This window comes from Ignavibacteriota bacterium (genome assembly GCA_016218045.1).
Classification (GTDB): Bacteria; Bacteroidota; Ignavibacteria; order SZUA-365; family SZUA-365; genus JACRFB01.
Window position 1 is genome coordinate 115,343 of record JACRFB010000001.1, and the last position, 115,343, is coordinate 230,685.

General features: G+C 54.9%; 85 protein-coding genes and 3 tRNA genes (1 of these 88 cut by a window edge). 41 read left to right on the forward strand and 47 right to left on the reverse strand.

Annotated features, from left to right (window positions below):
- Window positions 1-327: 327 nt before the first annotated feature.
- Window positions 328-401, reverse strand: a tRNA-Ile gene (locus HY962_00460).
- 190 nt (window positions 402-591) lie between these two features.
- Between HY962_00460 and HY962_00465 the strand changes: the two genes are divergently transcribed.
- Window positions 592-1,776 carry a hypothetical protein gene (locus HY962_00465; protein MBI5645375.1) on the forward strand — a complete coding sequence of 395 codons (1,185 nt, stop codon included), beginning with the start codon at window positions 592-594 and terminating at the stop codon, window positions 1,774-1,776.
- A gap of 33 nt (window positions 1,777-1,809) precedes the next feature.
- Here the strand turns inward: HY962_00465 and HY962_00470 are convergent, their stop codons facing one another.
- From HY962_00470 to HY962_00480, 3 genes are all read right to left on the reverse strand, one after another.
- A complete protein-coding gene (locus HY962_00470; GenBank protein MBI5645376.1) occupies window positions 1,810-2,370 on the reverse strand; it encodes a bifunctional (p)ppGpp synthetase/guanosine-3',5'-bis(diphosphate) 3'-pyrophosphohydrolase in 561 nt (186 codons plus the stop codon).
- Between the two features lie 125 nt (window positions 2,371-2,495).
- Window positions 2,496-3,053: an NUDIX hydrolase gene (locus HY962_00475; GenBank protein ID MBI5645377.1), complete on the reverse strand. Its 558-nt coding sequence runs from the start codon at window positions 3,051-3,053 to the stop codon at window positions 2,496-2,498.
- A 49-nt stretch (window positions 3,054-3,102) separates the two neighbouring features.
- Entirely contained in the window at window positions 3,103-4,218 is a 1,116-nt protein-coding gene (locus HY962_00480) for a mechanosensitive ion channel family protein (protein MBI5645378.1), read from the reverse strand.
- 156 nt (window positions 4,219-4,374) lie between these two features.
- Here HY962_00480 and HY962_00485 point away from each other — a divergent pair, with 156 nt between their 5' ends.
- Both HY962_00485 and HY962_00490 read left to right on the forward strand, forming a co-directional pair.
- The gene (locus HY962_00485) at window positions 4,375-4,725 is read left to right on the forward strand and encodes a peptide chain release factor-like protein (GenBank protein MBI5645379.1); all 351 of its coding nucleotides are present in this window, start codon (window positions 4,375-4,377) and stop codon (window positions 4,723-4,725) included.
- A gap of 9 nt (window positions 4,726-4,734) precedes the next feature.
- Entirely contained in the window at window positions 4,735-7,539 is a 2,805-nt protein-coding gene (locus HY962_00490) for a hypothetical protein (protein ID MBI5645380.1), read from the forward strand.
- Between the two features lie 73 nt (window positions 7,540-7,612).
- Here the strand turns inward: HY962_00490 and ndk are convergent, their stop codons facing one another.
- From ndk to HY962_00515, 5 genes are all read right to left on the reverse strand, one after another.
- A complete protein-coding gene (ndk, locus tag HY962_00495; GenBank protein ID MBI5645381.1) occupies window positions 7,613-8,029 on the reverse strand; it encodes a nucleoside-diphosphate kinase in 417 nt (138 codons plus the stop codon).
- A 112-nt stretch (window positions 8,030-8,141) separates the two neighbouring features.
- Window positions 8,142-8,603 (reverse strand): nucleoside deaminase, encoded by a 462-nt coding sequence (locus tag HY962_00500; protein MBI5645382.1) that lies wholly within the window; start codon window positions 8,601-8,603, stop codon window positions 8,142-8,144.
- Entirely contained in the window at window positions 8,600-9,223 is a 624-nt protein-coding gene (locus HY962_00505; GenBank protein MBI5645383.1) for a hypothetical protein, read from the reverse strand. Before HY962_00505 ends, HY962_00500 begins: the two co-directional genes overlap by 4 nt.
- An 88-nt stretch (window positions 9,224-9,311) precedes the next feature.
- Window positions 9,312-9,965, reverse strand: a complete 654-nt coding sequence (locus HY962_00510; GenBank protein ID MBI5645384.1) for a DUF1684 domain-containing protein — start codon at window positions 9,963-9,965, stop codon at window positions 9,312-9,314.
- A 27-nt stretch (window positions 9,966-9,992) separates the two neighbouring features.
- Complete coding sequence (locus tag HY962_00515) at window positions 9,993-11,030, reverse strand: PorV/PorQ family protein (protein ID MBI5645385.1); 1,038 nt, start codon at window positions 11,028-11,030, stop codon at window positions 9,993-9,995.
- A 118-nt stretch (window positions 11,031-11,148) separates the two neighbouring features.
- Between HY962_00515 and HY962_00520 the strand changes: the two genes are divergently transcribed.
- Window positions 11,149-11,766: a phosphatase PAP2 family protein gene (locus HY962_00520; protein MBI5645386.1), complete on the forward strand. Its 618-nt coding sequence runs from the start codon at window positions 11,149-11,151 to the stop codon at window positions 11,764-11,766.
- Between the two features lie 46 nt (window positions 11,767-11,812).
- On the opposite strand, the gene HY962_00525 is transcribed toward HY962_00520, so the two are convergent.
- From HY962_00525 to HY962_00545, 5 genes are all read right to left on the reverse strand, one after another.
- Window positions 11,813-13,360 (reverse strand): trypsin-like peptidase domain-containing protein, encoded by a 1,548-nt coding sequence (locus tag HY962_00525; protein ID MBI5645387.1) that lies wholly within the window; start codon window positions 13,358-13,360, stop codon window positions 11,813-11,815.
- A gap of 152 nt (window positions 13,361-13,512) precedes the next feature.
- Window positions 13,513-14,280, reverse strand: a complete 768-nt coding sequence (gene recO / locus HY962_00530) for a DNA repair protein RecO (protein MBI5645388.1) — start codon at window positions 14,278-14,280, stop codon at window positions 13,513-13,515.
- Between the two features lie 11 nt (window positions 14,281-14,291).
- Complete coding sequence (gene mtnA / locus HY962_00535; protein ID MBI5645389.1) at window positions 14,292-15,314, reverse strand: S-methyl-5-thioribose-1-phosphate isomerase; 1,023 nt, start codon at window positions 15,312-15,314, stop codon at window positions 14,292-14,294.
- A gap of 55 nt (window positions 15,315-15,369) precedes the next feature.
- A complete protein-coding gene (locus HY962_00540) occupies window positions 15,370-16,281 on the reverse strand; it encodes a sugar kinase (protein MBI5645390.1) in 912 nt (303 codons plus the stop codon).
- Window positions 16,282-16,321: 40 nt separating this feature from the next.
- Window positions 16,322-17,143 carry an inositol monophosphatase gene (locus tag HY962_00545; GenBank protein ID MBI5645391.1) on the reverse strand — a complete coding sequence of 274 codons (822 nt, stop codon included), beginning with the start codon at window positions 17,141-17,143 and terminating at the stop codon, window positions 16,322-16,324.
- A gap of 124 nt (window positions 17,144-17,267) precedes the next feature.
- Here HY962_00545 and HY962_00550 point away from each other — a divergent pair, with 124 nt between their 5' ends.
- From HY962_00550 to HY962_00580, 7 genes are all read left to right on the forward strand, one after another.
- The gene (locus HY962_00550; GenBank protein ID MBI5645392.1) at window positions 17,268-18,308 is read left to right on the forward strand and encodes a 6-phosphofructokinase; all 1,041 of its coding nucleotides are present in this window, start codon (window positions 17,268-17,270) and stop codon (window positions 18,306-18,308) included.
- Between the two features lie 124 nt (window positions 18,309-18,432).
- A complete protein-coding gene (locus HY962_00555) occupies window positions 18,433-20,364 on the forward strand; it encodes an alpha-amylase (protein ID MBI5645393.1) in 1,932 nt (643 codons plus the stop codon).
- Window positions 20,365-20,650: 286 nt separating this feature from the next.
- Window positions 20,651-21,979, forward strand: a complete 1,329-nt coding sequence (locus HY962_00560) for a hypothetical protein (protein ID MBI5645394.1) — start codon at window positions 20,651-20,653, stop codon at window positions 21,977-21,979.
- Window positions 21,980-22,031: 52 nt separating this feature from the next.
- Entirely contained in the window at window positions 22,032-22,847 is an 816-nt protein-coding gene (locus HY962_00565) for a phosphate ABC transporter substrate-binding protein (GenBank protein ID MBI5645395.1), read from the forward strand.
- Between the two features lie 111 nt (window positions 22,848-22,958).
- Window positions 22,959-24,272 (forward strand): phosphate ABC transporter permease subunit PstC, encoded by a 1,314-nt coding sequence (pstC, locus tag HY962_00570; GenBank protein ID MBI5645396.1) that lies wholly within the window; start codon window positions 22,959-22,961, stop codon window positions 24,270-24,272.
- Between the two features lie 4 nt (window positions 24,273-24,276).
- Complete coding sequence (locus tag HY962_00575) at window positions 24,277-25,569, forward strand: phosphate ABC transporter permease PstA (GenBank protein ID MBI5645397.1); 1,293 nt, start codon at window positions 24,277-24,279, stop codon at window positions 25,567-25,569.
- 13 nt (window positions 25,570-25,582) lie between these two features.
- On the forward strand, window positions 25,583-26,347 hold the full coding sequence (locus tag HY962_00580) for a phosphate ABC transporter ATP-binding protein (protein ID MBI5645398.1): 765 nt from the start codon (window positions 25,583-25,585) through the stop codon (window positions 26,345-26,347).
- Window positions 26,348-26,526: 179 nt separating this feature from the next.
- On the opposite strand, the gene HY962_00585 is transcribed toward HY962_00580, so the two are convergent.
- Both HY962_00585 and HY962_00590 read right to left on the reverse strand, forming a co-directional pair.
- Window positions 26,527-27,060: a DUF3996 domain-containing protein gene (locus HY962_00585; protein ID MBI5645399.1), complete on the reverse strand. Its 534-nt coding sequence runs from the start codon at window positions 27,058-27,060 to the stop codon at window positions 26,527-26,529.
- A 68-nt stretch (window positions 27,061-27,128) separates the two neighbouring features.
- A complete protein-coding gene (locus tag HY962_00590; protein MBI5645400.1) occupies window positions 27,129-27,467 on the reverse strand; it encodes a hypothetical protein in 339 nt (112 codons plus the stop codon).
- Between the two features lie 181 nt (window positions 27,468-27,648).
- On the opposite strand from HY962_00590, the gene HY962_00595 reads away from it, so the two are divergent.
- Window positions 27,649-28,152, forward strand: coding sequence for a PspC domain-containing protein (locus HY962_00595; protein MBI5645401.1), 504 nt, complete (start codon window positions 27,649-27,651; stop codon window positions 28,150-28,152).
- Between the two features lie 18 nt (window positions 28,153-28,170).
- Window positions 28,171-29,076: a hypothetical protein gene (locus tag HY962_00600; GenBank protein ID MBI5645402.1), complete on the forward strand. Its 906-nt coding sequence runs from the start codon at window positions 28,171-28,173 to the stop codon at window positions 29,074-29,076.
- Window positions 29,077-29,168: 92 nt separating this feature from the next.
- Here the strand turns inward: HY962_00600 and HY962_00605 are convergent, their stop codons facing one another.
- Window positions 29,169-29,561, reverse strand: a complete 393-nt coding sequence (locus tag HY962_00605; GenBank protein ID MBI5645403.1) for a hypothetical protein — start codon at window positions 29,559-29,561, stop codon at window positions 29,169-29,171.
- Between the two features lie 151 nt (window positions 29,562-29,712).
- On the opposite strand from HY962_00605, the gene ettA reads away from it, so the two are divergent.
- Window positions 29,713-31,386 (forward strand): energy-dependent translational throttle protein EttA, encoded by a 1,674-nt coding sequence (gene ettA, locus HY962_00610; protein MBI5645404.1) that lies wholly within the window; start codon window positions 29,713-29,715, stop codon window positions 31,384-31,386.
- Window positions 31,387-31,398: 12 nt separating this feature from the next.
- On the opposite strand, the gene HY962_00615 is transcribed toward ettA, so the two are convergent.
- On the reverse strand, window positions 31,399-31,767 hold the full coding sequence (locus HY962_00615; GenBank protein MBI5645405.1) for an MmcQ/YjbR family DNA-binding protein: 369 nt from the start codon (window positions 31,765-31,767) through the stop codon (window positions 31,399-31,401).
- 116 nt (window positions 31,768-31,883) lie between these two features.
- Here HY962_00615 and HY962_00620 point away from each other — a divergent pair, with 116 nt between their 5' ends.
- Entirely contained in the window at window positions 31,884-32,996 is a 1,113-nt protein-coding gene (locus tag HY962_00620) for a hypothetical protein (protein ID MBI5645406.1), read from the forward strand.
- Window positions 32,986-34,983, forward strand: coding sequence for an AAA family ATPase (locus tag HY962_00625; GenBank protein MBI5645407.1), 1,998 nt, complete (start codon window positions 32,986-32,988; stop codon window positions 34,981-34,983). Before HY962_00620 ends, HY962_00625 begins: the two co-directional genes overlap by 11 nt.
- A 94-nt stretch (window positions 34,984-35,077) precedes the next feature.
- Here the strand turns inward: HY962_00625 and HY962_00630 are convergent, their stop codons facing one another.
- The 4 genes from HY962_00630 to HY962_00645 form a co-directional block, all read right to left on the reverse strand.
- Window positions 35,078-36,622, reverse strand: a complete 1,545-nt coding sequence (locus tag HY962_00630; protein ID MBI5645408.1) for an OmpA family protein — start codon at window positions 36,620-36,622, stop codon at window positions 35,078-35,080.
- 293 nt (window positions 36,623-36,915) lie between these two features.
- The gene (locus HY962_00635) at window positions 36,916-37,416 is read right to left on the reverse strand and encodes a redoxin domain-containing protein (protein ID MBI5645409.1); all 501 of its coding nucleotides are present in this window, start codon (window positions 37,414-37,416) and stop codon (window positions 36,916-36,918) included.
- A 129-nt stretch (window positions 37,417-37,545) separates the two neighbouring features.
- On the reverse strand, window positions 37,546-40,947 hold the full coding sequence (locus HY962_00640; GenBank protein ID MBI5645410.1) for a hypothetical protein: 3,402 nt from the start codon (window positions 40,945-40,947) through the stop codon (window positions 37,546-37,548).
- Window positions 40,948-40,980: 33 nt separating this feature from the next.
- Window positions 40,981-41,754 carry a DUF4159 domain-containing protein gene (locus HY962_00645; GenBank protein ID MBI5645411.1) on the reverse strand — a complete coding sequence of 258 codons (774 nt, stop codon included), beginning with the start codon at window positions 41,752-41,754 and terminating at the stop codon, window positions 40,981-40,983.
- Between the two features lie 209 nt (window positions 41,755-41,963).
- Between HY962_00645 and HY962_00650 the strand changes: the two genes are divergently transcribed.
- From HY962_00650 to HY962_00665, 4 genes are all read left to right on the forward strand, one after another.
- Entirely contained in the window at window positions 41,964-42,377 is a 414-nt protein-coding gene (locus tag HY962_00650) for a MerR family transcriptional regulator (GenBank protein MBI5645412.1), read from the forward strand.
- A 60-nt stretch (window positions 42,378-42,437) separates the two neighbouring features.
- A tRNA-Pro gene (locus tag HY962_00655) sits at window positions 42,438-42,511 on the forward strand.
- Window positions 42,512-42,613: 102 nt separating this feature from the next.
- The gene (locus HY962_00660; GenBank protein MBI5645413.1) at window positions 42,614-44,551 is read left to right on the forward strand and encodes a S9 family peptidase; all 1,938 of its coding nucleotides are present in this window, start codon (window positions 42,614-42,616) and stop codon (window positions 44,549-44,551) included.
- A gap of 40 nt (window positions 44,552-44,591) precedes the next feature.
- Window positions 44,592-45,092: a hypothetical protein gene (locus HY962_00665; protein ID MBI5645414.1), complete on the forward strand. Its 501-nt coding sequence runs from the start codon at window positions 44,592-44,594 to the stop codon at window positions 45,090-45,092.
- A gap of 143 nt (window positions 45,093-45,235) precedes the next feature.
- Here HY962_00665 and HY962_00670 read toward each other — a convergent pair whose 3' ends face one another.
- The 3 genes from HY962_00670 to HY962_00680 form a co-directional block, all read right to left on the reverse strand.
- Window positions 45,236-47,224 carry a T9SS type A sorting domain-containing protein gene (locus tag HY962_00670; GenBank protein MBI5645415.1) on the reverse strand — a complete coding sequence of 663 codons (1,989 nt, stop codon included), beginning with the start codon at window positions 47,222-47,224 and terminating at the stop codon, window positions 45,236-45,238.
- Window positions 47,225-47,551: 327 nt separating this feature from the next.
- Window positions 47,552-48,640, reverse strand: a complete 1,089-nt coding sequence (locus HY962_00675) for a branched-chain amino acid aminotransferase (GenBank protein ID MBI5645416.1) — start codon at window positions 48,638-48,640, stop codon at window positions 47,552-47,554.
- Window positions 48,641-48,866: 226 nt separating this feature from the next.
- Window positions 48,867-49,277, reverse strand: coding sequence for an OsmC family protein (locus tag HY962_00680; GenBank protein MBI5645417.1), 411 nt, complete (start codon window positions 49,275-49,277; stop codon window positions 48,867-48,869).
- 222 nt (window positions 49,278-49,499) lie between these two features.
- Between HY962_00680 and HY962_00685 the strand changes: the two genes are divergently transcribed.
- The 3 genes from HY962_00685 to HY962_00695 all read left to right on the forward strand — a co-directional run bounded on the left by HY962_00685 (window position 49,500) and on the right by HY962_00695 (window position 51,584).
- Window positions 49,500-50,183 carry a dienelactone hydrolase family protein gene (locus tag HY962_00685; protein ID MBI5645418.1) on the forward strand — a complete coding sequence of 228 codons (684 nt, stop codon included), beginning with the start codon at window positions 49,500-49,502 and terminating at the stop codon, window positions 50,181-50,183.
- 163 nt (window positions 50,184-50,346) lie between these two features.
- Window positions 50,347-51,027: a hypothetical protein gene (locus HY962_00690; protein ID MBI5645419.1), complete on the forward strand. Its 681-nt coding sequence runs from the start codon at window positions 50,347-50,349 to the stop codon at window positions 51,025-51,027.
- Between the two features lie 248 nt (window positions 51,028-51,275).
- Window positions 51,276-51,584 (forward strand): hypothetical protein, encoded by a 309-nt coding sequence (locus tag HY962_00695; GenBank protein MBI5645420.1) that lies wholly within the window; start codon window positions 51,276-51,278, stop codon window positions 51,582-51,584.
- Window positions 51,585-51,975: 391 nt separating this feature from the next.
- On the opposite strand, the gene HY962_00700 is transcribed toward HY962_00695, so the two are convergent.
- The 6 genes from HY962_00700 to HY962_00725 form a co-directional block, all read right to left on the reverse strand.
- A complete protein-coding gene (locus HY962_00700; protein MBI5645421.1) occupies window positions 51,976-52,410 on the reverse strand; it encodes an OsmC family protein in 435 nt (144 codons plus the stop codon).
- A 63-nt stretch (window positions 52,411-52,473) separates the two neighbouring features.
- A complete protein-coding gene (locus tag HY962_00705; GenBank protein MBI5645422.1) occupies window positions 52,474-53,877 on the reverse strand; it encodes a sigma-54-dependent Fis family transcriptional regulator in 1,404 nt (467 codons plus the stop codon).
- Window positions 53,878-53,903: 26 nt separating this feature from the next.
- On the reverse strand, window positions 53,904-55,238 hold the full coding sequence (locus HY962_00710; protein MBI5645423.1) for a GAF domain-containing sensor histidine kinase: 1,335 nt from the start codon (window positions 55,236-55,238) through the stop codon (window positions 53,904-53,906).
- 217 nt (window positions 55,239-55,455) lie between these two features.
- Window positions 55,456-56,271 carry a hypothetical protein gene (locus HY962_00715; GenBank protein ID MBI5645424.1) on the reverse strand — a complete coding sequence of 272 codons (816 nt, stop codon included), beginning with the start codon at window positions 56,269-56,271 and terminating at the stop codon, window positions 55,456-55,458.
- A gap of 194 nt (window positions 56,272-56,465) precedes the next feature.
- Window positions 56,466-59,075, reverse strand: coding sequence for a T9SS type A sorting domain-containing protein (locus HY962_00720; protein ID MBI5645425.1), 2,610 nt, complete (start codon window positions 59,073-59,075; stop codon window positions 56,466-56,468).
- A 102-nt stretch (window positions 59,076-59,177) separates the two neighbouring features.
- A complete protein-coding gene (locus tag HY962_00725) occupies window positions 59,178-61,421 on the reverse strand; it encodes a hypothetical protein (GenBank protein MBI5645426.1) in 2,244 nt (747 codons plus the stop codon).
- 183 nt (window positions 61,422-61,604) lie between these two features.
- Here HY962_00725 and HY962_00730 point away from each other — a divergent pair, with 183 nt between their 5' ends.
- Window positions 61,605-64,877, forward strand: coding sequence for a lamin tail domain-containing protein (locus tag HY962_00730; GenBank protein ID MBI5645427.1), 3,273 nt, complete (start codon window positions 61,605-61,607; stop codon window positions 64,875-64,877).
- Window positions 64,878-65,022: 145 nt separating this feature from the next.
- Here the strand turns inward: HY962_00730 and HY962_00735 are convergent, their stop codons facing one another.
- From HY962_00735 to HY962_00750, 4 genes are all read right to left on the reverse strand, one after another.
- Window positions 65,023-65,562: a hypothetical protein gene (locus HY962_00735; protein MBI5645428.1), complete on the reverse strand. Its 540-nt coding sequence runs from the start codon at window positions 65,560-65,562 to the stop codon at window positions 65,023-65,025.
- Window positions 65,563-65,762: 200 nt separating this feature from the next.
- A complete protein-coding gene (locus HY962_00740; protein MBI5645429.1) occupies window positions 65,763-66,764 on the reverse strand; it encodes a flavin reductase family protein in 1,002 nt (333 codons plus the stop codon).
- Between the two features lie 35 nt (window positions 66,765-66,799).
- Entirely contained in the window at window positions 66,800-67,804 is a 1,005-nt protein-coding gene (locus HY962_00745; GenBank protein MBI5645430.1) for a fumarylacetoacetate hydrolase family protein, read from the reverse strand.
- Between the two features lie 98 nt (window positions 67,805-67,902).
- Entirely contained in the window at window positions 67,903-69,729 is a 1,827-nt protein-coding gene (locus HY962_00750) for a homocysteine S-methyltransferase family protein (GenBank protein MBI5645431.1), read from the reverse strand.
- Window positions 69,730-70,143: 414 nt separating this feature from the next.
- Here HY962_00750 and HY962_00755 point away from each other — a divergent pair, with 414 nt between their 5' ends.
- From HY962_00755 to HY962_00775, 5 genes are read left to right on the forward strand one after another with little or no spacing between them, the layout of a single operon-like run.
- Window positions 70,144-71,865: an SLBB domain-containing protein gene (locus HY962_00755; protein ID MBI5645432.1), complete on the forward strand. Its 1,722-nt coding sequence runs from the start codon at window positions 70,144-70,146 to the stop codon at window positions 71,863-71,865.
- Window positions 71,866-71,889: 24 nt separating this feature from the next.
- On the forward strand, window positions 71,890-73,044 hold the full coding sequence (locus tag HY962_00760; protein ID MBI5645433.1) for a hypothetical protein: 1,155 nt from the start codon (window positions 71,890-71,892) through the stop codon (window positions 73,042-73,044).
- Window positions 73,045-73,086: 42 nt separating this feature from the next.
- Window positions 73,087-74,625 carry an oligosaccharide flippase family protein gene (locus HY962_00765; GenBank protein ID MBI5645434.1) on the forward strand — a complete coding sequence of 513 codons (1,539 nt, stop codon included), beginning with the start codon at window positions 73,087-73,089 and terminating at the stop codon, window positions 74,623-74,625.
- Complete coding sequence (locus HY962_00770; GenBank protein ID MBI5645435.1) at window positions 74,622-76,058, forward strand: O-antigen ligase family protein; 1,437 nt, start codon at window positions 74,622-74,624, stop codon at window positions 76,056-76,058. Before HY962_00765 ends, HY962_00770 begins: the two co-directional genes overlap by 4 nt.
- Before the next feature lie 48 nt (window positions 76,059-76,106).
- Window positions 76,107-77,414 (forward strand): glycosyltransferase family 39 protein, encoded by a 1,308-nt coding sequence (locus HY962_00775; protein ID MBI5645436.1) that lies wholly within the window; start codon window positions 76,107-76,109, stop codon window positions 77,412-77,414.
- Here the strand turns inward: HY962_00775 and HY962_00780 are convergent.
- From HY962_00780 to HY962_00795, 4 genes are all read right to left on the reverse strand, one after another.
- On the reverse strand, window positions 77,409-78,722 hold the full coding sequence (locus HY962_00780) for a hypothetical protein (protein ID MBI5645437.1): 1,314 nt from the start codon (window positions 78,720-78,722) through the stop codon (window positions 77,409-77,411). The genes HY962_00775 and HY962_00780 overlap by 6 nt on opposite strands.
- Before the next feature lie 11 nt (window positions 78,723-78,733).
- Window positions 78,734-79,453, reverse strand: a complete 720-nt coding sequence (locus HY962_00785) for a polyprenol monophosphomannose synthase (GenBank protein MBI5645438.1) — start codon at window positions 79,451-79,453, stop codon at window positions 78,734-78,736.
- A 102-nt stretch (window positions 79,454-79,555) separates the two neighbouring features.
- On the reverse strand, window positions 79,556-81,190 hold the full coding sequence (locus HY962_00790) for a hypothetical protein (protein ID MBI5645439.1): 1,635 nt from the start codon (window positions 81,188-81,190) through the stop codon (window positions 79,556-79,558).
- On the reverse strand, window positions 81,187-82,539 hold the full coding sequence (locus HY962_00795; protein ID MBI5645440.1) for a sugar transferase: 1,353 nt from the start codon (window positions 82,537-82,539) through the stop codon (window positions 81,187-81,189). Before HY962_00795 ends, HY962_00790 begins: the two co-directional genes overlap by 4 nt.
- A 228-nt stretch (window positions 82,540-82,767) precedes the next feature.
- Here HY962_00795 and HY962_00800 point away from each other — a divergent pair, with 228 nt between their 5' ends.
- The gene (locus HY962_00800) at window positions 82,768-84,261 is read left to right on the forward strand and encodes a NapC/NirT family cytochrome c (protein MBI5645441.1); all 1,494 of its coding nucleotides are present in this window, start codon (window positions 82,768-82,770) and stop codon (window positions 84,259-84,261) included.
- A gap of 19 nt (window positions 84,262-84,280) precedes the next feature.
- Here HY962_00800 and HY962_00805 read toward each other — a convergent pair whose 3' ends face one another.
- Genes HY962_00805 through uvrA form a run of 3 tightly spaced genes read right to left on the reverse strand, consistent with a single transcriptional unit; the run spans window position 84,281 to window position 88,098 of the window.
- Window positions 84,281-84,853 carry a flavin reductase gene (locus HY962_00805; GenBank protein MBI5645442.1) on the reverse strand — a complete coding sequence of 191 codons (573 nt, stop codon included), beginning with the start codon at window positions 84,851-84,853 and terminating at the stop codon, window positions 84,281-84,283.
- Complete coding sequence (locus HY962_00810) at window positions 84,850-85,236, reverse strand: hypothetical protein (protein MBI5645443.1); 387 nt, start codon at window positions 85,234-85,236, stop codon at window positions 84,850-84,852. The genes HY962_00805 and HY962_00810 overlap by 4 nt, the downstream gene beginning before the upstream one ends.
- Window positions 85,237-85,242: 6 nt before the next feature.
- A complete protein-coding gene (gene uvrA, locus HY962_00815) occupies window positions 85,243-88,098 on the reverse strand; it encodes an excinuclease ABC subunit UvrA (GenBank protein MBI5645444.1) in 2,856 nt (951 codons plus the stop codon).
- A 150-nt stretch (window positions 88,099-88,248) separates the two neighbouring features.
- Here uvrA and HY962_00820 point away from each other — a divergent pair, with 150 nt between their 5' ends.
- The gene (locus tag HY962_00820; GenBank protein ID MBI5645445.1) at window positions 88,249-88,638 is read left to right on the forward strand and encodes a hypothetical protein; all 390 of its coding nucleotides are present in this window, start codon (window positions 88,249-88,251) and stop codon (window positions 88,636-88,638) included.
- Between the two features lie 4 nt (window positions 88,639-88,642).
- Here HY962_00820 and HY962_00825 read toward each other — a convergent pair whose 3' ends face one another.
- Complete coding sequence (locus tag HY962_00825) at window positions 88,643-89,128, reverse strand: SRPBCC family protein (protein ID MBI5645446.1); 486 nt, start codon at window positions 89,126-89,128, stop codon at window positions 88,643-88,645.
- A gap of 46 nt (window positions 89,129-89,174) precedes the next feature.
- Complete coding sequence (locus HY962_00830; protein MBI5645447.1) at window positions 89,175-89,894, reverse strand: PIG-L family deacetylase; 720 nt, start codon at window positions 89,892-89,894, stop codon at window positions 89,175-89,177.
- Window positions 89,895-90,018: 124 nt separating this feature from the next.
- Between HY962_00830 and HY962_00835 the strand changes: the two genes are divergently transcribed.
- From HY962_00835 to HY962_00845, 3 genes are all read left to right on the forward strand, one after another.
- The gene (locus HY962_00835; protein ID MBI5645448.1) at window positions 90,019-96,426 is read left to right on the forward strand and encodes an SBBP repeat-containing protein; all 6,408 of its coding nucleotides are present in this window, start codon (window positions 90,019-90,021) and stop codon (window positions 96,424-96,426) included.
- Window positions 96,427-96,776: 350 nt separating this feature from the next.
- Complete coding sequence (locus HY962_00840) at window positions 96,777-97,229, forward strand: hypothetical protein (GenBank protein MBI5645449.1); 453 nt, start codon at window positions 96,777-96,779, stop codon at window positions 97,227-97,229.
- 587 nt (window positions 97,230-97,816) lie between these two features.
- Entirely contained in the window at window positions 97,817-100,546 is a 2,730-nt protein-coding gene (locus tag HY962_00845; protein ID MBI5645450.1) for a S8 family serine peptidase, read from the forward strand.
- Window positions 100,547-100,673: 127 nt separating this feature from the next.
- On the opposite strand, the gene HY962_00850 is transcribed toward HY962_00845, so the two are convergent.
- Window positions 100,674-102,326 (reverse strand): carboxypeptidase regulatory-like domain-containing protein, encoded by a 1,653-nt coding sequence (locus HY962_00850; protein MBI5645451.1) that lies wholly within the window; start codon window positions 102,324-102,326, stop codon window positions 100,674-100,676.
- A gap of 265 nt (window positions 102,327-102,591) precedes the next feature.
- On the opposite strand from HY962_00850, the gene HY962_00855 reads away from it, so the two are divergent.
- Together HY962_00855 and HY962_00860 are read left to right on the forward strand one after the other, a co-directional pair.
- On the forward strand, window positions 102,592-103,641 hold the full coding sequence (locus HY962_00855; protein MBI5645452.1) for a hypothetical protein: 1,050 nt from the start codon (window positions 102,592-102,594) through the stop codon (window positions 103,639-103,641).
- 25 nt (window positions 103,642-103,666) lie between these two features.
- Window positions 103,667-105,868: a hypothetical protein gene (locus tag HY962_00860; protein MBI5645453.1), complete on the forward strand. Its 2,202-nt coding sequence runs from the start codon at window positions 103,667-103,669 to the stop codon at window positions 105,866-105,868.
- A gap of 23 nt (window positions 105,869-105,891) precedes the next feature.
- Here HY962_00860 and HY962_00865 read toward each other — a convergent pair whose 3' ends face one another.
- A complete protein-coding gene (locus tag HY962_00865; protein MBI5645454.1) occupies window positions 105,892-106,893 on the reverse strand; it encodes a substrate-binding domain-containing protein in 1,002 nt (333 codons plus the stop codon).
- Window positions 106,890-107,885, reverse strand: a complete 996-nt coding sequence (locus HY962_00870) for an ABC transporter permease (GenBank protein MBI5645455.1) — start codon at window positions 107,883-107,885, stop codon at window positions 106,890-106,892. The genes HY962_00865 and HY962_00870 overlap by 4 nt, the downstream gene beginning before the upstream one ends.
- A gap of 427 nt (window positions 107,886-108,312) precedes the next feature.
- Between HY962_00870 and HY962_00875 the strand changes: the two genes are divergently transcribed.
- The 5 genes from HY962_00875 to HY962_00895 all read left to right on the forward strand — a co-directional run.
- Window positions 108,313-111,897 carry a hypothetical protein gene (locus tag HY962_00875; GenBank protein ID MBI5645456.1) on the forward strand — a complete coding sequence of 1,195 codons (3,585 nt, stop codon included), beginning with the start codon at window positions 108,313-108,315 and terminating at the stop codon, window positions 111,895-111,897.
- A gap of 138 nt (window positions 111,898-112,035) precedes the next feature.
- On the forward strand, window positions 112,036-112,764 hold the full coding sequence (locus tag HY962_00880) for a hypothetical protein (GenBank protein ID MBI5645457.1): 729 nt from the start codon (window positions 112,036-112,038) through the stop codon (window positions 112,762-112,764).
- Between the two features lie 403 nt (window positions 112,765-113,167).
- The gene (locus tag HY962_00885; protein MBI5645458.1) at window positions 113,168-114,628 is read left to right on the forward strand and encodes an SH3 domain-containing protein; all 1,461 of its coding nucleotides are present in this window, start codon (window positions 113,168-113,170) and stop codon (window positions 114,626-114,628) included.
- Window positions 114,629-114,804: 176 nt separating this feature from the next.
- Window positions 114,805-114,880 (forward strand) — tRNA-Glu (locus HY962_00890).
- 168 nt (window positions 114,881-115,048) lie between these two features.
- Window positions 115,049-115,343, forward strand: the 5' portion of a protein-coding gene (locus tag HY962_00895; protein ID MBI5645459.1) for a response regulator transcription factor. 371 nt of this gene lie beyond the right edge of the window; 295 of the gene's 666 nt are visible here — the first part of the coding sequence; the start codon lies at window positions 115,049-115,051; its stop codon lies beyond the right edge, outside the window.

A 115,343-nucleotide genomic window follows, 5' to 3' on the forward strand; every position in this document is an offset into this window, starting at 1 on the left:
ACAGCAGCATCCCGATACGCGATTGTGTCGGCCTGTTCCTTTGGTTTGTGGATGATGTGATGTTTTCATCTATAATGATGCACGCATCCACTTGGATACGGACCATCCGTGGTGACCGGGGCGGCTCTTCGCAAGCACCACGAATCGTTCCGAGGGTTTTCTCGCGCCGCACACCGCGTGTGTTTCCTGACTCTGCGTGTGCGCGTGTTCCTTCCGACGCCGGCCGTATCGGACAGACACTGATCCGGCAGAAAGGTGATGCCGCACAGGTCGATCGCCAGCGCGCTAAAAGCACCACTGACATCTGAAGGCGGAGCAAAGTGAGTGTGGGCCCTGCCGGACTTGAACCAGCGACCAACGGATTATGAGTCCGCCGCTCTAACCAACTGAGCTAAGGGCCCTTTGCAGTCTGATAAAATATCGTGTGAAAGGAGGAAATCCAACCGCGCGCCTGCGGAATTTGTACCGTCGATTTCACGAGACAGGAAGACTCGCGGCATTATCGACCATGGGTGACATCTTGTCCCTTTGGGAATTGACGGCGTACATTGTTTTTCACCGTTCAGCAAGCTTCCTGATCCCGAATCCGTCATGATCCGCGCACTCCGTTCCGAATTTAATTTCGCATTTACACCTGAGCGGTACTCCACCTTCCTTGACCTGATGGATAGTCGCGCGGGCACACACATCGAATTCCGGATATGCGAAACACCCGTCTTTGTGCCTGAGACCCTCGAGGCGCAACTGTTTGCCGCAACGTGTGACATCCTTCGCCAACTTGTCACCGGCACAGCACGCGGGAACGCGCAGGCCGCGTATCCGACGGGCGCGGAGGCCCCGGACGAATCCCTGCATCCCGAGTTTGTGCAGGTGGATTTTGCTGTGACGCGCGAACAGGACGGGCAACTCGGCATACGCCTCATCGAACTTCAGGGCTTCCCTTCACTGTACGCGTTTCAGGAGATGTTCGGCCGGACGGCACGCGAGTTTTACGGATACAGTTCGCTGCGCCACCTCGCACCCGGCCTCTCGCCCGCAGCGTTTCACGAGCTGTTTCGCCTGGCTGTTGTCGGTCCGCACGATCCCTCGGAAGTGATTCTCCTGGAGGTCGACCCGTTGCACCAAAAAACCCTCCCCGATTTTCTGCTTACCGAGTCGATGCTGGGGATTGAGACGGTCGACATCACAACTGTGGTAAAAAAGGATCGACGACTCTTTTACTTGTCAAGGTCGGGCCGGCAAATCCCCATCCGCCGCATCTACAACCGCGCTATCATGGACGAAATTGTTCGTCGCGGCATCCGCGTGCCCTTTGCGTTCACCGACTCGCTGGACCTCGAATGGGCCTGCCATCCCAATTGGTTTTACCGCATCAGCAAGCTCGCTCTCCCGTTCATCGAACACCGGACGGTACCAGCCGCACATATTCTCGATGGCATCGATCCCATCCCGGAAAATCTTGATGACTATGTGCTGAAACCCCTGTATTCGTTCGCGGGTGGAGGCGTGATCGTCGGTCCTGCACGGGCGCAGGTGGAATCCATCCCCGCCACAATGCGTGGGCAGTATTTGCTGCAGGAACGAGTCCGTTATGCCCCGGTCCTCGAGACACCCTCGGGGCGAGCCTGCGTTGAACTGCGTGTGATGGTCTTGTGGATCGATGAGCCTGTGCCGGTGATGCTGCTTGCACGCACGGGCAAAGGCGCAATGATGGGTGTGGATTTCAACAGAAATTTCGACTGGGTTGGCGCGAGCTGTGCACTCATCTCCGCCTAGCGCCATCCCGGACTAACCCGACCGCGCCTCCGCTCACTCGCCCATCTCTCGCTGTACGTCCTCGACCACCGCGCGATACGCTTCAACAATCGGGTGATCCCACCCTGTCGCAACCGCGTCGAGGGCTTGGTAATAGAAATCGAGCGTCCGCTGTTTCCCACGCGCGAACTTCCGCCAGACGTCGTCGCCAATGAGTGCATGTGTGGCGAGGATGGACGACAGGTTGTGAATCTTGTCGGCCGCGCAAATGGCCTTGATCTCAGGTGGGGCATGCACGATGCCTGCCAGGTATCGCTTTTTACGCTCCTCCCATCGCCAGTGCTTCTCCTCTGTCACCGCCGTCACCATTGACGCGATCTCTTCCCCAAAATCCGCCGTGAGTTCTTCCACTGTGTACTCGGTGTCCTCCAATGTGTCGTGCAGCAATCCGGCTGCCACTACCGACTCGCGAAATCCCTGCCCCTGCAGGATGAAACCGACATGAATCAGATGTGTGACGTAGGGGACATCGGGATCGGTCTTTCTCATGTCGCCATCATGCAGCCGCATCGCCGTGCGCACGGCGCGTTCAATCAGCGGAGAAAATGTATACATGGAACAGCTCGCTTCCGAGAAATGTGTCAGATGAATGTATCCGTACGTTGCACCGGCCTCACCGTATCAGGAGCGTCAGAGAATCATCGGTGTGATCCTGCCTGATTTCTCTCCAACGAAGAGTTTCACGCATGTCCGCTCTGGATTACTCCGAGCTTCATGCCGGCCAGCATCAGTCCCGTTACGGTTTTTCCGTCCACAATATCGCCGTGTCGGCACATGTCGATGGCCTCGATGAGGGGCGTGCGCAACACTTCTATCGATTCCTCACCCTGTTCGAGACTCTGTGTGCCGGGCTCGAGATCCCGGGCGAGGTAGACGTGCAGGACCTCGCTACAGAAGCCCGGGGTGGTCAGCATGGATACGAGGTGCTCCACACGTCCCGCACGCCAGCCGGTCTCTTCCTCGAGTTCGCGTCTCGCGCACGACAGCGGATCTTCGCCCGCATCAAGTTTTCCCGCGGGCAATTCGATGATGCGCTGCTTCACGGGATACCGGAACTGGCGTATGAGCAGAACGTCATTGTTGGGGAATACGGCGGCCATCACCGCGCCGCCACCGTGCTGTACCACCTCGCGCATCGTGTGATACCCGCTCTCGTGACGAAGTTCATCGCGAATGATCGTGAAGACGCGCCCGGAATACGGCGTTACCCTTTGAAGGATTTCAAATTGATCGGACATGGTTTCTGTGTTCTGTAACCGACGTTTGCAGCGGGGACTCGTGTGTCCTCTACTGCAACTCGTCTGATGGAATGATCGGCCGCACGCCGGGTGCAAAGTGCACGACGCGTTGTGGATACGGGATTTCGACCTTGTGCGCGCGCAACGTGTCGTAGATGAGGTGCATGATCTGTCCGGTTCGCGGCGGGATCCGGTTCGGATTGCGTATCCACACCTTCGCTTCCAGATGTACGGACGATTCGCCGAGTTGCATCACGCGCACTTCGGTACGATCCTGTTCCACAATATCGGGTTCTCGATTGATGGCTTCGATCACAAGCTGCTGCACGTGCGCCAGATCGGTTCCGTACGCCACGTTGAACGGTATATGAAAACGCATCATGTCGTTCGGATACGACAGATTCATGATCTGGCTTTTCACGATCTCGGCGTTCGGGATAATCACCATCACGTTGTCGTCATCGATGAATTTGGTCGAACGGATTCCGATTTCGCGAACGTTGGCAAACGATCCGCTCGGAATCCGCACGCGGTCGCCAGGGCGGAAAGGACGGTCGATCATCAGAACGAATCCAGCGATGGTGTTTGCGAGTGTTTCCTGCGCGGCGAGCGCGATCGCGAGTGAGCCGACACCCAGCGACACAACCAACGTCGAAATGTTCTGCCCGAAATGATCGAGAATGACGATGGCAGCCGCGACAAATACCACGACGTTCATCACGCGGTTCACAAGCGGCGCGAGTTCATCGTCGAGATGTGTATTTGTGCGGTGCGCCATATCCTTGAGATACCAAAGGATGAAGGCGTCAACGAGACGTGCCACTGCCAGGGCAATTGAAAGAATAAAAAAGACGTATGTGGCACCAGCGGCTACCTCGAGTATGGTCCGTACATGTGCTGGTTCTTTCGCGCCCACAGACTGCAGCGCGCCCGACGTCCAGTACAGTACACCGAGAACAAGCAGGCCCACGATCGACTTCTTCAGCACGGAGAGAAGAAAATCGTCGAGCGATGAGGCCGTGCGCCTCGCAAGCCGATGCTGCATGCCGCCGAGAAGCATCTTCAGAAGGCGCCCTGCAACAAACGCCAATGCGACAAATACGAGCGCCGAGAGCAGCACGCCCGTGAGCGCGTCAATCGGGAGAAAATCGAAGAGATTCGGCATACGAGCACTTCATGTTGTTGAGACGGGTTAATATAAGCAGAATTGCGCTTCAGGAACTCCGTTCAGGAGTGTCCCTGCGCAATTCCCCGTCCGGTGTGTCTGAACCGATTATTGATTAGTTTTCAGCTCATCACCGTTGAACAGCACTCAGCACCCATGGTCGTTCTTCCGAATAATGACGACGATCTCCTCGCAGAATGCGAGATTCAGACGTTCCGTTCGAGCGGCAAGGGCGGACAGAACGTCAACAAGGTGGAATCGGCGGTCCGTCTCCTTCACCGTCCGACGGGTATTGTTGTGGTCGCGCGGGAGGAACGGTCGCAGTATCGAAATAAACAGATCTGTCTGAAAAAGATCCGCTCCCTGGTCGCACAGCTCAATCACGTGCACACACCGCGTGTGAAGACACGGATCCCTGGACGCGCACGCGCTGAGAGACGCGATGAAAAAACACGGCAATCGAAGAAAAAACAGGCCCGATCCAGGCCTCGGCTGGACGGCGACTGAGAGGCACACATGCGCAGACTCCTCCTCTTTCTGTTGCTGCCGACGTCTCTCACGGCACAATTCCTCGATCCCTTCCAGAATCCACCCGACGTGGATTGGAAACAGATCGATACACCGCACTACGAAATAGTGTTTCCAGCCGAATGCGAGAGTGATGCGCAACGGATCGCGAACACGCTGGAACATTTGTACACGCGTGTCTCGCGTACGCTGAACGTCAAACCCGGGCGCATCACGCTGCACCTGTCCAATCGCACAACCACAGCCAACGGCTATGTGACACTCGGCCCCCGCTACTCCGAGTGGTTCTCCACCCCTCCGCAATCGTCACTGCTCGGATCGAACAATTGGTACACGCTTCTTGCGATGCACGAGATGCGGCACGTCGCGCAATTCGACGCACTGAACGAGGGATTCACGAAGGGGATGTATTACCTCTTCGGCGAAACTGCGTGGTCCTTCCTTTCGTTCTGGTCTGTACCGGGCTGGGTGTGGGAAGGTGATGCAGTGGGAATCGAAACCGCCCTCAGCCGCAGCGGACGAGGACGTATGCCGGAATTCGACCGTGATATCCGGGCCCTTCTGCTGTCCGGTGAACGGCCCTCCTATTACGCCGCCTATCTCGGTTCATACAAGACGTGGTATCCTTCGATCTACAATCTCGGGTACCTCATTACGACGCACACTCGCCGTGTATATGGCGTGGAGAAATACGCCACCATTTTCCGCCGCTCGGCCAATTGGTCATTCTTCCCGTGGGCCTGGTCTATGATGGCGGAATCCGAAACCGACCGCACGGCCGCTGGCTTGTACGATGATGCAATGGACGAGCTGACTACACTGTGGCAAACGCAACTGGACGGCCTCACCTTGACACAGGGCCGTGTATGCAACGCGGAGGAAAAGTCTGCCTGGACGAACTACTCCTACCCGCAGTATCTGTCTGACGGTAGTATCGCCGCCTTGAAAATGGGCCTAGCTGACCGTCCGACCCTGGTGCGCATCCTCCCCGACGGGACAGAGCAGTCGTTGTATACTCCGGCTCTGTACAACGAACCTTTCAGCGCAGCAGGCATGCACCTCGTGTGGGCAGAACAGGTGCCCGATCTGCGCTGGGGAAAGTCCGATAGAACCATTCTTCGACTGCTCGATGTGGTGACAGGCATCTGCCGCACCATTGAAGGTACGGGCACACTGTTTTGTCCGGTCCTTTCACCGGATGCATCGCGTATTGCGGCGGTTGACGTGGCCGCGCACGGAATGACAAATCTTGTTGTTCTCGACGTCCTCACCGGCGGAATCGTGAATCGCCTTGCCAACCCAGCAAACGACATGCTGCAGACACCCGCATGGACTCCTGATGGCACGGGCCTCGTGTATGTCCGGATCCCTATCGCGGGAGGCAAAGCCGTCTCGCTCACACGCGTCGATGGAAGCGGAGCAGAAGATCTTCTCCCGCTCTCTGAAGAGGATGTCTCTCATCCGCGGATGGCGGGCGGACACCTTTTCTATGCGTCGCCGCGAAGCGGTATCGACAACATCTACGCGTTGAGTCTCGACACGCGAAACACCATGCAGGTCACATCGCTTCGCTTTGGGGCCGCCGCCCCTTCTCCGTCACACGATGGTCGTGCACTACTCTATTCCGCCTATACGATCCGTGGCTTTGATGTCGAGGAAACCGCCTTCAACCCGGCGCGCGGAACCCCTGTTGAGAAGGTTCAGGACAGATCGATCCGATATTGGGAGCCCCTGGTTGTGCAGGAGGACGGCATCGATGCCCTGACGGGAATCCCTGATTCACAACGTGCCGTGCGCGACTTCAACACGTGGGAACACGCGGTGTATCTTCATAGTTGGACGCTGCTGCCGCGGGAGAACACGAAGGAATGGCAGTTGACGCTGGCTTCGCTCAATACCATGAACACTCTCAGCGTCAGCTTGGGAGCGGTGTATGACATCAATGAGCACGTGGGCGCTGTCGCGGTCGATGCGAGTTATGCAGGATTCTTCCCCATTCTGTCGTTCGGTGCCTCAACGGGAAAGCGCGCGGCCACACTTGTGTCCGGAACGGGAGATACTCGCACGGAGTCTTGGAACGAAACTACTGCTCGCGCAGGCATTCTCGTCCCGCTCGATTTTTCCCGAGGGATTTACACAACGCGGCTTTCTCTGTCCGCTGATGTGCAATACCGTACTATTCGAAATAAAACGTTCTTTGAAATGTGGGACGCCAACAACGGCATTTTTGTCCCTCTCGTGTACCGGATCAGTCTTGTCGCGGGTCATCAGTGGATTCGCGAAATCTACCCGCGCTGGGGTCAGTTTGTTGATCTGTCGCTGCATCATACACCGTTCAGCGGAGGAGATTATCAAGGGCGTCTCTTTTCGGCGCAGGGAAGTTTCTATTTCCCCGGTCTTGCACACGCCCAAAGCGTTTGGCTGCAATGCGGCATGGAGCATCAGGAGCCGCTGAACTACCACTTTGCAAGCCAGATGCTCTTTCCGCGCGGATACGCGTCGCGGTTTCATCGCACGCTTTTCAAGGCAAGTATCAACTACGCTCTGCCGCTGTGGTATCCGGATCTGCCGGTCTGGTCGCTCGCGTATTTTAAACGGATACGCGCCAACGCATTTTATGAATACGGCGAAGGGTCCGGGAGCGGCGCCTCTGCCGTGTACAGGTCAAGCGGTGTCGAGCTGCTGGCCGACGCACATTGGCTTGCCCTGCCGTTCTCTATTTCCGTTGGCACCCGGGTCGTCTACCTTCACACGGAAAATCGCTGGGTTACGGAAGCGCTGATAGGGATGTAATCGCTTGAAGAAAGCGGGCGGGGTCGCCTGGTAATGCCAGTTTTTCTTCAATGGGCATCGGTGACGCGTCCAGCTAACGGGACAACTCCGTTCCCGTGAAAAAGTAATTGACCTCGAAGGACGCGGTGTCGACAGCATCGGATCCGTGCGCGACATTGCGCTCGATGCTCGTGCCCATATCGCGTCGAATCGTGCCCGGCGCCGCCTTCTGCGGATCGGTTGAGCCCATCAACGCACGCCACCGTGTGATGGCGTCAGGGCCTTCCAGCGCCATGAGCACACACGGGCCTTCTGTCATAAAAGTGATCAGCGATTCGAAGAAAGGTTTCGAGCGGTGGACGTAATAAAATCCTTCCGCTCGGGTCCGTGTCATATGCTCCATCCTCATGCCGATGATACGGAGTCCATCCTGTTCGATGCGTTTGACGACTTCTCCGATGAGACCGGAGGCGACTCCATCGGGTTTGACTATTGCCAGGGTGCGTTGCATGAATCAATGTCCTCGAAATATAAATGTCTGGCTCCTGCAGCTCGACGCCGGCTTCGACGGGGCGCTTCGCAATGCACAAAATACGGCGCTGTTTCGAAAATGCGAACGCGGCTCACACGCGCGCGTTGCCAAAGAAACCCTTCAGGAGCGCGGTGCTCTTGTAGTCGAGCACGCCGGGGATCACGTGTACCGTGTGATTCAGTCGCGTGTCTTCCACCACATTGAACAAAGTGCCGCATGCGCCGGCCTTGGGATCGTACGCACCGAATACAAGCACCGGGAGCCGCGCAAGCACGATGGCGCCCGCGCACATCGAGCACGGCTCAAGTGTCACGTACAGCGTGCATCCTTCGAGGCGTTTGTCCCCAATCGTATTTGCCGCTGCCGTGATGGCGAGAATCTCGGCGTGTGCGGTCGGATCCTTCAGCCGTTCTACTTGATTGTACCCTTTCCCAAGTACGGTGCCCTGACGAACGACCACAGCCCCGACAGGCACTTCATCTTCATCAAAGGCCCTCTCTGCCTGACGAAGCGCCAGTTCCATCCACCGCTCGTGTTCAGTGCCGCCGCTCATCGTAAAACCATGGAGGCAAGCACGGATTGCTGGACGATAAAATCCCTGTGAATCTCCTCTGCGTCCCGGGGAGCTGTTGCGGGCATTACCACGCATTCCATAAACCTCGACCCCGTATCGAAGACGACCACGCGAACCACATCGCTGGCTCCGGCGCTGTATTCATAGGCCGCGAAGTCGCGATTGTTCAGACGAAAGTACTCCGTTTCCTGAATCACTTTCACGGAATCCTGCGCATAGTCCTTCTTCAGATTCAGACTCACCTTGGCAACGCTGCGCAGGCCGTCCTTTTTCAGGGTTGCGTACAGCGCTGGGTCCATGGCGATGGGTGTGAAGGATATCGATGCGCTGTAATCCTCTTTCACCAGCCACAGGGCGATCTGCGGAGCATTCTTCACATCCATCGTCTCCATCCAGCCCTTGGGACAACGTGCAACGACATCACCCGTAGCTGTTTGCACCAACGCCGTACCCAATTCGGCGGAAGGTGCGTAGCGGTAGCCCGCACCCAAACCCGAGGTCGTGACCTCTGCGGAGGATCCGCCGCACGACTCCAGCGATATCACACAGAGCCATGCAATAAGAAGGCCGCAGAGAAACCGTCGCGAGCCGCCGGTCATTCCGGAAAAGTGCGCCTTGGGATTTCTGGCCCCAGGCCCCTGTTGTTGATATGTGAAATTTGGGCTGCCAGCTTCGGATGCCGCCATCTTAATGCCTGTCGTTGTATTTCTTTTCACCGGCAGGTATGGCGATAGCGAGCCGGTTTTCCTCTGGCGGAATGGGGCAGTCGTATTTCGGATTATATGCGCAGTAGGGGTTGTAGGCGTAGTTGAAATCGAGAAAGACGGTGTCGGATCCGGGCGACTCGATATCAAGGAAACGGCCGCCGGCATATGTTTCTCTCCCCGTGCTTGCGTCGGTGAAGGGAATAAACCAGTAGTTGCCGGAACTTGTGTCGCGTGGCGCATACACATTCAATCGATACTCCTTCCCGTCGCGTGTGAAAGGCAGGTACCCGATATGGAGCATGTCCCGCGGCCTATCCTTCGAAGTGGCCATCACGAAGCTCTTCGGGTCTGGAAAACGCTGCAGGGTACACTCGAACGCCCAGCTTCTATCGGGCGGGAAATACGGCAGCCCTGCAAACTCGGCGCGATCACTATCGAGAAGAGGCGAGCTTTCGTCACGCAGGAAATGGAGGTCCTTTTTCTTGCGGTCCTTCACAACCTCGAGCGAGTACACATCGGAAGTGTCGATGTCATAGGCCTGGGTTTCCGGGCGTGAACTGCGTCCGCACCCGCTAACAAGAACAATACCTAGGGCGAGGGTAAGAAAAACCGCGAGCGCCTGCCCGCGGTTCATGAAACAATTTCGGAGTGACATGTCGGATTATTTTGTGTCGCGGAAGAACTTCTTTTCCTCGAGGGAGAGCCGCACGGAAATGCGATGCGTGGCTTCGGTGCTGAAGGACTCTGCGCCCATTGGATTCTGACCGAAGGCGTAATCGAGATACAGTTTCGGGAGGTGGACTCCCGCTCCCACGGTGAAATTCTGCGTATCGCTGAATCCACCCCTGATGGCGAACAGATCCCGGAATCGGTATTCCAGCCCGGCGCGGGGATTGATGCTTACCGGACCTACATGTGCAACTGAGGCGAATTGCCTGTTCTCGCCCATAATGTCAAAGTCTACAGCAGGCATTAACACACCTCCGGGAACGTCAAAAGCGTACGCCGCGCCGATTTTTGCCGTGGGTGAGACGAGGTCGTTCGTGCCGGTGGACCATGCGATGAGTGTGGTTGTCACATCCTGGAGATTTGCACCGAGAAGAAATTTCTCGCTCACTCGATATTGCGCGCCCACGTCGAACCCGACACCGTATGCGCTCCCGTCGGCCATCGATCGTAGCACCAGCTTCATGTTTACGCCCACGTTCAATTTCTGATGCGCGCGGAACGCATACGTCAGGTAGCCCACCCAGTCCGAGGAGCTGAACGACCGTATCTTCGAAGCGTCAAGCCGTTCGCCAGGATCAAGTATGCCGTTTCCGTTGAGATCGATCAGTGCGTTCCGCGTATCAGGAATGTCGTCAATGCCCATGCGTGTGACGGAAAATGCAAGGGTGTATTTGGGGCTGAAAGGCCAGGCAACACCGCCGTAATTGTAGTTCAAAAGACCACCGAATCGCTGCTCGTACATGAGCCCGATCTCGGGATACTGCATCGACATGATTCCTGCAGGATTCCAATATGCGCTCGTGACATCGTTGCCTACGGCGACGTATGCCCCACCCATGGCGGCCGCACGCCCGCCGAATCCGCCTGCCATAAATTCGCCGGCGTATTTCGCGATGCCTGTCTTCTGAGCGCTGAGCGGCCCCGCAATCACGGCAAGGAACAATATCGATCGGAAAATGGAAACTCGCATGAGTCGATCTCTCTAGTGAAGAGCGAAATATGCAGAAGCGCCCTCCGACAGTCAAGTCGCTTTCCAGGATGCATGCTGCAAGATTTTCTCGATACTTGAGAAAAGGCAATATTCGCCTATGCGGAAGAAGATCCTGATCAGATATGGCACCTTGATGCTGGCAGTATATGCCTGCTGGGTGGCGCTGTACTATCTGACCGCGTGGATCGGCTCGATCCGCGGTCCTGCTTTCGATGCGGCGCTGCCGCTGGATGCCTCTATCCCATTTTGGCCCGGGCTCATGCCCGTGTACCTACTCGCCTACATTGTCACACTTGGGCTCTTCTTTATTTCGCTTAAACCCGACTTTCTCAACCGGGCCTATGCGACGTTTATCGTGACCAATGCCGTTGCGTTCTTGTTTTTTGCCCTTTTCCCCGTACTCGGTCCGCCTCGCGAAGGACTGTTGACCGGCGTCGGGACCTCTACCGATGGATTGCTTGCACTAATGCACGCGCTCGATTCGAGGTACAATGCCCTGCCCAGTTTGCATGTGGCCAATCCTTGGCTTGTGGCGCTCTTGTGCACGAGAGAGAAAGGCCAGTCAGGCATGACGGTGTTTTTCTGGCTGCTCGCACTCGCAATCAGCGCGGCGACGCTTTTTGTGCGCCAGCATTACTTTTTGGATGTACTCTCGGGCGCATTTTTGGCAGTGATCTGCTTCGCCATTATGAAGCAGCCACGGCCCGCAATGTGAGCGGACCGCGGCTGTTTCTGCGTATGAGCCGATTAGGCGAACGGGTTTACTGCACCGGTCCTTCGATAGGGATGAAGGTTTTGTCGCCGGCCGGTGTCTGCACGCGAAGCAGCACCGACTCACCCTTTTCGAGACTTCCAAGCACCTTGTTAAGGTCGGCGAGGGTCTCAATCTTGGTGACGGAACTTCCTTTCCGCGCCTCGAAAACGACGACACCGGTACGAAGATTATTCTCGTAGGCAGGACTGTACTGCTTCACGTTTGTGACCAGCAGGCCGCTGTTTCTGTCAAATTTTTTCTTCGACTCTTCGTCGAGTGGCTTCACGGTAAAGCCGGCCTTTTCAAAGGTCATAGACGACTTGGAGTTGACAGACTCGTCCTTGGTTTCCTTGTTCTTCTTCGCATCCGCGACAATGACGTCATCCTCGCTCCGCGGCTTCAGTTTTACGTCGATATCTATGTATTTCCCGTCGCGGAAAATTTTCAACGTCACGCTTTCACCGGGATGGTGCATACCGACTCGTGCCTGCAACTCATTCGCGCTCTGTACCGGCTTGCCGTCCACTTCGACAATTGCGTCACCAACCCGCACTCCCGCGGCCTTGCCGGCACCATCGGCCTGAACGTCCTCGACAAGTACGCCTTTGTACCGGTCCATGTTTAGTGCCTTGGCTTTCACCGCGTCAAGATCGGTGATACGCACGCCAATGTAGCCGCGAACAAAAGTGCCATCCTTGATAATGCCGTTCGCAACAACCTTGGCGAGATTTATCGGTACAGCAAAGCTGTACCCGACGTACTGCCCGGTCTGTGAGGCGATTGCGGTGTTCACGCCGACGACCTGACCGCGAAGGTTCACAAGTGCACCGCCGCTGTTGCCCGGATTTACCGCGGCGTCGGTCTGGATGAAACTCTCTATGCCGGTCCCGTCGGAATTTTTCGAGCGCATGATACCGATGTTCCGGCTGATGGCGCTGACAATGCCCGCGGTGACGGTGGATGCAAGGCCCATGGGATTTCCCACGGCAAGCACCCATTCACCGACACGGACTTCATCGGAATTTCCGAGAGCAGCCGCGGAAAGTCCGCTGCCATCAATCTTGATTACCGCGATGTCTGTATTCTGATCCGATCCCACAAGCTTTGCTGGAAACTCGCGCGAATCGAAGAGTACGACGCGGATGCCGTCCTCGGTCGCGTCCTCGATGACATGTTTGTTCGTCAGGATGTAACCGTCGGACGTGAGAATGATACCCGAGCCCGCACCCTGTGTGAGCATGTCCTCTTCCCGTCCCTGATCCTGAGGGAACATATCGCCGAAGGGCCAGATGCGGTGATAGCGGTCGCCGCCCTGCACCTTGGATTTTACGGTGATTGCAACAACGGTGGGATTTACGATTTCCGCTACTGATGTGAACGTCTTGTTGAGATCCACCACGCCATCAGGCGGCGAGTACGGCGCAGCCGAATTGAACTGCACGCCGGAATCGGCGAAGGAAAGGTTCACGCCGCCGATGCCCGAAACAATGACTGCTCCGAACAGGATGCCGGCGCTGACAAGAACGATGGCGAAAAGGACTGAACGTCGTGACATGTGTACTACCTCCAGATACCGTGTATGTGGTGTGCGCGTTCTGCGCGTCTACGAAAGTGCTGTTAATCAGGAAACAAAACTCGGGCGGAAAAAATGCCCATGAATGAATCGGACTTTCATTGGTCGCCCCGGGGTACGATCAACGGTGCATCTCAGGTGAGAGCGTCTAAAAGCTCCAGAGAGCGGATTGCTCTCATTTCCTGAATATGAGATGCGATGTATTGGTGAAGGATCCGCAACGCAGCATGTAGGTCCACCGGCGTCAACGAGAGTGCTTCGAGCCGGTCCGGCTCACAACTTTTCAACCATCGCAGCGCCTTAAAAAGGCGGGGTGCGAGTTCCACTCCCATCACACTCCGTGCGCATGGGGTGCAGAGAAATGCGCCGTCAGCAAGCGCAAGCGACATCGGGCCACTGGTAGCCCTCTCGTCAGTAAGATCAATGCGGCACCGGGCGCAGTGATCCATGTCCAAAGAAAATCCCATTTCATCGCTGAAATCCACAAGGTAGCGAAGCAGCATATTTCCCGGCTGCTCTTCCGAGGTATCGATTCCACGCAATGTCCGGAGAAGCAGCGAATACAACTCGGGATGATGCTCGCCGGCGTGAAGGGCCATATATGCGTACTCTATGACAGCGAATCCGAGGACGAGTCTGCGCCCGTCGGATTGCAACCGTCGAAAGGGCTCTATCACGTCGGCTTGTGACAGCATCTGCACGTCGCGGGATTCCTTGAAATAATAGACCAGTGTGCTGTGCGCCATCGGTTCGAGAGCTGCCCCAAACCGGGGTTTTGACCCAAGCGCCCCCTTTGCGATCACCGCCACACGGCCGTGTTCGCGCGTCAGTGCGGTCACGATCTTGCTTGTGTCGCCGTATCGGACGGCGCGGAGGATGATTGCGTCGGAGGTGATGATCATAGACCCGCTCCTTACGCGAGAATGCCAGCAAGGGTTTCGGCAAAGGGCGGGGCAATAATTCCGCGCTCTGTAATGAATGCGCTGACGAGCTCTGCAGGTGTGACATCGAATGCCGGGGACCATGCGTGCGTATTCTCAGGCGCGATTCGCACTCCGCCTGCGTGTGTCACTTCGGTCTCGGCGCGCTCCTCAATCGGAATGCCCTCGCCGCCGTGCGTCTGCGCATCAAACGTAGAAAGCGGGGCCGCAATGTACATGGGCATGCCATGATGGCGCGCCACAATCGCAAGACTGTACGTCCCGATTTTATTCGCGGTGTCGCCGTTCCGTGCTATCCTGTCGGCACCGGTAAGAGCGAGCTGCGCGCGGCCGCTGCGGAATACTGCAGCGGCACTGCTGTCGGTGATGAGTGTTGCCGGTATGCCTGAACGGGCGAGTTCCCACATGGTCAGCCGTGCACCCTGGAAAAGTGGACGCGTTTCATCCGCATAAACATGTATGCGCTTGCCCGCCACGTGCGCGGCGCGCAGCACCGCGAGTGCCGTGCCGTCGCCGCCGGTTGCAAGCGAACCCGTGTTGCAATGTGTCACTATTCCGGCACCATCGGGGATGAGGTCCGCGCCATGCGCTCCGATCATGGCGCAACGTCGGGCGTCGTCGTCGTGCATGCCGGTGGCGCATCGTTCAAGTGCCGCCAGGGTCTCCACGGGATCTGCGGCTGACTCGATGATTTCTCGGCACTGGTGTAACGACCAGAAGAGGTTGACTGCCGTCGGCCGTGCTCCAGCGATATTGTCACATGCGTCGAGCAAGGCGGTTCTAAATGCTGCCCCACCGGTCGATCTTCCTGCCAATTCACGCGCGGCAAGCACCGTGGCATATGCTGCCGCGATACCAATCAGGGGTGCACCGCGGAGTTGCAGAGTACGGAGCGCCTCGATCACCTTGCGGTAGTCCCGGGTTTCCAGCCGCACCTCCTCATGCGGCAACCGTGTCTGGTCGAGGTACCGCAGGGCCTCGCCGGTCCACTCCATCACGTGGCTGTTGTCGAAGCGATCAGGCATTACGGCGCCACCATGCCTGTGAATCCTACAGGGTGAATTGAGACAGTACGTGGAATGCGCGGTACCGCTGCATGATGCGCGCCTCGTCAAGATCCCGCACACCGCCGATGCTGAATTCCTCCACGCAGAACGATGCCATGGTGCTTCCGGCAATGACCGCGCGCTTCAGGTTCTCGAACGATGTATCCCCGTCGCGCGCAATCCAACCCGCAAATCCGCCCGCGAAGCTGTCACCAGCACCTGTGGGGTCCATGATGCGTTCAAGCGGGAAGGCGGGCGCCGAAAAAATCCCACCGTCTCCCAGAAGCAGCGCTCCGTGTTCGCCCTTTTTGACCACCACGCGTGAAGGGCCCATGCCAAGTATCGCCTTGCCGGCTGTGATGATGTTAGACGAACCGGTGAGCTGACGCGCCTCCTGATCGTTCAGGATCAGCACGTCGACGCGCCGGATGGTTTCGATCAGCTCGTCGCGGCTGATGTCGATCCACAGGTTCATCGTGTCACAGATGATGAGTTTGGGCGAACGGATCTGATCGAGCACGTGCATCTGCAGCGAAGGATGGATATTGCCCAGCACCACGATATCGCTTCCGCGCCACGCTTCAGGGATTTCGGGCTGAAATGTCTCGAACACGCCGAGTTCGGTGTACAGCGTGTCGCGAGTATTCATGTCATCATGATACCGGCCGCCCCAACTGAACGTCCGTCCGTCTGGCACGCGTACGAGACCGTCGAGTCCTATCCCGCGGGAAGTGAAGTACGTTATGTGTTCTTCGGGAAAGTCGCCGCCAACGATTCCCACAAAACGCACGTCCTTCGAAAAATAACTGGCGGCGATAGAAACAAACGTCGCTGATCCGCCTAAGGCGTTCTTCATTGTGCCGTACGGCGTTTCAAGGTAATCAAGTGCGACAGATCCGACGACGAGAATACTCATGTGCAGGGTTGCTTCTGTGATGGAAATACGTGGATGGAATTTACTCGGGAATTTGGATGCGCACGTCTCGGGCCTTGGCCAGGATGTCAAGCATCACGTCGTGAATGTGGCCGTTGCTTCCCAGGAAGGGCGGATGAAACAACTCGAGCGGGCCGCCGTCGAACGTGGTGACCCGGCCGCCCGCTTCCTCAATCAGCAGCATACCCGCGGCCTTGTCCCATGCCTGAAGCGCGACTTCCCAGTAGCCGTCGATGCGTCCCGCGGCAACGTACGCGCAATCAAGCGCCGCGCTTCCAAGGCGGCGTATCGCCTGCGCATGATGCAGGAAGGCGACGAACCGCTCGCGGCAAAATTCAGGGTTCTCTCTGACTGTGTAGGGAAATCCTGTCACAAGCATCGCGTCCTGGATGTCGCGCACGCCGCTGACCTGAAGTTTTCGATCGTTGAGATACGCCCCGCTCCCGCGTTCCGCTGCGAATAATTCATCCGCCATTGGATCATAGACGACACCCGCGAGAACCTCGCCGGCTCGTTCCACCGCAATCGAGACGCTGAACAGTGAAAGTCCGTGGGTGAAATTTGTTGTGCCGTCAAGCGGATCCACAATCCACCGATATTCGCCGGTACCAGTAACGGCTCCACCTTCCTCGCCCAGGAGCGAATGTGTGGGGAACCGCCCGAGTAGTATGTCGCGAATAATGTGTTCCGATGCGCGATCTGCCTCGGTCACAAGATTGTTGCGCTGCTGCTGTTTTGCCTCGATGTGTTTTAACGCTCCAAGATGAGAGGTAAGCACGTGGCCTGCTGCCCGGGCTGCCTCGATCGCGGTATGAAGAAAATCGCTCGTCTGCATCGTGTTCATTCTCTCAAAATAGGAAAAGCACGGAGAACTTTCGAACGAGTGCCTGCTGCGCCGTGTTCCGCCTTGTTTTTCAAGCCGACACCATGTTACTTTGCGTAACTGACCACTCACCATTGGATGCATCATGAGAATTGGGATACTGACCGGCGGCGGTGATTGCCCTGGATTAAACGCCGTCATTCGCGCCGTTGTCCGCAAAGGCCTGAAAGACAATCATTCCATCCTCGGCATCCGTAACGGGTGGAAGGGTTTTTTTGATGACGACGCGGTCGAGCTCACCCGCGATTCCGTTTCGGGCATTATCTATCGCGGCGGAACGATACTGGGAACCTCCCGCACAAATCCATACAAGGAAGCGGACGGTGAAAAAACCGTCATGTCCTTCCTTGAGAGAAATCATATCGATGTGCTTGTGCCCATCGGCGGAGAGGACACGCTCGGAGTTGCAGCCCGCCTGCACAACAGCGGTGTGAAAGTAATCGGTATTCCGAAAACCATCGACAACGATTTGATGGGAACCGATTTTACTTTCGGCTTCGACACGGCTGTTAATATTGCAATGGAAGCCATCGACCGCCTCCATACCACGGCCGAGAGCCACAACCGCATTCTTGTTGTCGAGGTCATGGGACGTCACGCCGGCTGGATCGCGCTCTATGCCGGGTTGGCGGGCGGGGCTGATGTGATCCTTGTGCCCGAGGCACCATTCAACATTGACAACGTCTGTACACGCCTCAAAGCGCGTCACGACAGCGGCCGGAACTTCAGTATAGTGGTCGTCTCCGAAGGCGCGAAGTTTGAAACGGAAGGTGATGAAGACGGCAGCTTCGTGCTCAGCAGTATGGAGAAGGATGCCTTCGGGCATGTGCGTCTGGGCGGAATCGGTGCAGTCCTTGCTTCGGAAATCGAGCGCAGACTCGGTTTCGAAACGCGCAGCACCGTGCTCGGCCACATCCAGAGGGGCGGTTCACCGTCCGCGTTCGATCGTGTCCTAGGCACGCGCTACGGATTACATGCCATGTCATTGATCGAACGCGGTGTCTTCGGACGTATGGTTGCACTCAGCGGAAACCACATTGTGGATATCGAGATCAATCAGATCAGTGGCGCATTGAAAACGCTTGATCCCGATATGCTTTCTCTCGTCGACGTCTTTTTCGATTGACCCCGGCTTCGCACGCCGGCATTTGGGAACCCCGCACACGCGGGATATATACTGACGGTTCTCGCGCTGCTTTCGATCTACGACGACTGCAGCACCACCGAAATCGAGCCATGAAAGGAATCTCATGAACGGCCTCTCTCTGTTGTCCGACCGTTTGCGCGAACTGGCCTCTGGGCCCTCTCCCGACAAATATCTCATCCCAGCGCTTTGGGCTGCCGACGAGGGCCTCGACCATGTGGGTCTTGTCGAGGTTCATCCGCGGGAATTCTTCCGAGATCGCATCGAGGCGATCCTCGCGATGCCGGATGAATCGCCGGCGCCGCTTGCATCGGGTGGTGAATGGAGCACCGACGCCGTGGTCTACAACATGTTCGTGCGGCTTACTGCGGCATGTGATCATAACGGTGATGGTGAGATATCCCTCGACGATCTCGACGGGGGGTACCGCGAAACCGGCACCTTCCTGAAAGCCATTGCCATGCTCCCGTATCTGAAACGGATGGGATGTAATACGGTCTACCTTCTGCCGGTGACCGCCATCGGCCAGGATGGAAACAAGGGCTCACTCGGCTCTCCGTACGCGATTAAAAATCCGTACAAACTCGACCAACGCCTTTCCGAACCCTGGCTCGGACTCGATGTCGAGACCGAATATGCAGCCTTTGTTGAAGCGGCCCATCGGCTTGGCTTCCGCATCGTCATGGAATTCGTGTTTCGGACCGCGTCGAAGGATTCCGAATGGATCGCGGAACATCCGAATTGGTTCTATTGGATCGATGCGTCCATCCCGGATCGCGGCAGCGCGCCCGATGCCGCTGCGGGCTATGGAAATCCGACCTTTTCACAGGAAGAACTTCAGATTATCACCCTGCGAGTGAAGCGTAACGACACGAGCAGTCTGCCACCTCCGGGTCGCGAGTACCGCGCCTATTTCACGGAACCGCCTGCATATGTGGACCTGATCGATGGTCGCTACATCGGCACGTTGTTCGACGACCGAAAAGTCAGAATCCCTGGCGCATTCGCCGATTGGCCGCCGGATGATGTGCAGCCGCCTTGGAACGACGTGACATATCTGAAGATGTATGATCACCCGAGTTTCAACTACATCGCATATAACACCATCCGTGTCTACGATTCCCGCCTCGCGCAAATCGATAATGAGAACCGGGGTCTGTGGAATACTATCATCAACATCATTCCGCACTATCAGAAAAATTTCGGAATCGACGGCGTCATGATCGACATGGGGCATGCCCTTCCCAGGCGGCTGAAACAGTCGATTGTCGATCGCGCACGCAAGCTCAATCCCGACTTTGCATTTTGGGAGGAGAACTTCGCCATTTCTGTGAAATCCCGGCAGGAAGGATACAACGCAGCCGTGGGGTATCTGCTGTTCGATGAACACCTCCCGGCGAAATTGCGCGAGTTCTTTGTCACTCTTGCAACACAGGATGTTCCGGTGCCCTTCTTCGCCACTGCCGAAAATCACAATACTCCACGTGCTGCGTCGAGGGCGGGGGGGCGTGCGTTCTCGCGTATGGCCGCAGTACTGAACGCGTTCCTCCCCGCGGTGTACTTCGTGCATCAGGGATTCGAGCTCGGCGAGACCTCGCCCGTGAATACCGGACTTGGTTTTACTCCCGACGAAATCGCGACGCTGCCCTCTCACACACTGCCTCTCTTCAGCGAAGGTGTGCTATCATGGGCCACAACAGAACATCTCGCGGAGTTGATTTCAAGAGTTCTCACCATCCGGAGCCGCTGGCATTCCGTCATCGTGGACCCACGCAAGGACTGTTTCCACCTGCACAAGGCCGAACCCGAAACAACGCTCTGTTTCTCGCGCAGCTCCGTCGATCGCAATCATGTTCTCGTGGTCATTGCGAATGCCGATTGCATCAATCCGGCATCAATGAGCGTGAATATCGCCTCGGGTGATTCTGTGACCGACGCATTGACGGGAACAACGTTCCCGCTTGTGAAAGGGGTTTTGAGTGCCACACTCGAACCCGGCCGCGTACTGGTGATCGAGCTGACGCAGCCCCCTGAGTAAAACACGCTAGGGCTTCTGCAGATTCGGCACGGGCAGCACCGAAGGGTGTTGCCCGTCGTTATTTATACCGATAATGGCCGGAGAATTCGAACGAGGCTTCACCAGGATCGGCTTTTGCTCAATATCTCTGAATTGCGGCAGTTCGCCCCCTACGCGAAGCTTTCGAGTATTAACCGAATCCTAACACACACCTCGCCGGGAGCTAACACCGCACGCATAATTTTGGGACTGTGAAGAGCGACTATTTGTACACTCCCATATTGAATATCTCACAGGAGAACTGAGAATGAGAATCTTGTCCCTCACCGTCCTTGCATTGCTTGTGTCTGTCGGAGCACTCCGCGCACAGGGCGTGTCTTCCGACGACGATCCGAAGCGCGACCAGAAATCTGGCGCCTCGCAGTCGACGGAGACCAAGTCCGCATCACCCTCGCCCGACGACGACGAACTGAAAAAACAGGTCGAAGAACTGCGCAGCCAGTTACAGGGGATGGATGAGGCTGTGAAGGAACTTCAGACCGACCGTGATGCTCTGAAAAAGATCAAGGTCAGTGGTTATCTGCAGGTGAATTTTGAGAAGAGTGAACTCGAGAAGGGGCTCGCCACCGATCCCTATGACGGGAAAGATTTTATCAAATCACGTTTCCGTCTCCGTCGCAGTCGTATCAAGTTCCAATACGATGGCGGCCTCACAAACATGGTCGTGCAGGCGGATTATTCGAATACCGGCTTCTCATTAAAAGATGCCTACCTCGAATTCACCGAACCGTGGATGAAGTATTTCGCCCTGCGCCTCGGTGTTTTTAACCGTCCGAATTACGAAGTGGAGTATTCATCGAGCCAGCGTGAGTCTCCCGAACGCTCCCGTATTATCTCCACACTGTACCCCGGCGAGCGCGATCTTGGCGCCATGCTTACCTTTTCTCCCGAGGATCTCTTCTCGCTGCAGATCGCAGGATTTAACAACACCTTCGGCGGTACTTTCAACCAGGCTAATCCCAACTTCGGCACCGAACCGTACTATTTCATGGCCCGTGCCACAAAGTCCTTCACACTCGGCGATCTCGGTCTCGATGTAGGTGTCCATGGCCGTTTCGGAAACGTGCGTGCCAATAGCGCGAAAGTTCTCGAGAGTGATGTTCCGACCAACGGTGTGGCCGATTCCACGCTGAAGGTGGGGGATCCGGTGAGCCGCAACTGGTTCGGCGTGGAAGCACAGTTGTATTACGATTTCTTCGGAGGGATGAAAATACTCGGCGAGTACATCGTGGGCTCCGATGTGAATACGCTCTCGACCGCGGCCCCGATCAATCCGATTCGCAAGCGTGATTTCAGCGGCTTCTATGTGATGCTTGTCAAAAATATCGGCGACGAATTCCAGATCGCGGTGAAGTACGATTCGTACAACCCCAATACGGCCATTAGCGAAGACAAGGTCAATCTCGTGAACGAACTCACGGTCAGTACCCTGGGACTCGGAATCCACAATTACACGTTCCCGAACGTGCGCTTGACGCTGTGGTACGACATGCCTTCGACGAAGACGAACGATCGGTTCCTGAAGACCGATCCCGTCGATAATCTCATGACCTTCCGCGCGCAATACAAGTTCTGATTACCATCGATACGATTACAACGCGATTACAGATACTCAAAGGAAATACATCATGAAACATGGCATTCTGAAAGGCCTCCTGCTCGCTTCGGTTTTTGTGCTGGCAACCGGATTTGGTCCGGGAGATAAAATCACTGTCAAGGGTTCCGATACCATGGTCATTCTCGCTCAACGTTGGGCGGAAAAATACATGGGTAAAAACAACGCCGTTTCCATCCAGGTTACCGGCGGCGGCTCGGGTACCGGCATTTCGGCCCTGATTAACGGTACAACCGACATTTGTAACGCGTCGCGCCCGATGAAACCCTCCGAGCTGAAAAAACTCAAGGAACGCTTCGGCACGCTCGGTGTTGAAATTCCCTGCGCAAAGGACGGTCTTTCCGTTTATGTGAACGAAAATAATTCCGTCACGGACCTTACTCTTCAGCAGATCAAGGACATTTATACCGGCAAGATCACGAACTGGAAACAGGTAGGCGGCAAGGATGCGAAAATTGTTCTCTACTCGCGCGAGAACAACTCCGGAACCTACGTGTACTTCAAGGATAACGTCCTGAAGGGTGAAGACTACGCCCCCTCGTGCCAGAATCTGCCAGGCACCGCGGCGGTTGTTAACGCAATCGCAAAAGACCCGAACGGGATCGGCTACGGTGGCGCTGCGTACGGTAAAGGCATTCGTGAAACAAAGGTGAATGGGTTTGCCCCGACGAAAGAAAACATCGCAAACGGCAAATACCCGATCACGCGCTACCTCTACATGTATCTCCGCTCCAAACCGACCGGCGCCATGAAAGCATACATTGATTGGATATTGAGCGCCGAAGGCCAGGCGGTTGTCACCGCTGTCGGGTATTTTCCGGTCAAATAAAAAGATCTCTACGTCCGATATTTTGCGACAGCGCCCCTTGTCATCCAGGGGCGCTGTCGTCGGATAAAGAAAGTTCGCCCAATTCAACGACACTAAACCAGGCAGAGCTTCATGGCAGCAGCACCAGACGATTCCTCACACGCGGGCAAGCCACCGCTGTCTCACGTATCGCTTCTCGGAAGCGGCGGTGTACGGTCGGAGATTACAGGCGATCCTGATGCCTCTGCCGTTCTACGCGCACCAGGCAGAACGGCAAACCGCTTCCTGGTTCACAAACCGCTGCGATATGGAAAGAAATTCTACATCGGAGAATTTGTCGCCGAGCGGCTGATTCAGGGAATTGCCGTTCTTTCGATCGGTTTTATTCTTGCGATATTCTACTATGTCTTCCAGGAGTCGACCTGGGCCTTTCGCAGTCCTGAGCATGTTGTAGCGAGTGCAACCAGTGCTGACGAGAGTCTGGTACCGGAATCGTACGGCGGAGAATCATTGCAGCCCGAATCCTTCGGGAGTGGAGAACTGGTGCCGGAAACGTATGGCGAAACTCCGGGCACCACGGATGCACAGCCGACTGGCTCGCTCGAAGCGGGACGCGCCGCATCCCAAGGTCTCGAAACCTCAGGCAACGACAAGCCGGTTACCATCGGACAACTGGTTTTTGCAAACGACCTGATCGACAATGTGCCGCGCTATATCTGGCAACCCATCGGACGCATTCCGAAGTATAGTTTTGCGCCCCTGTTTATGGGTGCGTTCAAAGTCACTCTCATAGGCATACTCATCGCAGCTCCCATCGCAATTCTATCCGCCCTGTTTACAACCACGTTCGCACCGCGATGGATGCGCGAGGTGATGAAACCTGCTATCGAGATTCTCGCGGGGTTTCCGTCTGTGGTGATTGGCTTTTTCTGTCTCATCACCGTAGCCAGCATAATGCAGGAGATTACCGGTTCGACGTACCGCTTGACTTCCTTTGTGGGAGGAATCGGCATGTCGCTCGCGGTGATACCGATCATTTTCACGGTAACGGAAGATGCATTCGCAGCCGTGCCCAGATACATGAAGGAAGCAAGTATCGCACTGGGTGCTTCGCGCTGGCAGACGGCCTGGCGTGTCGTATTGCCGGCCGCAACACCGGGAGTTTTCGCCGCAATCATCCTCGGTTTCGGCCGCGCGTTTGGTGAAACGATGATCGCGCTGATGGCCACCGGAAACGCGGCTCTGACGTCATGGAATTTCTTTGAATCGGTTCGCACGATGTCCGCGACCATCGGCGCGGAAATGGCGGAAGTCGAATTTCACAGTGTGCACTACGGCGTGCTTTTCCTCATTGGAGCGGTGCTTTTTGTTGTGACATTCTCGCTGAATGCGATAGCGGAATTCTATGTGCGGAAGCGGCTTATCAAGCGCTTCCAGGGGAATTGAGTTTATGACGTCAAAGAATCCACTTCGTGACCTGGCGGCGGCCCTCGGATCAGTTTTGCTCGCTGTTGCTGTTCTTGCAGCGTTGCTCCTCCTCCTGCCTTGGTACTCGGCTCTGGGAGGCGTTGCCGTGATTGTTGCGGGCGTGACTCTGCTGTGGCGCCGTCTCGGCATGCAGACCAAACGCTCGGTCAGCGAAAACATCTTTGTGATCCTCTCCGGCAGCGCGGCATTTATCATCATCATCTTTGTCGTCTATTTTCTCATACACATCTTCCTGCTCGGGAAGGAAAATCTCTCGTGGAGTTTCTTCTTTGAGGCGCCCGCGGAAGGCCTTACCGAGGGAGGCATATTCCCGGCGATCATCGGCACGGCCATGCTCGTCATTATCATGGCTCTTGCAGGGGTGCCCGTGGGAACCATCACCGCCATTTACCTCACCGAGTATGCGAGTGAAAGGTCAATCATCGCGCGATTCATACGCTTTGCAGTAAATACTCTCGCGGGAGTACCCGCCATCGTCTTCGGACTCTTCGGTCTGGGCTTCTTCATCGGCACCGTGGGTAAACAGATGGACACTTGGTCTCGAGATTCCCGCATGCAACGAATCGAGCAGATATTCTCCACGGGTACGTCTCCATTTTCAGACGACGGAAAGGCGACCACCGTCGAGGTGAAACGCCTGTTTGAAAGCGACGACAGTGAATACTGGGCGGAGCAGATCGACGGCCTGAAAATCATGGACGAGGTGAACGGTGCTGGAGCTCTCATAGAGCGCGCCCGATATATGACGTACTATGCCGATGCGTCACGGCCCAAGTGGGGGCAGCCGGCGCTCATCTGGGCTGCATTGACCATGGCATTGCTGACTCTTCCGGTGGTCATCGTCTCGGTGGAAGAGGCGATTAAAGCTGTGCCCAAGGACCTGCGCGAAGCGAGTCTCGCGTTGGGCGCGACAAAGTGGGAGACAATCCGCCGCGTCGTGATACCGGGCGCCTTTACGGGTATCATGACCGGCGGCATTCTTGCAGTAAGCCGTGGCGCGGGCGAGGTGGCACCCATCCTGTTTACGGGCGCTGCGTATTATCTGCCGGAACTGCCGGGCTCTCTCTCATCACAGTTCATGGAACTCGGCTATCACATCTACGTTCTTACCACGCAGTCGACCGATGTGGAGGCGACGAAGCCGCTGTTATATGCGACAACGTTTACCCTTCTCATCCTCACCTTCGCGTTAAACTTCTCGGCCATCTTCCTCCGTTCGCGAATCCGCGCACGTTTGAACCGCTTGGGCCAATAACTCCATCGAGACGATGAAAGACACCGAAGCAAAAATCGTTACGCGTTCCCTCGACCTGTACTACGGCCAGAAACAGGCCCTGAAGGATATTTCGATCGACATTCAACCGAATCAGGTAACCGCATTTATCGGTCCGTCCGGATGCGGGAAGTCGACATTCCTCCGAACGCTGAACCGTATGAACGACCTCATCGACGGAGTGAAAATCAGCGGTGAAGTATGCATCGACGGGTTAAATATTTACGACAGGAATATCGATGTTGTGGAACTCCGTAAGCGCATCGGCATGGTGTTCCAAAAATCCAATCCATTCCCAAAATCGATCTACGACAATATCGCGTATGGCCCCCGGGTGAACGGGATCAGGGACAAGCGCCGTCTCGACGAGATCGTGGAAGAAAGTCTTAAGTCGGCGGCCATCTGGGACGAAGTCAAGGACCGTCTGAAGGACTCCGCGCTGGGACTGTCCGGCGGCCAGCAACAGAGATTGTGCATTGCTCGCAGCTTGGCTGTGAACCCCGGCATCCTTCTCATGGATGAACCCGCCAGCGCGCTTGATCCTATCTCAACGGCGAAGATCGAAGAACTCATCTTCGAGCTCAAGGACACGTACACAATCGTCATTGTGACGCATAACATGCAGCAAGCAGCGCGCGTGAGCGATTACACTGCATTTTTTTATCTCGGTGAACTCATCGAGTACGACCTCACACGAACCATCTTTACGAATCCATCCAAGAAGCAGACGGAAGAGTACGTCACGGGCCGTTTCGGCTGATCCAGGTACCACGACGTGCTGGTGCGAGCGCCCCTGATGTGAGATTACACCGCGTAATATCACATCGGCTGATATTCGTGACGTCCACAGCGCGACGGAGGGTCACAGATCCTTCGGGGTACAGGGCTCTTGTACGAAGGCCTGTTTCCGTGGGTGAGTGTGGCTCCGTGTGTTCCCTCTTAATAAATATAGAGTCGCGCTCCGAATGCGGCCTCAACGTCGAGCGCAGGTTCTGGTGCAAATCCAAGAAGCGGATTCACCTCAAAGTAGAATTCAAGTCCTGGACGCGCGATGAAATAATTGAGGCCGATCACGCCGCGTGCTGCAAATGAAACAGAATGTGTGTAGTACCAGCGGCTGCTGTCGGCTTGCGAATCGAACAGCAGGTATTTTCCCTTCTTGCCAAACCCAATTGCTGCTCCGATGCCTGCATAGGCATTGAGTCTGAATTCGGTGCGGGGGAAAAGATAGAAAAATTGCCACAGGTAATCGGCGTGCACGCGCGGATACCCCATAAACGAATGGCCAATTCCAAAATCAAAGGCGGTTGTAGGACCGCTTCGCCACTTTATCGTCACGGCAGTGGGTTCTCCCAGTGAGAACCCGACTCCGAAGCGCTTTCCGGGAGGCACCTGCGCGTGCGATTCGCTGAGCGGAACAAGAAGGAAAACCGCGGGTATCGCAACACGTAGCAATAGAGGTAGCAGTCGCATGGGTGTTCTCCAGTTGTGAGATATCGCCTCAGTGAAGGCCGTAGCCGAAGGACGTTGGTCGTGGCGGCTTAATGCGATGGTTTCTTGCTCTCTTTTTTTGTGGGTGTACCTGTGCTGTCATCAGTGTTTCCACCCGCAAGCTTTTCTTTCACGTGTTTCTCGACTGTCCGGGCACCGTCTTCGATGAGTTCCGTTCCCTTGTCGATCAGCACCTTGCCGTGTTCCTTTACCTGCTGGTTCGCGAAGTGCAGCACGCTGCCTCCGGCAATCGCAAGGACAATGGCAATGACGAGGGCAATCTTGAACAGCTTTTTTGCGAGGGATAAGAGAAGGCTGATTGCGAGCAGACCGAGCAACAAGGCGAGGATCGGATTGTCGATCAGATATGAAACGGCGTGGTCAACCATGGGCTGTGTTCAGTATGCGGATTTGGGGTCCGCCAAAGTAAGCAGGTGGATCCGAACGATGGAAAAGAGAGTAACTCGTCTGACACCGAATCTACGACTGACTTGTGACAATGCCAATATTCCCCTTGTTCTGAAACAATTGCTCACTGTGGCGCGTACCCGAGGCGGAGCACAGCAGCACATGTTCCGTCCCGAACCGCTCCAAGGGACGATTTATCAATTACAGTCCAAGGGTGACGCCATGGAAAAACGGCTCTACAAATCTTCATCGGAAAAAATGATCGCCGGTGTCGCAGGCGGACTCGCGGAGTACTTCGGTATTGATCCTGTACTCTCGCGTATTCTGTTTGTTGCCTTGGTGTTCTTGCACGGTATCGGCGTGATCGCGTACGTGCTTCTCTGGATAATAATGCCCAAACGTCCTGCCTCCGACGCCCCTGCTTCAGAACCTCTCGAGGCACAAGCTGAAACCGCATTCTCCGACGCCGGGGGAACAGTGGCAACTCCAACACTCAGAGTGAAGGATGGGAAGGGAAGTCTCGTCATTGGTACATTTCTGATCGTACTTGGCGGACTGTTCTTTCTTGGCAATGTTCTTCCGAACTTCTGCTTCGACATGTATTGGCCGCTGCTTCTCATCGCACTGGGCACCGTTTTACTCTGGCCCGCACTGAAAAAGAACTGATAGAACGCGAGGATCACCATGAAATCAGGCAGAATCTTCTGGGCTTTGTTTTTTATTACGATTGGTGTTCTTGGAGCGGTCGAGAATTTTTTCGGACTGCACTGGCCATGGAGCGGGATAGTCGACTTCTGGCCGTTGGTGCTTGTTCTGATCGGGCTGGCCGTTGTTCTCCGAGACAAGAAGTACAAGTGGATAGTGGTAGGTGCGACCGGAATGCTCGTCGGCCTCCTGTTGTTCTCCACAGTCAATCATGGATGTGACGTCGTACATGCCGATTGGAGTGACAGCACGCTGAACTCCGTCGATCAGGAATTACGCCAAGAATTCGATTCAAGCATTACGCGTGCGTCATTCAGTTTCGATGCAGGCGCGGGCCGTTTCACAATTTCCGATTCCACGAACCTCTTGGTCATGGCCGAAGCAAAAAGCTCCATCGGGCCGTATCAGTTGACAACTGAACGACTTGATTCGATGACGCATGTGGTGCTTGGGCTGGAAGGGGACAATTCCATCCACTGGCGAGGCAAAATCAAGAATCAGGTACACATGCGCTTGCACACTGCACCATTGTGGGATCTGGATTTCGATATCGGCGCAGCAAAAATGGACCTCGATCTGTCGTCCTATAAGGTTAACCAGTTGAGCATCGATGCAGGAGCCGCATCTATCGAAGTGACTCTCGGGGACAAGGCGGACCTGACGACGATCGATCTTGAAACCGGTGTATCGTCGATTCTCTTCCGCATTCCTCAAAGCGTCGATTGCGAGATCCGCTCAGATGCCCCGATGTCGAGCAGACATTTTGATGGGTTCGAAAGTCTGGGCGACGGGGAATACCGTACTGCTGAATTTGGAAAGAAGAAAAAACGAATGGTCATCAACATCGATGCGGGCATGTCGAGCATCCGCGTTGAGCGATATTGACCGCTGTCTGGATACAATGTCCACAGGTGTGAATCAACGCCGCCGTGTCACGGCGGCGTTTTCTTTTTGGACTCACCCGTCTTCTTCCGCGTCTATCGGGGCTTGAACGCCCGGAGCATAAGCCCCGCGCCGGCTGCAATCATCCCAAGCATCAACAGTGTCACGACAAGATTCGTCGGCATGAAGAACATTGCCAGATTTGTAATGATTCCGAAGAGGATGAACACGAAACTCCCAGCGGTTAACACCCATCCTGCAACGGATTTTGCATTGACGAACAGCAGCACAATGCCAAGCATGAGTGGTATCAATGCGATGCCGAACGCGTTCATGCCGTACAGTGTCCAGAGGTTTGATACGACGATAACGCGGCTCAGGAATAAATACAGACCGATACCCAGAAGAGCCACTCCAAGAAAAAACTGTCCGAAGCCGCCGGATGTGCCTCCGGCTCCAGGGAATCGGCTGTTCGTTGTATCGCTCATGACATTCTCCGGGTGACTGAATTCTCAATATCGATACGGCTAATGGAACTTCAAATTGTCCGCATGCGGGCGCTTTTGTAGGTTGCATTTGAGGCGGGTACACATGCCTCGAGGTATCACATTCTTTTCTCCACCATAGCGCGGATACGCAATGAGCGACAATAAAATCATCTTCTCCATGATCGGTGTCGGAAAAGTGGTGCCGCCGAACCGGATGATCCTCAAGGATATCTATCTGTCGTTCTTCTACGGGGCTAAGATCGGGGTGCTCGGTTTGAACGGAGCGGGAAAAAGCACACTGTTGCGCATAATCGCCGGTCTCGACCGCGATATTCTTGGCGAAATCACCGCAGACAAAGGCATCACATTCGGCTACCTCCCCCAGGAGCCCGAACTGGATGCCACTAAAACCGTGAAGGAGATCATTGAAGAAGGGGCGAGTCAAGCCGTTGCCTTGCTCCGCGAATACGAGGATGTGAGCGCGAAGTTTTCTGAACCGGATGCCGATTTTGATGCACTCATTTCCCGGCAGGCGGAGTTGCAGGAACAAATCGAGCACGCGGGTGCATGGGATCTCGACAGCAAGCTCGAAATGGCTGCGGATGCGCTTCGTTGCCCCGCTGGTGACACTCCTGTCTCCGTGCTCTCGGGAGGCGAACGCAGACGTGTCGCCCTCTGTCGGTTGCTGTTGCAAGCTCCCGATGTTCTGCTTTTGGATGAACCGACAAACCACCTCGATGCGGAATCAGTGGGCTGGCTCGAACAGCACCTGTCACAGTATCCAGGCACAGTGATCGCTGTCACGCACGACCGCTATTTCCTCGACAATGTGGCAGGGTGGATTCTTGAACTCGATCGGGGTGAAGGCATTCCTTTCAAAGGCAACTACTCGTCATGGCTTGAGCAAAAACAGGAACGTCTGCGTCTGGAAGAGCGGCGAGATGCCAAAAGGCAGAAAACCCTTGAACGGGAGCTCGAATGGATACGGATGAATCCTGCTGGAAGACACGATAAAAGCAAGGCGCGTATCGCAGCGTATGAGAAGCTGCTCTCGGAAGAGCACGAGCAGCGCAATGAAGAGATGGAAATCTTCATACCCGCCGGACCCCGTCTCGGGGATTTAGTCATCGAAGCAAATGGTGTCGCAAAAGCATATTCCGAGCGCCTGCTCTTCGAGGACCTCACGTTCTCACTGCCACCAGGTGGTATCATTGGTGTGATCGGACCAAATGGCGCGGGGAAAACCACGCTTTTCCGCATGATGACGGGACAGGAAAGTGCCGACGCGGGAAGCTTCCGGATCGGACCAACCGTGAAACTCGGCTATGTTGATCAAAACAGACCTCTGGATCCGGAAAAGACTATTTGGGAGGAAATTTCTGGCGGCGAGGATCTCATCCGTGTCGGTTCGCGAGAACTAAGCTCACGCAGTTACGTTGCGCGATTCAATTTCAGCGGGACCGACCAGCAGAAACCTGTCGGGATACTCTCCGGCGGCGAACGCAATCGGGTGCATCTTGCAAAGGTATTGCGTGAAGGTGCAAACGTGCTGTTGCTGGATGAGCCAACAAATGATCTCGACGTGAACACGCTGCGGGCGTTGGAAGAGGCTCTCGTCGATTTCGGCGGGTGCGCCGTTGTGATCTCGCACGACAGATGGTTCCTCGACCGAATCGCGACGCATATCCTCGCCTTCGAAGGCGATAGCCGCGCCACATGGTTCGATGGCAATTATTCTCAGTACGAGACGCAGAGAAAAAAACGACTCGGGATTGCTGCCGACCAGCCGCACCGCATCAAGTACAAGAAGCTCACGCGACCGTAATCATTCGCGTCGTCATTTCTTACCCGCTGCCAGAGCAAGCTCCGCCTGAAGTTTCTTTGGCAGGCCTGAAACAACAAGCGCGTAAGAGTCATCGATCCATTCCCGAATCGTGCGATCGGTAATGGCTCCATCCAACGTCACCGTGTTCCAGTTTTTTTTGTTCATGTGATACCCGGGCTGTACTTCTTCATACTGTTCACGCAACTCTACCGCCCGCGCCGGATCACATTTGATGTTGATCGTCAATGGCACGTTTTCCAAGGCCGCAAGAAGGAACATTTTCCCCGCGACCTTGAATACGAGTGTGGTTTCGTCGAATGGAAATGTTTCCTCAACACCGGGTTTCGAGAGGCAATAATTTCTCACCGTGTCTATTCTCATGGGGGCTCCTGTCTTTCGCCTGGGATCCGCCGCTGCCCGCGGCTTGCATCCCGTGCAGGGTTTGGTATTTTTGCCCGAACAGCGACGCATACCACAGCCAGCCGGGAACCGTGACCATGGCAACCGCCAATAAAAACATGTCGGGATACTTGACGTTCTTCGCGATCGTTGCGATTGTATTCGGCGGCTTCCTGACTTTTCAGGCCTCCATCGCAGGCTTGCTCATCGAACGCTTCTTTACCGGGTATGAACTCTACGAGAGTGTCATGCCCGGAAAGTGGATTATCATGAACCGGCTCGTTATGGATGACGAAGGAATGCGCATCCGAATGAAACGCGAGGATGTTTTTACAAAGATCACTAGTGGCGAGTTCAACCCCAAGGACCAGGTGCTGAACGATCTCCAAGGACGCGCGGAACTGAAAGAAAAAGCGCGTGATGCGGGAGATACCCTGTATTTCATCGATCCACTTCTGGCCTTCTCGCCACTGTACATGTTTATTGCGCTTATTATGGCGTTCCTGATGACTCTGTACCTCCCTATGGCTGAATCGTTGAGTTTGATTCGACAGAGTCTCGAGCGCGTCTACGAACAGATGGAATTCTCCCTGAAAAAACAATGCGAATCTCACCAACTCGCCTTCGAGACGCTTCTCGGGATTGATTCACGCGCACGCATGGACATGATCCGCGAGTCGACATTGCCCGAAGTCACTGTCAAGGAAATGGATGATTTTGTGGAACTTCGTAATTGGCGAGAAGGCAGCAAGGGAAATCCGCTGGTTCCACTCAAGTTTTATTTCCGATACCATGTCACCGCCGTCTACGGAAACATGATCCAGGGTCTTGTGGCTGGTGGGGCCGCCATCCTGATATTCGTGATTGGTCTTCGTGGTCTGAAATTGATCCCACCCGAGGAACCTTCGCTGATCCTCATGGCTCTCTCGCTGGAATTCATCCTTCTTATCGTGCTCATGTTGACTTTTGCAGGATCCGCGCAGGAAGAACGGCTCGACAGGGTTGTGAAAGAGCTCGAAGCGGAACAGCGTGACGCAATCAAGCAGCAGACTGATGCACTTCAGAGAATTTTTGACAGCATGACTCACGAGGGATTGCGTCGGACTGATGGCATGTCTATGGCGGATTATGAGGAACGGAAAGTACTCGATGAAGTCCTGACCTTGCTCCGTAAACATGCCAAACCGGAGAAGGGGACCAATGGAGGCTGAATCGATTTCCGTCGCCAGGCCCAGCATTGGCGTCCGGCTCGATGAGGTGGTTCAACGGAGCAACCAGCGCTCGGCACAGCTTGTCTGGCTCTTCGGAGATACAGGCCAAGGCAAAACCCACTTTATACGCGAGTACATCGAAACTCGCAGAGCTGAGGCCTCCGTCGCGTACGCGCGTTGTGCTGCGCCGGTCGGTAATCAGTCGTCGTCGATGCTCAGCCCGCACCAGGCGCTAAAGGATGTCATCGAGGATCTTCTCCGGGGGCAAGACAACGCTCAACGCCACGTCAATCTGATTAAAAACGTGTCATTGACGATTCTTGCCTGCATCCCGTTCGTGGGGGATGTCGCATACGGCATAAAGGAAATCCGGCGTGATCTGAGCGAATACAAACGCGGCGAGCGGAGCGTCGAATTGGAAAAATTTGTCGAGGAATACTTCTCGACACTCGCACGTCTTTCGAACGACTCGCCCGTGATCGTGGTTATCGATGACATTCAATGGGCCGACACTCAGACGGTCCAAGCTCTCGAGCATTTCTTTTCGCACAACGACTGGGCTACATCACGTGTCAGTATCATTCTCGCGGGGAGGCAAAGTGAGATCCATGCTTCACCGGAATTATCGGCATTTTATACCCGCTGTGCGCAGTCTCCTCGGTCGACCGAAATTCTCCTGCCTCCATTCGACAGCAATCAGATTCGGCAGTTTTTCACGGCGCGATTTCCTGCCGCACCTCTGAATCCCGATGTACTTCAGTGGCTCGAGCACAAAACGGGTGGAAACCCGTTTTTCCTACAGTCGTACATTCAGCATCTCCTGGTCGAGAATCTTCTCTCTGAGGATGGGTCTCTACTTGGCGATTTGGCCTCATACCGAGGGCTTCCGGCAGAAATCAAGGTCGTTACAGCATGGCTGATGAAAGTACTGAGCGAGGATGATCTGAATATCCTGCTTGCCGCTTCAGTTCTCGGGTACGAATTCTCTCTTCATGAACTGGCGCACCTCACGCAGCGTCCGCCACTGGAGTTGATACGGCGTCTCCGGAAAATCCGCACCCTTTTCGGCGTTTGTGAACTTGTTGGGTACAAGCTCGCCAACGGCCGTGAGTCGACGGTATACCGCTTCTCCCAACATGCGATTCACACGGCTCTGTACAACGAGTTGACTGCGGAGGAGCGGGAAGAACTGCATCGAAGCACGGCGCAATATCTGAATCAGCTTCGTTTGGCGAGTGGGAACGACAATGAGCAACTCGGGTCACTGGCCTCGGCTCTCATGCTTCATGCACGGCTTGGCAAACAGCCCGACATCGAATACGAATCAATCCTGTTAAAGGCGCGCACAACATCCGATGTCTTGGACGAAGACGCCGTCCTCGAGCAGTTAAAATCACTGTCGCCGATGCTCGGAAGACCGGTCGAGGAGCTGCAGACGCTGTTCGAACGTGCACTCGCCCTTGCGCCGCTCCATTCCGGCAGGCAGGCAACCAAAGCCCAAGAGGAACGCGACGCTGTTGAAACGCCCTCGAATCTTCCAGCCCCGGTTCAGGACACTGTTTCACGCGTGGTTGTAAAACTATCACTCGGCCGGGTCCACGAGGCGCTCGACATGCTCGACGAGTACACCTCTCGTGTCAAAGGAATTGGTGGGAGAATCCATCCTGTATTGCTTATTCTCCGTGCCATAGCACTCAATCAACGTGGCGCACATCCTGCGGAGATATCAACCGTTCTGGCCATCGCGATTGAAGACGCGTCTCAACCTGCGTATCAGGTGCTTGCGAGGCTCGCACAGGTTGCACTTGTTGAGGAGAAAGACAATACTCGCCTCCTCCAGCAACTTACCTCAGCGGCTAATTACGATGGGAAGTTCCGTACTGCATTCACCCCCATGATCGTGGAGTTGGTGCGCAAACGCCTCGGTGGAAAGCAGGAGTTCGCGCATATACTTCGCCGACTCGAGGAACCATACGCGCGAGGATAACGACACGCTGAAGCGGGTTTCGTTCGCTACGAATAAAATGAACAGGGCGCCCCGCTATGTGCGGGGCGCCCTGCGTTTTCAGCCGCTGTGGTTATTACCGCTTCACAATGCGGAATTCGATACGGCGGTTCTTTGCGCGGTTTTCGGGACCATCGTTCGGCGCGATATGCTGCGTCTCGCCAAGTCCCTTTGTTGTGATGCGGTTTGTGGCGATGCCCTTGTTCACGAGCCAGTCGCGTACAGAGTTCGCACGACGATCACTCAACTTCATGTTCGCGGCATCCTTGCCGACATCGTCGGTGTGGCCTGTGATCATGACTTCAAGCGTCGGATTGGTACGCATCGTGTTGTAGGCCTTCATCAGAATTTCTTCTGATTCGGGAAGGATAACCGCCTTGTTGGTTTCGAAGTTGATTCCTTCGAGTACGATGTTCTTGCCTTCCTCGAGATTGAGAACGTCGGCCTTGAGAGGATCGGTACCGTCCTTGATTTCCTTGCCGTCGTTTGCTCCATCACCGTCGGTGTCCTTCACGAGAGGATTCGTGCGATAGATGTTGCGCTCGTCGCAATCGGTCAATTCGTCGCCGTCCGTATCCGGCTTCAATGGATCGGTGCGCATGTCAAGGACTTCATCTCCGTCGATACATCCGTCGCCGTCGGTATCTTTCTTGAGAGGATCGGTTTTGTGGCGCAGCACTTCATCACCATCGATGAGGCGGTCACCATCTGTATCCTTGTTGGTCGGATCGGTGCGGTACTGCTTCACTTCATCACCGTCCATAAGGCCGTCACCATCCGTGTCCTTATTGGTCGGATCCGTGTTGTAGATCGTCCGCTCGTCGGTGTCAAGCAGTCCGTCGCCATCCGTGTCGGTGACAACGGGAGGAGGAGGTGGCGCGATGACCTGCACTTCGTCTTCTTTCTGACCGCCGAAATAAAACATGATGCCGGCATGGACAAACGGGAAATTGTCGTTGATGTTATCGGTCCAGCCGTCGAGGTTGTCGGTAAAGGTGTAGGTCTTCGAGACCGCGAGCGAAATATCAATGACCCTGGTAGCACTATACGTGATTCCAACACCAGTGGGGATGGTCAGAGAAGACTTGTCGGTGTCCAGAAAGTACTTTGCGTACTGCACCTTATTGCGGTCAGACGTTGTAATATCCGGTTCGAAGCTTGCGATTCCGATTCCCGCAAAGAAGTACGGACGCAGCCGCGACTTCGGGAAAAACTGCGCCTCGAGCCCGACATTGAAATTGAGAAGATTCGTCTTGACTTCATAAGAGTCCCAATTCGGGCTGGCAATCCTGTCTGCTTTGGCCCCGAGCATGTGCAATCCCACGGAACCGGAAACCCCGACTGTTGCGGCACGTCCGAGGCGCAGGAAGTGATACACGGCTTTGACATCGAAACCGAGGTTAAGTGGTGTTTTAGCGCCCACGAAATATGTGCCATTATCTTGAACATCGCAGTTAAGCCAGTTGAGTCCCAACTCGACTCCGATCCCAAAATTCTGTGGACGTGCATCGTCCCTGCCTTTCGAATTTTGCTCGATCTCGATGCGGTCTTCCTGCTGAGAACGCGCGATTCCTGAAGCGAGCAGGAGTAAGGCGCACACAACAGTCATGATGCGTTTCATCGGATAATCTCCTCGACTGTGACGATGAATAGAACTTTTATCTTCTTTGGTCATTTTTTCAAACATGTCCCAATATAGGCAGACAGCGGATCCCCTCTTCACCAGTTCGCCAGTTCGCCGTGATCGACCTAGTCCTGTCAGAATGGTATCTAAGGATGCGGTGCTGTTGTTTGTCCATGTGTGGTATAGGCCTTAAGATACCACCAAAAGCAATACCCTCAAAGCAAGAAAGGAGGAAAATACCTTTTTGTCAACCCGACTGATCATCCACGGAGGACGGGAGGCATAAAGGACTACTTGGCCAACAGGCGCAACGCCGGAATAATCTCTCTGATATGCTCACGATCCCAGCCTGAAAACGTGTAACGGACCCTCCAGTCTGCATCTACGAGGAAAATCGCCGGAAAATTCGACAATCGGAACTGGGTGCTGAGTTCCTTGTCGGAATCCATCAATACATCGCCAGGGAATCGGTACTGTGAGAGAAAGAGCTTGACGCGGTCTCCATTCCCATCTACCGCAATGGCGATGTATTTGATTTGAGCGTTGCCGCGAAATTGTTCGGTGATGTAATGAAATTCCGAGAACATTGTACGTGAGGCGTCGTCATCGGGAGAGAAAAAGATAAGGCACAGCGTCTTGCCGTCGTATTTCTCAATGTCAAACCATGCCCCTGTCGCGGTCTCAAGTTCGATATAGGGAATCTCCTCGCCCACGCGTAACGAAGCGGGCTTCATAAACAAATACACCGCAACCCCGAGACCGAGGAGAACGACGACAATCAGATACCGCATGAGCTGACACCTGGCAATGTGATATTCGCGGCGATCTCGCCGCGTGGAACAAAACTAGACCATTAGGTCCACATATCGCAATAGTCGCCTGGCGATGGCTTCGACATTTTGCACATCGGGCACAAAGAATCAATTCTGACCGATCACTTTTTCAAGCGCGTCAAAATAGTGTCGAATAAGTGCTTCATAATCGCGGTTGTAACCTTCGTTTAATGCCTTCTGCATGTCGTATTTGATCCCGGAGTCGGACTCGAGTTTTGTCGGATCGAGCTGCGCGGGACTGCGACGGGCCAGATCCCGACCAGTCTCAGACTTCCGTTGTTTCTCCCAATCCCGCTCGCGCATGGAACGGGACGCGTCGAGCATGCGTGAGAGAATACGCTCCTGTTTCTGCATAGTGTTTGGATTGACCTCACCCTGTTGCATGTCGCGCACTACTTCCTGCATCTCCTCGGCAATGCGCGCCATGTCTCCCATCAATCGTTTGCCTTCAGCGCTGCGCTTTGCCTCTTCGTTCAACTGTTGCAAAGATTTCTGAAGGGCCATCTGTTGCTGGGCGAGTCTCTGCATCGAAGCTGCCTGCTGTGGCGTCATGCGCCCCCCCTGCATCATCTGTTGAGTGCCTTGATTTATCCCCATCTGCTGCTGAGCCATCCGCTGCAGTTGCGACATCATCGAGCCTCCCGAACTGCCACCAGACTTACTCGACTGCATACCCTTTGCGATCTGTTTGGCCGCTTCATTCAATTCGGTCATTGCACCGCCCATTTGGTCACCGGAAGAGCCCTTGTTGCGGTTCTGCATGCTCTGCATCGATTCGCGCATCTTGCGCATCGCTTGACCAAGATGCTGCCCCATCTCGGGAGTCACCGAAAATGATTTTTTCGACAGCTCCATCAGATCGTTCGCTGCGTTGTTTAGTTGATCCATCAACTCAGACTGCTGTTGCATCATCTCACGGAACATCTGTGAATTCTGAGGCAGCGAGGCCGTTGTATTCCGAAGACTCTCCTGCTTGCGCGAGAGATCGAGGACGTTGTCAAGTGCCCGTTTAAATGCCTGCTGCACCATTCGTTCCTGATTCTCGGAGAGTTTCTTCCGGACCTTCTCCATCTTCTTTTGCACCTTCCGCATCTGCTCCGCGAGTTTTTTCTGTCCCTTCGATGCGGAGGAACAGTTTCCTCCTTCGCACTGGCTGGATGCCTCGCTCATCTGTTGCTGCATCTCGGACAAGTTCATCTCCGACTGCGCTTCCTGCATCTCGGAGAGGGGCATATCCTGCGGAAACTCCTCCATTTTCTTTTGCAATTCATCCATCTCCCGCTGCATCGCAGCGGCCTGCTCGCGTAGTTCTTTCTGTTCCTTGGCCAGTCGCTCCAGTTCTTCCTTGTTGGTAGGATCTGCCTTTCCCGTGCGCTCCGCGAGATCCTCCTGTTTGGAGGCGAGATCTTCGGATCGTTTTGCCAATTCCTCGGCCTTCTGCTCAATCTGCAGCCGCTTGAGCAAATCGATTGTCCGCTCGATGCTTCGCCTGAACGAGTCCTCGTTGAATTTGAAATTCTCGAGAGCCTGCTTCATCTGCTCGGGCGACATCATTTTCATCGCCTCGTTCATTCGTTTCATCGCTTCGCGGAGTTCGGGTGCATCCACCTGCTTCATCAGATCTTGCAGCTCCTGGTATTTTTTCATCGTCTCATCAGACACGAGATTTTGCTTCTGCATGTCCTCGTTCAGTCGAGCCAACTGATCCTTCACCTTGGTGATGTCATCAAGTATCTTTTCCTGACGCTTCAATGCTTCTTCCATGGCACGCTTCTGCTGCCAGTCCATCTTTTCAGCATTCTGCTGCTTCAGTTCCCTCTGGAGGTTCTCGATCTGCTTCTGTACATCCTCGGCGCCGCTCAACGCCTTCGTCAAATCCTCCGCTGCTTTGTCCTGTGTCTTATCGGCGCGCGCAAACACTTCCTCCATCGACGGTAGCCGAAGTGTCTGCATCCTGCTCCGCGCAGATTTAGGCCCGCCGATATTGTCGTTATCGAATACCTCCACGAAGTACTCTACAACATCTTCAGGCACCAGGCTGAGTGAGGAAAGATTCCAGATGTATGCCACCTCCGCCTCCTTTCCCGATCCGGCGGGAAGAGGAATGCTCACCGTGGTGTACGTGTCAGCGGCCTGTTCGTACTTTGATGCGGAAAGCCGATAGTGCAATAAAAGATGTGTGAATCCGAAATCGTCCCCGATGCGTGCAAGCATTGGCAGCCGCAGGGCTTCATCAAGATCCGTCTGCGCATCCGGCTCGACAATTTCAATGGTGGGATGGAGATCCGGGACAACCCGTATGCTGTATGTTACAGGATCGACATTTCTAATGCCTGCCGCGTCTTTTAGATCAACATGGTACGTGCCGTCCCGGAGGATGCGGAATGAGCCGTTGGCCGTGAGACCCTCGTGAGTCAATGCCACGCGGTGACTGTCGCTGATTACAACTGCGGCTTCAGCTACATCCTTGTTCAGGACACATTCGAACGATGCAATAGTCCCGGCCAATGCGGTGATATCACCGCTGTTGTCATCGAGAGCACGGGAAGGCAGACGCGTGTACGAAGGGAAGGTCAGCAACACTCTCATTCTGCGCACAAGAGGACGGTCGACGACTCTCACTGTAAACTCACGACTGCGGAAGCCATCAGCTTCGGCATAGTACACAAGCGTCGAGCGTAGTGCCGTGACACTGTGCACCGCAGCCCCACTGCTGTCTAGCCGTGCCGGGGCGGTGTCGAACTCCGACTGGGTCGACTCGCGGACATGGATGCGTATGTCGGGCTGAGTCCGTAGTGAGGTTGTTACGCGTATGACCACCGGTTCACCTTTTACGGCCTCGAGATCACCGGGGGTGACAATAAAATCAAACGGCGCAGGAGGAGCATAGTCCGTGCGAAAATGAACAAGTCGGTCTGCAGCTTCCGACATCCGGCTTGGGAAAGCGGCAAATGCAAGAAGAAAAACCGCGGCGTGTATGGCACAGATACGCAGAGCGCGAGAGGTTGGTCTGCGGTCGACAATGGGATCAATATCGAGGATTTCGAATTTACCCGCGGCGTCTTCAAATCCGGCATCTATGAGTGCGAGCGAGTATGGCGGAGCATCGTTTGAACGAGATTCCCTCCAAATCTGCAGGGCGTTGAGTAAGCGATCCCGCAATTGCGGATGTGCTTCTCCGATCTCACGTGCGATGGAATCTTCAGTCTGCCTGGGACGCATGCCCACACGACGAAGAATTGAAGCACCTCCAAAATACGCCGTGCCGGCGGCGACCGCGAGAGCTGCCGAGATTACGAGAATGGTTCGAGCGACAACTCCTGCGTACAGCACTGCTTCCGCTGTGATGGCGAGAAACAGCACCCCGATCACTATCGCCGTTATGAGCGCGACAGCGCGCGTATCTGCGGTTCGTTCGCGAAGGTCGCGCACGTGACGCAGCCTGGAAATGATGCGACCATAGTTGTTCTGAAGCTCATCGCGATGCATGGAATCCGCCTTTCACTCGATCTCGTATCACCTTCAATTCGTCAACGCCCATACGACAATATTGGTGCCCATTTCCAGTGCCTTTCGACGCACGGATTCGGGATCCTTATGCACCTCCGAATCTGCCCAGCCGTCTCCAAGATTGCTTTCATACGAATAGAATAAAACGAGACGGCCTTCATGGAATAGCCCGAAACCCTGCGGTGCCTTGCCATCATGCTCATGAATCTTCGGCAATCCTGATGAAAACTGGAAATGTGCCCGATAAATCCCGTGTGAGAACGGTAGTTCCACAAGTTGCTTCTCCGGGAACACTTTTTGGATCTCCCGCCTGAATGCAGCATCGAGGCCGTAATCGTCATCAACATATAAAAACCCGCCGTTCTCGAGATACCGTCGCAAATTTCTTGCTTCGACATCATTGAAGGACACGTTTCCATGCCCGGTCATGTACACGAATGGATAGGAGAACAGTTTGTCACTACCGACCTCCACGAAAAGTTCCGTGCGGACGTCGACTGCAATATTTGTGTGGGCTTTGATGAAGGCGAGAAGATTCAGTTCAGAGGACGGATCATTGTACCAGTCACCACCGCCACCATATTTTAGACGAGAAATCACAAAGGCGCTGTTCTGTCGCGAGGGCTGTGCGAACGCTGTGTCTGGCTGCAACAGGAATACCGAAGCAAGAAGTACCACGGCCTGCCATCCACATATTCCCCCGGAAAGTCGCCCACAGACGGCTGCAACGCGGCGCAATATTTTCGCGCTTCTGCGCGGCTGTATTCGGTGTACTGTCCCGTTCATACAAAAAAAGTACGACTGGAGCCGCTATCGAGCAAGGCGATTCGTTGGTGTCTCCTCTCTTCGAGCAGACTATCAGCATCTGGTGCTCATCCGTAGCACGAGGCGAAAATTACACCGGCCTCTTCAATCCATGCTCGATATCGATTCGTGTTGCAACTTCTCCTATCGTTGGTTACTTTCGAACAAACTCGACTTCCGCAGGCGCGGCCATGAAAGATTTTTCCATAAAAAAGCTCTATTACTCGATCAGTGAGGTGAGTAAGATCACCAACCTGGAACAGTACGTCCTGCGGTACTGGGAATCGGAGTTCGATGAATTGAAACCGGCAAAGAATCGAGCCGGTAACCGGATCTATACGAATAAAGACATTCAACTCATCCTTTTCATTAAGAAACTGCTTCGGGAAGAACGCTACACAATCGAGGGCGCAAAACAGGTCATCAAGACTTACCACCCTGAAAGCGACGTTGTTGATGCCGCCACGGCTTCTGCATCAAGCCAAACAGCACAGCCAGATCCCTCGCAAACAGCCCTGGTATTCGAGCCAGAGGGGCGTCTTCGGGAAGACCTTGAACGGATACAGGATTTTTTACAGGACCTGCGAGAACGCATTCGCGCATAAAGTTCGCATCTTCCGCCTGATTGTCGTATATTTCGTATCCCGCTGTAAAGCACGGGGATTCGGAGCGTAGCGCAGCCCGGTAGCGCACTACCTTGGGGTGGTAGGGGTCGCGGGTTCAAATCCCGCCGCTCCGACAGAAAAGAAAAGGCACTTCGAGTGCCTTTTCTTATTTTTCGTCCTGCAACATATTGCGCCGATCGCGACTTTTTCTTGCTCGTTAACGAACTGGAGCATTCATGAAACGTTCTTTTGCCCTTCTTCTCCTGCTCTTCGGACCATTCCTGCAAGCCCAACTGCTTCCGGGAGATAATCTTGTGGTGCAAGGCATTCCACCGATCCCCGTGCAGTTGGCCGAACGTACAAATCAATACCTGAACGTGCGGGCAGCATCGTTTCGCGATTGGGATCGGGCAGGCAAGGGACTGTACATCACGACACGTTTCGGCAACACCGCGCAGGTGCACGTCGTCGACAGCCCGGGCGCAGCCCGCAGACAGCTCACTTTCTTCGATGAGCCAATTGGAAGCGCCTTATCGGACCCCCGCCCCGGCCGCGATGGTTTTCTCTTCTCAAAGGACATCGGTGGGAACGAGTTTTTCCAGCTCTATATGTTCAACCGATCGAAGGGAACCTGGCGACTTCTCACCGACGGTGTCAGCCGAAATGAGTCTCCTGCCTGGTCTCGTGGCGGGAGATTCATTTCCTACGCGTCGAACAAACGAAATAAAAAGGATACCGACGTCTGGATTATGGACCCTGACGCTCCGGAGAACGCATGGGCCGTCACAGAAAGAGAGGGAGCCTGGTATCCTGGAGCTTGGTCCTTTGATGACCGCTATCTGATTGTAGCACAGTACGTGTCTGCAAACGAAACCCGCCCGCATGTGGTGGACCTTACAGAGAAATCCATCTCACCCCTGTTCCCGGCCAATAAACCGCGGGCCGCTTTCTCCAGTTTTGAATGGAGTAAGGACGGGAAGACCATCTTCTATGTGTCAGACGAAGGTGGGGACTACAAACATGTGTACTTTCTCGATCGCGCGAGCGGCACTTCCAAGGACCTGACACCGGATCTGCAATCTGATATTGAGGGACTGGCCATTTCACGGAATGGCTCATGGCTCGCATATATTACAAACGAAGACGGCCGATCCGCGTTGCACCTACACACCTTCCCGGCAATGAAAGAGGTCCGGATAATAGGCCTCCCGGTCGGGATTATCAGCGGTCTCGAGTTCGACGACAGAAGTGAACGCCTTGCTATGACGGTGAACGCGGCCACAAGTCCCGGCGATGTCTACTCGGTCGATCTCGCTTCGAACAGGATTGACAGATGGACCAATAGTGAAGTCGGCGGCTTGGATACACGCTCCTTCATTGCTCCGGAGCTAGTCCGCTATCCGACATTCGATTCGCTGCAGGGTAAACCGCGACGTATCCCCGCGTTCGTGTACCGTCCGAAGGGGAGAGCAGGAAAAGCCCCCGTGGTAATTAATATTCATGGAGGCCCCGAGGGACAGTCGCGCCCGGGATTTAATCCTGCCTTTCAGTTCTGGTTGAATGAACTCAATTGCGTCGTTATCGATCCGAACGTACGCGGATCATCAGGTTACGGAAAAACATATCTGGAATCTGATAATTTCAAGAACCGCGAGCTCTCTGTGCGCGACATCGGCGCATTGCTCGATTGGATCGCGACACAGCCCGACATGGATCCTGCCCGTGTCGCCGTGATCGGAGGTTCGTACGGCGGATATATGGTGCTTGCATCCCTTGTGCATTTCGGTGATCGCATCCGATGCGGCGTCGACAACGTGGGTATTTCAAACTTTGTGACCTTCCTCGAAAACACGGAAAGTTACAGACGTGATTTACGCAGGGTGGAATACGGGGACGAACGCGATCCTGACATGCGGGCCTTTCTGCAGAGCATCTCTCCGCTCAATAACGCAGGGAAGATTCGGAGTCCGCTCTTTGTCGTTCAAGGCGAGAACGACCCCCGCGTCCCTGCGAGTGAGGCACGTCAGATTGTGACCGCTGTGGAAAAAAACGGGGTGGATGTTTGGTCGCTATTCGCAAAAGACGAGGGACACGGCTTCGCAAAAAAGCATAATCGCGACTACTACTCACGTGCGGTGATACTCTTTTTTGAGAAGTTCTTGCTGCAGAAATAACCCGGAACCAGGCAGTGCATTTTAGTACAGGAGAACAGTGATGTACCACTCCATCGAAGAATTCCTTGAAGACTGGCGGAATGAAAGCGGAGCTACCAAGAAGTTGTTTTCGGTGCTCACGGATGCGTCTTTAAAGAGGCAGGTCAATGATTCTGGCCGCTCGCTCGGGCGACTCGCATGGCACATTACGACCTCGATACCGGAAATGGGGGGTAAAACTGGACTGTCCGTGCAAGGGCCGGGAGAGGATTCTGACGTCCCTGACACAGCAATCGAAATCAATACTGCCTACGCGCAAGCTGCAGACTCCTTGGCCGAGGCGGTCGGCAATACGTGGAACGATAACACTCTCCTCGAGGAACGGAACATGTACGGAGAAACGTGGTCCAACAAAACCACGCTGGCGGTATTAGTTCGACATCAGATTCATCATCGTGCTCAGATGACGATCCTGATGAGGCAGGCAGGGTTGATTATCCCCGGCCTGTATGGGCCTTCGAAAGAGGAGTGGGTGCAGTTCGGAATGCCGCCACAGGAATGAAGCGGGAGAACATCCTTCGCGAAAGCACTGCGTATGGACCTTGGAATTGCCCTCATACGCGTTAGATGCACCTGTATTGCTCGTACAACAGAAAAAGGGCGGATCGTATGATCCGCCCTTTTTCGTGTCGAACCGGAGTGTGTTTATTTCACGAGCATCATCTTGCGCGTTGCGTTGAAGCTGCCTGCGCTCAAGCGATAGTAATAGACACCCGATGGGATTGTGCCGGCGTTCCAGGTTACACGGTAATTGCCCGCCGTATAAGTACTGTTCGCCAGGAGTGCGATCTCTTTTCCGCTCGCATCATACACAGCAAGACGCACGGTGCCGCTCTGCGGTACGCTGAACGTGATCGTGGTTGCTGGATTAAACGGATTCGGGTAATTCTGACCAAGTGCGTACGAAGAGGGCACGCCACCGACTTCTTCCACATCGAGCTTCTTCAGCTCTGCAATGGAGGATGTGAGCAGTTCCTTTGCGTACTTGAAGTTGTGCACGCCGAAGCTGCCGTCGTTGTTCACGAAGCCCCAATTGTAGGAGCAATCCTTCTGGAGCGGTGTGAGCGTTGTGTCAAGCGGACCCTTGGGATTGCCGTTCGCCTGCAGGGGCAGAAGGGCCTTCAACTCGTTAAGAAGCGTCTTGATCTCTTCCTGCTTCTCTTCGATTTCGCTCATCGTCACGCCGGATGTATGGCAGCTGACGCAACCCGTATTGTTTACGACATCGTCAGCCACATCGGGAGTGCCATTGTCGTAGACAACGCGGAAAGTGTGTCCACCGAGCTTGTTCTGGAGATCCTGGCTCGGCGGCGCAGCCATGTGGCACTGGGCGCACTTGTCTGCAATGTTCGTGTGTGCTGAGTTCGTGTACGTATAACCGGGGAACTCGCGGCCGTCCTGGCCATTCAGCATCGGACCCTGATGCGAACCATGCAGACCGCGGCTACTGACGCGCACGGAGTGGCAATCGGCACAGATTACGTCGATGGGTTTGCGAAGTTGATGCGCGTTGGTTGCATCATGCGGATCGTGGCATGTAACGCAGCCGACTGCGGCGGCATTCGAGTACGGAGCGTTCGTGAACGCCTTTGTGGGATCGGGACCGCCCTTGATGAACACGTCGATATAGCCATTGCTTGTATGGCAGCGGGCGCAGTCACTAGTCCACACCGTTTTGCTGCCACGGTTGATGTACTCGGGAGCGCCGGGCTCGTTCATCGAATTGCTGTGTGCAGAAGTACCATACTCTTCAACGGAGAGGTGATGCGGCGGTGCATCGTGGCACTGGTTACACTGCTGGCTTGCATAGTTGATCGCGATCTTGTTGTCGGTCTTTACACCGTTATGTGCACTGCCAGGTCCGTGACAGCTTTCACACTGCACGCCCGCACGCTTCGCAAGTTCGGGAGCGACCAGTTTGAGGGAATCCCAGTTACCCGCCTTCAGTGCGGTCGGGAATTTCCACGCCGATGTCTTCATCAGATGCACGAAGCCGTCGCCTTCCGCTGCGGGATCTGTAGCACCCGTTGTATGACAAGGGAGGCAGAAGGACTGGAAGTGACCGGCCGCGTCGTCGAGATTCGGCGCAAGGGCGTTCGCATGCGGAGTCGCCTTCCACGTCGTGGTGATCGCAGGGTGGCACACGCCGCATTCTGGCGGTACGGCTGACCCAATGATGCCGCCGACACCCACATACTTCGCCACGTTCACGACAAGTGTGTCGTCATCCGTACGATCCATGTTATCGGTGCCGATCATGCGGATGCGGTACGTTCCTTCGACGTCGGGCACAAACGATACGCGCAACGTATCGATGGTCGCGAATGCGGCGTTCGAACCACCCGGTTTTTCGAACAGCTCGAAAGTTGCCGATTTCCACCACTGGGCGGGAACGTCGGGCGATGTCGCTGTTGAGGGCTTGCCAACGCAAGCCAGATACACTTTTGAACCCTTGGCAACGTTGGGCAGTCCGTTGGACGGTTTGTCGATACCAGGGATCTTTTTAGCAACCATGTTTCCTGAAACGCCAAATGCGCGACACTTCGCGATCGGTGGCGTGACGGCCGCATTGGCTGCCAGCGTCAGGGCGGCAGCGCAAATCAGCGCCGCGACCGAAGCTTTGACAATGTGCATAAGAGAACCTCCGATGATGGGATATGGAGAGAGGTGCAGTGGATTCGGTGTCAACCGTTCACGGTTCCACAATTAGCGTACCACATCCTCGCGTGGCCACACCCCCAATATTCGGACATTTATATTCTGGTATATCTCTATAAAAAACAAAGGGGTATTCTTGGCGGCAGCAATGGGCGGTATGATCTGTTTCATTGATATTCCGATAATTGGGACGTATTATCTCCGTCATTTCCCAATCTCAATAATGCCCTGATGTCACGTATTATCGGCCTTCGTGGTAAAAAAAAGCCCCGCGGAGCGGGGCTGAGTTACTCAGATTTGCGGTCATGCCATGGCATGTTCGAGTTGCACGGTCACGTTCCATCCGAGTGCATCCTCTATTTCACCATACTGGATCCCTGTGATTGTATCATAGAAGTACTGAGCGATAGGCCCGATATTTCTTCCGTTTATCACCATTGAGGATCCGCGGTAAACGAGTTCGCCGACAGGAGAAATAACCGCGGCGGTTCCGGTGCCGAAGACTTCTTTCAGCCGGCCGTCTGCATGCGCGGACACAAGCTCCTCCACGGTGATGGGACGTTCAGTAACCCTCATGCCGCGCGCACGCGCGAGTGTCAGGACTGAATCGCGTGTGACACCCGCAAGAATGGATCCTTGTGAAAGCGCCGGTGTAATCAGTTCGTCGTCAACAACAAACATAATGTTCATCGCTCCCACCTCCTCAACGATTTCACGAGATACTCCATCGAGGAAGAGAACCTGAGCAAATCCCTTTTCCTTGGCGGTTTTCCCTGCATGGAGACTCGCCGCGTAATTCGCCGCTGTTTTTGCCGTGCCAAGTCCACCGCGCACTGCACGCACGTGTTCGTCGTCTACGAGAATGCGCACCGGATTAAGTCCCTCCGCGTAGTACGAAGCAACCGGTGAAGTCACGACTATGAGTCGGTACCCCTTCGACGCTTGCACTCCGAGGAAATTATCAGACCCGAATACGACGGGACGGATGTACAATGAATGCCCGCGTTTCTCGGGAATCCAGTCTTGATCCACGCGCACAAGTTCTTCAATCGCATGAACGAGGAAGTTCTCGTCAAACGCGGGGATGCAGACTTTTTCAGCGGAGTGATTCAATCGTGCGGCGTTTTTGTGTGGCCGGAAAATATTCGCCCCACCCTGCTTCGAACGGAACGCCTTCAAACCCTCGAAGATCGACTGTCCGTAGTGGAGAGTACACATTGTCGGTTCGATTTCCATCGGACCGTACGGCACAATGCGGAAATCTCCCCATTCGCCATCTTTATAGTCCGCCACAAACATGTGGTCGGAGAAATACACGCCGAATCCAAGATTGTTCCAATCCACCGCGTCTCTTCGGCTCGCAGTGCTTCTGGTGAGTTCAATATGATCCATCTCTTTTCCTGTGATGTTCGACGGATAGGTGCGGGGTGGATTCCTGTAGGAATGCTAATATACAGCGAGGAGAAATCAAAGGGGAACCCAGGGACTCGTTTGCGGAGAAGCATTATCCCCATTAGAAGATCGGCCACACGCACGCACCGAGGTGCCGCCGGCTTTATAAAAAAACCACGCGGCATATAGCCGCGTGGTAGTGAAAGGATCTTGCTGTCCGAAACAGCTAGGCGTGCGTCGGTGCAGCGACGACTGTGCTGATCTCGAATTCGGGCGGGTCCTGCATGTGCTTCTTTACGGCGCAAAGTGATGCGGCATTCACAAGAGCGTCGCGATATTTTTCCGGAAAGTCAGGGGGCACCGATATTTCGATGTCAATCCGTCCTATCATCCGCTTGAGCGGATCGAAGTGCATCCGTTGCGTGAGCTCAATGCCCTCGGTCGAAAGTCCGCGTTGCTGGCAGAAGCCGAGCACGTAGATTCCCGCACATGTTCCCAGGGAGGCGAGGAATGTATCAAATGGTGTCGGAGCCGATCCGTCCCCACCGCCGGCCATCGGCTGATCCGTTGAGATCTCAAAACCGTTATACAAAGCGTGAACCTTTTTGTTGCCTGGAAAAACGATTTTCATGTCCATGAGAAACTTCATCTTTGTGTGGATTGTGACTGAACTATCACTGTCATAACAATGTGATGATCGAATTGCGAATGCGGATTCACACACATCGGCCCGCTGATCATGAGGAGCGACGCTCTCATGTCGGCGCATCGTATATTGCATTTTTTTTAGCGGTATAGAACACTGCTATCCGTGACGGCGCCGCACGCATCACGACATTTACCTCTGACGGACGCGACAATGGAGCTGCTCGAATACACAGTTTTTCCCGAGATGGTGGATCGTATTGAATTTGCCATGATAGGCCTGCATGGACGAGATGCGGACAAACATGCCTTCTTCCCGTTTGTGCGCCAGATGGGATTTCTCCACACTCAGTGGACGCTACCCTCCGCACCCTTCTCGCACGAAAATGCTCCTGGAATCAGACGGTGGTTCGACAAGGAGACGGAGAACCTCGAGCAGATGGAATCCAGCCGTTCGCACATTTCGCAGATCATCGAATCCCGGCTCAAGGATGGAGTTGCGGCGGAGAATATTTTCCTCGTCGGGTTCTCCCAAGGTGCTGTAATGGCATTGCACACCGCGTTACGTTACCCTCAGCGCTTGGGAGGTGTCGTCGCACTTTCCGGGTATCTCGCCCTGCCTCTCAATCTTCAGAAGGAAGCCCACCCAGCCAACCGGCGGATTCCTGTATTCATCGCACACGGCACTCGCGATGAAACTCTTCCCGTTGAGCACAGCAGGATTGCGACCTCGGTGTTGCGCGAGATGGGTTACTCTGTCGACTTCTTTGAATCTGACACAGGACATCGAATCAGCAGTGAAACCGTGAAGAAGATTCGCGCATTTTTGCATCGCCATATGTACGGTGTTTCGATTGACGACCAAAGGGCAGCAGACGCCCACATCGCACCATTCTAGATCTTGTTGCAAAGTCCGAAAAATAGGATCACTGCTGACTCAAGCCATCATGACATCGTATGAAAGCTCCCTACTGCAGGCATGTATGATTGCCTTGTGGATTGGCTTTACTCCGCATATATTTCAAACGTGACTTTGCCTAGGTCTTAAGACGATGCGCGCAATGCGAAACTTTCTCTTGGTGATTGCTCCTCTCATTTTCATCGGGCCCATTACGTCGGCTCAAGATGACGGTCGCATTGTGTTCAAGGATCCAAAAAGTCCAGAAAACGAAGTGCTGACCGACGAGGAGCTGAGCCCGAAGACTCACGCGTGGGGACTCGACTTGATGATCGGAAACGACGGCTTCGGACTCGGAATGTTTTACCATCATCTCCTCAATGACGTTGTCACCGCCTTCGCCACGTGTAGTTTTTCGGAGGCTCGCGATGTGCGACAAATTGATTTTGTAAATTATTGGACGGGTGCTCAGTGGTCTCCGAATAAGGTAAATCGGGTCTTCCGGGTCCCCCTCTTCGTTGGCGTGCAATACAGGCTCTTTGCTGAAGATATCACGGACAATTTCCGCCCATACGTTCAGGCCGGGGCTGGGCCTGTGATGCTCTACATCACACCCGCGGAAAAGGAATTTTTTTCGAGCCTCACCGATGGCTTTACCAAGTACACCTACGGCGGCTTTGTTGGCGCGGGTGCACAATTCGGCTTTGACAGGTCGAGCGTCTTCGGATTAAACCTTCGCTACATGATCATTCCTACTCCCAAAGGCATCCAGAGCGTCCAGGAAGGAGTTCTTGCCAACGCGAATGGGTTCTTCATAGCCATTAATCTGGGGATATCGTTTTAGCGACTCGCTCTTCCCATAGTTGACAAAAACCCGCCGATATGCGGGTTTTTTTGTCGCGATTTCGTGTTGATGGCGTCCCACACTGATACCCACAGAGTGCGGAAAAGTGCCGGAGTACGGATTTCCAAACGCATCGAATGATTCGTTGCCCTCGGCACTATTCTTGCACTGTTATTGAGAAAGAGAACTTTGCGCCTCAGATAATGCAATCGGTGCTGATAATCGCGGAAATCACAACGGGAAAACTCGTGCAGAAGTATCTTCTCCACGAGTATTCCACCGTTGTTCTCCACCACGACAGCAGTGTAGAGTCACTGCCTGATGGTCATTTTGATACTATCATCCTCGATGCGTCTCGTTGTCCGGAAAATATTCCTGGTGCACTCCGCGAGCTTGCAGTTCGCACGGCCTGCTCCCGCATTATTCTGCTCCGGTCGATGGAAGCTGCTGACGGAGAATCTTTATCGCTATCCGAGCATCCTACAGTGGAAATATCTTGGACCAGCAAACCCATCAAATTGGCTGAATTGGCCGAACTGCTTCGGGCACGGGCATAATGTCCACGAAAACGGCGAAAAATCAATCAAATTTAGCTAAACACATGTCATAGTGAGAAAAGTTTCCGAAGAGCTTGACTTTCGTACACAAGAAAACATATTTTTACGCAATGCTTTACCTTCGCCCTCCTCTCACATATCATATACCTACCTGCGTTGACACAGGGGGTCGTTACGTTTCTCGCATGTTCGGCCTTGTCCGGACAACGTCCTCGCGAATCCCTTCTACTCCGTACCCCCCACGGTGTAGTTACAACTAGGTCACATCTATTTGAGGATTCAACCTCACGCCGCCGCAAGTACACCCCCCTTGCGGCGGTCCTTTTTTTATCCAGAGATAAAAGACACGGACGTCCGTTTCACCCAGTATGGCACGCAGGAAAATCGAAGGTTATTCGGCTTCGGAGATGGTGTATGAATGTGTGATGTCCATTGCCTTTCGGTACATCGCTGTAACGCCACAGTATTTGTCGAGTGAGAGATTGATTGCTCGTTCCAGATCCTGCGCCTGCAATCCGGTGCCAAAGAACCGATACTCGATGTGCATTGAGGTGAATACTTTCGGATGCTCCTCAGTCTCTTCTGCGCTGATCGCCAATTCGAATCTGTCGAGAGGCACTCTTTTTTTAGCGAGAATTGAGGCGACGTCGCTACCCGTACACCCCGCCAAAGCCAGCAACATCAGCTCCTTAGGCCTGATCCCTGCATCAGCCCCTCCAAATGCAACCGGACCGTCCATCGTAAGCCAATGCTTGGAGTCCGTGCGTCCACTGAACGTGATTCCGTTCTTAGAGATCTGTGTTACGAATGCGGTTTTCGTTGCCATATCGTGGTCCGTAATATGAAGGTTCTTCGTGTGTGATGCTCGCCGGCCACGAAAGGTTCACCTCTAATCCTCGATCAAATCCTCTTCTTCAAGCAGGCGATAGACCGTCGTCCGGCTGATAGAAAGCCTCTGGGCTACCTCGCTGATATTCCCCTCGCACAGTTCAAATGCTTTTCGGATAATACTCTTCTTGAATGACTCGAACGGCAGGAGATCGTTGGGAGATGTCATCTTGAACATGGTATCGGTGAGTTGCGCCGATACTCCGTCATCACCGTAGGCACTGATCTCGATCGGGAGGCAGTCAAGGGTGATCACCGGATCCTCCGTGAGAAGAATGGAGCGCTCCACAACACTCTGCAATTCGCGGACATTACCAGGCCATGGATATCGCGTCATTGCGAGAATGGCCTCTTTGGAAAATCCGCGCACATCCTTCTGCTGCCTGTCGATAGATTTCTCAAGGAAGTGTTCGGCCAGGAGCACGATATCGTCCTTTCTCTCACGGAGCGGTGGAATACTGATTGGGAAAGTCGCGAGGCGGTAATATAGATCCTCCCGGAATGTGCCATCCTTCACCATGGATTTCAAGTCGCTATTCGTAGCTGAAATGATTCGTACATCAACCCGAAGTGAATTCAGGCCACCAACCCGGCTGAATTCTTTTTGTTGAATAGCGCGCAGTACTTTCGCCTGTAGCTTGTATTCCATCGTACCGATCTCGTCGAGGAATAGGGTGCCGCCATGAGCAGCTTCAAACTTCCCGATTTTCTGTGTGTCTGCGCCGGTGAACGCACCTTTTTCGTGACCGAAGAGCTCGCTCTCAAGCAGCTCCGAAGGAATCGCTGCGCAATTGACAACAACAAAGGGCTTGTCGCTCCTATTTCCGATCTGATGCAATGCGGTGGCGATCAGGTCTTTGCCCGTGCCACTCTCACCCTCGATCAATATCGAAACGAGAGAATTCGCTGATTTTCGTACGAGGCGAAAGACCTCTTGCATACGGCGGTCGATCGAAACAATACTCGGGAAGACCGCATTCTCGGCCAGGCGTTGCTGCATCTGGCGCACTTTCATCGCGAGTTCAAATTCGCGAATGGCATTTCGTGTTACGACTTCAAGCCGTTCCCGGTCGACAGGTTTTTCAAGGTAATCGTATGCCCCATAGTGAATGGCGTCGATGGCAACCTGAACGCTGTTCTGCGCTGACAGCATGACGACTGGAATATGCGGGTACTCTGCCTTGACACGCTTGAGTATCTCGATGCCGTCGATCTTAGGCATCATGATATCGAGCAGAATCAAACACGGCTCCTGTGCAAGGTTGTCGAGGCAGGCCTGCGGGTCGTCAAACTCACGAACTGGAAGCTTCCACAGTTTTTCAACCCACATGCGCAGAAGCACAAGGTTCTGCCGCTCATCATCGACGAGAAAAACAGGATGATCCTGTAAGCTTATTTCATCCATCGTGTGCCTATGCCAAGCAATGTGTTTTAGTGTAGCGCGGTATCGATCGGGAAACTGCATCGGAAGGAGATTCCTTCCCCATCTCGGCTTTCCACAGTGACAAATCCATGCAGGGAATCTACAATGTCTTTGGCAATGCTCAAACCGAGGTTTCCTCCAGAGTATCCCGATAGCGCGCTTGGCATCGTCGCGATGTCAAACAGTCTGGCTGCGTCCTGAGCGGACAGAGAGGTCCCGTTGTCGGAAATTATCATCTCCACAGCATGGGGTCCTCTGGCAAGCGAGAGACTCACCCAGCCGTTCGTTGAGACTCGAGTGACACAGTAGTTCAGAAGAATACCCAGCAATCGCGAGACCGCCTCAGGTTGACCCACAAGTTCAACTGGGCTTTCGGGAGCTGTAAAATAAATATCGATACCTTCTGGGCGTACACGCTCACGTATTTCTTCTATCGCACGTGCCGCGACGGTTGTAATATCCAGAAGGCGGCCTTGCTCAGAGGAATCAGCTGAGAAATCAGCTGTCGTGAGAATGTTCTGCACGAGTGACTCGAGTCGACGGGCCTGCTCATAAATGTGCGTCAGGCACATACGTCGTATTTCCGGATCATCATCCAAATCCTGATTTTCGAGCAGGGTTGCCGAGAAGCCGAGCAGGGTGTACAAAGGTGTACGGAACTCGTGTGCGAATGCGGAAGTGAGTGAGTCCCGCCATTTGCGCACAGCATTGATCTTCTCCGATGCGGAGGTCGTGATCACCGCTGACTCCAGCGCTTGTATCTCGCGCTTCTCGATGAACTCGCGCATGACCTCGTTTTGTAGAGCCATGCCGATGACTCCAGCAATGGATTGAAGAAACACAAGAAGACGGCCGTTCCACCGATGCAATGCCGTACAATCGATGAATTCAAGGAAGCCCCACCACTCCCCGCTGACACGAATCGGTACAAGGAGAACCGACTGTGCGGCTCTGGATTCAAGCAGCCTTCGGATTGATGGCGTTGCATCTCGAAAATCCGAGAGAAATGCATTACCGTCTTCCAACTTTCGCTTCCATGCTAAACCGCCGGCGGTTTCCATGGTGCCATCAAAATAGGGGGAATCGTAATCGTAGGATGTCTGCTTCTGGTGCTGTATCCATCTGTTCCGCACTTTCATCGTCGTCAAGCCGTTAGCGTCCCCGTGCACCGAAACGAGGTACGCTCTATCGGCACCAAGCGCCTCCGCAAGCATCCCGAGCGAAGATTGTTCAAAAAGATTCGAAGGATTGGATACAAGCGCATCAACGACCTGCTTCACCAGCGAGGCCGACGATAATGCCGCCTTCTTCTTTCGAACTGTTTTTTTCTTCTCTTCGATCATGGTCTTTTAAGCCGACATAGAATACTCCGGCACAAGAATACACCTACAAAAACCATTCCTACCCATTTCACGTTGAAATACCTTTGTTTCCGCGTATTTTCAGATGTTTTTCAACCAGATTTCTGTCTGTTTCTGGAACAGCGGCAAAAGCTTGTTTCGATTTTGTACAAAAAAAAGCCCCGTTCGAAGAACGGGGCTCATGATTATTATTAGAAAATCAGCCGCGGGTTCCGATGACTCCGCCTCGGCCGCCACCTTTTCCTGGATCGCGTTTCCCGTGCATTTTATCCCAGATGGCCGCCTGCTCGGGTGTGAGGAGTGCGCGGATCGCGGCATCGGTTTCCTGCTGAAGACCGGCAAGCGCCTTACGAAGACCTGCGGGGTCATTGGCAAATTCAACACGAAGTTCGGCGATACGCTTCTGCTGCGCCATAAGAATTTCCTTGATCTTGCCCTGAACTTCCGTATCGAGCTTCAGCATCCGTGTCCAGACCTTGATCTGGTAGTCGATGCGTGCTTCAATCATCTTGTCCATACGCTCCTTGCGTTCCTGCTCAAGCTTCTCCTTGAGCGCCTGGGCATTTGCGATTTGCTCGGGAGTTACGATTCCCGGGGCGACGGCGGAGCCGTTGATCTTTTCCATCAAGGCCAGGTGCTCGGCGTCGAGAGCTGCCTTTTTTTCTTCGGGAGTGAGAGTGGTGTCGCGAATGATCTCGAGACGACGCTGATTGGAGGCCGTGATCGCTTCCTTCAACGCTGTCTTGGTCGCATCATCCATCTCGGGATTCGCCGCGAGGAGGAGGCGTACCCAAGCCATTGCCCCGGCATCACCGATGCGGCGCGGATCAATCTTTCGATCGCCCGTAGGATCGTCGCCCAAGATGCTGTTGTCGAAATCGCTGATGCCGAGGAGCTGATCATCAAGAACGACGGGGGCCTGCGTATCGACCGGCGCGGTGAGATTGGACTGCTGTTCGCACGCACTGACAATGAAGGCGAGCGCAACAAGCCCACTGAGGAAAAGATGTTTCATTAGACGCTCCAGAGTGATGAGAATGTGTGTCTTTGGAATCTGCGTTTTAGACCGATGGCTGCAAATCCGGTTTAATGATCCTGAGAGCACCAATTCCAGCCGGTCATCATGCCGGTAATGAGACAACAGTCCAAGCGTAAAGGTTACAGTGGATTACAACACCAGGGCGGTTGTGGCGACGACAGGGTCTCGAGTCAGTCGAGTACGATCAGCTTCATAGTTTTGGAAATATTGCTCAACCGTACATGCAAGAAATACAAACCCGGATCGAGGGAGGGGAGTGCGTAAGGCAGGATATTCCTTCCAGGTACTACCCGGATGGACTTTGCGGAAACGATCGATCTGCCTCGAAGGTCGAATACAGCGACAATCAGCTCGTCAGGATTCTGAGCATCCACGTGCAGATGTAGCGACCCTGCGTCACCCGAACGTATCGGGTTCGGGGATATCTCCTTAATAGCCATGATCAAAGGAGAATTGGCGCGATCCTGCAGCCCGACAACCGCATCGATACTCCATATACCCCTCCCATGGGTGGCTGCGACGAGCCGAGCCCCGCCATCGATAATGAGGTCTTGCACAACGACCCGGGGAAGACCAGTACCGAACCGCTCCCATGTGCCGCCTTCGCGATGCATCCAGACACCGTCATCGGTCCCTGCAAAAAGAATTCGTGGATTCAGGGTTGAGATGACAAGCGCATTAACCGGGATATCAGGGAGTCCTGTCGAAATGTCGATCCACGTCCCTCCGGCATCGGTCGTTTCAAATACATGCCCTTCGTCGTATCCTGACAAAGAAACCCATGCACGCCGAGCGTCAAGATTGTGCACAGCTATATCTGTAACCCACCTTCGAGGTAATCCACTGGAGACATCCGTCCACGTCGGCTGCGCACTCAAGCTGTTGTCACATCGCTGAATTTTCCCATCTCCGGTACCAGCATACAGTACTGCCCTATTCGCTGGGGATCCCGCCAGAACTGAAATAACGGATTCATACGGGAGAACACCGGTAGTTAGATCGGGACTGATAGGCACCCATGCTGGAGATTTTGATGGATCGGCGGGATCTCGTGCCTCATACACACGCTGAGTCGCGGTATAGAGGATTGAGGGAGAAGCCCGATAGAGAAGTGGTTGTAACCAGTTTTTTCGGTCGCTCGCAGTGATTCCATCCGACATCGGGCCCCACGTCTGGCCACCGTTGGTGGAGCGGAAAGGGAAGATGGAAAGGGTCCCCAGTGTGAAAATGGTGGACCCGTCGGACTGAACGTCACCACCATCCACATCACCTCGAATAATCTGCCATCGATCTGGAGCAGTAGAAAATCGGGTTGTGCCGTTGTCTTGAGTGCCCCCCAGCAGGTGTCCAGACGGGCTCCCATGTACAGCAAGACGGTAATACTGTGCTGTGGTGAGTGTTTGCCCTAAAGATCCCCAAGTGCTCCCATTATCTGAAGTTCGATAAATCCCTCCATCGTTTCCAACGAGCACGTTGCCGCCGGGCTCAAATGCGAAACAATGCTGGTCGACGTGTACAGACTGATTCCCGAAGGTGAGCCGAACAAAATTCAAACCGGCATTCGATGAGAGATGAATTTCGATGCCGCCAACATATACCTTTGATGGATCCGTAGGTGATACCGCGATGGCAAAATTGTAAAATGCCTGTCCGAGCGGAAAATCACGCGGAAGGTCTGTTGGCAGGCGCTCCCATGTGTCTCCGCCGTCGCTACTTCTCATCAATGCGAGGAAATCATCGCTGGTGATTGGCCGTGCGACGAGCGCATACACCACGTTGGGATCAGCCGGAGTGCCGCCGAGGAGTATACGTCCAGTGGAATCTCCAGCAGGAAAATTTCGGCCGAGCTTCGACCATGTAAACGGCCGCCCTCCAGCACTGGATCGATACACACCGTTTGAAGGAGAACCGAGATCATCCCCAACGGCGGCGTACACAACACCAGGAGCAGCGTCCTTATAACGTACATCGGTAACAACTCCGGTGAAAACATTCGTCCAGTTCTTCCCCTCGTTTACCGATCTGTACAATCCATTTCTCGAGGCTGCGAAAACTGTGTCGAAGGATGTCGGATGCAATGCAATGCGGCTGATAGCACTCGGTTGAAACGGCCAAGGAGGGAGAGTCCAATTTTCCCCTCCATCGCTACTCCGTGCAACACCAGCTCCTTGGAAGACCGGGGCCGCGATGGCCCGCGACAAGGGGATGGTGGCCTCACCCGTTCCGGCGTAGACGATGCGCGGGTCGCGTGCGTCACAGGCGATTGCACCAATCGCGAGTGCGGGAAGTGCGTCCATCGTGGCGCGCCAGGTGCCGCCTCCGTCTGTGGATTTGAAAACACCTCCTGCGGCCGAGCCCGCGTAGAGGGTCGATGGTGTATTCGGATCGACGGCCAAAGCTCTGATTCTGCCAGCGATATTTGTCGGGCCGATGGAACTCCATGCTGTTGAGAACAGATGTTCCGAAGTCTTTGGAAGAGCGCTCCCTGCGTCCGTGAGAAATGACCGCTGTGCTCGCTCCAGTTGTGCGGGAGTGCATCCGAATGCCCGTTGTCGGTAATAGAACTCCTGTCCGGGTGCACAACGAGCGCCGTTAAATTCTTCATGTAGAACGTCGCGATCCTGGACAGTAACGGCGGCATTCCTTTTCTGCCCTGACCCGGCCCCGGTCCACCGTTCATCAATCCCGACACTATGCTCACCAAGCCAGAGCAGTATTTTCGCGACAGCAATGGCTGTACAGAACAGCAGTGTAATGGAACGAAAAGAAGAAGGTTTCATCGGAGACTTGAGACGGTCGTGTTACACGTAACGGAATCTACGCCGTGTGGATCTCTGATTCTACTCAAAAGTATATCGCCGCGCTTTTCTCGCGTTACACTGTTATTCCCAGATGCTCGAAAGCACGGCGGCGTCGCTGCGAAGATGCGCTTGTGTCGAAACGCCGAGTTCGATCGGTGTCTCAATCACAACCGCTCTTCCGACCAAGGATGAGAATGCAGACTCAAATGCCTGCCTTCGAAGGGAATCTCCTGCCATACATGACGGAATGGGGAGCACTCCATCATTGACATAGAGCACATCAAGGGACGGGAGGCGTGCCAGTGTCCGGACTCCAAACCGCCCCGTATCAACACGCGAAATGAGAAGCGCATGGGATGCCACACCTGGATCCGCGAACAGTTCCATCAGCGCTTCTGCGAACGTTTTCGTGGCTGCAATGTCGGTGTTCTTCAGAACGAGGCGATACCAGTTGTTTTTCCGCCGAGTCACCACTACTTCCCCCGCTTCCACAAGCCCGGCGGCCTGCATGGCGACGAGTAGTGCACCTCCCACTAGCTGCAGGTATTCACTCATCGGAACGGAAACTTCAGACGGCTGCATTGCACGGAGTCGGAGCCACTGACGCATTACAGCAAGCGTCGCAAATCCTGTGCAGATTCCCGCAGCGATGGCGCCGGAAAAAAGCGGAAGAAGCAAAAAGGCCGAAAGTACGGCACCTACAACAAGCACCCCCCACAGCGTCCCCTGAAGTCGAAGTGTACTACCACGTTCCTGGTACCGAGCGATGTCGTTCTTGATCTGGAGCATGCTGCGATGTGACGCGGACCGGTTTTCCCCCTCCTGAAGATGTATCGAAACAGCGGGAATTTCTCGACCCGAATATTCAGTGCCAAGGCCCCATGCGCGTGCCGCAACTCTTCGGTCCGGAATGAGTTGATGGTCAATATCAGCAGGAACGGAATGTACAGGCGCCACACGGGAGAGCCCGGGATGTACTGCACCGGGACCTCTTTCAATGGCTCCATCATCAGCAGGAATGAAGATATCCCTGATGTTATCAGCCCATCTGCAGAGGGACTTGGCCCGTCCTTCATCTGTTGCCTGCAGCAAGTCCCAGTATCGTACGAAAGGAACCGACTGTTCAACCGGGCCTTCGTGCACATGGAGGTGTTGTCCGATGTAATGCCGTACCTTCTCCGTAGAGAGATCAAACACAGTGTTCACACGGGTCTCGAACCATCCGTATTTGAGAAGATCTGCTTCGACGATGACACACCTGGTGATATCCCGGTTGATCAGCTCTTGGACTGCAATCACGTACGAACGTGAATTCCAATCCGCACCCGATCCATGCAATTCCGAGAGTTCATCATGGGCCTCATGAGACAGGCGTACATCCCAATTCTCAATGCCGATGAGACGTTGGATATCGGAGAGTAGTGGGATGACCATGTCATCGCGGCACATCATCGTTGATCCAGTGAGTAGAATGGGATGCAGGGAGGCAACCCGTTCATCAATGCTCATGGCGGAAAGAAGCAAACGCCCCACTGTTTCTTCATGCTTTGGTCGATTTCCGGCTGAGGTCCCCAGAGCAGAATCGACAACAACCAGTGAACGAAACCTATCCTGCATTGATTGTGCCTCATGCAGCATCATTTCCATTAACAGGTCGATACGACCTGTTACGGTTGGGGGTCGATCATCCTCGACCGATGGATCCTGAGCCTCGGTTCGGCTGTCACCCGCGACACGGGCATAGACGTCGAACGGAGGCAATACTCCATCACGGACGAGGGCTGGAAACGATTGCGTCACACGCAGAAGTCCGTCCACATCCGTCAATTCGCTGCGGGAGGTGGGGACATGATGCGAAATGCGGACGATGCTTGCGTTCGCAGCCTCGCGAAGCGAGTCCACGACCCATTTCCAGGATGAAGAAAGTTCCTCGACGCAATCAAGGATCACCAGACGATAGCGAAATTTCACCAGGTGCCGCGACAATCGGGCCGCATCAACGCCAGGATCGTTTTCATCACCTGAGGGAAGTGACGGAATTGTGAGCAGCACAACCGGAGCGCACGAGTAAGGCAATACGCTCACAGGATGCAGTGAAACATCTCCCCAGATCTTCCGCGCCGCTCCATCGAGCACCGGGGAAATTTTTTCGCAGCGATCATGCCACACCGCCTGCATTGCTAGATTTGGCGATAAAATGAGAGCACGTGTTTTTAATGCTTCAAGAAGTCGTGTCACGATCAGGCGCTTCTCGGCGACGGATGGCGTTGATATTTCTACCTCACGAATACCAGTGCGGAGCGCATGCGCAACCGTTTCGATCATGTCGAGTCGGTCCGCAGTGCCTGTATCTCGTGAAATAAGGGACGTGCCGAGCGTCGGGAAAGGGCGCATGGGGCAAAAGTACGCTCAATGTCGGAGAGCTGAAAATCTGGACAGCGGAGAGTTCATTTGTCGGTCATCCGTTCCGTATCTTTCGGGAATTACACGATCGAAAAAGGACGTACCATGTTTCTGTCTCGCGCAACATTACTGTTTCTCTTCCTCGGCGCAGCCGTTTCGGCACAAAAAGCCACCACTGTTGTCATCAGCGAGTTTGCAACACGCGGTGCAGGGAATTGCAATACCGCCTGCGAATTTGTGGAACTGTACAATCCCACATCGGCGGATGTCAACCTTGGCGGATGGAAACTGCAGTACCGCTCAGCGTCCGGTTCGTCCTACAACACTGTCGCGACGATTGCAGCAGGCACGATGATTCGCCGCAATTCCTATTTCCTTATCGCCCCGTCTTCATGGGTTGGGCCACCTGCTGCTGACGCGAGTTGGACAGGGTCGGGATTTGCGGACAACGGCAACATCCGCATCGTCGATGCCGCAAACGCGGAGATCGACAGGGTCGGATACGGGTCTGGAAATGATCCGAAAGTGACTCCTGCCCCGAATCACGGAGAGCAGGCGAATAACAACAGCGTTGAGCGCAAGGCCGGGGCATCATCTACCGCGTCTTCAATGGCTGCCGGTGGCGCGGAGGAATTCGCCGGGAATGCGTGGAACAGCAACAACAATTCGGCGGATTTCCTCGTTCAGAACGGCGGACGGAATCCACAGAACAGCACTAGCCCTGCTGAACCAAAGACCGCGGACGGATCCGGCCGATCCTACACGACGCTCGAATTCGTAAAAGTCGACGAAATACGAGATGTGCCTATCGTCTTTATTCCGGCATCGGGACAATCGGTCGTGGATCTGCGCATCGCCATCCCTGCCGGTGTTGCATGGTCGCGCACTGCTTCAGATGTTTCACTCGGTTCAACGATGAGTGCTTCCATCGACGTGGTTGATGATACAGTACTATTTGGAGGGCTCTCCTTCTCTGCGGATTCCGGGATAGTGACACTACGCTCTCAACGAATGCCATCCATAACAGGCGCTCTCACCTACACTGTTTCCTCCAGGGCGGCGGGCGGATCGTTTCTCCCGGTGCAGACGCAGCCGACAATCGTTGTTCTCGGGGGACCGATTCCAATTTCCACCGCGAGAGAGAACGATGGCACGGGAGTGCCGCTTCGCCTGAATCAATTCGTCACTGTCAACGGCATCGTCACCTGCGCGAAGGAACTCGGAAGTCCTTCCTTCCTGGAGGATGTGACCGGCGGGATTGCAGTGTACGACTTCAACTTTTCCGACTCCGTCGTCATCGGCGACGAGGTGACGATCAGCGGCAAAGTGACACAATTCAACGGACTGACAGAGTTGACCGAAGTTGTGATTCATGAACGTGTTGGAGCAGGCGGGAATCCATCCCCACTCGTGCTCCGTGTTACCGATATCCTTCAAGACGGTGGAGGCGGGCTGGAAAAATATGAAGGTCAGCTCATCCGTTTGAACAACGTCACTGTAAATACAAACTCCTGGAACGTGACCGGATCAGGAACCAATTATAAGTTGCGTGATGCCAGCGGCGAGATGGACGTGCGCATCGATAAGGACGTGAATTTTGTAAACAGTCCCGCGCCTGCGAGCAGTTTCGACATCGTAGGTGTGCTGGGCCAATTTCAAGCTGCTCCGCCTCTCGTCGGAGGGTACCAACTCATGCCACGGCGGGGATCTGACATTATTGCGACAGGCCCGCACTTCACCCAACTCCCCGTCGAACGGGACATCACTACGAGCGGCATGACGCTTGATTGGCGTACTGGCCTTGCCGCTGCCGCATATGTCCGGTATGAAACAGCGGAAGGCGTTGAACTCGGGACAGCAACGGGCAGCAGCAGCAGATTGGAAAACAGCGTGACACTCTCAGGTCTGAATCCGGGCACAATTTACCGCGTGCAGGCGTACAGTGTGGCAGCAGGAGATACGAGTTTTGCACAACCACAGTACGTTGTCACCGCCTCTGCAACCTCCACTGGGACCATCAACGTCTATTTCAATCAGAGTGTCGATCAGACCATTTACCCTCCGCTTCCCGCTCAAGGGAGTGTGGATCTCAAGAACAAGCTCCTGGACCGGATCGATGCAGCAAAATACAGCATTGATCTGGCGCTCTACAGCTTCAGCGGCATGACCGGCGACGATGTGGCTGCCTCGCTTCGATCCGCCGCGCGCCGCGGTGTAAAGGTGCGCGCGATATTCGAATCCGACAACGCTTCATCAGCCGCGGTATCCGCGTTACGACAGGATGTGCCCGTCATCCTCGATTCGTACGATCGGGTGAACGCGGGTGCGGGATTGATGCACAACAAGTTCATCATCATCGACGCGCGGGACCGTTCGAGTGACACAGACGATTGGGTCATCACCGGATCGTGGAATGTGACTGATCAGGGGACGAATGCTGATGCACAGAATGTGGTTGAAGTGCAGGACCAGGCCCTCGCCATGGTATACACACGGGAGTTTGAGGAAATGTGGGGATCCACGTCCGACACGCCGAATAGTGGTGTCTCCCGTTTCGGTATTCGAAAATCCGACAATACTCCCCATAGAGTGAATGTGCGCGGGACGATGATCGAGTCGTTTTTCAGTCCAAGCGATCGTGCGACCGAGTACTTGCGTTCCTCGTTTGCCGGAGCAGCAGCATCTGTCTACTTCGCCATCCTGACCTTCACGCGTGAGGATTTGGCGACTACACTGACAACCATACGCTCAGCGGGAAAAACAGTGCGAGGGGTGTTTGACAACAGCAGTGACCAGGGTTCGAAATACACAGCCCTGAAAAATGGCGGTATGGACGTCTGGTTGAAAAAGAACCTTCCCGGACTGCTGCATCATAAGTATGCACTTATCGACGTTGACCATACCGCCCCCGGGGCCGATCCGGTCACTATCACTGGGTCGCATAATTGGTCGAATGCAGCCGAGTTCGCAAACAACGAAAATACGCTCGGGATACACAATCGTGACGTTGCAAGGCAATATTTACAGGAATGGGCCAAACGGTACAGGGACGCCGGCGGCACGGCGCCGATTATTCTTGGTGTCACATCTGCGCCCGAGGGATCTGCGGCATTTGAGATCACTGATCTCTACCCGAACCCGCTGTCGAATGCTGCAACAATATCGATCAGCTTCAGGCAGGCCACGGCATCGGATCAAATTCTTCACATTACGGATGCACTTGGCCGCACAGTTGCCGCTCTGCCTCTCGGAAGCCGGGAGGCGGGATCTCACACCGTAACAATTGCAACCGGGTCTCTGTCCACCGGACTTTACTTCGTGCGATTAACGGATAACATGGGCGCAACACGCGCGATACCACTCGTAGTCAACCGATAACTGGAATCCGCCGGTTCATTGTGTGGCTGAGGGACACAGGTACTCTCCAGCCGCGCAATCGGGGCATCGCCGGTGCGAGACTGTGCGTCTCGTACTCACCATCTGGTACAACGAAGCTGATCCGCTCTTTGCGGATCCGGCACGATTATCCCTGACTGCTGAAAGTCGGGAGTGGCGGCAACTCCTGGTCGCGAGTAAGTGCGGGAACGATCCCTAACAGGCGCACAAAAACTGTCATCTGCCCTCGATGGTAGGATTCATGCGCAATGGCGTCTTGGAGCATTGCAAACCGAGTTGCCTTCCCTCCGTCTACCTTGGTTACAAGTTGCAGCATAAACAGCTCGCCTGCATTGCGAATACGCAACGAAGCGTCCTTGTATTGTTCGACGAGAAGATCGATGAGCTTTTCCTGCGTGTCCGCACGGTGGATGTTTGGTGCGTAGCTCCGGAGCAGTTGCATGTACGGGACGCGGTGAAAATTCGTGTCCTCACGCAACAATTCTTCCACGGTCGTGATCGCCACTTCGAGCACATGCTGCATCAGCTCGGTTACATTGCGCGTTTCCAGGGTCGGCCGGAATGTAAAACGGGCAGGCGGAATGTTCTGGATCTCCCTGATCAGTCCCTTCCGGACTTCGTACCAGGAGTCCAGCACTTCGTCGAGCAGATTTGTGGGCGTGCTCATATGAGTATCATCCTCGGGGATTCAATTGTAGAGCGAAGGCGGTCTCGTCCATGGAAAGATACGCAACATCGCAGAGAATTACATGAGGATCTCTGCATCGGCTGCGCACCGGAACACATACGTGAAACAAGCATCCGGGTGTCCTTGTCTGCCAGAACGTCAAACACAGCCACGACGACCACGAGAGGCGAGACTGGCGGTCACGTTGCCTTCAGAGAGTCGATCATAGCGGGATCGGACATCAGAGCGCAGGCCCATGCGCTATCAAGATCGCCCTCTGCAAGAAATGCCCGCGAGATGCGTTGCAGTTGAGCACAAATCGAATCTGTTCGTGTTGTTCTATTCACAATGTTCCGGAAAACAGCGAGAAGGGCCGCGCGCGGGGACAACATGCGCAGTTCGGTGTCGAGATCGTCGGGTTCTTTCGATCCCGCTCCAAGGCGAAGAAGATCGCGCTGCCATTCCCCGCGGATGGAGGCGACATCCGGCAGCGATGATATCCCCGCGAGTTTTGCGAGGTCGTTTCCGGTAAACACCGTGCTTGTTCGAATGTGGGACGGGAGTTGATCCATCCCGATACCATTCTGTCTCGGTTTGGCCAACTCAAAAAGTGCTTCACCATTTGCCCGGCAATACCAGTTCCCTCCCATCCGAGCCACCAGATCCAATCGGCGGGGATGAATCGCATCGTTCTCAAATGCGGATTCTTTGACATGGAACATCATCACTTCCGCGATGAGGAGATTACCTGCGCCGGGTCTGCCGCCGGTTGAGACATGCTGAAGGAGGCGGCATTCCATGATAAAGGGTGATTCGGCAACTCCCGGAGGCCGGACAAGACTTGAATCTCTTTTAGTGAAGCCCGCTTTATCGAATTCATCAATGCCGCGCTCATAGTCCGAGGATGCGAGACTGATCTGCTCCACCATGGAAAAACTTACAGCATTGACGGTGAATTCACCCGTTTCGATAATATTAAGAAAGGTGTGTTTCGGTACGCCATTCGAAGCCCGAAACGCAGGTGACACGACGATAACAGGTGGATTCGCGCCGAATGCATTGTAGTAACTGAATGGTGACAGGTTGTGTCGGCCATCCGCATCAATACTGGATACGAGAGCGATGGGACGCGGAGCCACTCCACTGAGCAACAGTTGGTGGACAAGAGGAACAGGGTGGTCGGCCGGTGAGAATGAGCGCATGTTCTGTGTGCTGTTTGTGTGTCCAGCAGGGGCTTTTACGTTGTTAAATGCAGTGTGTTTGTAAGAGCGCCGAGACAGTCGATGGCGCAGGTGACGTTGTCACCCGGTTTCAACCACCAAGCGGGATCATACACTTTCGAACCGTTTAGTTCGAGGAAACAGCCAGTTCCAACAGTTCCTGATCCGATAACGTCTCCGGGATACAGTGTGACACCGTACGATGCTCTCTCGATTATTTGTGCAAAAGTCCATGTCATATCCTTCAGGTTGCCCCGGCTCACTTCCGTTCCGTTTACGTGCGCCGTCATTACCAAATCGTAACGCTCCCCTTGTTCGCCGGGTATGCGTGCATGAGACAATTCATCACGCGTGACAAGCCAGGGGCCTATTGATGTGGCAAAGTCTTTTCCCTTTGCTGGACCGAGACTCAATTTCATTTCTTCCATCTGAAGCGTGCGGGCGCTCCAGTCGTTCATTACGGTATACCCGGCAATGTACTCATCCGCATGAGATGCGGATATGTTCCTTCCTTCTCTGCCAATAACGATCGCAGCTTCCAGTTCAAAATCCAGCTTGTCGCAATGAAGCTGTTGAACGTGTACCGGGCCCGGACCGGTCACAGCCATGTGATTGGTAAAATAGAAAATCGGAAACAGGTCAAACTCTTCGATCATTGGCACGCCCCGATTCCGGCGTGCAGCTTCCACGTGCTGACGAAAAGCGTATCCATCACGCATGGAGACTGGCCTGGGGACGGGAGCACACAACGTGACATCAGCCACGGGCACGGCGAGTTGTGTGTGGTGGAAAGAAGCAGGCATCCCCTTTTCAACGAACCATTCCACAACCTTCCTTGCGGTAGCGAGGGACTCTTCGCCGCCTTTCAAAAGAGCAATCATCTCTCCTGGCAGGAGGTCGTCTCCCTCCTTCATGTCATACCGCTGCATGGTGTGGCCTGCCTGGAGGTCGAGAATCCAGGAATCCACAAGCACACCGACTCTTTGATGGGATTGGTTGGTCGTATACGTAACGAGTTTCATCGTGTACCAGTTGAATGAAGTGAATTGAAAGAATCCGCATTACGACGCGCGGGGCGGCGATGAATTTCAGCTACACACGCACCTCTGATCCGCCTTGTTCAGGATGCGTGTTGATCCCAGCGTCTTTCATCGAAGATGAGTTCGCGTGCGATCTCGCGGCCACGTTCGTCAATACGATACAGCGGCATGATCTTGCTGGCGTGGACAATGGCCATATCGAGTCCCGCCTCGATTGCATGATGGAGGAACACCGAATTGAGCACATGGCGTGCGCGCGGTGTCAATCCGAAGGACACGTTCGAGACACCAAGACTTTGATGACATTGTGGAAAAAGTCTCTTGATCCGACGAATGGCGTCCATCGTTTCCATTGCGGAAGTACGGAATTCCTCGTCCCCACTCCCGAGTGTGAAGGTCAGAGTATCGAATATCAAGTCCTCATCACGAAGCCCATAGGTCTCGACCGCGAGGGTGCGCAATCGTGTGGCGATCTCCACCTTGCGGTCGGAGGTTTTGGCCATACCCTGTTCGTCGATTGTGAGCGCGACTACAGCGGCACCGTATTCACGGCAGAGACGAAGAACTTTCGCCGCCTTTTCCTCACCGTCCTCGAGGTTGATCGAATTAACGATGGCCCTGCCAGCGCAATGCTGCAGAGCGGCCTCGATCACGGGCACTTCCGTGCTGTCGATCATCAGGGGCAGGGGTATTTGTGTATTAAATCTCCGCACGATTTCCACCATGTCGCGCACCTCGTCGCGACCGACATATGCCGCGCAGATATCAAGGACGTGCGCACCCTCGCGCGCTTGCTCCTTGCCCATCGCGACGATGCCATCGTAATCCTCTGCCAGCAGCAGTTCCCGGAATTGTTTCGATCCGTTGGCGTTGCACCTCTCTCCAATAAGCACGGGCGGGATATCCACCCGAAGCGGGGCTGGCGCGTAGAGGGACGAAACGGACGCAATGGGTCGAGGAGCGCGCGAAGCGGGACGCACATGTATTGCCGCCGCGGCGAGCCGAGCGATGTGCTCGGGGGTGGTACCGCAGCACCCGCCAATGATATTGACACCGTACGACTCCACGAATTGCAGCATCCACCGCTCCATCTCCTCAGGCGTCAGCTTGTAGCAGGTCTGCCCTCCAATGTTTTCAGGTAATCCCGCGTTGGGCATGAGGAATATGGATTTTTCCCAAACGTCACAAATGGCGCGCAGGTTTTCCTCCATCTCCTTGGGCCCTGTCGCGCAGTTCATGCCGAATACGTCGACGATGTCGTATGCCTCGAAAATCGCCAGTGCTGCGGATATCTCTGTACCCATCAGCATGGTCCCCATCGATTCAATTGTCACCGATACTATGACGGGGACGCGATCACCGCGCTCGTCGAACACCTTTCTCGCAGCGGAAAGTGCGGACTTGGTTTGAAGAGGGTCCTGGCATGTTTCGATGCAGAGCAGATCCGATCCACCATCGAGCTGGCCGCGGATCTGTTCCGCATAAGAGTCGCGCATTTCCACATAACCGATATGCCCCAGAGAAGGCAGTTTGGTAGTTGGGCCCACCGACCCGGCAACAAAGCGAGGTTTTATGTTCGTGGAATATTCGTCTGCCAAACGCCGCGCAATCTGTGCGGCCAGAAAGTTGAGTTCGTAGGCCTGTCCCTCCAGTCCATATTCTGCGAGAACCACACTCGTCGCACCGAAGGTGTCCGTTTCAATAATATCGGCACCAGCATCGAGAAAGCCGCGATGTACACGCTCGACCGCCTCGGGCTTCGTTTTTACGAGGTATTCGTTGCATCCTTCAAAATCCGGCCCGCCAAAATCCGCCGCGGATAAATTCTGCAGTTGCAAATTCGTGCCGGTCGCTCCATCGAAAACTAGCACACGGGTGCGGAGCTCCTCGAGAAATCGTGAAATCAAGGTAATCCTTATTCAGATTGACAAGAGGAGAAAAATACAAAATCCCACGTCAAGGGCGAAGAGCACACGGTTGCGCCACATACATCGACACCAAGGTTAGGTTGACACACGCAACGAAACCACTTTGAAGGGCGCACGCCCAGTGAAGGTGTTTCCATTTCCGGTGCAAAAACACGCATCCTCATTGGATGGAAAGCGCTAGTGCGCTATCATTGTAAATTGTGGCAAAGGAACTCCTGTTTTTCGACCAGTATTTGTCCGGGTTCCGCCCCATCAACCGACGGGAGTCCCCACGGCGCCTCCGTGCAGGAGTCCAACATGGAGAACGGTCCGTCGAAGTCTTCCATTCCCATAGTAAGGCGTATGATTCAGATTCACGCGGCGCGCGGTAGCTACTCTTTCCGAGCGGTATGTATGCTAGCGGTGCTGCTCCTGCCTGCCCCGCTTCTTGCGCAATTCGGAGATCGAAGCGCACAGACGCAGGGTCAAGGCACCAAATCACCGATACAGACAGGCCTTCAGGATGCCGGCTCGTTAAAGAAGGACGGCATGTCTGCCGTACCTGTTGCTCCGATGGATGGCCCGATCGATCCGAAGACTTATGTCGTCGGCCCGAATGACATCTTCACAGTCGGCATCTGGGGCGCATTGATGCTCCAACTTCAGTTGGTTGTCAGTCCGGAGGGTTCGTTAATAATTCCGAGCGTCGGAGAAGTCCCGGTTGCGGGTAAACCTTTGACCGAGGTAAAAAACGAAGTCCAGCGCCGTGTCCGCTCCAGGTACACAATGGGCGAGATCACAGTAACACTTACGGCCCCTCGGACTTTCATTGTATCCTTGCGCGGAAGTGTCATCGCCCCCGGCACGTACACTGCGACTGCGGTGGACAGGGTTGAGCGTGTGTTCCGTCTGGGCGCACTCCTGACGATTCCAGCGGCAACAATGTCGCTGCCCGCCCAGACTCTTCTCGATCCACAACCTGGCGACGAAGTAAAAACCCCGAAGCTTGAGCAGCGCCTACAAGTATACGACAAGGCATCGACGCGGAATATTCTGCTTCTAAGAAGGACCCGCGATACAGTGCGAGTGGATTTGGCGATGTACGAAGCAACGAACGACGATTCGTATAATCCGCCGCTTCGAGATGGAGATGTGATTTTCGTTCCAGCGCTCGATATCGAACGCGACTATCTGTCGATTCAAGGTGCGGTAAACGCACCCGGCAAATATGAATTTTCCACGGGCGACAAACTGTCATCGCTGATTCGTATTGCTCGTGGTGTGACCCCCGCCGCGTCCGGGTATGTCAGCATATCACGGCTTGCTGACGATGGGCGTGTGTCGAGCGAGGGCAGATACGAGCTAGCCGCAGTTCTGAACGGCGGTGCCGACGATCGCGTACTCGAGCGAGGTGACCGCGTGCTTGTGGAACGCCGCTCGGATCTACGGCGCGACTACTCTGCATCCATTCAGGGAGCGGTGCAATTCCCCGGCACATACCCGATTTCCGCACGGAACACGACGCTCTCGGAACTGCTTCGCAGCGCGGGTGGCCTTGCACCAGACGCGCTGCCCCAGGGAGCCATCGTGCTCCGCAAAGTGCAGCGGCTCGGCAATGGAATTTCGCCCCGTTACGAGGTGGCGCGGTCGTGGCGTGCTGCTCAATTCAACATGGTGGATTCGGCATACTATGTTCAGCTTCTGCGGGAGGGCCGCGTGCCGGTGCGTGCCGACGTCGCCAAGATAGCAGCAGGAGAGAAAACAAGCGATATTCTACTCGAAGATGGCGATCTGATATCGGTCCCAACGGATAGACGTTCTGTGCTGGTCGATGGTCAGGTTGCCCGACCCGGTTATCAACCCTGGGTGCCCGGCGCGAAGCTGGAACACTATATCGAAGCAGCGGGCGGCATGACGGAGATGGCCGAGGAAGGCGACACACGCGTGATCAAGCGTGGTACGCTGGCGTGGGTCGAGTCTGATGAGACGGAGATTGAGTCCGGCGATCAGATCTGGGTGCCGAAGAATATTCCGTACGACGTGTCTTACTATTTCGGGCTCGTTCGCGACATCTCCACCTTTCTCACCGCCGCCGCGACGGTCGGTATTCTCGTTTTCCAAGTCACCAATAACTAACCATCGCCGCGCGGTCCGAACCTCATGCAAACACCCAAGGCACCTCTGCCTGAACGCGGTTTCATCGAGTATCTTCTTATACTCGGCACCTGGAAACGTTTCATATTTTTCAATGTCATTGCCATTACGGTACTCGCGGCAGCCGTGAGTCTTGTGCTGCCGAAGACGTACCGCTCCAGCGCCACGATCATGCCTCCGAAGAACTCGAATCTTCTGAACCTGATGAACATGTCGTCTTCCGCGCTGATGCGACAGTTCAGTCCGTTGCGCGCTCTCAGCGGCGGTTTGACCCCGGATCTATACGGCTATGTGTCGTTCCTCAAGAGCAATGCGCTGCTGAATCTAACTGTGCAGCGCATGGACCTGAAGCGGCGCTACAACACGGAGGAAGGTTGGGCCGCTGTCAACGCGCTGAAGGGCAATATGGACTACGTGGTCAACGAAGAAGGTACGATCACTATCAGCGCGGAGGACAAGGAAGCGGAGTTCGCCTACAAGCTCGTCTCGTTCCTTGTAAGCACAATCGATTCTCTCCAACGTTCCATGGCTGTGCGCGAAGCGGCGGAAAACCGGGAGTATATCGGCCAACGGCTGGACCAGAACCGGGCCGACCTGAGACTCGCAGAGACTCTGATGAAGGAGTATCAGGAGAAGCACGGCGTTATCGCACTCCCTTCCGAGGCCTCGACGGCCGTGAGCGCGTACGCTGATGTGTTTGCCCAGAAGATGCTCAAGGAATACGAGGTTCGATACCTCGAACGCGCGCTCGGCGTCGACAATCCGCAGCTCCAAACATCACGAGCACAGCTTCAGGAACTGACCCAGCAACTCTCGCAAGTCCCTGGCCAAGGCATTGAGATCATTCGCCTGTACCGGGAATTCATGGTCCAACAGAAACTTTTCGAAGTTTTGCTGCCCATGTATGAACAGGCAAAAATCGAGGAACAGCGTACAACATCCACCTTGCTGCTTGTTGATCCTCCGGTTGTTCCAGAAAGACACATCTCACCGAAACGCATGATCATCACGCTTGTGTTTTTTGGGCTTTCGCTGATTCTTACAATTGTTATCGCAATCTTTGCGACACGATTGAAGGATATTAAAGCCGTGCGACCGGAAGAATACGAGCGTCTCGTCCTTCTCGCCGGTCCGTTTAAGCGCCTTCTCCGCGAGCGCTGAGCCAGGATTACGAGCGCCGGAAATGAAATGCGCGGAGTGGTCATGCCATCCGATACGGGTATTCGGTCCGACCCCGCGCGGATGAGCAGGGGCATACTCGGCAATACTGTCATCGTTTCAGGCACACGTTACGTGAGCCTGGGATTCGGCATGGCGCGCAACCTTTTTGTTGCGTGGATGTTCGGTCCGGAAAAATTCGGGTATTGGGTTCTTTTTTTGCTTGTATTGCAGTACGCGGATCAGGTGCACTTGGGTTTGCGACTTGCTGGCGACGTAGAGATCCCCCGTCTGCGTGGCGCGGGAGACATACCGGGCGCGGAATCAACCGCGCGCATGCTCTTCGCAGGCATTATCTCACTCGCGGCGGGAGCGGGTATCATCGCGGCGGTTGGGAGCACATTACTCTACCTACGGGGTGGTGTTGTCGGCGAGTACGACGCCGGAATTCTGGCACTGGTTCTTCTCGTCATCAGCGCAACGATCATTGTGGATCAAGTCGGTCGCTATCACCTCATGATTTTTCGAACGCGGAAGGAATTTGCAGTCCTGGGGATCTCCGAATCCGCGAGCGACATTGCGCGCGCATTCTTGGTTGTGGGCCTCGGCTGGATGTTTGGGCTCGCAGGGGCATTTGTCGCGCACCTTTGCGCGTCCATTGGAATGGCGTTCTACCTTCACATCCGTGTGGATGCGCAGCGGCGCATGCAGTGGGACCGGATGCGTCTCCGCTCATTATTTGTCGCGGGATTGCCGTTGTTCGTTTCGTACACCGCATACTTCCTGATCATCAGCATCGACCGGGTCGCGGGTGGAATCGTCCTCGGCAGCCGTGAATTCGCGTTGTATGGTTTCGCCACGACTATCATGCTGCTTCCAGTGCTGACATCACACGGATTGCGAGACGTCCTGATTCCGACATTTGGCGAACGATATGGCGCGGGTGGCGCCGCGGATGTCGCCCCACTCTTCCTTCGCGGATCACGCGCAGTGGCATTTATGATTCCACCCATCACCGCCTTCGTCCTTTTCGGTATGGAAGCAGTTGTCGGCATCGGACTGCCAAAGTATGGCGAAGCTCTCGGGGTTATGAGTCTTCTCACGCCCGGTATTGCGTTCATGGCGCTGGCATCACTACCTGTGATTGCTCTGATGATCATGGGCCGGTCGTGGCCCCTGTTGTTCCTCGAAGCTGTCGCGATTGGCACTGCGGCTATACTCTACATCCTGCTCCCGATCTCTTTGTCGCCCATGCACCGGCTTGCCATAAGCACCTCTGTGCTCTATGGAGTATACGGCCTCTCGACTTTCGTCCTGACGCTGCATTCATGTTCCCGTGCACCACGTCAGATCGCTCGCGATGCAGTGATTGTGGCAACACCCGTCGCAATCACCATCGCCCTCGTATTTGTGCTCGGCCGCGTCGTGCAGACGGAGAGTATGAGCAGGTATGCGCTTCTTGGCATCCCTATTGCAAAGGCCGTTCTCTTCGCCGGGGCCTACGCCGGATTCCTCTTTATCACCCGAGAAATGTCGGAGATCGGGCCGACGGTGCGAGCGCTTTTACATCGTCGCACGGCATGAACAGTTCAGCTCCCACATACGACCTGACCCAACTGGTGCGATGGCTTCCAATTGCCATCGCGGCAACACTGCTCGGACTGTTATTCTGGGCGGATCCTCTCGTTCTGTTGATCGGTGTCGCAGCGTTGCTCCTTGCGGGAAGCACTGTATCTGAACGAAACAGTCTCGCCGTCCTAATCTTGATGCTTCCGTTTCACCGCGCTGGACTCGGGCTCGATATCGGCTCCGGCTTCGGTGTTTTTGATTTCTATGCGATCTGGTTCCTTCTGCTGTATTTCTGGCGCGGTCTTATTGTCGGCGCGTTTCGTATCGAACGTCATCCTGTCATCCTGCTCGGTTTTGTGATGTTGATTTCGTTCGTGCCCTCGATGATCAATGCCACCGAAATGAAGTGGGTGTGGCGTGGACTTGCACAGATTTTGCTCGGTGTTCTCGTCATGGGCGCTGTGTACGACGTGCTTGCTCGTCGCAACAGCGAAAAGTTCATCATTGGGCTTCTTCGAGGTTTGATCGCCGTATCCGCACTCTTCACGGTACAGGGCATCGTGTTGTCGCTTCAGTACCAGACGATGATGGGCATGGCGGGCGGTCGCACCTATAACATACTCTTTGGTGATCCGAATTATTACGCATGTTATTTGCTCGTCGTCATGAGCTTCTCACTCGCGTTTGCAACGGTCGAACGCAACCGGCGTTGGAAGAGAGTGATGGCCTTTTTCTCGCTCCTCTTTTTTTCAGGGATCATTCTAACGGTCTCGCGAGCGGGCTACCTCGCGCTCATGATTATCGGCGCGGGTTTCGTTCTGTACGTTTGGAAATACACAGGCATCAAGCGGTTGCTTCTCTCTGTGCTGCTTATCAGCGTCGGTTCCGTCGTCATCGTTCTCTTCGCCACGAACCTCGGTCAGAATCTGATGACGCTCGTCTCCGTTTCCGATCGTGTCTCCGGTGCTGTCGGCGGCAAGGATCCGTCCGTTAATCAACGGACGGACATTCAGAAGGTTGGATGGCGCATGGCGCAGCACACACCGCTCTTTGGCATCGGTTTCGGAAATTTCGAAATCGTCTTCGGGCGCTTCCGTGAAAACACCCTCCACACACACCCAAGCGAGGCGTGCCACAACACCTACTTGAAATTACTCGCCGAAACAGGAATCGTCGGCTTCCTGTGTGCGATGCTTTTTTACGGTGCCCTGATGCGGACATTGTGGACGAGTTTCCGCAGGTCCCGCGATGATGCACGCAGGATGCTATTATTCGGATGTATGATGGCACTGATGTCGTATTTCCTCATGAGCGCCACGCTCGATCAGGTTTACGAGATGCACTTCTGGTCTCTGGCCGGACTCACGCTTGCCTATGCAGCCATAGCGCGTGAACAGGAGTCAGCGAATTCCTCGCGCGAATCGAGCCATTCCTCGGAAGTGAGATGAACGGTTATAATCTCGAGTCATGATTACCACACCGGCATTGTGCACCTCATGACGCTCGCCGTGAAGTTCCTCGGTTGTATCGGACGCACAATCGAGGGTATGCCGGGGAAGCGGTACCTTCTTCTTGTCCTTCTCCTGGTATTCTCGTCACGAATCACCGCTGTGCTTGTTATTGGAGAATTGGACAAACCGCTCCTGTATGAATCGGGTATGATTGCCCGGAATTTTTTGGCGGGTCATGGGTATTCGGTGAACTATCGATACCCTATGCCGGAGTCGCGCATCGATCCGCGCGAGTATAAAAACGGGAGCCCCATGCCGACGGCGTTTACCTTGCCCGGATATGTGGCTGTCGTTGCCGCGACACTGGCACTGTTGGGCGATTCGCAGAGGGCATATCTGACGCTCTACGGTCTGAATATCGCCGCGTCAATCGCAACGGTGCTGCTGCTGTATTCGACTGCGCTGAACCTCCTTGGCAAGCGCCGTGCACGATTCGGTACCTTGCTCTTCGCACTGCATCCACCCGCCATCGCCTATGTGGCGACGTTCGGTGGCGGGCCGTGGTATCATCTGATCCTGATGACTGCCTTGTATTTTCTGGTGCGCGCCGCGCGTAGCAAGAGTATGGGCTCTGTGCTCCTGGCGGGCACCGTCGCGGGGGTTTGGGTGTTATTTCGCTCGGAAGCGCTTGTGCTCGGCTGGATTGGCACCCTGTGGCTGGGCAAGCGTGTGGGTGCGCGCAAGGCCCTGATGTATGCGGTGACCGCCGTTGTGGTCGTGTTCCCGTGGAGCATCCGCAACTCCGTTGTGTTCGATTCATTTGTCCCTCTCACGACAAATGCATGGCTGAATATTTGGCGCGGGTGTAATGCCGAAGCGAGTGGAGGCAGTTTCGACTCGCGGGGTGAAGCGAATTGGTTCGATTCTGCAGGCGAGATACCAAAAGCGATTAGTTCGCTGCCGGTGACACCGCGCTACGAACTCGATGTGATGGAGATATATCGTCGGCACACTGTTGCATTCGTGAGCTCGAATCCTGGAAGCGCAGTGGTGCTGTATGGGAAGAAATTGCTCCTGTTTCTCACCATGGATATTTCAGATCCACGTATCCGAAATATTGCTTTCGCTCTTCCACACGTCGCGCTTTCGGCGGCAGCGTTTTTCGGCATCGTATTGGCGTCGCGAAGACGACGCGCCTCGCTGCTGATTGTCGTCCCGATAGTGTTCTACGTTTTCCTGATACCGGTCTTTCATGTGGAGACACGGTATCAGGTCATGGTCTCGATCCTGTACTGTCTCGCGGCGGTTTTACCCATGCACGAACGTCAGCCGGGATCAGTTCGCGCCTTATAGTTTTGCATGCTGGGTGCTGCGTGTTCGAACAATGTGCAATCCACCGCCGAGCAGAACGAAATACACCGCCGAGAGCATGAGCAGGTATCGTGTCTCGATGTGGAAACAGGGCAGCATCAGCCAGTAGAAGCCAACAACTGCCAAGAGGGGACGAAGATCCGCCCGTCTGCGAAACAAAAACACGAGACAAACGAGTGCGCAGAGGGTGAGTCCGACGTGAGGAAAAAGGAACGCCGGTGTCAGGGTGCGTTTGTCGGAATAGTCGACGGAAAACACCATCAGGACCTTTTTTACGTATAATACAACGGCCTCTCCTGGATGCCCGGTAATGAAAGCGACCGCGCGGCGTTTGTAAATCTCCGCAACATCAAGTTCTCTTCGGGGGGTCACCGGCAATGCGCGAACTTCGTTCACGATTTCACCGCGGCTGTCGAAGAAGTTGGAGACGCCGGATGGATCGAAAGCTCCGCCGGTTGCCTCGGGATTGAAGCCGCGCCAGATATTCAGCCAACTGTTCGTCGTCAAGGGAACAAAGGAACCAAAGGCGTTCGTATTACGCACGGGCCACGGAGCTGCGACAATCACGACACATGCGAAGTACACAGCCGCAAGGCGCAAACCCTGTTTTCTGAATATCCAGAGTGCGAACATCAAAGCCAGAGCGGTGGCTTCGGCGCGAAATAGAATCCACACACCACCTATAATTCCTGCCCGAACGGCAGCCGCGACAGTGCCGCGTCTCACGGTGAACACGACGCTTGTGATGCCGAGCAGCAATACTGCCTGGTACCATGGACCGCCGCCAAACGTCAACGCGAGTGCGATGGCCGGTGGATGTATCGCAAAGAGCAGGGACGCCAACCGCGCGCTGACGTCGTCGAAGAGCGCACGCATGAGCAGGTACGCCAAGAGCACTGCGAAGACGCTCACCAGGATGTTCAGAATGTACAAAACGATAAATCCGGACGGAGTCGCTCCGAAAACGGCAAACACCACCGTCATGACGGCGACATAGCCGGGAAGGGTGAAGGCCGAGGGTGCGGGTCGGCCCGTCTTGGTTTCCTCTTCCGATACGATATTCCTGGGCAACGGAAACCCGCTGTACATCGCGTATCCATTCCCGTGCAAAATATTTTGTGCGATGATACCGGTTTCGTACAGCTCCGGATTTGAGAAATTCCCTCCGGCCACAACCGCTGCAATGCGTGGAAGCAACGCGAGCACGGCGAGCCCTATCGTAAATCGCGAGAGAGAGACCGCTGCAAGCCTGCGATACAGGCGTGCTGCACTATCGCGGATTGTACGCATCGGCGCCGCCGCTATTTCAATATACCGAGAATCGCCTGCGCCCGAAGCCGCCACACCATGGTCACCGCTTCGCGGACGATCTTTTTCGACATCTTCGATACTCCGACGCGGCGATCCATAAAGATGATCGGGATTTCGTGAACCCGGAATCCCTTCCGGTACGCCTTGAAACTCATCTCGATTTGAAAAGCGTACCCATTTGACCGGACTGCATCAAGGTTGATCGCTTTGAGGACCTCGGTACGAAAACACTTGAAACCACCGGTGGCGTCACGTACGGGGAGACCGGTAACGAGCCGTGTGTACACATTTGCATAGTAACTCAGTAACAACCGCTTCATCGGCCAGTTGATCACGTTTACTCCGCGGATGTAGCGCGATCCGAGCACGAGGTCGTATTCTTCGATTGCCTGTAAAAATTCTGGAAGCAGATTCGGATCATGAGAGAAATCAGCGTCCATTTCGAACACATAGTCGAAGTTGTTCGCTATCGCATATTTGAAACCCGCCACATAGGCGGTTCCAAGTCCCATTTTCCGCTCGCGCTCGAGCAGATGAATGCGTGGTTCCAACTCCATCATTTTTTTTACGGCATCGGCGGTTCCATCCGGCGAATTGTCGTCGACGACAAGAACCTCAATGCGCGCATCCTGCCGGAGAACGTCGGGTACTATCCCCTGGACATTCTCCAGTTCGTTGTATGTGGGGATGATGACCAGTGCGCGTTTCACGGTTCCCGAAGCGTTTGTCCGAATGTTCGATGCAGCGAAAGGATACGGAATATGCAGTACGAATGCCGAAAATGAAAATGACGCGCAGGGTAATCGCGGGCGTCAGTAGGCAATCTCGAGTTGCAGCGAGCCATATCCCGTGTTGTGTGTGCCCTGGCGATCCTCGACCTTGGTGAATCGGATGGCCGCATCAAACGCAATATTTCTGATTGGTTCATAGCGGCAGTTGAGGGTGAGGATTTTCCGTGTCTCGCGCACACCGCCAAGGAACGGTGCCGTCTCATTGTCACGTCCGAAGACAAACCGTTCTGTGACGCTCCCGCCATGATTTGCGCGGAGCGAGCCGTCGCCGCCGTATTCATTGGCCCCGTGCCTGCGCACCCGCAGGGATGCGCCGAGCGAAAGTGACGCACCGTACCACCATGTCACATGGGTGTACCATTCGTCGCTGTTCGGAGGCAGCTCGAGTCCAAGCGCGACGCCCTTGTGCGTGTATTCGTTGTCGCGCATCGCATGGGAATACACGTATGGCTCGATGCGGGTGTATTCAAGGCCGATGCGGGTGTCTCCCAATGAGTGCGTGACAGCACCCGCCTGCCAGATGAACTTGTTCCCCCACCACCCGGAACCGAATTTGGCCATGTCGATGTCGTCGATGGTCCACGAACCGAACAGTTCTATACCTGGAAGAGACAACGATTGGAGATCAAAACCGAGCATGGGATTGTCGCGGTCTCCACCTGCGTGTTCCGCAGACTTGAAGAAGTTCACCGGGATAAGATATCCTGGATCGATTTGGCGTTGCGAGTATATGACGGATTCGTACACACCGAATCGCACGCTTTCGAACAGATCTGCTTCAGCCCTATGATAGACGAAGTACTTGCTCTCGTAGTACGGTCGGAACACCTCGATGAGCTGCTTCTCGGCAAGAATAAATCCGTGTATGTACATGAATCGGAAATTGCCTGCACGGGCATTGAGCCGCAGCGCGTCGAAAACTGGCGCGCCCATTCCGAGTGTGACTCGGTCGCCATGGGCCCCGCCGATCAAAACACGCTCCCTGCCAAGCGATGCATCGCCCCAGGACCAGCCCACTCCTAGGTATGCCTCAGAAAAATCGAAATACTGGTTTCCCCATTCTCCAAAGTTCGAATTCTTTCGCAATGCGGCGTCGCTGCGCGCAAACGCAGTGTCCCCAAAGACCATTCCATTTGTTGCTTGCAGACCAAAGCCGACCGTGCCCCCGGCTGTGCCGCGGAATCGACCGCCGACCTGGCCGAGCACAACTCGGCTGCTCTTCCCGTCGGCGTCCTGCACACGGGCATCCGCCGAGCCGAGAAATTCCATAAAAAACCGCGTGTCATTATCCGGCGAAATCCATCGATACAGGAATTTCTCCCTGTCGGAGACAAGACCTTCAGTTCCGTCCTGAAAAAACACCGTCGGATTCTGCGAACGGTCGGCTTCAGCGACAAATTCATCGCGGTAGCGGTCGAACAGGCGGGCCTCTGTTTCGGACATGCTTGTCCTGTATTTCGCCGCGGCTTCAAGAAATTCGACCACAGTGCGCCTCTCCATCGGTAGCACCGCGCGTGAAAACCCTTTGAGTCTGGAAGTGCTTGCGAGGCGATCGAGATAGTCGTAGACGGGATGAGTTGCGGGAACATGCTCCATCTGTGCAATCACACCGACGGGAAAAAGGAAAAACAGAACGAGAAGAAGGCGGTATTTCACGTGTGCCCCTTTCCGGCGATCATGGTGTACGCAGTCGACAGGATGATTTTCAGATCCATCCGTATCGACATGTTTTCGATATAGAAAAGGTCGTAACTCAATTTTGTGCGTACGTCTTCGATGCTTTGATCGTACGTGTGCCTGACCTGCGCCCAGCCGGTAATACCAGGGCGCACATTAAGCCGACGCCTGTACAGGGGAATTTCCTTGACGAACTGATCGACAAAAAAAGGCCTCTCGGGTCGCGGGCCTACAAGGCTCATGTCGCCTTGGAGAACGTTAATAACTTGCGGGAGCTCGTCGATGTGCGATTTACGCAGAAATCGTCCGAGAGGTGTGACGCGAGGATCGTCCTTTTGAGCCCATTGTGGTCCGCTTCGTTTCTCGGCATCAACATACATCGTGCGAAATTTGAGAATCGAGAACACCTTCCCATCCTTCCCGACACGCTGCTGCCTGTAGAGAATGGGTCCTGATGAACTGAGTTTCTGCGCAACCGCGACGAGACAGAACAGCGGTAATCCGAGGACGACCACCACCAGTGACACGGCAACATCCATTCCTCTCTTCACGGCTTCTTCCCACGGGGCCATGAGTTGCGGCGTCACCTCAATAAGCGGAATACCGTAAAGCTGGTTTGTGCGTGCCTGACCCGACACGATATCGTAGAGATCGGGCCGGATCTTGATGCCGACCTTGAACGCGGAACAACGTCCTATGATGTCGAGCAAGCGTTCATGTTCCGTTGATGCCAGGGTAATCAGTATTTCCTCAACGCCATACCGTCCGATTACTTCATCGAGCGTTTCCAGGCCACCCAGGCAGGGCACTCGATTGTCTTGCGTACGATCAGTATCCGCGTCGTCGGTCTCGAGAAATCCTTCAACGCGGTAGCCGAGGGCGGGGTAACTTCCGAGGATGGCGATCAGGTCAAGGGCCTTCTCGCGCGGGCCGATGATGATTGTTGATCTATGACCGATGCCGGCCATAAGCATGCGGCGTCGGAGACTGCGCACAAGCATACGTCCCGTTCCGACGAACGCGAGTACCATAGCCCAATAGACGAGTATCTTCAGTCGTGAGAATGTACTCGCCTGGGCCAGTGCGTCATCCAGAAAGATCAGAAAGAACAAAATGAGGACACCAAGCGTGACGGCCTTTGTAACGACAATCAGCTCATCAATCCGCGATTTTGCCCACCATGCGCGGTACAATCCGAAGAACCAAAACACAAGAAACCAGTATGTCCCGATCATCGCCATCGGTAGGAGGTAATCGGGAATTGTTTCGATCGTGAACAGGCCGGATTGCACGCGGAGGTAGTAATACACCACCCAGGCCAACGTCACCGCGAACCCGTCCGACGCTAATAAGGTGAGCACACCCCGCACGCTGGGTCTTCCGGTCACAGGGCTGCAATCCTCCAGAATCCTTTTCTCATAGCCATGCAAAATACACGAAAATTCGTGCCTGGGGAATACCAAAGACTCGTTGCCATAATCGGATATTTTCCCGTATCATTATAGCAGAGCAACAATAACCGACGCACCTCCCACCGCTCACTCGCAGGCCATCACATGCCCCGTCTTCCGAAATCTTTTCAAAATCCATTGAGCTATGTAGGCGCCGGCATCGCTCTCGTGTCACTTTGTTCGACGCTTGTCTTTTTTATCATGGACATTGCCGGCGCCGTGTCGTCGCCGTATTTGGGAATATTTACGTACATGCTTCTCCCCGGAGTCATGATCTTCGGACTTCTGTTGATTCCGCTCGGGGCGATGCTCGAGCGCCGGCGTATGCGCAAAACGGGAGGCGCGGAACGCCGTTTTCTGCATATCGACTTGAACCGGCAGACGCATCGCAACGCCTTTTTGATCTTCGTCGTGGGCACGATGGTGCTCATGATCATTTCGGCGGCGGGAACATACCAGGCGTATAACTACTCCGAATCCGTTGAATTCTGCGGGGAAGTGTGTCATCAGGTGATGAAGCCCGAATACATCGCCTACCAGCACTCGCCACACGCACGAGTGCGATGCGCTGAGTGCCATATCGGAACGGGAGCCGATTGGTTCGTAAAAGCAAAAATTTCGGGGTCATACCAGGTATACTCCGTGCTCTTCAATAAGTACTCGCGCCCGATCGAAACACCCGTGCTCAACCTCCGCCCTGCGAGGGAAACGTGTGAACACTGCCATTGGCCCGAAAAATTCAGCGCGAATCTCGAGATGGCAAAGACCTATTTCCCACTCGATACAACCGCCGCAAAACCGTGGAGCATCGTCCTTCAGTTAAAAATTGGAGGCGGGCACAGTGAACTCGGGCAGGTCAGCGGCATCCATTGGCACATGAGCACAACGCACAAGGTCGAGTATGTCGCGACGGACACAAAGCGACAGGTAATTCCATGGATCCGTTCAACCAATCTTGCAACGGGTAAGGCGCGTGTATTTCGGGCGATTGAAACCCCGATTCCGGACGAGCAGCTTGCACAGCACGAAACACGCGTTATGGACTGCATCGACTGTCACAACAGGCCCGCGCACATTTATCATCCTCCATTCCGCACTCTGAACGATGCGATGGCCCAGAATCGTATACCGGCCACATTGCCCAACATCCGTGCCATCGCCTCGAATGCCCTGACACAGGAATATCAGACCGAGGCCCAGGCGCTTGGCTCCATCGAATCGTTCATCCGCGAAGAGTACCGCTCAAAAGCGCCTGAAGTCTTTGCTTCACGCCAAGCCGATATTGCCCGCGCTGTTGCGGACGTGAGACGCATCTACCTGAGAAATTTTTTCCCGGAGATGCGAGTGAGCTGGAAGCACTATCCGAATAATATCGGCCATATGTACAACGAGGGCTGCTTCCGCTGTCACGACAACCAGCATGCAACCGAGTCCGGAGAAATTCTTACGAACGACTGCAACATCTGCCACAAGATCGTCGCCCAAGGGCCGCAAGGAGCAATGCGCAGCGATTTTAATGGCATGCCGTTTATACATCCGTCCGACATCGACGGCGCGGAAACCAAGGTCAAATGTACGGAGTGCCATATCGGGGAGTGACCCCCCGGCATTATGGGAGTCAATCCCTCAAGCGCTTGATCAGAGCCCTGTCTCGCTCTCCATCGAGTTGGTGTTTTCTTTCGAGCAGCGCACGGATATCCTCGCTCTGCCTCGCAAAAGCCTCGCGCTTTCGAAGCGGCCGCATACCAGGATGCGCCTGTTGTTCGACAACATCTGCCACATACACCATACGGTCGCCTGCATCGATCGAGGCGGCTATCACGCATTCAGCCCACCCGCAGGTGCCGGGGAGAACCGGCAAGCCGCTGGACGTGCGCTCAAGAAGCATACTGTGAAGTTTGTCTATTTCACGTCCTGAGACCAGACCGAATAGTGGTACGAATTCTGATTGGTCGATTGAGAGCATGTTGAGGACGAATCGTCCGCTGCGTTCTATCAATTCGTGAGTCATGTTCATCGGAGATAATACGGCCACGACTCTGGGTGATTCGGGAACGAGGGTTGCGGGCATTATCCATGTTGCGATCTGGCCGTTTTCTCGAGAACCATCCCGCGCTGTAACGACGTACAACTCGTGATCGGTCATCGAGAATATCGACGAAGGATTCGCCGCATTGAGGGAGTCGCTCATGCGATCTCGAGCGGGAAGTCCGCACCGGCCGCTGAGGAAATCGCAGCGGAGATATCAGCGAGGAGAACCGTCTCGCTGCCCACTGCATACCAATCCTCTTCGGTTTCGTTGTAGTAGTAATGAGTAGGGCTCTCGGAGCACCGCAATGTGATCCGCTGAAACTCGTCGTTGCGGTCGAGGAGTATCTCACTTCCGTCTTCAAACATGATGCGCAGTCCGGCCTCCACGACGCGGGCCTCGATGCCATCAGCCGGCAACCGGCCGATGGCAGTTTCTATTCGTTCAAAATATTCAGAGCTAAGAATCCGAAATTCGTGTGTATCCATCGAGCGTCGTACCTGCTGTTGGGTGATGAGAAATAAAATAATGCGGATCAGCCCCACTGCATATCAGGGCAGCAGTGGTTTCAAATACCGTCCTGTGTGGCTTTCCTTTCGCGCGGCGACTTGTTCCGGCGTGCCTTCTGCGATTATCGCACCGCCGGCGTCGCCACCCTCGGGCCCCAGATCGATGATCCAGTCGGCACATTTGATCACATCCAGATTATGTTCGATGATGATAACGCTGTGACCGGCGGAAATCAGAGCGTCGAAGCAGGAAATGAGTTTCCGGATGTCATCAAAATGCAGGCCGGTGGTTGGTTCGTCGAAGATGAAGAGCGTGTGTTCATCACTGCGGGTGGACAGGTGAAGCGCCAACTTCAGTCGCTGGGCCTCGCCGCCCGAAAGTGTTGTCGCGGGCTGTCCGAGTTTCATGTACCCGAGTCCCACGTCATCCAGCACACGCAGACGATTGACCACGCGCGGGGTCTTATCGAAGAAGGCCAGAGCGCTCGTGACAGTCATGTCGAGCACATCGACGACGCTTTTCCCGTGATACTGCACATCCAGGATTTCTTTCTTGAACCGTGTTCCTTTGCAGGCCTCGCACTGGAGGTATAAGTCGGCCATGAATTGCATCTCGACCTTGATGACACCGTCGCCCTCGCACACATCGCAGCGTCCTCCCGGGACGTTAAATGAGAATGCCCCTGGGCCGAAGCCACGGAGTCGCGCGGCCGGTGTGTTTGCATACAACTCGCGAATTACATCAAAGGCCTTGATGTAGGTTATCGGATTCGACCGGGGGGTTCGGCCGATGGGTGATTGATCCACCATCTCGACGTGTTTGATTTTCTTTCCACCCGAGAAACCTGAGAAGGCACCCACCTCCTCATCCGCCATACCTTCCAGCTCCTTGCGCAGGCCCGCAAAGAGTACATCGTGGATGAGCGTGCTTTTCCCCGATCCGCTAACACCGGTAACGCAGGCAAACACACCGAGAGGAATACGGACGTCCATGCCCTTGAGATTATTTTGACATGGTGCCTGGATCACAAGCTCGGAGGTGTGCTTGCGTCGTTTCGAGGGAGCCGAAATGGATAGTCGACCGCTGAGATATTTGCCGGTCAGGGATTCTTTGTGCCGCATAAGCTCCTGTACCGTACCGACGGCCACAACCTCACCGCCACGTTCGCCGGCGTGCGGCCCCATGTCGACAACAAGATCGGCGACGCGCATCATCTCCTCGTCATGCTCCACAACAAGAACCGAGTTGCCGCTATCGCGCAGCGTCTGCAGTATCTTGATGAGGCGCGTGTTGTCGCGCGGGTGAAGGCCGATGGTCGGTTCGTCGAGGACATACAGCGTGCCGACGAGAGCTGAGCCGAGAGAGGAGGCGATGTTGATGCGCTGCGACTCCCCACCGGACAACGTGTGCGAGAGTCTGTCGAGCGTCAGATATCCGAGACCGATATCAAAGAGAATTCGGAGCCGTTTTCGAATTTCTGCGACGATCCGCTCTGCAACACCGAGTTCGAAGTCTGAAAATTGTACCTTCGAGAAAAAGTTGTGCAATTCGCTGATCGTCGAACGAACCATGTCGCCGAGTGTGCGGCCCGATACATGCACAGCCATTGCCTCCGGCCGCAGACGCGATCCGCCGCAGCTTTCACACGTCGTATATCCGCGATATCTGGCGGCGAGAATACGGTAATGCATTTTGTAGCTCTTCTCCTCGACCATTGAGAAGAAGCCTTTGACGCCGTTGAATCCTTTCGTTCCGTTCCAAATCACATCTCGTTGCGCCTTTGTCAATTGCTTATACGGCACATCGAGGGGCACCGCGACGCTGGCTGCGACTTTTTCGAGATCCCGGTAGTGTTTGCTGTGTTTGGGTGTGGTCCACGGCTGTACCGCTCCCTCGGCGAGCGTGCGCGTCGGATTCGGAACAACGAGGTTGGGATCGATACCGGTCGTGCGTCCGAAACCCTGGCAGGTGGGACATGCACCGGCGGGATTGTTGAACGAGAATATGCGTGGTTCCGGCTCGATGTACCGCGCGTGGCATACGGAGCATTCATATGCAGCACTGAACTTCCACTCGTCGCCTGTGTCGAGTACGCGGATCCGTACATATCCGTCACCTTCGTTGAACGCGGTTTCGAGTGAATCAGAAAAGCGGCCCGTTTCGCCGTCGGGTCGCCATACAAGGCGGTCGACCAGAACGAACACCTCGTCTTTCCTGGCGTCGATGGTCTCTACATCCTCTAGATTCAGGATTGAGTCGCCCACGACGATACGCACAAATCCCTGCTTGCGAAGGTTGTCGAGTTCCTCCTCCATTGAGTGTCCTTCGTGTGCATGCATTGGGAAAAGGACGAGCAGTCGCGCCCCTTCGGGCAGCGTCTGTAACTTTTCCATTACAGTGCGCACGGAATCATGCTGCACCAGCGTGCCGTCGTTAAGACAGTAGGTTTTGCCGATGCGCGCGAATAGCAGCCGGAGATAGTCGTAGAGTTCCGTGCTTGTGCCAACGGTCGAACGTGGATTGCGGCTGCTTGTCTTCTGCTCAATCGCGATGGCCGGAGCGATTCCCTGGATGAGATCCACATCCGGCTTGTTCATGCGTTCGAGAAACTGCCGCGCGTACGCTGAAAGGCTCTCAACATACCGGCGCTGGCCCTCAGCGTAAATCGTGTCGAAGGCGAGACTTGATTTGCCGGATCCGCTGACTCCCGTTATCACAACGAGTGAATTGCGAGGGAGATCAAGCGATATGTTTTTCAGGTTGTTGACACGTGCACCGCGGATAATGAGATCGGACCTCGACAATGCCGATTGTGTCCGGGGCTTCCCGGCGCCGCTTTTCGACGCACCACGGGTGCCGGCGGCTGACGCCGCATGTGTTTTCGCTCGAGCTGCCATGAATGTATAGATGCCCGCGTAACGAGACAGTAAATAGTGGTCAAACAAAAAAAGTACAAGCCGGACTGTGGAATAACAAACATCTCCGTACTATTGTGCCTGACGCACGAGATGGTTGCGAGGAATGGCTCATTAACACTCGATCACCCCATGTATCAAAAGTACCTTCTCGGATGGTTTGGCATAATGGTCCTTGCCATTCTCAATGGATCTATCAGGGAGATGGTGTACCTGCATAAAGCCGGGTATATCGCCGCACATCAGATTTCCACCACACTGCTCCTTATCCTGATCTCAGTGGGCCTGTGGATTCTCACCGGCCGATGGCGCCTCGAGACCGCACGATCAGCATGGACGGTGGGACTGCTATGGTTCGGACTCACCCTTACCTTTGAATTCGGGTTCGGCCGATATATAGCGGGACGACCGTGGGAACACCTTCTCTTCGAATACAATCTCGCCGCCGGTCGGATCTGGGTCCTCGTTCCATTGTGGATGTTATTCGCCCCTCCCATCATGCGCAGATTGCGCATACGCTGAGAGTTCAGAGACGCACCGACCATGGGCACTGCTCGGCCGCGACTTTGAACAGACGAATCACTCTCGTTTGACGATACTCAAAGATCCGCCTTAGCTGCGCGCGCACAAGCGGGTGCGCGGGCGCGCTGAAGGGCCACAATGGGAGCGCGTAGTGAACAGTATCTCGGATTTGCGTGCCACCTGCTATCTCCTCGAACTGGTGTTCGTGATGCCAGAGGGCATACGGGCCTTGCAACTGTTCATCCACAAAACTTCGAGGCGGATCCCAGCACGAAATACGCGAACGCCAGCGGAAACGAATGCCGAACAATCCGAGTGTGTACTGGATCTCCGTACCCTCGATTATGTTGATCATGCCTTGTGACTCGACGCGAAAGCGTAATTCCGGCGGCGTGATGGCTTCGAGATTGCGCGCGTCAGAAAAAAAGATAAATACATCCTGTATAGGCAGCGGAATGTCGATCTGCGCGTGAATTGTACGAATATTCATGGCACATCAACGCTTCCTGCGAGAAAAAGGTGCCGTCGGTATCGTACTAGCTCTCCAGATACGCCAGTAAATCATCCAGCGGTGGCGAGAAGCGTTCAGCGAAGAAAGAGAAGTATTCTTCCGCCCAAAACATCCACTCGTCGTAATTGTGATCCTCAACGTCCCTCCGAACGCTGCGGTGCGCAGCGACTGCCGCGCGTTCGACGGATTCCCATTGCCTGACATCGATCACAGCATGGATGCGATTGGAAGGGAATCCATACAGCTTACGCGGCCAGTGCGCTGTCCGATCAGTTGGCAAGCCGCAGAAGGCAAGTCGTTTTGGGCGAGAAGACGTATCGCGAAGAGACAGGAAGACCCGTTTCACAACGTGGTGGACTGTGATATGATCGGGATGTACTGAGGAACCCTGCACGTCGAAGGTCACTACAAGGTCGGGGTCGATACCCGACATGACGCGGCCGATGTCCCTTTCCAGCAGGCGGGGATCCAGATCCCGCAGCCCGCCATCGGGAAATCTCCCCTGAACAACCTCCCGGATTCCGAGAATTCGTGATGCATCACGCACCTCCTTTTCTCGAAGGTCCGCGATTTCGTCGGGAGTAATGCCGAGCAAGGCGGCGTTTCGACTTGACTCACCTCGCGTCAACGTATGCAGATATACATCAGCATCACCGGAATGCGCATACCGAGCGATCGTTCCTCCGGTAAGAAAGGATTCATCGTCTGGATGCGGGTAAACGAAAAGGATGCTTTTGCGTGCCATTCTTCTAGAGATAAATTCGCGAACTCTATGGAAAATAAGCAACAAAAGGTGTATTATAATGCAACTATCAGACAATCTCCTCTATGCCATTACTTTCTAGACACATTTACAAGCGGGAGACCGTATGAACCGTTTGCTCCGCTGTTCCTGCATTTTGCCGGCTCTTTTGGTGATGCTTCTTGGTGTCACTGTTGCCTCGGCTGCCCCGTCATTTTCCGGAAAGTTCACCCGTTCTTCCGGCAAACAGACAACAACTCGTGGTGCTGCGATGCGACCCGGCGACCTGATACCGGACGGCACCTCGCCTGCTTTTATCGGTGGTTTTCTTGAAAACCGCGGACAGATTTTCGACTCCGACGGAGCACAGCGCAGAGACGTGCTGTACACGGCGGGCGAGGGCGCAATGCGTGCCTTTTTTACAAAGGACCGTGTCAGCTATGTCTTCACCCGCTTTGAAGCCGAGCCTGCCGGTGCTTCCGAGTCAGAAGAGAATCTCAAGATTACCAGACCGGGCGCGGGGAAAGCCACGAGTTACCGCATGGATCTCGAGATCGTCGGCGCGAATCCTGCCTGTGCCGTTCGAGGCGAAAACGAAGAACCGTTAGCTGTGCGCTTCTACAACGGCACGGCATCGTTCGAGGCGCGCTCTTTCGGCATTCTCGTGTACGAAAATGTTTATCCAAGCATCGATCTTGCGTTTCGTTTCGATGAGGGACGGATCAAATACGAGTTCCGCGTTCGACCCGGCGGGAAGATCTCGGATATTCGGCTCCGCTATACCGGCGCGGAACAGCTCGGGCTCGAACCCGACGGCGCCCTCAAAGCGGCGTGTCCCCTCGGCGAGATCCGCGATGCCGCGCCCGTCTCATATCAGACAACATCATCCGATTATATCCCACCCGCTGGAGCACCGGCACTGCGAAGCAGTTTCCTGCTGGAGAACAACGAGATGACATTCGATATCGCACAGCACGATGCATCGACGGCGCTTGTCATCGATCCCTCCGTGCAATGGTCAACGTATTACGGTGGTGGAAATGTAGACCATGGCACGGGCATCAGTTCCGATCCTTCAGGGAATGTCTATGTCGCCGGATATACGTACAGCACAAACCTTCCTGTTACAGCAGGAGCATTGCAGACTTCAAATGCCGGCAATTACGACGCGTTTATTGTGAAGTTCAATGCACTCGGCACGCGTCAATGGGCTACGTACATTGGGGGAGCACTCAATGACTTTGCTCTTGGAATCGCCAATGATGCGGCGGGCAACATCGCGATTACTGGTGAAACCAACAGTCAGAACTACCCGAACACAGGCGCATTTCAATCATTCTTAGCGGGCGCAACCGATGCGTTCCTGACCCGGTTGAATTCTGCTGGTGTGCTGCAGTGGTCCACGTACCTCGGTGGTGCCGGTGATGAGACCGGTTTCGGTGTTGCCTTCGACGGCGCAGGGAACGTCGCAATCACAGGCGAAACGAGCAGCGTAAATTTCCCCGTGTCCTCAGCGGCGTTTCAGCCCTCGCTCGCAGGTGTCGACGATGCCTTTGTGGGCGTCTTCACACCGGGTGGCCTGCGCCAGTGGCTCACATATTATGGCGGCACTTTCGGAGATATTGCGAAGGGTGTCACGTATGACGCGGCTGGGAACATCCTCGTCACCGGCGGCACGGCGAGTTCGAATTTTCCCATCACTGCGGGCGCTTTCCAAGGCGCTCAACGCGGTGCCGGCGATGCCTTCATCGTAAAAATGTCTGGGGGAGGAGCACGGATCTGGGCCACGTATGTTGGCGGATCAAATTATGATCTCGCGGGCGGGATTGCATCCGATGACTCCTCTCGCGCAATAATTGTCGGGCAGACTGAAAGCAACGATCTTTCGGTGGGTGTTGGCGCATATCGAGGTTTTCGTTCAGGAGGCGACGAGGCTTTCCTGTTTGTTTTTAATGCAAATGGCGCCAGGGAATGGGCCACGTATTACGGAGGCAATCTCGATGACGTGGCCAATGCGGTCGACGCCGATAAACACGGAAATATTACGTTTGTTGGAACGACGTACAGCGGAAACTTCCCCGTGTCTCCTTCCACGATTCAGGGAAGTCGAAATGGAACGTCCGATGCGTTCGCCGTCAAATTTTCGCGCATCGGCGGTCGTCTCTGGGCAACATATTTTGGCGGTGGCGGTGACGATGCGGCCAATGCAGTCGCCATGCAGGCCAGTGGTAATGCGCTACTGACAGGGTGGACTGGCAGTACAAATTTCCCGATTCTTTCGGGGTATCAACTCTCGTATGCCGGCGGTATCGATGCGTTCGCCACAAAAATTTGTGATGTGAAACCTATCATCACACCCTCGGGCCCCACAAACCTCTGTGCCGGTGGCACTGTTGTGCTGGATGCAGGCGACGGGTATTCCGTGTACTCCTGGTCGACCGGTGCCTCTACACGCACGATTACCGTATCGACGCCCGGACGATATGCAGTCGAGGTTTGGGATGGCATCGGATGTAGCGGCGTGTCGGATTCAATTACTGTCAACGTTGCCCCTCCCCTGCTTGCAGAAGGTGGTCCCAATCAATCGATCTGCTTCGGAAACAGCATACTGATCGGCGGACTCCCGACCGGTGGTGTAGCACCGTATCAGTACCGATGGACGCCGTCCACCGGGCTGAACGACAGCACCATCGCGCGTCCCCTCGCCACTCCTACCTCCACGACGAAATACTACGTCACTGTCACCGACGCGTACAACTGCACGAATCGCGATTCGGTCGTTGTGACAATCTCCCCGAATCCCGCTGTCAATGCTGGCCGGGATACTCTCATCTGTTACGGCTCAAGTGTGGTCATCGGCAATCTCGCTACAGGAGGAACCCCTCCGTACACATATCAATGGTCGCCTTCAACCGGCTTGAATGACGACACACTCGCGCAGCCGACCGCGCAACCCACGAGCACCACCACATATACGGTGACTACAACAGACGCAAATGGCTGCACCGGTATCGATCAGGTGGTTGTCCGAATCGACCGTGTCATCGCTGATGCAGGAGTCAACAAATCCATGTGCGGCGGCGATAGCGTCCTGATTGGCGGCACTCGAAATTTTGGCATCGGAACTCTTTCGTACTCGTGGTCGCCATCAACAGGATTGACTGCCACAAACATCGCGCGCCCACGCGCTTTTCCGGCGGTCACAACCGCGTACACACTCACTGTTACCGACAGTGCGGGCTGTGTCGATACAGATGTTATGGTGGTGTCGGTGTACGGATCGCTCACTGCCTTGGGCGGCCCGGACCGCTCCATCTGCTATGGATCGGCAACAGTCATTGGCGATACCGCCGTCTGTGGAACCGGACCGTATACATATCATTGGAGCCCTCCAACAGGTCTCAACGATACAACCGCTCAACGGCCGACGGCTTCACCACTCACAAACACGACGTATTACCTCCGTGTCACAGACGCGGCACTTAACACCCACAGCGACACGGTTGTCGTGATCGTCGACCCACTTCCGATTGCGCATGCCGGACCAGACACCCTCATATGCGCCGGAACATCCGTGCAGATAGGCGCTGTTGCGACCGGCGGAACTGGTCCGTTTTCCTATTCTTGGTCACCCTCCACTGGTCTGAGTTCGAGTACAGTCGCGACTCCTACTGCCACACCATCGGCAACAACCCGCTACATCGTGCGTGTTAATGACGTCAACGGATGCTCGGACCTTGACACCGTGTTCGTGTCCATCTCGACTTTGGCAGTTAATTCCGGAGCAGATCAAACGATCTGTTTTGGCGACACTGCCCTCATTGGAAATCCAGCAACAGGCGGCTCTCCCGGTTACACATACCTTTGGGTCCCGTCTGCGGGTCTGAGTTCCACCGCCACCGCGCGGCCGAAGGCATCACCGGTCACTACGACGACATATTACCAATTTGCTCAGGACCAACGCGGTTGTATTGTCCTTGATTCGGTTGTTGTTGTCGTCCATCCGCTTCCAATAGCGGAAGCAGGTCCGGGACAGGTCATCTGCCGTTTCGAGGCAACACAAATCGGCGACACCGCACGTGGCGGCCGGCCACCGTATACATACGCATGGACGCCCGCGACCGGACTCAGCTCCACAACAATCATGCGTCCCGTCGCGCGGCCTTTGACCTCGACCCAGTATTATCTCACCGTCACGGATGCGAATGGATGCCGTAGCCGCGATTCTGTCGTTGTACTTGTACGTCCATGGCCGACGGTAAATGCTGGAGCCGACGTGACGATCTGCCGCGGCGACAGCATCCGTATCGGGAGTCTGGCGACTGGTGGTTCCGGTCCTTATCACTATAGATGGACACCCACGAACTATCTGAGTGATTCACTCTCGGCAACTCCCATGGTGCGTCCCTTCTTCCCGACGCGATACACCGTGACCGTCACGGATTCAAATGGCTGCCAGGACACAGACGACATCTTTGTCGGCGTTGAACCGCGGCCAACAGCAACGATAACTGCAAGCGGTCCCGCAACATTCTGTGAAGGCGACAGCATCCGCCTCAGTGTCGATCCCGCGCGTATCTACAGTGGATACGCCTGGTATCGCGATACAACGTTTGTCGACACCGCGCGCGTGATAATTGCGAAGGAGTCGGGTTTGTACCGCGTTCATGTGAACACAACAAACGGCTGCAGTGGCGAAGCTATTCCCGTTCAAGTGGTTGTCATACCACTGCCCCGCCCGCGTATTACCACAAGCGGACCACTTACGTTCTGCGAAGGTGGAAGCGTCACCTTCGAAAGCGACTCCTCCTACCAGTGGACCTTCCTTTGGTCAGACGGTACAATCGGGCGGAAAAAAGTCGTCACAACATCGGGATCGTACTACCTGACCGTAACCGGACCAAATGGGTGTGTCAACACATCTCCAGTCTTTATTGTGACAGTTCATCCTCAGCCGGTTCCAGTCATCAAACCGGAGGGCCCAACCTCATTCTGTGCAGGCGGGCGCGTTGTGCTCGATGCCGACCAGGCGGGCGTCTTCACGAGTTACCTCTGGTCAAACGGTGCGCGTACACGCAAGATTACGGTCACTCAGTCGGGCACGTATTCAGTAACCGTTGCCAATAGTGAAGGTTGTCTTGGAACGTCACCCGCGGTACCGGTTCAGGTTAATCCCATTCCAGTGCCGGTGATTACAACTTCGAGCGGCAACCTGACATTCTGTGAAGGCGGGAGTGTCACACTGGAGGCACCTGTTGGTTATTCGAGCTATCTCTGGTCGAACGGTGCGAATACGCGCACAACCACCGTGGACCAGGCGGGAACATACACCGTCACCGTGGTATCAAATACCGGCTGTCAGGGTACCTCGACACCCGTTACAGTAACGGTCCGACCACTCCCCAGGCCCGTTGTAACAGCTTTGGGACCGACGTCGTTCTGCGCCGGCGACAGTGTTACACTTGATGCGGGAGCTGGATATACGTCTTACCAGTGGTCGAATGGCCGACGGACTCGTAGCATCAGCGTCAAAACCGCCGGAACATTCTCCGTAACGGTCACTGATGCAAATGGGTGCAGAGGCACATCGGGACAAACAGACATTACTGTGTACGCAAATCCCTCCCCCGTCATTACTGCGTATGGTGCTTTGTCCTTCTGTCCCGGCGATAGCGTTGTGCTCGATGCCGGGTCGGGCTACGCCAGTTACCAATGGAGTAATGGTGAGTCCACCTCCCGCATCGTCGTGAAGACATCCGGCACCTTTACTGTGACCGTGACCAACGCAACGAATTGCATCGGCACCTCCGCACCTGTGACGGTCACCAGGTACCAGACGCCGGCACCACAGATCAGTGCGAATGGACCACTCAGTTTTTGCGAGGGTGGAAGCGTCCAACTCGACGCTGGCAGCGGTTGGTCTCGATATCTCTGGTCCACAGGTGCGACAACACGCCGCATCACAGTTTCTCAAAGCGGTCTATACAACGTCCGTGTCACAAACTCAAACGGGTGCAACGGCGAATCACCCGTGCTCACAATTACCGTGAAGCCGAATCCACTTATTCCGCTAATAACTCAGAGTGGCAACACGATTGTTTCGACTCCCGCCACGCGCTACCAGTGGAATTTCTCGGGTGCACCAATTGCCGGCGCAACTCAACGGACGTACAATCCGCCTCGTAATGGGCAATATACTGTGACAGTCTGGAATGCCGACAGTTGCTCGAGCACCTCGGCACCCTTCGATTTCCGAGCCGTGGGAATCTTTGAGGATGAAAAACCTGTTGCAGGCTTCTCGGTCTATCCTGATCCGAGCCATGGCCTTGTAACGGTGGATCTCCGCCTCGACACACCAGCCGCGGTTCGCCTCGTGCTAATGGACATGCTCGGGCGCATCGTGTACGATCAGAACGAAGACCAGACAATGGCGATTCTGCAGAAGCTCGACATACAGAAATTACCTGACGGTCTGTACTTCCTTCATGTAACCGCAGGGAAACAAACTCTCATGAGAAAACTCCTCAAGCAGTAATCCTCCGACTTTACCGAAATACCTCAGAAAAAACCCCGCCGCAAGGCGGGGTTTTTTCTTCTATTTCGGGATTTCAGGGGAATGAAAGCACACATGAGGGCTAATTCTGCAAATATATTTTAAAAAATGGTGCGCGGCCGTTTTGAGGGAGAATAAAATTTGCACCTCGTAATAGTGTAAAAACCACTGATATTGCGCTAATTTCGTTCTGGCCCAAGATTTACCACGCGTCGATTGCAATAATTGCACTCTCATGTCGCTATTACGTTGATACTGTGAAGAAAAATCACATTTTTTGTTATACGGATTCGCACATTCTCGCAAAACATAACGGATAGAAGGAGAACTCTATGTTTCATTGCCGCACTGTGATGTTCGTGCTTGTTTACGTCTCCCTGGCGCTACCGATATTGCAGACGGATGCGTTTGGGCAGAACACGAATCCGGGATCAACGCTCTTTCGAGCGATCAATTGCCAAGTGATGAGTCCTGATGGCTCTCGTATTCCGGTGTTCGCGTATCGGAATATGAGTAACGCCGAGGAAGTAATCTTGATAGCGAAGTCAGCAGATCACGCTCTGTTGGTAAACCTCAAGTCGAAAAAGGCATATAAGGTTTCGAAACCGCTCCTCGGATCTAATGCCGTGAACGTCTCCAACGATCGTCCCGCAGTGAGCGGGAACATTGGTTTTATGTCGCGCAATGTGCCGGGCAAAAAAGGACTCACCGAAATTATCGTCCACTTCCAGGACGAATCCTGTTTCCTTTGCGGGCCGCAACAATTCGCCGCAATATGGGATTAAAATGATGTGGTCGCCCGCCTGGCCAGGGCACGGCCGGGTACCGTCGTCCGACGGTCCTCGGCGGCAGAAGCCGGAGCAACGCTCCGGCTTCTTTTTTCGTTTCAAGGCACGGCTGTCGGACGCCTCGCGTCAGGCGCAACGTCTTAGTTGTGACTTCCCCGATTGATGTCACGGGTTCTAGCATCATGGGTTCATCCTAGAAGCGAGAACTTGCCGCCGCACCTGATGCGCAAGATGTACGAGGAGGCGAATTTTCCTATCTTCTATTTTTGAATCCTGATCCTCAACCAGCCAAAGAGTATTCCATGCGCGTATCGTTCTTCGTACTGGCCGCAATTCTCGCCATGATCGTTCTTGCACCGACCGAGATGCTTGCGGGAACACCCGAGAAACCCACTCGCCCGGATCGCGGGCAAGGTTCAATTCAGGTAGCGCAAGGATTGCTGTTCCTTTCGTTTGTAGAAGGTGCCGGCGTACGCGTTACCGGAACGAATACGGGCTTGTCCGCTGTGGATGGCATCCTCACGCGAATACGTGTTAGAAGTGTCGAGACCCTCTTCGCACCAGCACCTCTTAGGAAAGCCCCGTTGAGCCCGCAGGAAGCCGCTCTGGCGCGAACCGTGAAAATCCGCTTTGATGCGGAGGACGATCCGCGCGCAGTGTCGAAAGAGCTGTCCGCATTGCCCGGAGTTTCATATGCGGAGCCGTACTACATTTACCCGTACCTCCACACCCCCAACGATCCGCGCCTCACGCAGCAATGGGCGGTTACGGTGATGAAGCTGCAGGAAGCATGGGACATTACAACCGGCGACAGCACGATTATCATCGGCGACGTCGACTCCGGAGTGGATTGGACACACCCCGATCTACAGCCAAGCATCTACATCAACAAACGGGAATGGGGCAGCACCGGTGAACTCAGTACCAACGGGATCGATGACGACAACAACGGCAAGGTCGATGATTGGCACGGCTGGGATTTTATTGGAAACGGTTCGGCGCAGAGCCCCAATCCGGACAACAATCCCATGGACGGGGCAATCGGACATGGAACGAACACATCCGGCTGCGCAGGCGCATTGGCGAATAACGGTATCGGTATCGCCGGATCGAGCTACCGTGCAAAGATCCTCGCCGTTAAAGCCGCCGGCGAAAGTACGGCAGGTATCGCAGACGGGTACAACGGAATCCTGTACGCCGCTGATATGGGCTGCAAGATTATCACGTGCAGTTGGGGAGGTACAGGTGCATTCAGCGCAACCTTGCAGAATGTAATCAACTATGCCTGGTCGAAGGGCGCACTCGTTCTTGGATCCTCGGGCAACAACCCGCTGGACAATGATCGCATTCCTCATTGGCCGTCTTCTTTCGATCACGTGGTGAATGTCGGATCGATCGAGTCGAACGGAACAGCCTCGAACTGGTGCACGTATGGCACGTCTGTCCACGTCTATGCCCCCGGTTCAGGAGTGTGGACTACAGCAAAGGGGGGTGGGTACGATAATCCGACTGGCACATCCTTTTCGACGCCTCTCGTAGCCGGCGTCGCGGCACTCATCTTTAGCGTGCACCCGTCATGGACACCAGATCAGGTTGCCAAGCAGTTGCGCGTTACAGCCGACGGATTTGTGAATCCTCCGCAAGCCAAGCGTTTCGGACGCGTCAATGCACTACGCGCGGTTTCGGCCAACAACATGATGGCCGACATACCGGGCATCCAGTTGAAAAATTTCACGGTATCCACCCCATCCGGCACAATGTTCACGCAGCCGGGACAATCAGCAACTGTAACGTTCGACCTGGAAAACGTGTTGGCTCCCACGTCCGCATCCGCCATGGCCATGTTGGAGTTCGACGATACCACCTTCAGCGCCAGCAATTGGAGCGCATCGCTAGGTGCCATCCCGACTTTCGGGACGAAATCTCTCAGCTTCACTATCCGCCTGAGTGACAACCCCTCGGGTTCAGAGGAGTATGTACCCGTCCGATTGAAAATCACAGACGGCGCGTACACGGATTATGTGATGGGGCGCGTCATCGTGTATCTCGATAAGGGATGGCATACCGCGCTGAATGTCAACGCACCTGCATTCAGTTCCATAGATGTAGTGAATAGTCAATCGGTGTGGGCAACGGTCGACGTCGTGCAAAATCAGGTCCCCGTGGCGGATTATTGCTACCGGTACAACATCGACACATGGTACCAGGCGTATGGCACGGGATTCCCCGGTGGTGCGGGCGTATACTGCATACATGGTTTGAATGCCAGCACAGCGCTCATCGGTACGGGGCCAAGAACCGGCGCTGCCGAGATTTGCCGTACCGAGAACGGGGGACAGTCGTGGACCCGTACATCCGTCTCGAACATTACACCTTTTGTTGATGCCATCCATATGTTCGATGCGCGCAACGGCATCTTTGTCGGTGACCCGAAAAATGGAGTGTGGGGCATCGGTACAACTACAGATGGCGGTGCCACTTGGGCTCCGATAAGTCCATCTCTGACAGCCCCTGGAACCGAGGCAGGTTGGAATAATGCGATGGATTTTGTTGGTGATATCGGATGGTTCGGTACCAATAATGGAAAGATCTATAAGACAACAAATCGTGGGGCGACGTGGACGTCGTACCCGACACCCGGCACCCACTCCGTTGATGTGTCTTTCCGCGATGCAAGCACGGGCGCCATCCGTTTCGCGGCTCAAAATGGCGTGGGGATAAACGGCGTGGCGGTAACAACAAATGGGGGCTCCACATGGACGCTCCTGAACACCATACAGCTCGTGGACGGAAGCGGAGCCGTGGTGATGGAACGCGGAGGAAAGAGACTGTGGCTCCTGCACAACAATAATGTCTACGAATCCTCGGATCTCGGAAAGAAATGGACGATGCAGGCACGTCCCTCGGGTATGGCAGTGACAGTATCCGACCAGTGGTCCGGCAATAATGAGACCCACGTGTATGCAGCCGGCTTGAATGTGTTTCGCTTCATCTCCCCTTTTGATCCGGTCACAACGACTGAATCGCTGCCGGAAGCGCTGCCGACCGGCCCGGTGTTTCTCAGCATGTCTCCCAACCCTGTGAATACTCCGCAGGTACACATTCAATTCAGGATCGATGCATCCGATATTACCGAGATCACATTGTATGACTTCGCGGGTCGTCCTGTGCGGAAAGCGTTCCATGCGGTTCTCGATGCAGGGACGCACTCGACAGTGCTTAACATAGACGGACTGGCGGCTGGAGTGTATTACTGCACTTTGAGCAGCGGCCGCTTGTCCGCCACACAGGCCCTCGTACTTCCTGGCCGATAGGCCGCACGCAGAAACACATCGACGCCCGGGATGGATGTAAAGTACCGGGGAGATAACAAACAGAACGACGCGGAGATTCTTCTCCGCGTCGTTCTGTTATTGATACGGGCAGCGATTGCGACAGTGGTTACTGCACAGTCACATCTCCTATGTCTTTGGTCTCTCCGAGCGCAGGAGTTGTCACGTCCAGCGTTTTGGATTTCTGGTTTGCGTAGAAGTGCATTGTCACCGTGACATTCGGTCGGACAGAAACAGTAAATTTACCGTCTGGACCTGTCGGAGTTTCTCTGTTCTGTCCTCCGGACGACCCATTTCCAGACACGACAATGTATGTGTTTGCGATGGGGGCACCCGCACCGTCCACAACGCGGCCGCTGATGTACGCACCGCCGATGTCAACCTTAATGTCACCCACATCGACCGTACCAGGAGTTGTCGGGCAGGTCACCTGCACTGTCTTGCTCTGTTTGGCGGAATCGGCATACCACGCAGCCTCAACCGTATACGTCCTTCCGGCTTCGCCGAAGAAACGGAAGCGACCATCCTGGCTGGTGACGATGTAGTCGATTTGGCGCCCTGAATCATTCTGGAGAATCACCTGCATGTAAGCCAGGGGTTTGCCGCCGTTGTCCACCACGCGACCAATGATGGAACAGAACAACGATGTGTCAACCGGGATGACGATGGTACCGATGTCGGAAGATTGGCCGGTTGGCGGAGTTGGGACATCCTTCGGAGCGCTAGAAACGATGTAGTAATTCGCGACAACACGCGCAGTCGCCGACGATTTCACTGCGAGTTTGAATCGACCCTCTCCATCGGTGACAGTCCTGGATGAACCAGTGTAATCAACGCCAGTATGTTTGACGGTGGCAAAAGAAAGCGGGTTTCCATTACCGTCAACAACTCTGCCTTCGAGATACGATGTCGCGTTCGGCTGATCGCAATTCCAATTGCTGAAATGCGTGACGCTGCCTACATAGTTGTTGCCGACTTTGTTGGCGCTACCCTGTTCGATCCATTGCCCCTTCACTTCGTGATAATACCAAAGGGGAATTGTTTGCGGCGCCCGTGCACGAAGCGCGACTGGGATGGGGAAGGTGATCGTCGAGGGCTTTCCGGCAGCAAGCTGCAGCGGTGCGGTGCCGTTCAAGATTTCGACGTTTACAAAACCGAACGACTCGATACTGGTTTCTGACCCATCAGTTCGAACACCCGCAAACTCGCCTGGAAAACATTCCGTGAATCGGGTCAGCGACGGATCGCACCACGTGGCCTTTACTTGCGCCGTACCGGTGAAAGCAGCACCAGATGCATCCACGAGTGCGTTGGGCTGGAACAGAACCGTTGCACCGCCGTTCATAGTAACCGTACCGCCGTTCGCCGCATTCAACGTTGACCTCACTCCGACGGTTTGCATAGCCGCATCAAGCCACGTGGCACGACCCTTGACTACAGGCGTGATTTTCTGCGTGGTGACAAAGGCGTCATTGCGGAAGTTGACAAGAACTCGTGTCCCCGCAGGCACTTGGTCGAGAAAATACTCGCCCTTGGAATTCGTGTAGGTTGACCGGGTTCCGACCCGGACTTCGACCCCCGATAGTGGTGAACCCGACATCGTGAGAACCTTTCCGGTTACAACACCAACGCCTGTACTACCGCCGGTACCTTGGCTCAGGTCGCCGGTTGGACCCGTAGTTGTCTGACAGGCCGAAAGCACCGTCAAGACGGTTAACGCCATTGCCAAAACAATTCGTCGAGTACCAAGTGATTTTCTCATTATGTCCTCGTGTGGTGATGGGATGGAAAGTACGGAAGATTCTGGAACTATCGATCAAAAACACCCGTGGATCGGCGCGCACGTATCGAGTACAATGCTGGCTCCAAAAGAGTGATGACATTGCATCGGAGGAGATCCTGACAGCAGCAAGCGGGAATCATCGGGCCGCCGATAAGAATGACACTGCAACTCCTGCTTTGTTTCGCTGTGTTGGCGGATTTCTTGCATCAACGCCCAATTCCTTGTAGACTCCGCGTGATGTCCCATGAATCGCCTCAGCCCTCAATATCTGCTTCGAATGCTGCTCGTCATCACCGCGTGCTTGGTTGCGGGTTGCGGCGCTGATGCGCCAGTGACTGTGCCTGCCATCTATTATTGGAGAACGGAATTCGCACCTGATTCGCTCACAAGGGTTCATCTTGAGGTAAACGGCATCAGGGTGCTCTATGTACGTTTCTTCGATGTCGAGTGGAGTGAGGCCGGTGGACAGCCGATGCCGACCGGACAGATCCATTTCTCCCGCGCCCCGGATGAAGGTTGGATCATCGTCCCAGTTGTCTATATCACCGTGGAGGCCCTGCGCCGTCTTGATCTTGCAGACGTGCCCGACATCGCGAGCAAAGTTCTCTCCCAAGTGGATTCGATTTCTTCCCGTTCCGGAATCAGCTTCAAGGAATTTCAGCTCGACTGCGACTGGACCCCAAGCACACGTGAAAAATTCTTCACATTTGCCTCCATCATACGTGGTCGACTGCACGCGCGCGATGTGCTTCTCTCGGCAACGGTACGACTGCATCAGGTAAAATATCCCGACCGCACAGGCATTCCGCCTGTCGATCGCGGGATGTTGATGTTCTATAACATGGGACGCATCAGCGCTGCGCCTGGCGAGAATTCAATATTCGATGAGGCGATAACGCGCCGATACACGGATTATATCGACACGTATCCGCTTGCACTCGACATCGCGCTGCCCATATTCCATTGGACGCTGCATTTCCGTGGTGGCCACCCCGTTGGGATAATCAACAAGTTTTCCGATGCAGATCTGTCGGCACACCCCGAATTGCTGCGTGGTGAGCATGGCCAGTTCACCGCGGTCCGGCATGTCTGGCTTCATGGTGAATCTGTGTTGCCCGGTGACGTACTCAGATCCGAGGAGGTTCCGCCGGACCTGTGCCTTCGAGCCGCCAAGCTTGCGTCCGCTGAACTCCCTCCCGCTCAGCGCCGAATAGCCCTCTTCGAAGCTGATTCTGTGTATCTTTCGCATTATGAAATCTCAGATATCGACGCGGTATTTCGCGCTTTCAAGTAGCATATTCGTTATCTGCGCGTCCATTGTGGCACTGGCATGCGCCTGGTTCGACGAAGAGTCGCTGCACTACTCGTTTTTCACCCCTGAGCTTCACCGTGCCGAGTACGACAGGCCCTTCTTCCGAAGCTTTAGAACCTTGTACACCCAGATGACGAAGGACGACAACATTTCAGACTTTACACAGGTGAATGTTGGAGAGTGGAGAGATTACCTCGGTGTCGACGTTGATACTGCAGACATTGCATTCCTGCTTGGTGGCGCACGAATCGGACAGATCGACACTTTGATCCGGCGGCAGGGGACTGCAATTTTTCCCGCGGCCGCTTCACTCTCTTCAAATTCGATTTTAAAGGCACGGGACGCTCGCGCCGCACGGGACTTTCTGTTTTTTCTCGGTTACGCCAAACGCTGCGAACCTTACGCTACGTTCATTCCGGGCTGGGAGTGGGAAGTCGGACACTCCACTCCCGATCCACGCACAGATGTCACCGCACTGAACGCGCTCGCATCCTCCGGCCTCCGCGCCATGTCAAACGCACGCGATCCCTTCGTGCGTGCACGATATCTCTTTCAGGTGCTGCGCCTGCGGTTCCATGCGCGGCAGTACGATGCATGCGTGAAACTGTATCACGATCGCGCGAGCGAATTCTCACCGGGCCGAAGCGTCGCATGGCGCGCGATGGCGTACGCGGCAGGCGCATTTCACAGAATGAAACGCTTCGAGGATGCCAACCTCCTTTTTATGCGCGCCCGCGAAGGGTGTCCCACCCTTCGAGTGGTATCGCATCTCGGCTATCATCCTCTATCGGGAGCTGCGTGGACGCGTTGTCTCGCCCGGGCTGCATCACCACGCGAACGCGCGGTGCTCTGGCAGATGCAAGGCGTCTATGGCGATCCAGTAGAGGCGATGAACGCTATCGCCGCACTTGATCCATCCTCCGATTTACTCGACCTTCTTCTTGTGCGGGCAATCAACATCGCCGAGGAATCCTTCATGCCCGATCCATTCGGCTATGGTAGCCCGGGCACGAAAGAAGACTACGCATTTCGGGTGCGCGCGTTGGATCCAGGATTGATCGCTCTTGTCGATCGTATGGCAGTCGAACCGCGTGTGCGTTCGGCGCCGTTGTGGAATCTCGCCGCGGGCTACCTTCGCGTCATCGCAGGAAGATACGCCGATGCAGCGGAGTTCCTCCGCCGCGCCAGAATAGGGGCTCAAGACGATATTCTCGTCGCCGAACAGGCACGGAGTATCTCGATTGTGAGTCGCATTGAAACTGCCGCCTATCCCGACCCCGCCTTCGAAATGGATATCGTTCCAGAGTTATTGTGGCTGCGGGATTCGCTTCACACAGCCGGGCTGCGCGCACAACGTGTGTATGACTGGGCGTTAAAACGCCTTTCGAGGCGCTACGAATCGCAAGGCGATGCGGTGCGCGCACAGTGCCTGTTACCCGCCTCAGCACCGGATTACCATCGCGATCCCGTAAAACGACGTGCACTTCTAGCCCTGATGGATAAAACCGAGAAGACGGATTTCGAGAAATTCCTGCTCGGTCAATATCCCTTCTCGAAAAAGGACATCGTGGAAGTGCAGGCGGTGGAGTTGCTGTACAAGTATCGATTCGAGGAAGCCGTAGAGATGTTTGATTCATTCCCAGCATCTGGAAGCGACACACTGCCCGGTGATCCTTTTCTCATTCATATCAACGATTGCCATGACTGCGATCACGCCGCGCCACAGGCTGTTCGATACACAAAGGCAGATTTTGCCAGACGCATGGTCGCGCTGAAACGCGAGATCGAGCGTGATCACGCACGGGCATCTGCCGGGCTGTTCACCCTTGCGAACGGGATCTACAACATGTCGTATTTCGGAAACGCTCGACGTCTGTATGAGACTGCGATTTTTCCGTACGGACTGCAAGATCTGAATGCAGTGCGCGACGGGCACCTCACAGCGATCATGGATTGTTCGACCGCGGAGTCCGCATATAAGGCGGCGATGCAGCGATCCACCGATGCCGAATTCCAGGCCCGCTGTGCTTTTATGGCTGCCAAGTGCGAACAGAACATCTACTTCATGACCCGTGGTGGCGAAACATCAGACGATTTTCGCGCGGGTACCTGGTTCACCCTTCTCCGAGATCGGTATGCAACCACGGAGTATTACAAGGACATCATCAGGGAATGCGGGTACTTCCGCACATTTACTTCAAAAAAATAGGATGACTTCGTTGGGTACGTGGTTCAGTCCTTAAGCCACGACTTCCATTTTTCCCTGAAATCACGCGCGTTCGCCTTGGTGACAACCGTGAGTGTATCAACGATACGCACGGAGGCGGGTGTTGTGTTGCGAACGATTCGCTCAAGAAGAATCTCCACGGCGCGTCGCCCCCAACCGTAGCAGTCCTGTGCGAGCAGAGCCTGCACATGGCCGGAATCCAGATACTCGAGCTGTGGGGGAAGCGCATCGACCGCGACGACTTTAACCGATCCTGCAGGCCACTTTAGAGCCCCCTTGGTAAACAAAGGCCAACCGCCTACCATCGCCCACCCCGAAATTTCCGGATTGAGCGACTGCGCACGATTCACCATCTCGGCGGCCTGTTCTGGCGTTTCCGCGTGATAATAGATCCCATTCCGAGCCAGGGTGATGCCCGGATGCTTCACGAGTTCCCCGCGCACTCCTTCGACTCGCGCCTGCAGATTGGGCGCGCTTTGGTTTCCCGCGAGAATCGCAATCATTCCCTTCTCACCCAGCTCAACGGCTAGACGCCGCATCACTGCTTCGCCACACCGCAGATCATCCGTACCGAAATAACAGAACCGCTTGCTCCTAGGGGCATCGGAGTCGAAGCACATCACATGTGCACCGAGGCCGACCGCTTTATCGATAGCGGGAGTCACCGTATTGGCGTCGCTGCACGAAACGGCGATTCCTTGTGCACCGCTTCGCGCAAGCTGCTCGATCGCATCTGCCTGCTTCTGTGCATTTTCTTCCGGGGGTGTCATCCATCGCACGTCCACTTCTACCCCGTAGCGCGGACCAAGTTCGCGGGCAGCATCGAGGGCCCCGCGGTGGGCGGCCTGAAACACCGCGTTTGCCTGGCTTTTCGCAACGAGCCCGATAACCACGACAGGACGGCCTTCCGATGTGTTTTTTTTCTCCCCGCCGCATGATGCGATAAGAGCGGCACCGGCAATGACGACAGAACACACGGCTCCTCGGAGCCCAAGAAACGACATCATGATCTTTTACCTCGTATAAGTGACGCGACACCCGCTGGATGTTGGTGTCTGAAATGATCGCTGACACGGTCGATCGCCACGGCCGCAATAATCGCGCACCCGATGATAATCTTGCTGTATTCCTTTGAAACCGTGATCATCACGAAGCCGAGATCCAGCTTCTGGATGATATCAATCCCGTTCTCAATCAACTTGATGACCACCGCTCCGAGGACCGCACCCAAGGCGGATCCCCTCCCTCCGGACAAGCTCGCACCGCCGACAACTGCCGCGGCGATCACGGTCAATTCGTACCCTTCACCTGTTGCGGTGTTGGCCGAGCCGTAGTAGCCAGCGGACAGGAGTCCGGCCAGCCCTGCCATAATTCCCGATATCAGGTATACTCGGAAGGTAAGGGATCTGACGGGAAGTCCACTGAAACGGGCCGCTTCGGCATTTCCTCCAAGAGCATAGATCCGCCTTCCCTCAACCGATCTGGAGAGAAGAAGCCAGGCGCACACGACGATGCATACCATCACAAGCATGGGGACTGGCTGCAGACGTGCCCATGCAAAGGGCCCGCTTCCCCACTCCAACGAAACGAATCCGCTGGTGAAAGCGGCAGGAAGTGCCTTGCCCCATGCGGGAAGCGATTTCGTCTCCACTGATACGAGCGCTAGCCCACGCAAAACACTCATAGTTCCAAGTGTCACGATGAAAGGATGAAGTCCGAGGCTGACGATGAGCCCACCATTCAACGCACCACACACTGCACCAATACCGATTGCGGCGATGAATGCCACAACGAGAACGGTCCCCGGTCCGCAGTCGGCAGGAAGGTTCTGCAATACCGCACAAGTGCCGAGTGCGGCGCAGCCGAAGATGGATCCAACCGAGATATCGATTCCTCCGGAGATGATGACGAAGGTTACCCCGATGGCCATGATGGCCATCCACGATACCGGTGTGATCACATTGGGAATAATGTTATCGACTCGGAGAAAATTGTTCACCACCGTTCCACGTATGTTCACGGAATCGGATGCAAACGTGAGAAAGAGGCATAGAACAAGAATCACGAAGAGGAGGCCTGCCTCCTGAATCGCCCAAGCACGTTTATAAGAAAGCCCCACGCGCCGTTACCTCGGTTGATGGATGAAACAGATGCACCGTCACACAGAGCCGATGCACCGGATAAAAATACGCAAATGATCTGTTGCTCCGATCACCGGCTCGAGGTATCCGAAGTTTTCCTGCGGTCTGGAGAAGGGTCGTGAGTGGAGCGCGGGGAGTGGGGGAATTGTGCTAGGTGCGTTCTTTTTGTATACTAGTCGAATACCCTTCACCCATCTGGAACCTGTATTCGTGAATCAACCCGTGCGGAGCGCCTTGAAGGCGTCATCCAATTGGAGACATAGAACCCATCGCGGAAGAGTTGCCTTGACGCGACTGGCTTTTGCCGGGCTTCTATGTTGTTTGTTCGGTGCAGACCTCGGTGCGCAGCAGATCCTCTTCCGTCACCTTACCCGTGAGCAAGGTCTGCCGAGCGACAAGGTGACGTCGATCGTGCAGGATAAAAAGGGCTTCCTTTGGTTCGGCACTGACACCCGACTCACCCGCTACGACGGGTATTCGTTTCTTTCATTCAGGAATGAACCGAAAATCGAAAACTCTCTCCCGCCTGGCAAAGTGACCGCGTTGCTCGTTGATCATTCGGGAGTTTTGTGGGTTGGAACCGACAACGCCGGACTCGCACGGATGCGGTCTGATCGTACCACCTTCGATCGATTTTCCTCCGATAAACCGCAAGACGGCATACAACTCAGCGATCCAGGTGTCGAAGTGCTCTTCGAAGATGCGGAGGGCACCCTGTGGGTCGGATCTTACAGCGGCCTGACTGCAATATCTCCGGACAGGAAACGTGCCGTCCAATACGCGGCCGATCCGGAGAATCCCGCGACGATCGGCGGGAACAGCGTCACCAGCATCGTTCAGACTGCTGATGGAGTCGTGTACGTCGGGACCAGTACTGGATTAAGCGCTTTTGATCCGCGGACGAAAGCGTGGACGCGAATCAACATTGATCGAAAAAAGGCGCCACGTTTCGAGGACTATATCACCGCATTGCACGTCGGCTCTGACGGCTTGCTCTGGATAGGTACCGTCAGTGGAATCCTGCATTCATACGACCGGAAGTCGGGTTCATGTTCCTCTTATCAGCTTTCCACAACTGGCTCACAGACACTCTTCTCTGAACATTCTGTCACGAGCATTCACGGCGACGACCGCGGTGCCTTGTGGATCGGCATTACGGGGGAAGGCCTTTTCCGTTTCGACACAAAAAAGAGGACCTACTCCTCTTTTCGTCACGACCCTGCCTCGATACAATCGCTGAGTGGCGACGACGTCACCACGGTTTTTGGGGATGTCGACGGAATGATTTGGATAGGCACCGATGGCCACGGAATAAATTCGTTTCAGAACAACGCCGCTCTCTTCGCGCTCTACCGCAATCCCTTCAACGAAGTATTGCAGGAGGGCGCAGCCAGTGTGACCGCCCTCTGTCGTAGCCGTAACGGAAAAATCTGGATCGGAACTATTCAGGGAGCTGTAGGGTACTACACACCTGGCAGCGGTGTGTTTAACCGGCTCGATATACACGGCAGTGCCCGCGCGCCTGTCATGAGCATTGTCGAGGATACACGCGGGATCCTATGGTTTGGTACCATGGGCGGCGGCTTGCTGTCCTGCGATCCCACGACGAATGCCTTCCGGGTGTTTCGCAACGATCCGGCCGATCCCGCCTCGATCGGCAACAACGATATTCAGGCACTCGCAGTTTCGGAAAACGGTGCGATATGGATCGGTACAGCGGGCGCTGGTCTGATCGAGCACGACCCTGTCCGTGGCACGTTCACTTCCTATCGTGGCGGAATCAGCCAGGATGGTTCGTTGGGCGGCGATTTTATCACCACCCTTCTCATCGACAAGAGTGGCACGATGTATCTCGGCACTGAGCGGGGAGGCGTCCTGACATTCGATCGAAGCTCCGGGAAATTCAAAGGTCTCGTCGTCAGTGACACCGCCGGTATGAACCTCGCGACCGCCTCCGTCAGTGCGATGCTTGTTGATAAAGACGGGGCACTTTGGATTGGCACTGCGGCCGGTCTCTATCGACGCGATGCAAAATCCGGACGCGTCCGCCTGTTTAATCAAGAAAGCGGACTCCCGATTCCGATTGTGCGCGGCATGCTGCAGGACACGCAGGGCAACCTCTGGATCTCAGCGAGCGGCGGCCTGATCCGTTTTGCTCTGCGAAAACTGCCCGTAGAGAAGGAGGGCGCTCCCGCCTCGACAACCGCACGCGACCGGCTCCCGGTTGTCAACATTTATGATATCAACGACGGTCTGCAGGGAAATGAATTCAACAGGAACGCCTGCGTAGCCACCGAGAACGGCGTCATGTATTTCGGAGGGCAACGCGGCCTCAATGCCTTCCAGCCGGATGATATCAACCGAAGGATGCGCATACCCTCCGTGCAAATAACGGACCTACAGCTCTTTAATAACTCGGTGATTCCCGGTGACAACACGAACATTCTGAAGAGCGCCATCACCGAAACCGATGCAATAGTGCTCTCGCACGATCAAAATGTCATCACGTTCGAGTTTGCCGTGCTGCAGTACGAAAATCCCGTGAAAAACGGTTTCGCCTACATGCTCGAAGGATTTGATCCCGACTGGACGCACACGGGCGCGCAGAAACGATACGCTACTTACACTAACCTCGCGCCGGGTGATTATGTCTTCCGCCTTCGCGGCCGCAACAGTGCCGGTACGTGGAATGACGAGGGAATCGCCATACACATCACAGTACTTCCGCCCTGGTATAAAACGACAACCGCCTACGTCATCTATGCCTTCACCCTGATCTTCCTCATTGTTGGCGGCGACCGCCTACAACGCGCAAGGGTGATTGCAAAGGAGCGGCGCGAGGCGCAGATTCGCGAAGCGGAGCTGAGAGCCGCTGCCGCAGAACAACAATCTCGCGCTATCGAGGCTCAGGCCCGCGCCGTTGCTGCCCAAGCCGAGGCATCCGAAGCCCGAGCACGAACCCTCCAGGTCGAGAACGAAGCAAAAGAGTTGGAACTCAACAAGGCGCGGGAACTCGAGAAGGCGTACTCCGATCTTCGGGAGGCGCACAACAATTTGCAGGCGACGCAGACACAGCTGATTCATGCCGAAAAAATGGCATCCCTCGGTCAACTTACGGCTGGAATCGCGCATGAGATAAAAAATCCTCTGAACTTCGTCAACAATTTTGCTGACCTTTCGCAGTCTCTTATCACGGAACTGCGTGAGGAAATAGACGGACACGCCGACGTGTTGGTCAAAGACTCAGGGGAATTTCTTGATCCGATCCTCGATGATCTGAATCTGAACCTTCAGAAAATCGCGGAACATGGGAAACGCGCGGACGGCATTGTGCGCAGCATGCTTCTGCACTCTGCAGGCAAGGCAGGCGACAAACGCCCCACCGAAATCAACACGCTGCTCGACGAATATGTAACGCTGGCATTCCACGGTGCAAGAGCGAACGATCCGGAATTCAATCTGATCATCGAAAAGAACTACGATCAACAGATGGGTTACGTGACCGTCATCGCGCAAGAGATTGCACGCGTCTTTCTCAACCTCCTCAACAATGCCATCGATGCCATGCGCATTCATGCTCAAACCGCCGGCCGCGATTATCACGCAACACTTACTGTTGCCACGCATCGCGGTCCAGACGCCGTATCCATCAGCGTGAGCGACAATGGTCCCGGCATCCCGCCCGAGATTCGCGAGAGAATTTTTCAGCCGTTTTTCACCACGAAACCGGCAGGATCGGGCACGGGCCTCGGCCTGTCCATAAGCTACGACATAGTCGTGCAGGGACATAAAGGCAATCTTGTCGTGGAGAGTGAAGTGGGTCGCGGAAGCACCTTCACTGTGTCACTGCCTATCAATGAAGAGGCATAACGAGAGGTCGATTCAGCGGACTGGCTTCTCGGCTCCATCCCCTGCCTGTGCGGATGTCATCAGCTCTGTGGAATTAGTCTTTTCTTGGTGTATATTGCTTTTTCACATTCCCCTCGATCTGAATTACGGAGATCCTTCGTGAATCACCTGCATCATGATACACATGAGCCGGCGACTCCGACACAGCGGCCAAAATTGCTGGGACGAGCGCGTCTGTTCATTCTTCTTCTTCCCATGTTGGCTTGGTTCGGTTCTGCAGGCAGTGTTGCGTTTGCACAGGCACAATGCGCGGAGGCGGTGAAAGGGTCGATCACTATTTTTATGTTCGACCTCAAATCGACCGACATCGAGAATGACCGTCTTAGGAAAATGCAAGACGTACTCGCGTTCCGGCTCAACAATGCCATTCGCGACGATCTCACGGCACGCGGACTTCTCGGCGGTAGCAAGTTCGCCGTACGCTGGTGCTCTGGGCAGGATGTTAACGCTGCCGATGCCGCTGTAAACGCGGGTAAGCGTCTGCACTCTGCTGGTGTGTTCTGGGGATTCATCGACCAGAGTGCGGGCGCGCTGAAGACTTCCTTGAAACTCGCGTCTTTGGTTGAAGAACCGATCAGCGATCTTCGTAACATCATCTATCGCCCCGATGCAAAGGAAAGCGTCGATGACTCCTACCTTGCATTCGCCGCATACATCGTCGGAAAAACACATCTTCAGCGGGGAAATCTTCCTCTCGCCCGCAAGTGTTTCAAGTACGCGAAGGATCTGCGCGCGCTCCCTGATCTATTGCAACGCGATTGCCAGCTTGCTTTGTCGGCGCTCGATCAGGACAATCCTGCACGCAAGCTGACACCGGTGGGGAAATAACGTCATGAATACTTCGCGTGTTTCCCTTACTGCTATGATCCTTGCATGCGTGCTCCATCTCGCATCGGTACGCGCGCAGGAATTACGTCAACCGACTACTTTGCCCCGCAACGATCTTCGTGTTGTTGTGATGGATTTTGAAAGTCCCGATTCGAATTACCTCGGAAACACTTTGGCGCGTGTATTCGCGACGGAACTTGTTTCCGGTATGAGGGATATGGGCGGCGTGCTTGCTCGCGCAACAAAAGGCGAGACGGAACGCGTATCCTTGAACGACGCTGCACCCGATGAAATTGGGCTCGCCGAAAAGGCGACGCTTGTTGTCTGGGGTGAATACTATTTTGAAGGTGACACAGTCACAGTGGTTGCACACGCACGGCTCACGCCCGTACCCCCTCAGACTGTGCGCGATTTCTCGCTGGTGTACTCAACGACGGATGGCGAGCTTATCGCACGCCCTCTCACAGATCACGTCAACTTCAAATCAATGCTGCTGAATCGTCCGATACTCGAACGGCTTCATGCGCAGTTTTCAGCCGGCATCGTTCTCCGTGCCGCGCCGAGCGAAAGTGCAGCTTCCGTCGGCACTTTCCCGGGAGGGCAGAACGGTCTGTTCCTTTCGCGCGAGCCCGGTTGGGTACAAGTTCGGACTGTACCTGGTGAGGTTGGGTGGATGCAGTTGACGAGTGAGCTTAATAGTCTGACCGAAATCGCGGGTTCTCCAGCCGGATTTGTCACTGGCACAGCTCTGTTTGCCGTCGGAGACTATCGGGCTGCAGAAAATGCTTTCACGTCATATCTCAATACCGCTGGCCGTGCGCAGGATCCGGTAAACGGCGCCTCCGCGCGGCTCCTGCTCGGGAATACGCGTCTCCGTGTTGCAGATGTGACAAAGTCCCTTCCGAAGGACGAGTCGATTTCAGCGGAATTTGAGCGTGCGGCTGCGCTCTTGCCGGATGATGCAGCGCCGGCAGAACATCTCGCCATCACGCGCCTTCTCCGCTATGAAGGTACGCCGGATGCCGTCCGTGCGGAAGGCCTGAAGGCCAGTGAACGCGATCTGATCCGGACGCTGCAGGAAGACGCCGATTCCACACATGTGTCCAACATGCGCACATTTTACGCTCTCGCGACACAACGTCAATTTCTCAAGGATGCCTCCATGAGTACTGACGATTATGAGGCGGCGGTCGGCGGTCGGAACAACATTCTTGATCAGATGGATCGCTATCTCATTCTTCGGACGCTCTGGGTCCCCGAAGAATATGGATCCATACGGTATGGATTCTGGACACCGGCATCTGCCCCCGGAGTGACAGTGAAACCGGCAGTGAACGCAACAACAACTCCCGCAATTACCTTCTCCGGTATTACCAATGAGGTCAGGCACAGTCTCGATCTGCACGTTCGCAATAAACTGTGGACCGCTATATTCTTCGACGTGGCTGCCGGTGCTCGATATCACGGCTACACCGCCGTCGGCATCCAGGGCGATAATTCCGTGAATCCCACTGTTCAATCCGATATCTGGGCGATGGTTATCCCAATTACCATCGGCGGTTCTTTCTCACCGATTAACAACTTCCCTGTTCGACCATATATTATGGCGGGCATCGGCGGAGCCCTTGGGGTGGGAAATCGGAAACCGCAATATGCCGACGGGAAGCGAGGGGCACTCGAGTCCGAGGCCCAGTTCACTCTGGCGTGGAACGCAGGTGTTGCGGTTGACATTTTCCCGATGAAAAGGTTCGCACTCTCTCTGGCCCTCAAGCACGAGAGTATCAACTTCAAGGAAATGCTGTACACCGGGCAGAAAGATTTGAGCAGCACGCAATTCCAAATAGGCCTTACATTCATCCCCTAGCTAGCTCGTTGACAAAGAAAGGGCGGTGTCCGTGCCGCCCTTTCTCTCGTAAAGAAGATCGATGCGAACACGAAGTCTCCGGTCTTTCGGGGCCAGTCAATCTGCATATAGACACCCAGCCCCAAGCAGTGCGAATTTGAATCTTACCCTGCAAATTCCTATATTTGGAGACCTTTGCTCCCATCGACTAGAGGCCTAGGTCGCCACCCTTTCACGGTGAAAACACGGGTTCGAATCCCGTTGGGAGTACCATATGAAAAGAGTCGCCGGTAACGGCGGCTCTTTTTTTGCTCGGGGGATAAATCAAGCGTGCCGGAACACATGATCAGTTCCGGAATTCCACCATGTATTTGGAAAAATTTAGTGGAGAATCCGAGTTGAATACCGTATTTTGTGAATGGCACTCACCTTAGAAATATCATGCTGGCTGATCCGACCATCACCTTGGTCATCGCCGACGATCACCCTATCGCGCGGAGAGACTTGCGGGAATTGATCGAGACCGACGGTGACATGCGCGTCCTTGCGGAAGCAGGCGACGGGCGCGAGGCGTGGGAAGCTGTACGAGCGCATTCCCCGCGGGTAGCGGTCGTTGACGTGATGATGCAGCATTTTAGCGGAATCGATATCGTGCGTATGATCCGCGAGGCATCATTAGAGACAGCAGTGGTCATACTCACCGCATTTGACAATCTTGAATACTGCCACTCGGCGA

Coding starts and splice junctions, on each gene's coding strand:
- HY962_00465 (MBI5645375.1), top strand. CDS start 592: ATGATCCGCGCACTCCGTTCCGAATTTAATTTCGCATTTACACCTGAG.
- HY962_00470 (MBI5645376.1), bottom strand. CDS start 2,370: ATGTATACATTTTCTCCGCTGATTGAACGCGCCGTGCGCACGGCGATG.
- HY962_00475 (MBI5645377.1), bottom strand. CDS start 3,053: ATGTCCGATCAATTTGAAATCCTTCAAAGGGTAACGCCGTATTCCGGG.
- HY962_00480 (MBI5645378.1), bottom strand. CDS start 4,218: ATGCCGAATCTCTTCGATTTTCTCCCGATTGACGCGCTCACGGGCGTG.
- HY962_00485 (MBI5645379.1), top strand. CDS start 4,375: ATGGTCGTTCTTCCGAATAATGACGACGATCTCCTCGCAGAATGCGAG.
- HY962_00490 (MBI5645380.1), top strand. CDS start 4,735: ATGCGCAGACTCCTCCTCTTTCTGTTGCTGCCGACGTCTCTCACGGCA.
- ndk (MBI5645381.1), bottom strand. CDS start 8,029: ATGCAACGCACCCTGGCAATAGTCAAACCCGATGGAGTCGCCTCCGGT.
- HY962_00500 (MBI5645382.1), bottom strand. CDS start 8,603: ATGAGCGGCGGCACTGAACACGAGCGGTGGATGGAACTGGCGCTTCGT.
- HY962_00505 (MBI5645383.1), bottom strand. CDS start 9,223: ATGACCGGCGGCTCGCGACGGTTTCTCTGCGGCCTTCTTATTGCATGG.
- HY962_00510 (MBI5645384.1), bottom strand. CDS start 9,965: ATGAACCGCGGGCAGGCGCTCGCGGTTTTTCTTACCCTCGCCCTAGGT.
- HY962_00515 (MBI5645385.1), bottom strand. CDS start 11,030: ATGCGAGTTTCCATTTTCCGATCGATATTGTTCCTTGCCGTGATTGCG.
- HY962_00520 (MBI5645386.1), top strand. CDS start 11,149: ATGCGGAAGAAGATCCTGATCAGATATGGCACCTTGATGCTGGCAGTA.
- HY962_00525 (MBI5645387.1), bottom strand. CDS start 13,360: ATGTCACGACGTTCAGTCCTTTTCGCCATCGTTCTTGTCAGCGCCGGC.
- recO (MBI5645388.1), bottom strand. CDS start 14,280: ATGATCATCACCTCCGACGCAATCATCCTCCGCGCCGTCCGATACGGC.
- mtnA (MBI5645389.1), bottom strand. CDS start 15,314: ATGGAGTGGACCGGCGAGGCCCTGCGGTACCTCGACCAGACACGGTTG.
- HY962_00540 (MBI5645390.1), bottom strand. CDS start 16,281: ATGAGTATTCTCGTCGTCGGATCTGTCGCACTTGATTACCTTGAAACG.
- HY962_00545 (MBI5645391.1), bottom strand. CDS start 17,143: ATGAACACGATGCAGACGAGCGATTTTCTTCATACCGCGATCGAGGCA.
- HY962_00550 (MBI5645392.1), top strand. CDS start 17,268: ATGAGAATTGGGATACTGACCGGCGGCGGTGATTGCCCTGGATTAAAC.
- HY962_00555 (MBI5645393.1), top strand. CDS start 18,433: ATGAACGGCCTCTCTCTGTTGTCCGACCGTTTGCGCGAACTGGCCTCT.
- HY962_00560 (MBI5645394.1), top strand. CDS start 20,651: ATGAGAATCTTGTCCCTCACCGTCCTTGCATTGCTTGTGTCTGTCGGA.
- HY962_00565 (MBI5645395.1), top strand. CDS start 22,032: ATGAAACATGGCATTCTGAAAGGCCTCCTGCTCGCTTCGGTTTTTGTG.
- pstC (MBI5645396.1), top strand. CDS start 22,959: ATGGCAGCAGCACCAGACGATTCCTCACACGCGGGCAAGCCACCGCTG.
- HY962_00575 (MBI5645397.1), top strand. CDS start 24,277: ATGACGTCAAAGAATCCACTTCGTGACCTGGCGGCGGCCCTCGGATCA.
- HY962_00580 (MBI5645398.1), top strand. CDS start 25,583: ATGAAAGACACCGAAGCAAAAATCGTTACGCGTTCCCTCGACCTGTAC.
- HY962_00585 (MBI5645399.1), bottom strand. CDS start 27,060: ATGCGACTGCTACCTCTATTGCTACGTGTTGCGATACCCGCGGTTTTC.
- HY962_00590 (MBI5645400.1), bottom strand. CDS start 27,467: ATGGTTGACCACGCCGTTTCATATCTGATCGACAATCCGATCCTCGCC.
- HY962_00595 (MBI5645401.1), top strand. CDS start 27,649: ATGTTCCGTCCCGAACCGCTCCAAGGGACGATTTATCAATTACAGTCC.
- HY962_00600 (MBI5645402.1), top strand. CDS start 28,171: ATGAAATCAGGCAGAATCTTCTGGGCTTTGTTTTTTATTACGATTGGT.
- HY962_00605 (MBI5645403.1), bottom strand. CDS start 29,561: ATGAGCGATACAACGAACAGCCGATTCCCTGGAGCCGGAGGCACATCC.
- ettA (MBI5645404.1), top strand. CDS start 29,713: ATGAGCGACAATAAAATCATCTTCTCCATGATCGGTGTCGGAAAAGTG.
- HY962_00615 (MBI5645405.1), bottom strand. CDS start 31,767: ATGAGAATAGACACGGTGAGAAATTATTGCCTCTCGAAACCCGGTGTT.
- HY962_00620 (MBI5645406.1), top strand. CDS start 31,884: ATGGCAACCGCCAATAAAAACATGTCGGGATACTTGACGTTCTTCGCG.
- HY962_00625 (MBI5645407.1), top strand. CDS start 32,986: ATGGAGGCTGAATCGATTTCCGTCGCCAGGCCCAGCATTGGCGTCCGG.
- HY962_00630 (MBI5645408.1), bottom strand. CDS start 36,622: ATGAAACGCATCATGACTGTTGTGTGCGCCTTACTCCTGCTCGCTTCA.
- HY962_00635 (MBI5645409.1), bottom strand. CDS start 37,416: ATGCGGTATCTGATTGTCGTCGTTCTCCTCGGTCTCGGGGTTGCGGTG.
- HY962_00640 (MBI5645410.1), bottom strand. CDS start 40,947: ATGCATCGCGATGAGCTTCAGAACAACTATGGTCGCATCATTTCCAGG.
- HY962_00645 (MBI5645411.1), bottom strand. CDS start 41,754: ATGAACGGGACAGTACACCGAATACAGCCGCGCAGAAGCGCGAAAATA.
- HY962_00650 (MBI5645412.1), top strand. CDS start 41,964: ATGAAAGATTTTTCCATAAAAAAGCTCTATTACTCGATCAGTGAGGTG.
- HY962_00660 (MBI5645413.1), top strand. CDS start 42,614: ATGAAACGTTCTTTTGCCCTTCTTCTCCTGCTCTTCGGACCATTCCTG.
- HY962_00665 (MBI5645414.1), top strand. CDS start 44,592: ATGTACCACTCCATCGAAGAATTCCTTGAAGACTGGCGGAATGAAAGC.
- HY962_00670 (MBI5645415.1), bottom strand. CDS start 47,224: ATGCACATTGTCAAAGCTTCGGTCGCGGCGCTGATTTGCGCTGCCGCC.
- HY962_00675 (MBI5645416.1), bottom strand. CDS start 48,640: ATGGATCATATTGAACTCACCAGAAGCACTGCGAGCCGAAGAGACGCG.
- HY962_00680 (MBI5645417.1), bottom strand. CDS start 49,277: ATGGACATGAAAATCGTTTTTCCAGGCAACAAAAAGGTTCACGCTTTG.
- HY962_00685 (MBI5645418.1), top strand. CDS start 49,500: ATGGAGCTGCTCGAATACACAGTTTTTCCCGAGATGGTGGATCGTATT.
- HY962_00690 (MBI5645419.1), top strand. CDS start 50,347: ATGCGAAACTTTCTCTTGGTGATTGCTCCTCTCATTTTCATCGGGCCC.
- HY962_00700 (MBI5645421.1), bottom strand. CDS start 52,410: ATGGCAACGAAAACCGCATTCGTAACACAGATCTCTAAGAACGGAATC.
- HY962_00705 (MBI5645422.1), bottom strand. CDS start 53,877: ATGGATGAAATAAGCTTACAGGATCATCCTGTTTTTCTCGTCGATGAT.
- HY962_00710 (MBI5645423.1), bottom strand. CDS start 55,238: ATGATCGAAGAGAAGAAAAAAACAGTTCGAAAGAAGAAGGCGGCATTA.
- HY962_00715 (MBI5645424.1), bottom strand. CDS start 56,271: ATGAAACATCTTTTCCTCAGTGGGCTTGTTGCGCTCGCCTTCATTGTC.
- HY962_00720 (MBI5645425.1), bottom strand. CDS start 59,075: ATGAAACCTTCTTCTTTTCGTTCCATTACACTGCTGTTCTGTACAGCC.
- HY962_00725 (MBI5645426.1), bottom strand. CDS start 61,421: ATGATCGAAACGGTTGCGCATGCGCTCCGCACTGGTATTCGTGAGGTA.
- HY962_00730 (MBI5645427.1), top strand. CDS start 61,605: ATGTTTCTGTCTCGCGCAACATTACTGTTTCTCTTCCTCGGCGCAGCC.
- HY962_00735 (MBI5645428.1), bottom strand. CDS start 65,562: ATGAGCACGCCCACAAATCTGCTCGACGAAGTGCTGGACTCCTGGTAC.
- HY962_00740 (MBI5645429.1), bottom strand. CDS start 66,764: ATGCGCTCATTCTCACCGGCCGACCACCCTGTTCCTCTTGTCCACCAA.
- HY962_00745 (MBI5645430.1), bottom strand. CDS start 67,804: ATGAAACTCGTTACGTATACGACCAACCAATCCCATCAAAGAGTCGGT.
- HY962_00755 (MBI5645432.1), top strand. CDS start 70,144: ATGCTAGCGGTGCTGCTCCTGCCTGCCCCGCTTCTTGCGCAATTCGGA.
- HY962_00760 (MBI5645433.1), top strand. CDS start 71,890: ATGCAAACACCCAAGGCACCTCTGCCTGAACGCGGTTTCATCGAGTAT.
- HY962_00765 (MBI5645434.1), top strand. CDS start 73,087: ATGCCATCCGATACGGGTATTCGGTCCGACCCCGCGCGGATGAGCAGG.
- HY962_00770 (MBI5645435.1), top strand. CDS start 74,622: ATGAACAGTTCAGCTCCCACATACGACCTGACCCAACTGGTGCGATGG.
- HY962_00775 (MBI5645436.1), top strand. CDS start 76,107: ATGACGCTCGCCGTGAAGTTCCTCGGTTGTATCGGACGCACAATCGAG.
- HY962_00780 (MBI5645437.1), bottom strand. CDS start 78,722: ATGCGTACAATCCGCGATAGTGCAGCACGCCTGTATCGCAGGCTTGCA.
- HY962_00800 (MBI5645441.1), top strand. CDS start 82,768: ATGCCCCGTCTTCCGAAATCTTTTCAAAATCCATTGAGCTATGTAGGC.
- HY962_00805 (MBI5645442.1), bottom strand. CDS start 84,853: ATGAGCGACTCCCTCAATGCGGCGAATCCTTCGTCGATATTCTCGATG.
- uvrA (MBI5645444.1), bottom strand. CDS start 88,098: ATGGCAGCTCGAGCGAAAACACATGCGGCGTCAGCCGCCGGCACCCGT.
- HY962_00820 (MBI5645445.1), top strand. CDS start 88,249: ATGTATCAAAAGTACCTTCTCGGATGGTTTGGCATAATGGTCCTTGCC.
- HY962_00825 (MBI5645446.1), bottom strand. CDS start 89,128: ATGAATATTCGTACAATTCACGCGCAGATCGACATTCCGCTGCCTATA.
- HY962_00830 (MBI5645447.1), bottom strand. CDS start 89,894: ATGGCACGCAAAAGCATCCTTTTCGTTTACCCGCATCCAGACGATGAA.
- HY962_00835 (MBI5645448.1), top strand. CDS start 90,019: ATGAACCGTTTGCTCCGCTGTTCCTGCATTTTGCCGGCTCTTTTGGTG.
- HY962_00840 (MBI5645449.1), top strand. CDS start 96,777: ATGTTTCATTGCCGCACTGTGATGTTCGTGCTTGTTTACGTCTCCCTG.
- HY962_00850 (MBI5645451.1), bottom strand. CDS start 102,326: ATGAGAAAATCACTTGGTACTCGACGAATTGTTTTGGCAATGGCGTTA.
- HY962_00855 (MBI5645452.1), top strand. CDS start 102,592: ATGAATCGCCTCAGCCCTCAATATCTGCTTCGAATGCTGCTCGTCATC.
- HY962_00865 (MBI5645454.1), bottom strand. CDS start 106,893: ATGATGTCGTTTCTTGGGCTCCGAGGAGCCGTGTGTTCTGTCGTCATT.